Source organism: Terasakiella brassicae, assembly GCF_014641495.1.
GTDB classification, from domain to species: Bacteria; Pseudomonadota; Alphaproteobacteria; order Rhodospirillales; family Terasakiellaceae; genus Terasakiella; species Terasakiella brassicae.
The window spans coordinates 1-114,125 of sequence record NZ_BMHV01000012.1; the positions used below are offsets into that span (position 1 = coordinate 1).

Sequence of the window (114,125 nt, forward strand, 5' to 3'; positions counted from 1 at the left end):
AGGAAAACCGGGAAAAGTGGCAGTCGTCGCCGTCATCAGAAAGATGATCGGTATTTTAAATGCAAGAATGAGACAACATTATGCAGCGGCGCTTGACAATTAACACCGCTGCTTTTTCTTTTATTTTCTCGATCGGCTTATTCAGACGCATGGGGGGAGATATTCACAATTAATCGCAATGGTGTCTGATTTCATGCCCGAGGCAATGGCCTTGGGAGCCATGCTGAATGATCAGAATGATGCTGCCCTGTTGTTGACATTACTGATTGCCTTACAGAATTTACCCGAAGGCTTTAACGCCTATCGTGAAATTTTATATAGAGGATCCCATAAATCGAAACGCATTTTGTTTTGGTTCTGTGCGCTTGTCGTTGTCGGACCAATTTCAGCCTTGGTAGGGGCGGAGTTTTTAAGCGGAAAGGCCATTTTTATTGATGCGGTTATGATGTTCGCATCAGGGGGGATCCTTTATCTTGTGTTTCAAGATATCGCCCCGCAGGCCCATTTGAAAAAAAGCTGGATGCCGCCTTTGGGGGCGGTTTGTGGATATGCCCTTGGATTGTTGGGCCATATGGTTTTGTGAGAAAAAAGGCGACCCGGAAAGGTCGCCTGATTTGTGTGCCTGTCTTAGCCGAGTTGGCTGAGTAGTGTCTCTGCGCCGGAAACTTCAAACTTGCCGGGGCCTTCGATGTTCAACTGGGTAACGATACCGTCTTCGACCAGAAGGGAAAAGCGTTGTAAACGCATGCCCATGTTGCGCTCGGTCAGGTCCAGTTCAAGGCCGAGGGCTTTGGCCCATTTCGCGCTGCCATCGCCGAGGAAACGGATTTTACCAATAGCGTTTTGATCTTTCCCCCATGCTGCCATAACGAAACCGTCATTGGTTGCCACACACCAGACTTCATCGACACCTTTGGCTTTTAACGCCTCAAGGTTATTAAGATAACTGGGAACATGCTGGGCAGAACAGGTCGGTGTATAGGCACCGGGAACGGCAAAGATGGCAATTTTTTTGCCCGCAGTTGCCGCCTGCACATCAACGTCATTGGGGCCAAGGGGACAGGCATCACCAAATTCGGTTGATTCCGCAAGTGTTCCTGCCGGGATAGGGGCGCCAACTTTAATGGTCATAGGGGGAGTCTCCTGCAAAATGAATGTCGAGGGTATCTGTGGGATATAGCCCTGAATGATATCTGTGCAATAGGGCGACATTCATTTTGCCGAAACTTTAATTGAGCGAGGCGACCTGCTGGGCTTCTTCATTATAAAAGATGTGACGACCGAATTTGGCGCTGCGATTTAATTTATCCGCCCAAACAGGTTTTACATAATCGGCGTGATACCAAAGGGCATTATGAGTCGGGTCACTGTAGATACCGGCAAGATACAGGCGGGCCAATTGCTGGGCACTGCGCCAGGCGATTTCTTCTTCAGGGGTATCGCGCTTGCCATCGCACCACCATGAAAACTGGCAACGATGCAGGCGATAACTGCGGCGTTGCTGGACGACATCGCAGATGGTATCGGGAAATTTCGAATGAGCCACCCGGTTCATTGTGACACCGGCAACAGCCAGTTGGCCTTCCAGTGGTTCGGAACGCGCTTCCCAATAGATGTTGAGGGCGAGACAACGCATCTCTTCTTTCTCTACCAACAGGCGGTGAGAGGTAATGCTGTTGTATTGACGGGCAAACTCGGCCGCAGAAGGTGGTGTATAGGCCATGCCTTCCACTTTCTTGAGGGTATGTTCCTGCAACGGTATAAAACCTGTTGCGCCAAAAAAGAGGGCCAGACTGACAAAACTTATGGTTATCAATCGCCTCAAAGATTTGGGCAAATACGAATTGTGCGTACGCATGTTTCAATCCAATAAAGTTCAAAACGGGTCCGACAATTCGGCGGCTATATCTTGGATAACCGCTTCTCGTTAAGTCTTCGGGTTGTTCCCAGACAACCAGTGGGGGGTCGGACTTAAACATCACTTTGTCCCTGCAAAGTGCGCCCCCGATATATGAATAACTGCATATGAAGTCAAGTCGGTTGTGCGTTGCAAAAATAGCACAGTTTAATGCAATGTATTTAAATGACTTTTTTACTGTTGCTTGACTTGTCAATATGAAAGTTGCCATAAGGCGTTATGACAAACGTGTTTGAATATGTGCCACCACAAGGTGAGATTCCAATACTATATGTGGATGAACACATCGTGGTTTTAAATAAACCTAGTGGTTTGCTGTCTGTGCCGGGGCGCGATCCGGCCCATCGGGACAGTTTGCAAACCCGTGTGCAGGAACGTTTTGCGCAAGCCACAACGGTGCATCGTCTGGATATGGATACCTCCGGCATTGTGATTATGGCGCTGCACAAAGAGGCGCACCGTCATCTTTCCCGGCAGTTTGAAAACAAGTGTTGCACAAAAACATATGTCTGTTTAGTGGATGGTTTGGTGGAAGCAGATTGTGGCAGCGTGGATTTACCCTTGCGGTGTGATTGGCCGAACCGACCTTTGCAGATGGTGGATCATGAATTGGGGAAAAAAGCCCTGACCCATTGGAAGGTGCTGGAACGTTTGGTGGACCGAACGCGTCTGGAACTACACCCGGTGACCGGGCGCTCTCATCAACTGCGCGTTCATTGCCTGTCTATGGGGCATCCGATTCTCGGGGATCGCTTTTATGCAGATGAACAGGCGGTAACCAAAGAAAAACGCCTGTGTTTGCATGCACAGGCGCTTAGAATATTTCATCCGGTTTTGCAAGATGAGCTGTTTTTTGAGTGTCCGTCAGAATTTTAGAACAGGGCTTTATTGAGTATCTCGTGCCACGGTGCTGACCAGTTGAGAGGTCTTGTTCCGCAGGGCATCAATCAAACCATTAACCTCACCGCCACTACGTTTGATCACAGATGCAAATTCAGAACGTTGTGCCTGGCTCATACTGACACCTGCAATGAGGACATCAACGACCTTAAGGGCACCGTCTTTATTTTGCTTCACCCGCCAATCCACAAGAATCGGTTCAGATGTTTGCGGGCGCTGAATTTCAGAACGAACAATGGCATCTTTGTCATTGCGTGTGACGGACTGGACGACCTTCAATGTAATGTCCTCGCCGGCGTAATCTTTAAACCGGCTGGAATATGTCGCGATAATGAAGTCCTCAAACAGTTTGAGGTATTCTTCTTTCTCTTCCGGTTTGGCTTTGCGCCAGTAACGACCCAAAACCCATTTGCCAATGGCGCGGACGTCAAAGCCATCGTTCAGGATGATGCGAAATTCCTGTTGCAGGACAGCCTCATCCTGAGAGGTCCGAACAGAGGTTACTGCCTTGTCGGCCATCGTTTGGATGAAACCTTCGGCCTCTTTTCCAAAATCTTTGGCCATTGCGCAGGTCGCAGAAAAGACAATAAGGCCAGAGACGAACAGCGCAGAAAATGCACGGCGGGTCAGTAACATATCCATTATCCCTTAGCGAGCTTCGGTAATTTCTTCATCACCGGGTGCCGGTGCGTTGAAATCAAATGAAAGACTCGGTGCCGGAGTTGCCTTAGAGGCTTCATTATTCATAATTTCGGCATTGCGGCGTTGAATGTAGTAGCTGCGCATGGCGCTGTACGGATCCAATGAATTTCGTTTGATATCTTCGATCGCATCATAATAGTGCGCGCGCGTATCCACGGCATCAAGAACGGCACGTGTAATCGTAATGCCATCGCGATCTGTATTCTGTGCCCACATATTCACCGGGTCGGTAAAGTAATCGACAACACGACCAACGACATCACGTGGGTTTGACGGACCAAAAACAGGCAAGACAATGTAAGGACCGCCCTCAAAGCCCCAAGTGCCAAGGGTCTGTCCAAAATCTTCGCTGTGTTTTTTGTAACCCATATCTGAGGCCGGATCACCAAAACCCAGAACGCCAACGGTTGTGTTAATGGCAAACCGGCTGACCGTTGTCCCCGCACGATCAGTTTCCCCTTGCAAAATGTCGTTTAACAGGATGACCGGAGTGCTGAGGTTGGCAAGCATGTTATGGATGCCTTCCTGAATAGGCGGCGGCAACATGGCACGATAAAGGGTCGCTGCAGGACGCAGGAACCAGACATCAAGAAGTTCATTAAAGCTGTAGACAACGCGGTTGACCCCTTCGATCGGGTCATTTGCTTCATCCACAGGTTGAGGGTTGGCTGCGCAACCGGACAACAGGACGACGACGGCGGCGATTCCACTGAATTTTTTTATTAGACTTTTCTGCGTCACTGGCTTGGTCATGTAAAACACCGGTTTTCTTTTACTATCCCCTAAACATTGAATATCAAGCAGTTACCTGAAAGGTGGTTCGCTTATGCAATGTTTAAACTAAACTTTTTTGGAAGAACGGCGTTTAAAACAAGCGCATGTAATTCCAATCATTGAATTAACATAGGGTAACGCAAAATACCAGTACTGGAAATGGTTAAAAAACCATCAATTACCCGAAGGTGTCACATTTTTACAACAAGGGGTAATTTTATACTTGCAACAATATAAAGATATCTTTATATCTTGAATAAGATTGATGTTTTGAAGGAACGTTTATGGATCAGATTTTAAATGCATTGAAAGCTTTGGGAGAGCCAACCCGAATGCGAGTCATGGCATTGTGTGCGCAAGGAGATCTGACGGTTTCTGAACTGGTTCATATTCTTGGGCAAAGTCAACCAAGGGTTTCTCGTCATTTAAAATTGCTCTGCGAGGCTGGTTTGCTGCAACGTTTGCGGGAAGGCAGTTGGGTCTTTCATCGTTTGGCGGCGGAACCGGACCATATGCCCTTTGTCAAAAAACTGGTGGATTTGATCCCGCAGGATGATGAGATTTTGTTGCGCGACCGCGAACGTTTACAGGAAGTTAAACGGGAACGCGCCGAAAAAGCATCGCAGTATTTTAGCCGCAACGCGATGAGATGGGCGGAAATTCGTGCCCTTCATGTCGATGATGGTGAAGTCGAGAAGGCTTTACTTAAGTTGGTAAAACCAAAAGGGAATGAAGATTTCCTCGATATCGGAACGGGAACGGGTCAGATTCTACAGGTGTTTGGCAATCATATCCACCAAGGTTGGGGAATCGACCTGTCATCGGATATGTTGTCGATTGCGCGCGCCAATCTGGAGGCCAACGGCAACCATAATTGCGCGGTTCGTCAAGGTGATATGTATCAAGTGCCCTTCAGTGCGGAGAGTTTTGATCTCATTACGATTCATCAGGTCTTGCACTATGCCGATGAACCGGTCCGCGCAGTGGCCGAGGCCGCACGTGTTTTAAGACAGGGTGGAAAATTGGCAATTGTGGATTTTGCCCCGCATGAAGAAGAGACCTTGCGTGTGGATCATCAACACCGCCGTCTGGGATTTTCCGAAAAAGAATTGGCTGATATTTGTCGGGAATGTGGTCTGGAAATCAAGGAAGTCCAGCATCTGCCCGGCGACCCGTTAACGGTGACCCTTTGGGTTGCCGTAAAATTGTGACGACACCTGAGTTCAGGTAATGGAGTATAATAAAGTGAGTATCACAGAAGAAAAACAAGCTGTCCTGCGTGGCCTGCCCGTTGCAGCACCACTGCCCAATGACGTCAGTGTATCGTTTGAATTTTTCCCGCCGAAAACGGAAAAGATGGAAGAAACCTTATGGGCCTCTTTAAAACGGCTGGAACCGCTGGAACCTAAATTCGTTTCCGTTACTTACGGTGCTGGTGGCACAACGCGTGAACGCACGCACAATACGGTGGTTTCCATTCAAAAAGACACCACGATGTCGGCGGCCGCTCATTTAACCTGTGTCGGATCATCAAAGGCGGAAATCGACGAAATCGCAGACTTGTATTGGGAAGAAGGCATTCGCCATATTGTCGCCTTGCGGGGTGACCCGGCAGAAGGCGATGCGGCCTATCAACCCCACCCCGATGGCTATGCCTATGCCGTTGATCTGGTCGAAGGTTTGAAAAAACGTCACGATTTTGAAATCAGTGTCGCCGGATACCCTGAAACGCACCCGGATGCCCCCAGTGCCCAGTTCGATATTGATTATCTGAAAAAGAAAGTCGATGCCGGTGCCAACCGTGTCATCACACAATATTTTTTCGAAGCTGAAACCTTTTTGCGTTATCGTGACAAGGCGGCTGCTGCGGGGGTCAATGTGCCGATCGTGCCGGGAATTTTGCCGGTGACAAACTTTAAACAGGTTTTGAAATTTTCAGAAGCCTGTAACACGCGGGTTCCAGACTGGATGGCGGATCTGTTTACCGGACTGGATGAAGAACCGGAAACCCGCAAACTCGTGGCGGCAACGGTGGCGTCTGAATTATGCCGTGTGTTGCATGCCAACGGCGTGAAAGATTTTCATTTTTACACACTCAACCGCGCAGACCTGACTTATGCATTCTGCCATATTCTTGGTGTTCGCCCGAAAGGAAACAAATAATGACAACACGTGAAGACCGTCTGGCTTATCTGGAAGCCGAGTCGAAAAAACGCATTATCATTCTCGACGGTGCGATGGGAACGATGATCCAGCGTTACGGTTTGACAGAAGCCGATTATCGCGGGAAGCGTTTTGCCGACTGGAAACAGGATGTTAAGGGGAACAATGACCTGTTGTCCCTGACCAAGCCGGAAGTGATCAAAGAAATTCATACCCAATACCTTGAAGCCGGGGCCGATATTTTGGGAACGAATACATTTTCATCGACAACGATTGCGCAAGCCGATTATGCGATGGAAGATCTGGCTTATGAAATGAATGTGGAAAGTGCGAGAATTGCGCGCGAAGCCGCCGATGAAATGACATTGAAAACACCGGATCGTCCGCGTCTTGTCGCCGGGGCGATGGGGCCGACCAACCGGACGTGTTCCATCAGTCCGGATGTGAACGATCCCGGATATCGCAATGTGACGTTTGATGCCTTGCGCGTGGCCTATAAATCTGCGGCGAAAGGTTTGCTGGAAGGTGGGGCAGACGTTTTGATCGTGGAAACGATTTTTGATACCTTGAATGCCAAGGCGGCCCTGTTTGCCATTGAAGAATTATTTGATGAACAGGGCTGGAAAGTCCCCGTGATGATTTCCGGGACATTGACGGACGCATCCGGGCGGACCCTGTCCGGTCAAACGGCGGAAGCATTCTGGAATTCTGTGCGCCATGTCAACCCGTTCTCCGTTGGCTTGAACTGCGCATTGGGGGCTGATTTGATGCGCCCGCATATTGCGGAGCTGTCCCATATTGCCAATGTGCGTGTGTCAACCTATCCGAACGCAGGCTTGCCCAATGAAATGGGCGGTTATGATGAAACACCCGAAGATATGGGCAAGGCGTTAAAAGAATGGGCAGAAAGCGGTTTAATTAATATTGTCGGCGGTTGCTGCGGGACGTCACCGGATCATATTAAAATCATTGCCGATGCAGTTGCCGGAATTGCACCGCGTAAATTGCCCGAACTGGAAATAAAAATGCGCTTGTCCGGTCTTGAACCGTTCAATATCGCGTCTTGATGTGCAACCGATAGATAGAAAACAGAGATTAAAGTGATGACAACTCAACAAGCAACTTTTATCAATATCGGGGAACGTACAAACGTTGCCGGTTCGGCCAAATTCAAGCGATTGATCATTGAAGAACAATATGACGAAGCGTTGAGCGTTGCCCTGCAACAGGTGGAAAACGGCGCAAACATCATTGATATCAACATGGATGATGCCATGCTGGATTCTGAAAAGGCAATGGTGCGTTTTTTAAACCTGATTGCCGCAGAACCGGACATTGCACGTGTACCTGTTATGATCGACAGTTCCAAATGGTCTGTGATCGAAGCGGGGCTGCAATGCGTGCAGGGCAAGGCGGTTGTAAACTCGATCAGTCTGAAAGAAGGTAAAAAGCAATTCGTCGCCCAAGCAACCAAGATCAAGCGATATGGCGCAGCCGTTGTGGTGATGGCCTTTGATGAAAAAGGTCAGGCCGACACCAAGGAACGTAAGATCGAGATTTGCAAAAACTCTTACGATATTCTGGTCAATGAAGTTGGCTTCCCGCCGGAAGATATCATTTTTGATCCGAATATTTTTGCTGTGGCCACCGGGATTGAAGAACATAACAATTACGCGGTCGATTTTATCGAAGCCACGCGTGTTATTCGCCAAGAATGTCCGCATTGTCATATTTCTGGCGGCTTGTCTAACGTGTCGTTCTCGTTCCGGGGGAATAATCCGGTGCGCGAAGCCATGCATTCGGTCTTTTTATATTATGCGGTTCAGGCCGGTATGGATATGGGGATCGTCAATCCTGCCCAGTTGGAAGTTTATGACGAAATCCCGGCAGAACTGCGCGAACGCGTTGAAGATGTGATCTTGAACCGCCGTGAAGATGCCACCGACCGTTTGTTGGAAATCGCTGACAAATATAAGGAAAAAGGCGGATCAAAGGCGGCAACGATTGATTTGTCGTGGCGCGAAAAACCGGTGGCGGAACGTTTGTCTTTTGCACTGGTGAAAGGGATTGACCAGTTCATCGTGGAAGATACCGAAGAAGCGCGGCAAATGTTTGATAAACCGATTGAGGTCATCGAAGGACCGTTGATGGACGGGATGAACGTGGTCGGTGATTTGTTCGGCGCTGGTAAAATGTTCCTGCCCCAGGTTGTGAAATCAGCCCGTGTAATGAAAAAGGCCGTGGCTTATCTGATGCCCTTTATTGAAGAAGGGAAAGAAGCAGGTTCTGAAAGTGCAGGCAAGGTGTTGTTGGCCACTGTGAAAGGCGATGTGCACGATATCGGTAAAAATATCGTGGGTGTGGTTTTGCAGTGTAATAACTTTGAAGTGATTGATCTGGGCGTTATGGTCCCGACCGAGACGATCTTGCAGGCCGCCAATGAAAACAAGGTGGATATTATCGGTTTGTCCGGTCTGATTACGCCGTCACTGGAAGAAATGGTCAATGTTGCCAGTGAAATGAAGCGACTGAATATGAATATTCCGCTTCTGGTCGGGGGGGCAACCACATCCAAGGTTCATACAGCAGTAAAAATCGATCCGGCCTATGAACAGCCGACCGTGCATGTGCTGGATGCCTCGCGTGCTGTGTGGGTTTGTTCCAATCTGTTGTCTGACAGCAAACGCGAGGCATTTGTGGCAGAGATCAACGCAGATTATGAAAAAACCCGTGTCGCACGTGCCAAAAAACAGAACAAAGGCAACCGCATGAGTTTGGAAGAAGCCCGTGCGGCCAAACATCCGATTGACTGGTCTGCTTTTCAGGCGGTCAAACCGTCCTTCCTTGGAACCAAGACGTTTGATGATTATCCGCTGGATGATCTTGTCGAACGGATTGACTGGACACCGTTTTTCCGCACATGGGAATTGGCGGGGACGTACCCGAAAATTCTGCAAGACGAGGTCATCGGCGAAACCGCGCGTAACCTGTTTAAAGATGCGCAGGATATGTTGAAAAAGATTGTCGAGGAAAAATGGCTGACAGCAAAAGCAGTCATTGGTTTCTGGCGGGCAAATTCAACAGCCGATGACAGTATTTGTCTGTTTAAAGATGACGAGCGCAAAGACGAATTGGCACGTTTCCATATGGTGCGTCAGCAAATCCCGAAAGCAGAAGGTCGTTTTGATCATTGCCTCGCCGATTATATCGCCCCGACTGGGGACGATTATATGGGTGGATTTGCCGTGACAACCGGTCATGGCATTGAAACAAAACTGGCAGAATTTGAAGCAGCACACGACGATTACAACAGTATCTTGTTGAAGGCCTTGGCAGATCGTCTGGCAGAAGCGTTTGCCGAGCGGATGCATGAACGTGTGCGCAAAGAATTCTGGGGATATGCGGCCGATGAAAATCTGGACAATGCCGCGTTGATTAAAGAAAGCTATCAAGGCATTCGTCCCGCGCCGGGGTATCCGGCCTGCCCGGAACATTCCGAAAAAGAAACCCTGTTTGATTTGTTGGATGCGACACAACAAGCCGGGATTGAACTGACACACGGATACGCCATGACACCGACCGCAGCGGTCAGTGGCTTCTATTTTGCCCACCCGGAAGCCAAATATTTCGGTGTCGGTCGTGTGGAAAAAGATCAGGCCGAAGATTATGCCCGTCGCAAAGGAATTTCCTTAAGCGAGGCTGAAAAACTCCTGTCCCCTGTTTTGGGGTATGATCGCTGATTGATCAATTGACGAAATATCGTTGTAAGAAAACCTCCGTTCGCGCGGAGGTTTTTTCTTTTTTAACGATAGAAGGATGACCAATATTTTATGACTTCGGTATTACCCGCAACGATCAGCAGATAATCCGGGGAAGTCTTTGCCGGAAAAACGACAACGATTGGCGTCGGTGCGTTTGCCGATGGCGCGGCAGAAATCCAGTTGGCTGGGTTTCTTCAATTGAATGCCGTTGATTTTGTTTTGATCATCAAAGGCAAAATCAATTTGCCACAAGTTTGGATCGTTTTCCAATTGGGCGAGGGTGGCGCGGTGCTGTCCACGTTGTCCTTGTCCCTGACTGTAACAGCCATAGGCCCGAACAGGTAACATCATCAAATATTCAGCAGCGTTGTCTTTATCTAAAGCCGGGGCGATAACGTCTTGCGTGTTACTGACAAGTTGATCGGGTTCGGTTGAAAAAAGCAGGCGGGCTTCATCGCGAACCTGCACTTTGTCGGTCATCATCTCGGCAATACGATCAAGTGCACTATCCTTTGTGTTTTTGACCAGGCTGGCCACATGGGACAGGGAACGGTTCATATGTGTGACGGTTTGGCTGCTTGGACGTGCGATTTGTTTTTGTGGTAGGGTTCGCCCCATGTTTGTGAGTAATGTGTTGATGTCTTCCCCACTGCATTGCGTATTATAGTCAATGTCCGTTGCGAATAAGGCATGAGATTGCATCATCCCCCACAAGACAATTGCACTGTCTTTTAACGACAGGCCTAAGCGTTCCTGCAAGGCACCGGTAATGGCATCACAGCTGGGGCGCAAGGCCTCGCCGGGGACGCTCCAAAAACTATTTTCCAGATCACCCAAGGCTTGACGGGCCGTTTGCCCGGCGATGGCGTAGGTCATAAGTTCGTTATAGGAGGGGAATTGACTTTGATGCTGGCTCAGGAGGCTTTCTTTGCCTTCAACAGCAAGGATTGTTGTAAAGACCGGCTCGTTTGTCTCTGACATAAAGCTTAACGCGCTGGCATAATTTTCAAGATAGGAAATATCTGTTTTGCTCAGACCTTTCAGAGATGTTTCTTCAACGAGGGCAATGCGCTGGGCAAATGCATCGGGAAGTGCCGATAAAACATGGGCTTGTTCCTTGGAATAAACGGTGTGTTTTGAAAGATAGCTCACTATTTGCTTTTGAGCATCCTGTTCCAGATTTTCCAGCTTATCTTTGAGCAGTACGATTTCCAATGTCGCATCAAGCGGGGCGCGCTGTTCTACAAAATAAGGCGTGATCGGTCCTTGCGCGGCAAAGGTCTGTTGCCATGTTGTTTGACTTTTTTCAAAAATATACAGCGGCACATTGGGCATGGTCAGATTTGGACCGTTATGGAATGTCGCAAGGACGACGACAGTTTGTGTTTTGTCGGATGTAATCGGCTTTAAAAAACGATCCGGTTGTGCAGGGGGTGTTTCAGCTTGTGCAACAATACGCAGGTAATCACTTTGAATAGGAAGAGGGGAGGCTTCCACATTGGCACTTGCGATTCGTTCCTGTGCGGTCTTTTGCGCTTTTTCTATGTTAAAAACGACTTCGGGCGATGGCGGTGTTTTCTGTTTTGTCTCTTCTTTACATCCTGCCAAGGATAAAATGGCAACCCCGATCAAGCTTAGCATTGTGATGAGTTTTTTATCCATTTTACGACCCCTTGCTCCCTGATATAAACTGCGATAGCCAATGCAATAAGGTAGACAGCCTAGCACGACTTTTCGCGACTGTTTAGAGGGGAGATGAAAATGAGTGAGATTTTACAACGCCAAACACGCGTAAAGGCGGACTGGATCGATTACAACGGGCATATGAATGTGGCCTATTATGTACTGGTTTTCGATCATTCAACGGATGCGCTTCTTGAAACATTCGGTTTGGGGGAAGCGTATCGCCAACGAGAAAACAAGTCATTTTTTGTTGTGGAGTCTCATGTCACTTATCAAAATGAAGTGAAAAAAGATGATTTGTTAGTGGTCAAATCAAAGCTGTTGGGGTATGACACGAAGCGCCTGCAAATTTTTCACGAAATGTTTCTGGGGGAGACGGGTGAAAAATGTGCCACCAACGAAGTTATGGTGCTGCATGTGGATATGGGGACACGCAAAACAACCGAGATTGCGGAGCGTTTCAAGCCTCATCTACAGGCAGGTGTCGATGGGTCGCTTGCAAATGGGTTTCCTGATATGTGCGGACGGGCCATCAAAAAGCTGCTGAATAAATGATAAGTGGCCGGGGGAATTTTTCTTTCGACATAAAGGAAAGATGACTATACTAAAGTATAGGGTTCCCCTCGACCGTGACGGAGAATAGACGTTGGAATATACGGAGAATACAGACCAGGCGCTGGGCTTTGCAAAACAGGCTTTAGACAAGATGAACGAGATTGGCGTGCCTGCGAATCCGCACAATTTTACGATCTGGTTTCATTATTTCAGTGGCACCTATCCCGACCTGAAACGTACGCTTGATATTTTGTTGGGAAACCAGCAGGCGTTTACCGAAACGCGCAACTCTGAAATTTTCCAGAAGTTTTTTACTTTGGATCAGGAAAGCGCGACCCTGCATGACGCGACAACACGTATGGAAAGCGAGTTGGCGCGTGTGATGTCCACGCTGGACGGTGCCGATGAAGACTTATCCGGCTTGCATGTGTCTTTGCGTGATTTCAGCGATCAGATTTCCAAAACAGATGATAAGTCGGAAATCTTGGCGCTGACCACCAGAATGAACGCGCATGTCGCGCAGGTTCTTGAGGGGCGTTCCGCTGTCGAAGATGAATTGAAAGTTTCTCTGCGTGAAATCAGTGAACTGAAGGACGATCTGGAACGTATGCGCCGCGAAGCCCTGACCGATGGTTTGACCGGTATTGCAAACCGGAAATTATTTGATCTGGAACTGCGTAAATCATCGATGAATGCGATGGCCAATGGCGAAGAACTGGCATTGTTGATGCTGGATGTGGATCATTTTGACCGGTTTAATGAACATTATGGGCATCAGGTCGGCGATCAGGTCTTAAAGCTGGTGGCTGTGACAATCAGTGAATGTATCAAGGGCCAAGATACCGCCGCGCGTTACGGTGGGGATGAGTTTAGCGTTATTTTGCCGCGAACCAATCTGGAAAATGCTCAACGTCTTGCGGAACATATTTGTAAACGTGTCAGCTCCAAAAATGTTGTGAACCGTTCGACGGGGGAGCGACTCGGGAAAATCACCATGTCGGTTGGGGTCGCATTGTTTGAATATGGTGAACCTGTAAGTCAACTTCTGGTTCGGGCTGACCGCACCTTGCAAGAAGCCATGAAGAATGGTTACAATCAGGTGTTGACGCAGGTTGATGTAACTAAACTATTGAATTAAACCTTGAATTTATTCATTAATCTTATTTGACCCCTTGGTCATAAAAACTTTCTAAGATCCTGAAAGCGGATTACCCTTGATATCATAAAATTATAATCGGGTAGGTCGTGTAATGATTCTAAGTTGTTTACGTCAAGGGACGAATGTCGCCCTTTGCATTCAGGGGAATTTCACTTTTTTTGAAAATCCGGATTTATCTCCTTTGGCGATTGAAATTGCGCGAGGCGGATTTGATCGTGTGATCATGGATCTGAAATCCTGTCATTTAATTGATTCAACCGGCTTGGGTCTGATTATGCAGGTCAACGCGCTTTTGGAAGAAAACAATCTCCGTTTGGAGATTCAAAATGCAGAAGGGCAAGTCGCGCGCATGATCCATGTTGCCGGGTTTAGTGGCCTCCTGTCGGATCAATCTGCGGCGTGAATTTTCTGTTTTAGAAAGGTTCTGTATTGGAATATACTGCGTTTATTGGTAAAGAAACAATACATGTAGAGACCGTAACAGAAAAAGTAATTGGCTATGCTGCTCTATCGTCGAATAATTTTAATAGGCATAGTCGTTTTGCCCATGCTCTGCGGGGCGCAGGCCGTTGCGCAAGGGGTATTCCGTGTTGCTTTTATAAATCCGGGGGCGATGGATGATCCTTTTTTCAGTTCATTGACATATATGATGCAGGATGCCGCCTCGGATTTAAATATTGATCTGGAAGTGATTGATGCGAGCGCCAGTCACCTTGAAGTCCGGCGCCGTGGGCATGAGGTATTGGAGCGCAGTAATCCCCCTGATTATTTGCTCTTGATAAATGACCATGATGTGTTGGATAGCGTTATAAAACGCGCCGATATGCTGGGTGTGAAAACCTTTTTGTTTAATGAGGGGTTTAGTTCGGGCCGCTTGCAGGAAATGGGAACGCCCCGTCACGAAATCAAGAATTGGCTTGGACAATTTTTGCCGGATGATCGAAAAGCAGGGTATTTGCTTGCCAGAGATTTAATTGAGCATGCCAAAGGTGAAACATCGCATGGCGCAACCGATACGATAGATATGATCGCCTTGAACGGAGCATACCGGGCGAATTCGTCGGAACTCCGTCTTTTGGGTTTGCAAGATGCACTTGCCGAATACGACAATGTTAAATTGAGGCAAATTGTCTATACGCATTGGGATGAAAAAAAAGCCTATGACGCAACGCGTGGCCTGCTGGAACGCTATCCCGAAACATCTGTGATTTGGTCAGCAAGCGACCTTATGGCCTGTGGGGCGTTGCATGCTGTCAAGGAATATGGACTGAAACCTGAACAGGATATTTTGATTGGTGGGATTGACTGGTCCGACCTTGCGCTTGAGGCGATCCGCAAAGGTGATTTGCAGGCCAGCGTGGGGTGGCATGTCATGGATGGCGCGTGGTCGCTCATCCTGCTTTATGATTACCATAATGGGTATGATTTTACTGTATCCGGCCATTCTGATTATTTTGTTATGAACAAAGAGAATATCGAACGTTTTGATCGCTATTTGGGCTCAAAAGAAAAACGGGGAAATATTGATTTTAAGGCGTTCACCAAGACACATCGCCTTCAGGATCAACCTTATGATTTTTCATTGGAGGTGGTTTTGAGGCATTTATCAGAATTTCCGGTTTTATCCAAGGTTACCAGTCATTAACTCTTCATGTGCATGATAGAGTTGAAATCAGCGTAACGTTGGAAAAGGTTTATCGTCGGTGGCACAAGGACGCAACAGGCCCAGTCCGTTTATTTTGCTTACACGCAAGGTGGTCAATAATGATCAGCTTGTGATGACGCTTTTGGCTGTCGTCGTCGGGGCTTGTGTCGGCGGGCTTGCGATTTTATTTGTCGAAAAAATTGATTTCTTCCAATCCATCTTTCTGGGTATCAGTGGGGCATGGATTGCAGATCATATTGCCGCGCTGCCGCCTTGGCAGGTGATCCTGACCCCGACACTTGGCGGGCTGCTGGTCGGTTTTATTGTGCATCGATTTTTAAGTCATGGTCGAACCAAAGGTCCGGCAGATGTGATTGCGGCCTGCGAAGTCGGTGGGGCGCAAATGTCGTTGAAAGAAGGATTGTGGGCTGCCCTGAGCAGCGGCTTATCCATTTCATTTGGCGCATCTGTTGGACGGGAAGGGCCGGTGGTGCATTTGGGCGGATCGTTTGCGGCCTGGGTCGGAGAAAAGTTACAACTTTCACGCTCTAACGCGCGTATTTTGTTGGGTTGTGGTGTGGCAGCGGCTGTATCTGCCTCTTTTAATGCTCCGATTGCGGGGGCGTTATTTGCACAAGAAGTTATTTTAAGCCATTATGCCCTAAAAGCATTTGCCCCGGTGGTGATTGCCAGTATTTCCGGGACGGTGATTGCCCATCAGGTTGTCGGCAATGAAACGGCTTTTCAAATTCAGGCCCATGAATTTGGATCCTACCTTGAATTTCCTGCGTTTGCGGGTTTGGGGATTGTCAGCGGGTTGGTCGGGGTATTATTTGTCTGGTCCGTTCTAAAAACTCAAAAAAAGGTGCAAAAAATTCCACTGCCGATGTGGATGCATCCCGCAATTGGCGGGTTTTGCGTGGGGGTGATTGCGTTATGGTATCCCGAAGTCCTCGGTGTGGGATATGAGGCCACAGACAATGCCTTAAAAGGATATTATGGCTTTGCCTTATTGCTGGGCCTTTTCATTTTTAAATTTGTGGCAACGGTTTTGTCTTTGGGCTTTGGCTTTGCCGGTGGCGTGTTTAGCCCTTCGTTGGTGATCGGGGCGATGCTGGGGGGAACCTACGGCGTGATCGTCGGGCAAATGTTTCCTGATTTATGGTCGGGCGCGAGTGCCTATTCCCTGATTGGTATGGCCTCAATGGCGGCTGCGGTGTTGGGTGCACCGATTTCGACAACATTGATCGTGTTTGAATTGACCGGCAATTATTCCCTTACGATTGCGGTGATGTGTGCTTGTGTTTTGGCGACCTTGGTCAATGATCAATTGCATCGTCAGTCGTTCTTTTTGGAACAGCTTAAGGAACGCGGTATTGATTTGGGCAATACCTTCAGTACGCAGATTTTGAAAGAGTTAAGGGTTTGCGACATTTTACGCCGCGAAGGTGAATATGTCGCTATGGACGCGAGCCTTAAGGAAGTCCGCAAACGGTTTTTACGGGCACCGGGTGGCGTCTTGTATGTGATTGCACATGATCGAAGTCTCTATGGTGCGATTACGTGGGAGCATATGCCCGAAGATGTTTTTGACGCGAACTTGAATGATCTGGTTGTGGCGGCGGACATTGCCGATACACGCCCCCCCGTTTTACAAACCGGTGATACGCTGGAAGTCGCCAAAGCGGTCTTGGAAGAAATTAATGTATCGCAAATTGCCGTGGTTTCCCCGCAATTGGGGCGTGCCTATATGGGCTGCATTGATGAACGCGAACTCATGGCGGCCTATAATGCAGCTTTGTTGAGAAAACGCAAGCAGGAGCAGGGCGGTTAGCGGGACTAAAATAAATTATTGTTCCCTCTTTGTTTCTTTTTCTGTCGGTGCTATAACGCATCTATGAACGATCCATTTGATTTCAGCGATGACTATCTGGAACCCGCGCAACCGGCACCGGTGCAGGGCCCGCCGTCCTATGTCGAAACCTTAAATCCCGAACAACGCATGGCGGTTGAAGAAACCGATGGGCCTGTGCTTGTATTGGCTGGCGCCGGTACGGGGAAAACCCGCGTGCTGACGACCCGTCTGGCCTATATCATGGACCATGGTTTGGCCTACGCCGGTGAAATTATGGCGGTGACCTTCACCAACAAGGCGGCGGCGGAGATGAAAGAACGGGTGGCGGCCCTGTTGGGGCGCCCGGTCGAAGGCTGGTGGCTGGGCACGTTTCATGCCTTGGCCGCACGCATGGTGCGCGCCCATGCCGAAGTTGTCGGGCTGACATCGAATTTCACGATCATTGATACGGACGATCAAATCCGCTTGCTCAAGCAGATTATGGAAGCGGAGTTCATTGACGAAAAGAAAAACCCGGCGCGCAATTTGATGGGCGTTATTCAGCGTTGGAAAGACCGTGGTCTGACCCCTGAAAAAGTCTCCCCGGGGGAGGGGGCAGCCTATGCCGATGGGGCCGCCGTTCGCATTTATAAAATATATCAGGAACGCCTGCGTTTGAATAATGCGTGTGATTTTGGTGATTTGCTTTTGCATGTTTTGACAATTTTTGCCGAACAGCCGCAAATTCTGGAACAATATCAACGCCGTTTCCGTTACGTTTTGGTGGATGAATATCAGGATACCAACGTGTCGCAATATCTTTGGTTGCGGTTGTTGGCCAAACAGCATCGCAATATCTGCTGTGTCGGCGATGATGATCAGTCGATCTATTCCTGGCGGGGGGCAGAGGTTGCCAATATCCTGAAATTTGAGAAAGATTTTCCCGGGGCCAAGGTTATTCGACTGGAACGCAATTATCGTTCGACCGCGCACATTCTGGGGGCGGCGTCCGGGCTGATTTCTTATAACGAGGATCGTTTGGGCAAGACCTTGCAACCTCAAAGCAAGGATGACGCCATCAAGGTGCGAGTGGAAAGCCTGTGGGATGGCGAAAGCGAAGCCCGTTTCGTCGGCGATGAAATTGAAGCCTTGCAAGCCAAGGGTGAAAGCCTGAATGAAATGGCAATTTTGGTGCGTGCCGGTTTTCAGACCCGTGAATTTGAAGAACGCATGATCACGCTTGGTCTGCCTTATAAGGTTGTCGGTGGTTTGCGTTTTTATGAGCGTGAAGAAATTCGTGATGCCATTGCGTATTTGCGGGTGGTCAATCAACCCAATGACAGTTTGGCCTTGGAACGCATTATCAATAAACCCTCGCGTGGTTTTGGACCAAAAACCAAAGGGCTGCAAACGCTGTTGGAATATGCCCGCAAAAGCCAGATATCGCTTTATAGCGCGGCCATGACATTGGTCGATACCGATGAATTATCGCCAAAGGCGCGGACTTCGTTGCGTGATTTGCTGGCCCAGTTTGAATTGTGGCGATCATTGAAAGACGGGCTGGATGTGGATGATCTGGTCGGGCAAATTCTGGACGAGTCCGGTTATATGGACTGGCGTATTGCTGAAACCAAAAAACAAAAAGATATGAAGGCACAAGGCCGGGTCGATAACCTGAAAGAATTGGTGTCGGGCCTGAAGGAATTTGAAAGCCTGAATGAATTTCTGGAACATGTTTCCTTGGTGATGGAGGTTCAGGACAGGGCCGACGATGCCAAAGTGACCATTATGACCTTGCATGCCGCCAAGGGGTTGGAATTTGATAATGTGTTTTTGCCCGGTTGGGAAGAAGGCACCTTCCCCAATCAACGGGCACTTGATGAGTCCGGTAACAGCGCGCTGGAAGAAGAACGTCGTCTGGGTTATGTCGGGATTACACGGGCACGCAAACGCTCCATTATTTCTTATGCGCTGCGTCGTCGGGTGTTTGGGCAATATAACGATATGCTTCCGTCCCGTTTTGTGTCGGAATTGCCTGAACCCCATATTGAAACAGGCGGGGAAACCGGAACCCCCAGTGGTGATTATGGCGGCGGCAATTATGGCTATTCCAAATTTGGCGACAATCCGCAACGTTTTACCTATCGTGGGAAATCGGAAAACCGCCCGCAAAAGCTGGTGACGATTGATGCCTTTGATGTCACCGTCTCAGAGGCACCCGATGGCGGATTTCGCAAAGGCGACCATGTGCGACATGGAAAATTCGGTTCAGGGGTTGTGCTGAATGTAGATGGGAATAAATTAGATATTGCCTTCGCCAGTGGCGGGCGGAAAAAAGTGATTGATAGCTTTGTGGAGAAAATCTAATGCGCCGTTATGGGCTATGTGTGTTGAGTGCACTGGTTTTTGGGGCATTTTCTCCTGATCACGCCCATGCGGATATGTTGGATGACTGGGACGGCTGGACGTTTAACATGACGTTGGAAAACGATATGTTTGGTTCAGATACCGATCGTCATTACACCCACGGCACACGCTTTTCATTGGCACCACCGGAAGGTGAAGTTGCTGATTGGTTGCGCGATGCTGCCGGATATTTCCCTTTCTTTTCTGATGACGGAACATTGCGTGCCAGTTATGCCCTTGGGCAGAATATGTATTCGCCGGCTGATATTACGCTGACAGATCCTGCCGATATGGATCGACCCTATGGCGGTTGGCTTTATGGCAGTTTTGGTCTTGTTTCCGATATGGAAGAACGGGTCGATACGTTTGAACTTACCCTGGGGATGGTCGGTCCGGCATCACTGGCGGAACCCACACAAAAATTTGTCCACCGTGTTGTCGGAAGTCCGCAGCCGATGGGGTGGGATCATCAGTTAAAAAATGAACCCGGCCTTGTGGTTACCTATGAACGCAAATGGCATCGTTTTATAAATGTGGAAACCGGGCTTTTTGATCTGGAACTGGATACCAGCCCTTATGCGGGTGTTTCCCTCGGCAATATCTTTACCCATGCGGAAGCCGGAACCGTTTTTCGATTTGGGCAGGATCTGGAAAAAGACCGGGGTGGCCCGCCGCGTATTCGTCCCAGTTTACCGGGAAGTGATTATTATACCTCAACGGACGGGTTTGTCTGGTATTTGTTTGCCGGTGGTGGGGGGCGTGCCGTTGCGCGCAATATCTTTTTAGACGGCAATACATTGGCCGATTCCTATAGTGTAGATAAAAAACCGTTTGTTTTTGATGTTCAAGCCGGTCTTGCCATGCGTTATCACGATGTCCGGGTTGCTTTTACGCAGATTATCCGCACAAAAGAATTTAAAAAACAGCAGTCACCGGATCGATACGGTGCAATAACGGTATCATATCAGTTTTAGGCTGGCCTTTATCGAAACAAAGATGGCATTTGTGTCGTTATATGCTATGAGAGGCGGAGATATTCAGCCTTGATTAAGTGGAAATGCATATGACGAATACCTTGTGGCGTGTTGATCTGGACGTTAGCCCCGCGCTGGCCGATGCTTACGAATTCGCACTGGAAGCTTTTTGTGGGGCCGTCACCCAGTATCTGGATGATGATGAACTGGCCCAGCGTATTGAAGCCTATGCAGAAGAAGAACCGGATGAAACAGCCTTGAAAGCAGCTATTGCCGGTGTGGCGGAACGATCCGGGGTATCTGCACCAACCGTAACGATTACGGCTGTTGAAAATAAAGATTGGCTGGCGGAATATGCGCGCAATTATCCGCCGCTTCAAATCGGGCGTTACTTTATTTATGGCTCACATTTTGACGGCAAATTACCTGCGGGCAAAATCGCCTTGAAAGTCGAGGCTGCGACTGCTTTTGGCACAGGGGAACATGCCTCCACGAACGGGTGTTTACAGGCCTTGGATCGATTGTCACGGCGTTATAATTTTAAACGCCCGCTGGATATGGGCTGTGGTTCGGCCATTTTGGCAATGGCGATTGCAAAAACGTGGGGGGCATCGGTTGTCGCCAGCGATATTGATGCGCAATCGGTTGATGTCGCGCGTTATAATGCGGAAGTAAATGGGGTGGGCGGTTCTGTGCTTGCCGTATGTGCCAATGGATATCACTCCCCGTCTGTGACGCGTAATGGGCCTTATGATCTGATTATGGCCAATATCTTGGCGCGTCCTTTGTCAGCAATGGCAAAAGACCTTGCGAAAAATCTGAAACCCGGTGGTTTTGCGGTATTGGCAGGGTTTCTGGACCGTGATGCAAACTGGGTATTTGCGGCACACCGCTGTCATGGCCTGCGTCTGGTGGAACGCATTAAAGTCAACGGTTGGCAAACACTGGTTTTGCGCAAAAGATAATTAGGCGCCAAGAAGCTTTCGATTTCTGTTTTCAAACGACCGGCTCGCGCGGGGACCTTATCTGCGGTGGCTGAAATATTCTTGATGTCAGAGAGAATCGTTGTCCATGATTGTACGGATTGGGTTTTGAATGCTCCATCATGGGGTAAAACCCGCGCCATGCCCGCATGAATGCTATGCCAATTGTGTGCGCTCTCTCTGAGCTCAAGTGCAGAAAGGTTAATCAAGTGCGCACATGTTTTTGTGTGTAGCGTGGTGTAAAGGGAAAGCTGTTTACAGCGTCAGTTGTATTTTTTCGATGGAAACTTTTGATTTATATGCATAGGATAAGGAGAGGGAAAGCTTCGCTTAGAAAATGCGGAGATAACGAGAAAGAAATTCAAATACGAAAATGGCAGGACATACAAAATACGAGATACGTCTAAGCGATCAGGATCGCTGGTTTGTCGAGAAAGTCTTTCAAGACCAGAAAATGGCGGAAAGGCTCTATACAGACTATGCCGAAGACGATAATAGCGAATATGACGGCGTTCAACTGGTGCGCGTATGGACGCGTGCCGATAAGATGGAAGTCGAAAAGGTCGTTAAGGAACAACGTCTGACCCGACGAAACATTCCGGTACGCTTGGCAAATATTGACGAAGCGGCCCCTTGCGCACATCGTGATGATTATCTCGGATTGAATGCCCGTATTACCATGAGCCGGTTGTTGCGCAACTTGTTTGATCGTGAAGGAACGATTGCGTCTGAGCTTTTATATAACCATGACAAGGCAAAACGATTTATGGCCGGTGATTTGGTGTCACCGGCAATTGACCGGGTGTCCACATTGCAGGCGCGTGACAGCGGATTGGATTCACGCAAGCGCCGCGATGACATCTTTGCTGAAATTCAAGCCATTATGGATGATGTGGAGAAAATCTGCAAAACCAAGGCTTATAAATCTTTTGAAAGCAAAGAGTTAAATAAAGTGGTCGAGACTGCAAACGCGATTGGAAAGCCAATGGCTTTGCCGGTGGTGATGTGTAAGGTTTTGGTGCAATACCGCAGTGTGGAAGCAAAACTTCAACAGGTGTTGGCTTGGCTGGAAAGCGATCAGGGCGAAGAACTGGAATATGAACTGGATGGCCTGATTGCGGAAATCATGTCGTCGGCAACCTTGATACAGGATATGCTTGGCCCGCAACGAAATCTCGCCTGCGCCTTGTCAACTTTGCTGGACTGGGTGGAAGGCAAATCTGTCAAGGGAACAGGGGCTTGTGCGGAAGCTGTGGAGGCCTTCTGTCGTTTGTTCAGTCAAGACAGATTGATGCAAACACGTGATATTCTGTTTGATTTTATCATCCGCCAGTTGGCGGGGAAACAGCCGTTATCGCGCAATGACACGGCGCTGGAAGAAAAAGAATTTTTACGTCTTTTTTCGCGCCTGACACTGCCTTGCGGCATGACGGGCGGGGCGGATATGGCGGAAGCTTTATCCCGGCGATATGGTCGAAGCCTGAAGCAAGGCGGCGAAAGCGGTGAGCGCATGTCGATTAAATGGTTGGTCGAAATGCTCCCGGATGGGGCACGCTGCTTGCCTTATTTAATTGCGTTACGGGATGCACCGCTTGGAAACGCCCACCCGGATGTCGTCAAGCAAAGTATATCTCAATTATGCAATACGGCGCGCACGATTGGCGATTTTTGTGCAGATGACCTTTCTGCCAAAGAAAAGCTGGTTTGCTTAAAAGACCTTCATGTGTTGGTGGAAGAATCGACATTGGACGAAAGCGAACAAAAGGCGGTTTTATCTACTTTGGACCGTCTGGTGGAAAAATACCTGATGGATACCAAACTCATTGATAAGCTGGATAACCCGCAAGCTGCTTTGCATGATCGTGCGATCCGTATGGTGCAGTTTTGTGGCTCTGGCGTGTTATGGGAACATGGGCATGCGATGGCGTTGGCGCGCAAACGCGTGGTTGACCACCTGAAGGGAAAGAGTTTTATTGAGAAATTTACGGAAGGCGAAAACGCCCCCGCCCAAAAAGAGATTATGATCCGTGATTTTTACCGGATGATGGCAGAGGCCGGTTTTAAAAGTTAAGCCGAATATAGGCGTAATTGTTGGGTTGCTCATTTATCAGGCGCTTTTTTAGTGTTATGCATTGCGCTCTCGCGTTCTCTCTGGCAAATTTGGCATTATAGGTTTTAGGGCCAAATTATTCTAATATTGTGTACAAACACAATTTTAGAACTTAAACTATTGGCATCGTGGCGAGAACTTCGCATAAGAATGAATATGATTAGGAGCCGAAAACATGACTGATCAAAAGTATCGCCTCGTCACGCGAGCTGACTTTGACGGTGTAGTTTCAGGTACGTTGCTTCTCGAACTTGGAATGGTTGACGACATTGTATTTGCCGAACCGAAAGAGATTCAGGACGGGCAATTTACAGTTAGTGAAAATGACATTCTGACCAATCTTCCTTATGTGGAAAAAGCGCACTTAAGCCTTGATCACCATTTTAGTGAAGTGGAACGTGTCGGTGGGCATGATAATTTGGTCATTGATGCCAACGCACCGTCTGCGGCGCGCGTGGTCTATAACCACTTTGGCGGCGCACAGGCTTTTCCGAAAATCAGTACAGATATGCTGGCGGCTGTCGATAAAGCGGATGCGGCACAGTATAATGAAGAAGACATTCTGGCACCGGGCCCGTGGGTCCTGCTGAACTTTATTCTGGATCCGCGTACCGGGCTTGACCGTGTAGGGAAATTTGCCGTTTCGCATGAGCAGTTTATGAAAGATATGATGGTTTACTGCCGTCATCATCCGGTTGAAGAAATTTTAAAAATCCCTGACGTTGAAGAACGGTTGCATCTGTATTCCTTGCACGAAGAAAAATTTGAAAATCAGATCAAGAGGAACACTGTGGTTCACAATAACCTTGTGGTCTTTGATTTGCGCAAGGAAACGGAAAGCTACGCGGGCAACCGTTTTACAATTTATGCCCTGTATCCCCAATGCAATATCTCCATTCAAGTCATCCCGGAAATTGAACCCGGCAAATGTTTGCTGGCCTGCGGGAAGTCCATTCTGGATCGCAGTTCAAAAACCAATGTGGGTAGCCTGATGCTTAAATATGGCGGCGGCGGTCATAAACAGGTGGGAACGTGCCGGGTTGAAAATGATCAGGTTGATCAGGTCTTGTCTGAATTGGTGGCACAAATTACCGCAGACGGCTGATTACGGACATTTGATGAACAATAAAAAACACCCCGCAAGAAAATTTTGCGGGGTGTTTTTTTGTCAAAAGATTAAGAACCCTTTTTATAAAGCTCAATAAGCGGGGCTTCCTGTTCGGGTGTGAATAAGGAATTAATGGCGTTGATGAGGCCCATTTCTTCCTTTTGAATGTGGAAGGTTTCGTGACCGATAAAGTCGAAGCTGAGTTCCTGAAAGCTTTGCCAGCTTTGATCATCAAAACCGGTCTCGATGGCTTTTTGGGCCATTGCCGATAATTCTTGCGCAATCGGGCGGATCATTTGATGTTCCCCAGCCAGCATATTGGCCATGAAATCAGCCCCGTTCATGCGCAATACGGGGAACAGGTGTTCTTCTTCAAACGCATAATGTTCCGTAATATCGCTTTGCGCCACATCAATTAAATCGGTCAGCAGACCTTTGATCTGTTCGATATCGTCCGGTTTGTTTTTGCCGCGCCAACCGTCGAGTTCATCCAGAACGGTCAGGGTGCGTTGGTGTTCTTCATGTAAGATTTGTGAGAGTCTCATTTTTTCATTTTCTCCAAACTCAGACGTTTGCGTTTTATGGCAATAATTAAAAAAGTTAAAAAAGAAAGCCCTGAAACAAGGCCGATTAAGCTACCAAATTGTAATAAAAGAGAATTATCCATTATGATGGCCAGCCCGGTGACCCCCACGGCAGCGATATGCAAGGGGCCGATGATGCGAGTTAGTTTTTCCGCTGCCAGCTTACTCGGCAATTCCGGCATGCCTGTCTGACGGGCGATCTGCATCGACAGCAGGAAGGGAACAATGCGTTGTAAAATACCGATAATAAAGGATACCAACCAACCCAGCACAGCGACGAGAATGCTGAGTTCCGTTATGTTGGCTTTATTGTCGGTCCATTGCGCCCCGATCACCAAAAGCAGGCTGAGCGGCAACATGATCCAACCGAAGCGAATGACGGTCCATTCCGGCCCTAGACGGGTGCGAATGCGCCCCTTTAGGATCGTAAACATTTCATAGATATGGATCAGCGCTGATATCAGGGCGACAATCGGTGCAATTTTAAAGAAGCCGCCCACCCACAAGAGTAAAGACGTTAAGGCGATCAGAAGTCCCCATATGGCAAGTCGGTCATTGGTTTTGTCACTGACGCTGAGCATGGGGACCATGATCCGGCTGAAACCGAAAACAATGAGCCCCATAAAACCATAGAGGGCGAGCCCGGCATGAACCAATCGCGGATTTGGCATGTTAAATGAAATTAGCCCGGCCCAGTTCAAAATCATGGCCGCCCCAAGCGCAGCGGCCAGTAACAGACACAGGGCACCGACTAGAACATGGTTGCGAACAAGCTTAAGGTTGGCCGATCTTATCAGGAGACGGACGAGCATGAGCGCATAAAGAAGGGCGCTGAGGCACAGGAGCGCTGCGCCCCAGGAGGCGATAAGAGGGCGGTAATGGGCAAATCCCCCCAATGTAATGCCGATCCCGCTGAGCAAAAGAACAAGAAGCAGGATGACGCCGATCGGCCTGTTCATGGCTGCACCACTGGCCACAGGCAGCATTTGCATGGAGGCACCGAAGGCCGTGGTCAGGACAACCCCGATGGTGAAGGTGTGCAGGGCTGCCAAAACGGGGCCGAAGCCACCTTGGAAACTGGCGATGTTTTCGGCCTGAAGGAACAGAAGTATCCAACCAAGCGGCAAGCAGGCCAGTGATACGAAGAAAAAGGAAAGGGGGATCCATTCCGGCAGCAGGCGTTGTTCCGCACCGAAGGGTACGCCAGCGCCTATCATGGTTTGTGGCCTTCACGATATATTCTGAGACGAATGCCTTGATCGTTCTGTTCCACAACGTCCCAAGCCCATGCTTCTTCTTGTAAGTGAGAGAAAAGATGCATCGGCATTTTGGGATAGTATCCTTCGAAATATTGGTCTGAATTTAATTGATCCAGAATTTTTAATGTGGCGACCAAAGGCGTTGGTGCGGATTGATGTCGCAGATCAATCTGAACGCAATTTGATGTAATTTTGATCAGGTCTGATAGTTCCGGCAGGTTCCAGTCATTGGGGATTTTGCCGTCGCAAGGACCGTTTTCGTTGTATAGGCTCATCATCAAAAACATATGCCTGACTTGATTTTTATTCTCATTGATCCCGGTCAATCATAAGACGTGTATGACGCATAGCGAGACAAAAGGGTTGAACTATTTTCTTTTAATGTAATCAGGGGACGTGCTGTTTGATTGAATTTTGCGTGCTGATGACGTAGGATATGAAAATAAAAAAGAAATCAGGGTGCGATCAGTCGACAAGATCACAAAAGCACTTTCTTTTGACAGGGGAAATAAATTGAAACAGGACTCTAGCGAACATCAGTTCGCTATTCGTTTAATGGAACATTTGGTCGTTCCAACCTTTGTTCTGGATCCGTCAGGCAAAGTCATAATTTGGAACAAGGCGTGTGAACGTCTCACAAATGTGATGGCGCGTGAGGTGATCGGAACCCGGGATCATTGGCGGGCCTTTTATGAAGAACCCCGTGTCTGTCTTGCCGATCTGGTACGCGAGGGGCGCATGGACGCGATTGAAGAACATTATAGCGCGGCGTCCTTGAAGAAAGATGTCTATGACGGTGTGCGTGCCGAAAACTGGTGTGTCATGCCCTGTGCGGAAAAACGTTTATATCTGGCGATTAATTGCGGTCCCATATTTGATGATGACGGGAACATGATCGCCATTGTGGAAACGTTACGCGATATGACGGAACAAAAACGTGCAGAGCAAGCGTTGCAAAGTCTGGCTCATAAAGATGGCTTGACCGGATTGGCGAATCGTCGCTCTTTTGATATTTCACTGGAAGCGGATATTTTGCACGCGCGCCGGGAAAATGAACCCCTGTCACTTTTGCTGTGTGATGTGGATCATTTCAAAGGATATAACGATGGATACGGTCATCAACAAGGTGATGAGTGTCTAAAACGGATTGCTGAAACGATAGGGAAACAGGCCTATCGGGCAAATGATCTCGCCGCCCGGTATGGCGGGGAGGAATTTGCAATGATCATTCCGAATTCTGACAGCGAAGGGGCCAAACGGGTCGCAGAACGTATCCGGCAATCGATTTATGATCTGAATTTGGAACATAAATATAATCCGGGCGGACAACGGGTGACAATCAGCGTTGGCGGGATTTCCTTGGTCCCTGATGAAAAATGTGAAGCCGCACAGATTATCGAACGCGCGGATCAGGCGCTTTATCGGGCAAAACAACAGGGCCGTAATCAAGTCTGTATCGATCCACACCCGTGATTAGGTAAAGGCGATTTCCTGTTGGTCCAGTGATGTTTCGGAACATTCGGGTGGTGGTGTCACCAAATTAGCAAGACCGTTTGATGTGCGGTTCTGCGCCCATTGTGCGAGTGCTTTGCGGTCTTTAAAATCAGCGGCCAAGGCCGGGGCATGAAAAATAACATCGACTTCAACACCCCCCAGACAAAAGACATCCCGTAAATGCGGTGCCAATGTCATATCGCCATACCATGCGAAATAATCCCGCCCGGTATTGTTCAAAGGCTGGTGGTCGCGTGTCCGGCAAAAGGCGAGCGTGACGGGTTGGACCAGACAGCTTTCGCGCAAGTCGTCTTCCATCACCATTTCGAACAAGGCGCTTTTATAAGGCAAAACTTTGTTGCCGGGCGAACTGGTACCTTCGGGGAAGATCATCAAGCGCTCACCACTTAAAATCCGTTGTTTGAGTTTGACTTTTTGTTTACGTGCTTTGGAAGGCTTGCGTTCAATAAAAGCGGTTTGCGCAATTTGTGCCAGAAACCCGAACAAGGGCCAGTCGGCAACCTCGGCCTTGGCGACAAAGGTCACATCCAGACAGGAGGCTATAATCGGGATATCCAGGTAAGAAACATGGTTTCCAGCCAGCAATACTCTTTTATTTTGAGACGGTTTACCATAGCAGGTGACTTTCATACCGATAAGCGCACAGACCCCACGATGCCAAAGTTGCACCATTGGGCGGCGCACATGCCGCCCAAGGCAGAAAATCAGCAGGTAAGGAGGGACCAGCAGGACCGTCCATCCCAAAAAGGCCATCGTGCGTATCATGCCGCGCAGAAAAGATTTTTTCATGTGTTGGCCTGATTGGACATACTTGCCGCATCTTGCAGATAGTGACGTTGGTAACGACCCGTCACATTGTCCGTTTCAACCAGCAGGCAAACATCGACCGTATTGAATTGATGATCAATCACACCGCCCTTGCCAATCACGCCGCCGACACGCAGGTAACCTTTAATGAGCGGGGGCATTTCACGCAAAGCCTGGCGGCTGTCGATTTGTTTTTTCTTGAGCAGTTTTAAATCTACATAACGGCTATCCAATGCCTTGGGCGACCATTCATCCGGTGCACTGTGATGGTGGTGCAGATATGATAACGCCGATGCCATTGCTTTTGTATCGGTGCCGGGGAAGCTTGCGCATCCGAACATCAGTGAAATTTTGTAATCGGTAATATATTCTGCAATGCCGCGCCATAAAAGCTGCATAACGGCTTTGCCGCGATAATCGGGATCGACACAAGAACGTCCCAACTCAACGATTTCACCTTGATAATTTTCAAGGCGGGAGAGATCGAATTCATCAGCCGAATAGAAACCTTCATGGCGTTGGGCAACGCTGCGGCGAAGCAGGCGATAGGTGCCGACAACACATTCTTCGCCAGCGGCTTCTTTGGTTTTATCAATAACCAGCAAATGATCACAATAATCGTCAAAACGATCAAAATCACGTTTCGCTGCGGCAACTTCAGGATCGGGAACAGCGCCCATACCGTCAAAAAAGACGCGGTAGCGCAGGCGTTGAGCGGCTTCCAAATCGTCGGCGTTGCGCGCAAGTCGGATATCAAGGTTCGTTTCTGTCTGGTTCGTCATTGTTTTCTTCACTGCTCGTTGAACACTGCCCGTCAGGGTAGGTTAAAGATTGGTTCAGCAGTGTTTCACTGACGTGAAGCTTTCGTGACTTTCAGATTTAGGATTTATGACGTCCGCGCCGATTTATTGCCAACGGGAATGATTTTCCATGCGATCAAATCCGACAAACTGTCCATCGGCCAGAAGTTGACGAAAACGACAAGGCCGTCCGTCTTTGTCCAGTTCGACCAGGCCGACCCCGGCGGCATCCAGCAAGCGGCGCCCGTCAGCATGTCCTTCGGGTTTGCGCGGAATAATGCGCATGCGTTTGCGCTTGGTAAACCAGTTTAAGGGGGAGCGGGGAGAATAAAGCCAACGATTGATGATATCCAGTACATCCAGTAGCTTTTTTGGAAACTCGTTCTTAAAGCCACTACTGGTGACTTGCCAGATATCCGGGCCTCCTTTTTGTCCGCGCAGTTCAACATCATAGACAAAGGAATAATGAACATCGCCGGATAAAATAATAAAGGTGTGTGGTGTTTTGGTATGCATGAAAACATTGAGAATGGAATTAGCCGTTCCCGGATGTGCCATCCAGTTTTCGGCATCCACCAGTAAAGGTTTCCCAAACCATGTGAAAATACGCTGGATGGTTTCAATCAATTTGACCCCATAGATTGGCGCGGGCGAAACCAGCAAAACACTGTCTTTGCCATAAAGTTGTTCTTGCAGATCCCCAACGGCTTCCCAATCCAGCAGGCCGGATGGTTTGACCATGGAACTTTCCGAACGCCAACGCCGTGTGCGTGTATCAATGACAATCAGGGGCGGTTCTGTTTTCCATTGATATTCCCATCCTTCAAATTTTAAAAGGTGGTCAATGAAGTTGATATGGTCTTCATGTCCCGGGGCATCCAATGCGGTTTGCAGATCTTTTATAAAGCGTGTGTCAAATTTATCCGGGTTGTTTCCCCACCCCTGACAGATGAAATAAGCCGACAGGCTGTTGCCGATCATGCGTTTGGAAAAGGGGTGATTGTAAACCGCCTCTTCCCATTGGCGGTTCAGGTTCCAGTCATCGGTGACATCATGGTCATCAAAGATCATGGCAACGGGCAAATGGGCCATGAGACGGCGCACCTGCGGCAAACCTTCAACAAAGCGGTCCAAAACTTGTTTTTCATCCGCAAACAGTTTTTGATTTTCAGCCGATAGGCCTGCGGGGCAATCCATCTGTGCAATGGACCAGAGAACAGGCGACCAGACCATCAGATACATCAGTAGATTTTCATGCAGGGTCATTAAATGGTTGTGCGCGGTATCGGTGGTGAAAACCGGTTTGCGTACACCACCGAACAGAATATCCAACAGATCACGGTTGGCTTCGACCTGTGGTAAAATAGCTGTTCGATCATAATAACTGCTTTTGTGTTGATAGAGTTCATCAGACGTTCCAATCGGGGGGACTTTCAGCCCCTCGAACATTTCAGCAGGCAGGTCCAGTTGATCAATGACGCTGTGAATGGCGCGCAGCATGGGACCGGCCACATCATCGGCATAGATTTGATCGCCTGACATGATCAAGGCTGACGGCCATGTGGGCAGGTTTTCATCTTTATCGGCATTGTTTTCAAGGAGCTGGGCAAGCAGGCCATCGGCAGCAACCAAGCCATCGCCACTGTCATGGTGGGGTTTACGGCATGATCCGTGCAAAATACTTCCAACCTTGGACGGTAACAAGAAGCCCAGCTTGTTATGGGGGGGATAGAGCAAGTCCGGGCTGAGTTTCGTGATATCCTGCCAAATCTCTTGATCTTGTGATTTCAGGCAAAGGGTATAATCAATCCAACAATCGCGGGGCAAAGCCTCTTTAAACGACAGATCAATCAACAGGATATGTAACTTTTTACCGCATTTTAGCCTGTGAATTTTTATACCTTTGGATGGCGTGGAAAATTCGGCAAGGATGTTGTCTTGTTCAGAAAACTGTATTTTCACGTCAGCTTCAACGCTGAGCGCAAGCCAAAGGGCCAACCGTTCAGGTTCTGCGCGGCGCAAAATTGGTCCGGCAAGAACAGGCGGTAAGGTCGTTGGGGCTGCGCTCATTGAGAATATCCGAATAAGAAATTGATTTTGATGAGGGTAGGAAGGCTTTTATATCCTGTCAATGACGCATTGTTTGTCTAACGGATTGGATTGATTTATCATCCGCGCAGGCAAACGAATTGGAAAAAGAAATGCGCCCACGCTTTTTATTGTTGTTTATTGTCGGTTTGGCCGTCCTGTCTTATGGCATGTATTATGTGTCTTTTTCCTATTTTAAATCAGAAGAAATCAGAAAGGCCAGTGGGCGGCTGTCCCTGTATAAAAGCTCGTTGCTGAGCGAGATTGAACGGTTTGTTTACTTCCCCTTTGTGTTGTCGCAAGACCCTTATGTAATCTCGGCCCTGTCCGGTGAGGGGGTCGACCGACTGAATGAAAGATTGGCGAAATTTGCCGATCAATCGGGGGTAGAGGCCATCTATTTAATGGATACGACCGGATTAACGGTATCGTCTTCAAACTATGCCAGCAAGACCAGCTATATCGGGCAAAATTATGCCTTTCGCCCCTATTTCAAGGATGCGCTTGCTGGTAATCATGGTGAGTTTTACGGTATTGGGGCGACAACCAAATTACCCGGCTTGTTTATTTCTGAACCTGTACGCGATGTTCAGGGGCAGGTCATTGGCGTGATCGCACTCAAACTGAATTTTGGTCAGTTGGAAAATTTATGGATTGATTCCGATGAACAGGTTTTGCTGGGCAACAAAGACAGTGTGATCCTGTTATCGTCCAATCCGAACTGGCGCTATCGGGCCATGTTTGCGATATCGAAAGAACGCAGGCAGGAAATTCAGGAAGAGCGCCAGTTTGCAAATGAGCCGTTAAACGAATTGAACTGGCGCATTTGGAATGAAAATCAGGTTATGGTCGAAGGCAATCATTTCCTTTTGGTGACGGAGGAAATGGATAGCCGAAATTGGACACTGTACTTTTTTGCCAGTCAGGACCCGGTGCAGGAAAAAACATGGATGACCCTGATTTCGGCCTTTGTCATTCTGACGATTGTGTTTGCGGTTATCCAGTTTCGCCGCACGGTGCGTATCGGCGAGGCCTTGCGCGAATCACAAGCTGATTCTGCGGCAATGCGGGAGGCTAACAGGCGTTTAGCTGTGGAAATCGAAGAACGCAAAGTCGCGGAAAAACGTTTGAAAACCACACAAAACGAATTGGCGCGCGCCAGTCGTCTGGCGGCATTGGGGCAATTGGCGGTGTCTGTTACACATGAATTGGGGCAACCCTTGGCAGCGATGCGTAATTATTTGACAGCGGCTGAGATGTCGCCCAATCCACCGGCAATGGGGTTTATGCAAAAAATGACCGGCCTTGCGTTGCGGATGGAAAATATTACCAAGCAACTTAAATTTTTTGCCAAGCCGGGGTCTGAAACGTTTGAGGCCGTCGATATGCGTGATGTCCTGAAAGGGGCTGAAGAATTATTACAGGCGGATTTTGTCAGTAATGCGATCAATTATAAGCGAATTGTGCCCAATACGGCGGTGGTGGTGCATGCCAATCGTTTGCGTTTGGAACAGGTTTTGACCAATTTGATGCGCAATGCCTTGAATGCGATGGAAGCAGGCGAGGAACGGTTACTAACGGTTCAGCTTAGTATGGAAAACGCACAGGCCTGTGTGGAAGTCTTTGATACAGGCGCGGGGTTGGGCAAGGCCACGTTGGAAGAATTGCAGGAACCCTTTGTGAGCACACGGGCATCAGGTGAAGGGTTGGGGCTGGGGCTTGCCATTTCCAGTGAAATTGTGAAAGAACATGGGGGCCGTATGGCCGCGCGCAATCGTCAAATCAAGGGGGCTGCGTTTCGAATTGAATTGCCCTTGTGGGCGGAGGATTAAAAACAATGGTCGATGCAAACCCAACTTATTCCCTTGTTATTGTCGATGATGACCGTGAAATGCGTGATTCTTTAACCCATTTGTTTGAATCAGTGGGCTGGCAATGTGAAAACTATGCCCGCGCAGAATTGTTTTGTGAAAAAGTCAGAGATATCAGCCCGGATGTGATTCTCAGTGATGTGCGTATGCCCGGTATGGATGGGCTTGCCTTGCTGGATTATATGCAAACCAAGGAAGATACTGCCCCCGTGGTGTTGATTTCCGCACATGGTGATATCCCGATGGCGGTAGATGCCATGCAAAAAGGGGCTTACAGTTTTCTGGAAAAACCGTTTGATCCACGCCGTTTGTTGACGGTGGCCCGTCATGCAGCCGAACAACATCGCATGGGGCAGGATACGGAACGTTTAAAAGCCCGGCTTGCGATGTTATCAGGATTGGATCGGATTTTAATCGGGCAAACCGACGAAATTAAGATCCTGCGCGAAGATGTTCTGGATTATGCTGATCTGGATGCACCTGCCATGATTTTAGGCGAAACCGGCACCGGAAAAGAAGTGGTTGCCCGTGCTTTGCATGATCTGAGTGTGCGCGCGAAAGGGCCGTTTACCGTCCTGAACTGTGCCACGATTTTGGCAGAAAAATTTGAAAGCAGTATGTTTGGCGAAATCGGGCAAGTGAAAGGCATGCTGGCGGCAAGTGACGGGGGCACCTTGTTTCTGGATGAAGTCGCCGCCTGCCCCCTTGCCATTCAAGCCAAATTGTTGCGTGTGATTGAAACGCGTGAGTTTACCCCGATCGGTGGGGACAAGCCGGTGCCGGTTGATATTCGGATTGTGTCGGCCTCCAACGAGGATATGGAGGCAGCGGTCGCGCAAGGACGTTTTCGATCTGATTTACTATATCGTCTGAATACGTTGATGTTGAATTTACCGACCTTGCGCGAACGGCGTTCAGATATCGTGATGTTGTTTTCCCATTTTTTAAACGAATACAGCACGGTTTATGAAATCAGCACACCGGAATTAAGCGCCGATGATGTTTCGGCCTTGATGACGCATGAATGGCCGGGGAATGTGCGTGAATTACGCCATGTTGCCGAACGTCGTATTTTGGCGGCGCGGCGTGGGCGCGGTAATGTGGGCGAAGCGATCCATTCCAACCATGATGTCGAAGAAGTCCCCGATACCCTGCGTGAAGCGGTTGCCGCCTTTGAACGTGAACTGGTTGCCAAAGCCATTCGTACCCATAAAGGCAAGATGGATGCGGTTGCGGAAAGTTTAGGGATTGGACGGCGCACGTTAAATGAAAAAATCGTCAAGCTGGGGTTGGATAAGAACGCCTTGTTGTAACCCGTTTGGTCCTTTGCGGATTTCCGCGCACAGGAAGTTTACGAGCCTGCGGTTTTCTTCATGCGTATTTTTTACCGGATTTATTATCTTATTTCCCGAGACATCTGGAGGATGTTCATTTTGGGAGATTATTTTATGAAGAAAATTCTTGGCAAATTGTGCCTGACTGCTGTTGCTCTTTCTTTTGCCGGTGAGGCAATGGCGACAGAATGGAATGTGTCCTTGTGGGGCAAGCGTCGTGCGTTTACCGAACATGTTGAAAAAATCGCTGAATTGGTCGACAAGAAAACCAACGGTGAATTCAAACTCAACATTTCTTACGGCGGCCTGTCTAAGAACAAGGAAAACCTTGACGGGATTTCTATTGGCGCGTTTGAAATGGCACAATTCTGTGCGGGCTATCACCGTGATAAAAACCCGTCTTTGACGGTTGCAGAACTGCCGTTTTTAGGTGTGTCTACCTTGGATCAGGAACGTCGACTGTCCGAAGAACTTTATAAACATCCGGCTGTTGTAAAAGATCTGGCGCGTTGGAATGCAACCTTGTTGATGCCCTCACCAATGCCGCAATATAACATTGCAGGTCTGGGCGACACGCCGAAATCACTGGATGATTTTAAAGGTCTTGCGGTTCGTGCAACCGGCGGGATTGGTCAGGCCATGAAGGCCGTTGGCGCGGTTCCAACATCCATGTCGGCTTCTGAAGTGCGTCAAGCTCTTGATGGTGGTGTTATCAAAGCCGTTGCCTTTGCCCAACATGCCCATATGGCGTTTGGTGTTGTGGAAAAAGCAACATGGTGGACGACAAACCTGAACCCCGGCACAATTAACTGCCCGGTTGTTGTCAACACAGATGCGTTGAATGGCCTGAAACCGGCTTATCGTGATGCGTTGCTTGGTTCTGTTGATGAAGCACTCGATTACTATGTCGACAACTACAACAACAAAACTATGAAACGTTGGGATCCGTTGTTGAAAGAACGCGGTATCGAGAAAGTCACTTTCTCTGACCAGGCGATTGCAGATTTGAAAAAGGCCGTTGCCACCCCTGCTGCGGATCAGTGGGTTAAAGACAACGCTGCCAAAGGGCTCCCCGCTCAAGAACTGTATGACTTCTTTACCGGCATGATCAAATAAGTAAGTCAAACAGCTTGAGATCAAGCGAGAGGGGGCGTCTTCGACCCGGGCGTCCCCTTTTTTCGCAACTTTTTTTAAGGAGGAGATCATGGCTGGGAACGCAAACGTACTCACAGATGATAGCCTGTTGAGCCTTTTAGACCAAAAGCTGAATGAAATTGGGAAGTTTCTGGCCCTGATCAGCGGTCTGGCAGTTTTTTCATTAATGATTTTGGCGGTGTTATCCGTCAGTGGGCGTAATTTTTTCAATCATCCTTTACCGGGATATATTGACTGGATCGAACAGGCGATGCCCCTGATTGCCTTTATGGGGATTTCCTATACACAACGAAATGGCGGCCATATTCGTATGGACATGGTTGTCGGCAAGTTGAAAGGCCGCACCCTTTATGCGGCAGAATTACTGACGACCCTCGCCATTCTTACTTTGATGTTGCTCATTGTTTGGGGCAGTTGGGAACATTTCCAACGCAGTTTCGATTTTAACGCACCGATGTGGAGCCGCGATAGCTCTATGGATATTGGTATACCGTTATGGCCGGCAAAATTATTGGCGCCGGTGGCTTTTTCGGTTTTATGTCTGCAACTGATTGTTCAGGCGTGGGGTTTTACCAGTGCCTTGATCAGCGGGACAGATCAACCCGTTGCCGTGCCTTTGATTGAAGATGTGGCGGCGCAGGCAAATCACGAAGCCAGTCACTTAACCGGTCACGATGACTAAAGGAAAAGATCATGGAACCTATTGAAATTGGCTTGATCGTTTCTGGCGGTCTGCTGGTGTTTGTTGTGTTGGGGATGCGGGTGGCGTTTGCTGCCGGTCTTGCGGGCCTTGTCGGCCTCATCTGGATTTTCTGGGCGAAAAAAGGATACGATCCTGAAGCCTTTATGTGGGCCTTGGGGATTGCGGCCAAAATCGCCGGGCAGGTGCCCCATTCCAAGGTGGCAAATCAGGCGTTGTCCCTTATTCCAACGTTTATCCTTATCGGTTATCTGGCCTATTATGCCGGATTGACCAAGGCCTTGTTTGAGGCTGCAAAACGCTGGATTGCGTGGGTGCCGGGCGGTTTGGCCGTTGCGACCGTTTTTGCAACAGCAGGTTTTGCGGCTGTGTCTGGTGCATCGATTGCGACCTCGGCGGTGTTTGCCCGAATAGCCATCCCTGAAATGTTAAAGATCGGCTATGACAAAAAATTCGCCGCTGGTGTGGTGGCGGCAGGGGGCACACTTGCCTCTTTGATCCCGCCTTCGGCCATTTTGGTTATTTATGCGATTATTGTGGAACAGGATGTGGGTAAACTGTTGCTCGCAGGCTTTATTCCCGGGGCATTTTCTGCCTTGATCTACGCTGGATTGATCATCGGTATGGCCTTAACGATTAAAGGGTTTGGCCCGCCGGTATCGGGCTATACGTGGAAAGAACGCTTTGCGTCCTTGCCTCCGTCGCTACCGATTGTTTTTGTTGTCTTCATTATTGTTGTCTTTATCTATAACCCGTTTGGCGGCGATGCATGGGGCACACCGACAGAAGGCGGTGCGCTGGGTGCGTTCGTTGTGTTCTGCATGGCTGTATTTAAGGGCATGCGCTGGGCGGAATTGAAAGATGCCTTGCTGGAAAGTGCCAAACTGTCTGTGATGATCTTTACGATTATCTGGGGCGTTCTGATTTATGTACGCTTCCTCGGGTTTGCGGACTTGCCGGGTGCGTTTTCCGATTGGGTGACCTCGCTTGATTATTCGCCCATGCTGATCCTGATTATGATCCTGTTGGCTTATGCCGTACTGGGGATGTTCATGGATGCCATTGGCATGTTGCTGTTGACCTTGCCTGTGGTTTACCCGGCGGTTATGGCATTGAATGGTGGCGAAGCTGTAAGTGCAGCAGAAAGTACATTCGGGATGTCCGGTCCCATGTGTGCGGTCTGGTTCGGTATTCTGGTTGTGAAAATGGCTGAATTTTGCCTGATTACACCACCGATCGGCTTGAACTGCTTTGTGGTTGCCGGTGTGCGTGATGATCTCAGCGTTCAGGATGTTTTCCGTGGTGTGGCACCGTTCTTCGTGGCCGATGCGATTACCATCGGGCTGTTAATCGCGTTCCCGGCGATTGTGATCTGGCTCCCCAGCTTGGCTGGGTAAGGGACGTTACGTTATAAAAAAGCCACCTCGAAGTTTGAGGTGGCTTTTTTGATGCGATGATTAAGTTGGGTTCTGCACGTTATCCTTTGCGGATTTGATCAAGGAAGTTATCGACCTGTTCGCGCAGGACCGTTGATTGTGACGACAGGGCTTCAGCAGCATCAAGGACGTCTTTGGCGGCTTGACCGTTGCGTTCCGCACTTTGTGACACCTCTGCCATATCGTTAGAGGCATCTTGTGTACTGTGGGCAGCCTGTTCCACGTTAGAGGCAATCTCCTGCGTTGCAGCACCTTGTTGTTCAACTGCGGCCGCAATGGCGGAGGATACCTCGTTCATATGGTCGATCATTTTCGAGACTTCATCAATGGCGTCCACGGCATTTTGTGTGGTCCCTTGAATAGTCGTGATCTGTTGGGAAATTTCGTCTGTGGCTCTCGCCGTTTGATTGGCAAGGTTTTTCACTTCGGAGGCCACAACCGCAAATCCTTTGCCGGCCTCACCTGCACGGGCCGCTTCAATGGTGGCATTCAGGGCCAGCAGGTTGGTTTGTTCGGCAATGTCTGTGATTAAACTGATGACTTCGCCGATCTTGTTGGCAGCATCAGCCAAATCACGCATGGTGACATTGGTGGTTTCCGCCTGTGTGGCAGCTTGTGCCGCCATTGTTGAGGATTCAGAAACCTGACGGGCAATTTCGTTGATGGAATTGCTGAGTTCCTCTGCGGCGGAAGAAACTGTATGAACGTTGGTTGTGGCGTTATTGGCCGCATTGGTGGCGCTTGTCGCCCGTTGCTGGTTGGTTGCGGCAATTTCGCTCATATCCCTTGCGGTTGCTTGCAATTGGGTAGAGGAAGAGGCAACGGAGTTTACAACTTCACCAACCTTGTTTTCAAATTCGCTGGCAAGGGCATCTCGTTGTTCTCTTTGCTCTGTCGCAAGGCGTTCGCGTTCTTGGGCGCGTTCTTCACTCATGCGTTGGGTATCAATCAGGTTTTGTTTGAAAACGCCCAAGGCACTTGCCATATCGCCGATTTCGTCCTTCTGATTTTCAGGAATATCGACATCCAGTTCGCCTTTACTCAAACGGGCCATAGCCTGAACCATATTGACGAGAGGGGAGGAAATTTTCTTGGTTGCAAAGATAATCGTTAGCAGGATCAGCACGGCTGAGACAACGGCCAGAATAACGTAATTCAGTTTTTCAGTTGTGTTTAATTCATCAATTGCATTTTGTTTCGCGTCAATGCGGTCTTTATTGGCTTGAATTTTAGTATCCAGTAAAAGCTCCGTCAGAATAGCAGCACTGTGGTCGAGTGTGTTTTGAATAACGAGTTGGCGGGAAACTTCTTCGTAAATGAAATTACTTGCAGCTTGATCGGCGCGCTGGTTTCCTAAAAAAACAAGGCTGCGCTCGTTGGACTCTGCAAAAAGTTTGAAAAGGCGCGGCAGATTATCTGCGGTACGTAACAGATAATTTAAGCGTTTTTGTGCCAATTCACGTTTGGCGGGGGTCTCGTGTGCGTCGATGGAGGGCTGGATCGCTTTTTCCAATGCGGAGACATCTTGTTGAAGTTGCACAAAGACATTTTCCATCGATGTGCGCATTTCGCGTGTTTTGAAAACGGCAACTTTGTCGCGTTGTAAAATGCTGCGTTGATGAAAGTTTGTCAGGGCGGCAAAAGAATTTCGCACCTTCGTCAAGCTGCGTTGTACGCTGATGCTGCCTTCCATCAGGTTATCGGCATTTTCTGCCTTTTGGTTGAGGCTGTCCAAGGTATTTTCAAATAGATTACCTGTTTTAAAGCTGACGCCCAGGTTGAGGGCAGCCATAAAAAGAACCGGTAAAATACCGAGCAGGATAATTTTTGTTCCCAGTCCCCGTTTGGTTTGTGAGGAGGTTTCCTGTTCAATTGAATCGATTGTTGTTGTCATAATATCCTCCTTACCACACCATTGCCTGTATCTGGCGATTGACTAAGCCAAGTTTGTCAAACACGGTTGTCGGTGTCTGACCGGCGGCGGGTTTCGGCATCATCAGCGGGGTGGTCGCCCCCACGGCAACTTTCATGGAAGAAAGTTCGGCAAGGCAGAAAAGAAGTAATTGCTGCACATCGCTGGGGGTTATATTGCGGGTTTTGCGTTTCGGCAGCACAATCTCGTTGGGAATTTTATATTCGGGCTTTTGGGTTAACCCTTTTAAGCCCTTTAGGGCATAATAAGCCAGACTATAGGCATCCGCCGATTGCTTGCCAATGGAAGCAGAGGGTGGTTCCACATCGGCTTTTTTATTTGAGGCCGCCGCAACCAGTTTAATTTCTTCGGAAACGGACAGAACGTTATTGAAAACCTCGTTGGGAATTGTATCGGGTATGCCCAACTGAACAATCATGGTCTGTGCGCGTAACAGGTTGAGATAGACATCCGTTGGCGTTTTCCCTTCAACGGCTTTTGCTTGCTTTTTGAAGGGAGGTAAATTGAAAGCTTTATCGAATTCGGTTAGCTCGTTGAGGATGGTTTGAACCTCAATCAGGACATCACCGGGCGTAACCTCTTTGACTTTCGGGGGGGTGATTTCTGACGGTTCCAATCCGTTTACGCGTTTGAGAAGCTGGATCTTGGAACGCACGTTCAGGGCTTGTTGCAGCACATGACGGGGTTGACGCTCAGGCAGGTTTGTATCGACATTCATTAAATTTGGGATGCTCAGGTTTGCGTCATGCAGACGTTCAAGCTGTGCAAGAACATCTTCTGTGACCTGATAGACTTGAGTGGGGGTAACTGTCTCGGCATGGCTTGTATGAGTGGCTAAACCGCTCACCCATAGGCTGAATGTAAATATGGCAAGACGATACACGTGGTAACGTATAGGCATCTGAAGACTCCGCTGTTAACGCCCCATTTTATGAGGCTTTCTTTCTTTGTTTTGGAATTAGGTGCCTCTGTTGGACACTCTTTTATCCCTGCTGATGGGGTTAACCCATTCAAATACTTGTCGTTAACAGTACGCTATTTTTTTGTGTGCTTCAAATTGTCTATACGGATAAATACTAATTTATAATATTGTTCGAATGTAAATGGGGGGTGAAACTCAGCGTGAAGTATGTTGCGAACATTTGAAACGCAGGGTTTAGGCTTGTTTTGCTTCGATAATTTCGCGGCGAATTTTGCGGGTTCGGCTAAATAGTTCTTCCAGTTTGTCGCCTTCCCCCCAGCGAATCGCACGTTGCAAAAAGGTCAAATCTTCGCTAAATCGCTGTAGAATCTCCAGAACGGCTTCTTTGTTGTTTAAGAAAACATCGCGCCACATCACGGGGTCAGATGCTGCAATCCGGGTGAAATCCCGAAAACCCGAAGCTGAAAATTTAATGACTTCCTGCTTTAAATGTTCCCCCAAATCGTCGGCTGTTCCCACGATGGTATAGGCAATCAGGTGAGGCAGGTGCGAGGTAATGGCCAGCACCATATCGTGATGCTGGGCATCCATAATTTCGATTTGAGAGCCAGCGCGTTCCCACAGGGTGCGGACTTTGGCAATGGCGGTTTCATCTGTTCCGGCTGGTGGGGTCAGGATCAACCATCGACCATCAAAAAGTTCGGCAAAGCCGGCTTCCGGGCCTGAATGTTCCGTCCCGGCGATCGGGTGTGCGGGGACAAAATGGACACCATCGGGCAGATGCTGGGAGACATCGTGAATGATGGATTGTTTGACCGAGCCAACATCGGTGACGATTGCCCCTTCTTTCAGGCCAGGGGCAAAGGCCGCCGCCGCGTCCCCACAGACACCGGGGGGGGTGCAAATCACAACAAGATCGGCATCCTTGACCGCCGCAATAAAGTCGCCGCTTGCGTCATCGGCAAAACCCAGTTCAACAGCCTTGTCACGATGGGCCTGATTGATGTCGCATACGGTGATGTGAGCGGCACTTCCCGTCTTTTTAACGCTGCGCGCCAGAGAAGACCCGATAAGGCCGATACCGATAAAAGTGACACGATCAAAAAGGATGCCGTCTTTGGACATTTTTATTTACTCATAAACTCGGTTAATGCGCCCATGAACGCTTTCATTTCGTCTTCTGTACCGATGGAGACACGCAAGCAATCCCCCAGACCATAAGCTGCCATCGCGCGAACGATGATCCCCTTGGAACGCAGGAATTCATCGGCAGCGCGTGAAGAATGCCCATCCTGATGGGGGAAACGCACAAGGGCGAAGTTGGCGTAACTGGTTGTGCAGGTCAGGCCCAGTTTACGGCATTCGTTTTCGGTCCAGCGCAGCCATTGTGTGTTGTGTTTGCGGGTTTTGGCGACAAACAAGTCATCATCCAGTGCGGCTTCACCGGCGGCCAAGGCCACAGCCGTCACATTGAACGGGTTACGCGCACGATTAAGAACATCGGCGATTTCTTCTGATCCATAGGCCCAACCGAGACGAATGCCGCCCAAGCCATACATTTTCGAGAACGTACGCGTCATAACGGTATTTTGTGTTTTTTCGACCAGTTCAATCCCGGCTTCGTAATCGTCTTCGGTCATAAATTCGGCATAGGCCGCATCAATGACAAGCAAGATATCATCGCGCAAACCATTGCGCAGGCGGGTCATTTCCGTTTTGGGAATATAAGTGCCTGTCGGGTTATTCGGGTTGGCGACAAAAACGATTTTTGTTTTCTCCGTTACCGCAGCCAGCATGGCATCTACATCGGTGGTCAAATCCGTTTCCATTGCGGTAACAGGCGTTGCCCCGGCTGCTTTGGCGGCAATGGGGTACATCAGGAAACCGTGATCGGAATAAAGCACTTCATCACCGGGACCGGCATAGGCGCGACACAGCAGGCCGAGTAATTCATCCGAGCCTGCACCGCAGACGATGCGGTCTGCATCAATATGATATTTGGCCGCAAGCTTTTGGCGCAGTGCCTTACAGCCGCCATCGGGGTAGCGATGCTGGGTATCGGCGGCGGCTTTCATGGCGATAATGGCGCTGGGGGCCGGGCCGAACGGACCTTCGTTGGAGGCCAGCTTGATAATGCGGTCGACACCTTCGATTGCAGATTCACCGCCTTTGTACGGCGTAATGTCCATGATACCCGGACGTGGCGTTAAGATACCCATTTTTGACTTCCCAATTTAGAAATTATGCTTAGGCGAGTTCGTCTGCGCTAAAGGGCACGGCGTAACCGCCCAGCTTTAATATTCCTTTAACAGACACACCGTTTTTGTCGAGGAACTTTTTAACCTCGCTCATGTCTTCATGCAGCACACAGTCTGCTTCGATCAGGAAAAGCCACTGATCGTGCATGGCCTCGTCATGCCAGTGCCCCTGAATGGAAACATTGAACTCACTGTCCTGAAAATGTGCAGCAACCGTGCGGGTGCTGATTTCCTGATCAAATTCAAGCACGGTGTAATATCGTTCGTTATCCGTATGGTCATCGGACGGCAAACCGATGATCAAGGCTTCTTCGTAGGTGCCTCGGACTTTTTCGGTTTGTGCGACCGGAAGGCGGGACAAAATCTGTGGTGTATTCTCCGCGTGCGAATAAAGATGTCGCCACCACGGATCCGAATCGGAAATGGTCGGAACCGGTAAAACCCCGATTGCCGCATCGCCGTTTTGGACCGCAGCGATGACGCCGCGAACAGAGGCATGAGACGTCATCGGTGTTTGCGAACCATATTGATCGCGTGCCAAATCCCAGTAAACGGCCCCCGGTTGCGGCATATAAACAGCCATCGCAAGATGGCCTTGCAGTTTAAGATAGGCCGACATGACCTCGCGCCAGATGCGGACCAGCGCCCCTTTTGGAAAAGGTCCGCTGTGGCGTGCGATTAGGCGGCGCAGGATTTCGGCTTCGCGGCCCGGGCGCAGTTTGATACCTTCGGCACCTTTGGCGGCACGAACTTCTTCCACAACAAGGGCACGTTCCATCAACAGGTCGTGGACGGCATCGTCAATGCGGTCAATTTCTTTTCTAAGTTCTGCGAGTCTGTTTTCGGACATAGTGCCTCATCCATATTGTCGTCTAAATTTGTTGTTAGGAATAATCCGAAAGGATGCGAAAGGCAAAGAAAACATTGACAGTTTGCCTTTCAAAAGCCTAGCTATCCCATCTATAAAGCACATTTATTTGAAAAAATTGAACCATGAGCATCGCAGACACCGCAAACAACAATCCGTATGAGGATGATTTCCCCACCCAAAAAGCCATTTTGGGTATGGATATGCCTATGCGTCTGGATTGTGGGGCGGAGCTGTCGAATTTCTCGATTGCTTATGAAACCTATGGTACCTTAAATGCGGATAAATCCAACGCCATTTTGGTTACGCATGCCCTGACCGGGGATCAATTTGTTGCCGGGGTCAACCCGGTGACGGGCAAAGCCGGTTGGTGGTCCATTATGGTTGGACCGGGAAAACCGATTGATACAGATCGTTATTTCGTTATTTGCACGAACGTGTTGGGCGGGTGCATGGGGACGAGCGGTCCCGCTGCGGTGAATCCTGAGACAAACGAGCCGTGGGGCGTTGATTTCCCGGTGATTACGATTGGCGATATGGTGCGTGCACAGGCCTTGTTGCTGGATGAGATGGGAATTGAAACCCTGTTTAGTGTCGTCGGTGGATCAATGGGCGGGATGCAGGCGCTTGAATGGGCGGCGGCTTATCCGGAACGGGTTTTTTCCTGTGTGCCAATTGCAACGGCGGCAACGCACAGCGCCCAGAATATTGCCTTTTACGAAGTCGGGCGACAGGCCATTATGGCGGACCCGGACTGGTGTGACGGGCATTATCTGAAAGCAGGTAAAAAACCACGCAGTGGTGTTTCGGTTGCACGCATGGCGGCCCATATCACTTATATGTCCGAAGCGGCCTTGACGCAAAAATTCGGTCGACGTTTGCAGGACCGGGAAAAAGTAACCTTCGGGTTTGAAGCCGATTTCCAAATTGAAAGCTATTTGCGCCATCAAGGCAACAGTTTTGTCGAACGTTTCGATGCAAATTCATATTTGTATGTGACACGGGCGATGGATTATTTTGATTTGGCGACAACACATGGCAGCGGACGTTTAGCCGATGTTTTCAAGGGAACGGAAATTCGTTTTTGTGTGGTGTCCTTTTCATCCGATTGGCATTATCTGCCGGAAGAAAGCCGGGTGATCGTGCGCGGATTAACGGGGGCCGGGGCCAATGTGTCCTATGTGGATGTGGTCAGCGATAAAGGCCATGATGCCTTTTTGCTGGAAGAACCGGCATTTGAACGGGTCATGCGCGGATTTTTGGAAGATGCGGCACGCAAAAGGGGATTGATCGATGAATAATGCAAAAGCAATTCGTGTCGATCTGCAAATTATTGCCGATATGATTGAACCGGGTGCGCGCGTTCTGGATGTCGGGTGCAGTGACGGTCAGTTGTTGGAATATCTGGTCAAAGAAAAAAATGTGCGCGGACGTGGATTGGAAATCAGCCCCAACGGTGTGAATGCGTGCGTTGCCAAAGGATTATCCGTTGTGCAAGGCGATGCCGAGGAAGACCTTGGATATTATCCGGATAATGGTTTTGATTTTGTTATTCTCAGCCAGACGTTACAAGCAACCCATCACCCGGATCAAATTGTCAAAGATTTGCTGCGTTTGGGCAAACGCGCGATTGTGTCCTTCCCCAATTTTGGACATTGGCGGGTGCGCAGTTATCTGTTCTTTAAGGGGCGTATGCCGGTGAATGAGAGCATGCCCTATCAATGGTATAACTCACCAAACACCCATTTCTGCACGATCAAGGATTTCATTGTCATGTGTGATGAAATGGGGGTCACGATCGAACGTTCCATCGCGCTGGATGCCGATGGGCAGGCGCACCGCATTCGGACCAATTTATTTTTTGCCAACCTGTTGGGTGAACAGGCTGTTTTCCTGCTGCGTAAAGATTAAGGTTTTTCCGTATTGCGCTGGTGGTTTTGCCGGGTGTGCCAGCTTTCGCGGCTGGGCAAGGCGATCATGGTTTTGCGTTTGGATTTGACGATGCGTTGCGGGTTGGCGGCATAAATCTGTTTTGTGGCTTCAACCAGATAAACCCCCGCCAAACCGGGAAAAAAACGATAACCGATTTTTTCCCACGCCAAGGCAGACCCCATAATCATACGCGATTTTGAAGGCGGTACAAACAGGGCCGGTTCTGAATGTAAGGGCGTAAACATGGTATCGCGCAACAGGCCGTTGATTTGGCGGGGGGAATAGGGGCGTCCCATGCCGAACGGGGTGCGTTCCATACGTGCCCATATCCCTGTTCGATTGGGGACCACGATCAAGACTTTGCCGCATCCGTTCAGCACGCGCCAAACCTCACGCAACAAACTGCGTAACTGTTCGGAACATTCAACGGCATGAACGATTAAAACGCGATCAACACTCAGATCCGGCAGGGGAAGATCCGCCTCATCGACCAAAGTTGTCAACGATCTGTTTTCATTGGGCCAGTGCAAAACCCCTTGGCTGGACGGCATAAAAGCGAGGGTGCGTCCGGCGTCACTTTTAAAAAGCCCTAGATAGGGGGTCGTGTAGCCCAGCCCCAAAATGGTTGATCCCTTGCAGTCCGGCCACATTTCACGGATACGCCGCCGGATCATCCGGCGTGCCACACCGCCAAGGGCGGAGGAATAAAAATCCCTTAAATCAACGGCATCCATCCACATAAAGCAAATCCTGATCGTGTAAGGTTCATAAGTGACAACAAAGACGTTCAGTGCAGACTCTAAAGACAAAAACGCTTACTGTCACCTTTGGCGATAGGTTTTGGACGTGATTGTTGTATCGTCACAAAGACATGATATAGTTTTACCGACAGCAAAAATACAAGGGAAGAAGGATGGCTTCATTGCAAATTGAACAAGTTCCCGTCTTATCCGACAATTACGTTTATTTGATTTATGATCCTGCGACACAAGCTTGCGCCTGTGTCGACCCGGCAGAATCCGCCCCTGTGAAGCGCCGCCTTGATGAACTGGGGTGGCGTTTGACCCATATTTTGAACACCCATCATCACCATGATCACATTGGCGGCAATCTGACGTTAAAACAGGCCTATGAATGCCAAATCGTCGGGGCGGACAATGACCGTGCCCGTATCGACGGGATTGATGTCGGTGTGAAAGACGGTGATATTTTTGAATTCGGCAGTACCCGCGCGCGTGTCTTTGAAGTACCGGGCCATACCCGGGGGCATATTGCGTTTTGGTTTGAAGACGATGATGCCCTTTTTTGTGGGGATACCTTGTTTGCCCTGGGCTGTGGGCGTTTGTTTGAAGGGACCCCCGCCCAGATGTGGCACAGCTTATCCAAATTGAAGCAGTTACCCGATAAAACGCATGTTTATTGCGCACATGAATATACTCAGGCCAATGCACGTTTTGCCCTGACAATCGATCCGAACAATGCGGCATTGATCAGTCGCGCCCGTGAAATTGACGATCTGCGTGCGCAGGGAAAACCGACAGTTCCTGCATTGCTGGGTATGGAAAAGGCAACAAACCCTTTTTTACGCCCGGATGAAACAAATGTGCAAAAGACCTTGAATATGGTGGGGAAAGACAGTGTCGAGGTTTTTGCAGAAATTCGTCATCGCAAAGATAATTTTTAAGTCGTATCCGTTGAACACTGAAAGGATCATCCTATGAAAATGCGTTATTCCGCCACATCGCCTTACGTTCGAAAGGCTTTGGTCTGTGCGAAGGAACTGGATTTGATGGACCGTATTGAACTGGAACCGACACTGGTGTGGGACCCGGCAACGGATATGGGCAATGTCAATCCGCTTGGCAAAATTCCCGCCCTTATTCTGGATGATGGCTACGTTCTTTATGACTCTCCGGTTGTTTGCGAATATCTGGATGCGTTGGTGCCGGGTGTTGTGTTGTTTCCTGCACCGGGCAAGGCGCGCTGGAAGGCGCTGCATTTTCAGGCTTTGGGGGATGGTATTCTGGATGCCGGTGTGTTGCGCCTGTTGGAAAGCCGCCGCGCGGACGGTGAAAAATCACAAGGCTGGATGGATCGTCAGGCGGCCTCTATTCAACGTGGGCTGGATGCACTGGAACAGGAAATCGACGAGCTGTCAGGCGGGCCATTGACCATCGGTCAAATTACGGTGGCCTGTTGTTTGGGCTGGATTGATTTTCGTTTCCCCGATGACAAAATTCTGTCCACCCGTCCAAAGCTGGCAGCATGGTACGAGGCATTTTCCGCCCGCCCGTCTATGGTTGAAACGGCGCCCAAAGAATGAACGAGGCAGAACGCATTATTGCTAAGCTTGGCCTGCAACCCCACCCGGAAGGTGGCTATTATGTCGAAACGTTCCGGGATGATGAGGGCGGCGAGCGTGGATCATGCACCGCGATTTATTATCTGTTGAAAGCCGGGGAAAAATCGCATTGGCATCGTGTCGATGCCGTGGAAATCTGGCATTGGTATGCAGGGGCCCCCTTGAACCTTTTTATCAGTTCGGATGAAAAAAAGGTCGACACGGTTGTGTTGGGTCCCGATATCTTAAAAGGGGAACGTCCCCAAGGTGTTGTGCCAAAAGATGCGTGGCAGGCGGCCCAAAGTATGGGAGAGTGGACCTTGGTTGGCTGTACGGTTTCACCCGCCTTTCAGTTTGAAGGCTTTGAAATGGCCCCTGCAAAATGGAAACCGGGAGGCGGATAGATGCAAAGACCGGGCATTACGAGAGAGCGATTGGTCGGGCTATGTATGCTCGGTGCGTTGTTGTTTAGCCCGGCGTTGATTTCCCTGTTTGATCGGGGGGGCAATACGACCTTCTTTGGCGTGCCTGTTTTGCTGGTCTATCTGTTTGGTGTCTGGGGCGGGTTGATCCTTGTGGCGGCTATTTTGATCATTCGACGATATTATGAAATGTCGAACCCCATTGATTTGGGTGAGGAGGATTGAGGTGTCCAATACGGCTATTTTCCTCGCTTCCGCATTTTATCTGGCCTTGTTGTTTGCCATTGCCTATTGGGGCGACCGACGCGCAGAACAGGGTCGGAGCCTTTTAAAAAATCCATCCATCTATGCCTTGTCCTTAGCCGTTTATTGTACAAGTTGGACCTTTTACGGATCTGTGGGGCGTGCCGCCTCGACAGGGGTTGGGTTTTTACCGATTTATATCGGGCCGACTTTGACCTTTTTGCTCGGTTGGTTTGTGATCGGGAAAATCGTGCGGATCAGCCGGAAACATCGCATTACCTCAATCGCCGATTTTGTCTCTTCACGTTATGGCAAAAGCCATGTTCTCGGCGGGCTTGTCACTATTATCGCGGTGATCGGGATTATGCCTTATATCTCTATCCAGCTAAAGGCGGTCTGGACCAGTTATAATGTGTTGGTGGGTACACAACATTTATCGACGCCGGAAAATCTGTGGGACGACAAGGCGTTTTATGTCGCGCTGATGATGGCGGCGTTTACCATTCTGTTTGGGACACGCCATATTGATGCGACCGAACAGCATGAAGGTATGGTCACCGCCATTGCCTTTGAATCGATGATCAAGCTGTTGGCCTTTTTGGCGGTTGGTTTTTTTGTCAGCTATTCCATGTTCGACGGTGTGTCCGATATTTATGCTCGTGCGGCGGCTCATCAGGATTTATCGTCGCTTTTGACCATGAGTGCGGTGGAAGGAAACTGGTTTTCCCTGACCTTGTTGGCAATGGTCGTGGTAATTTTCCTGCCCCGTCAGTTTCAGGTGATCGTCGTGGAAAATACGGATGAACGCCATTTATCGCACGCTGTATGGCTTTTTCCGCTGTATTTGTTGTTGATTAACCTGTTTGTTTTACCGATTGCGCTGGGCGGCTTGCTGTATTTCGATCAAGGCGGTGTGGATGCGGATACCTTTGTCCTTGCGCTGCCCTTGGCAGAAGGACATCCGTGGTTGGCCTTATTTGTGTTTATCGGGGGATTGTCAGCCGCCACGGGCATGGTCATTGTGGGGGCAATTGCGCTTTCAACGATGATTTGTAACGATCTGGTGATGCCGATCCTGTTGCGCTATTTCAAGGCAAATCTGGAAGCGCGCCGCGATATGAGCGTCTTGCTTTTGTTCATCCGGCGCATGGCGATCTTGCTGATTTTACTGCTCGGCTATCTTTATTATCGCATCATTGGGGAATCTTATGCACTGGTAACGATCGGGTTGGTATCCTTTGCCGCAGCGGCCCAGTTCGCCCCGGTGATTTTAGGCGGTATTTACTGGAAAGGCGGGACGCAACGCGGGGCTATTGGCGGGTTGCTCGCTGGTTTTTTGGTTTGGGGCTATACGTTGGTCCTGCCCTCGTTCGCCCTGTCCGATTGGTTGCCGATTGCCTTTGTCAATCAGGGGCCGTTCGGGATTGAGTTGCTGAAACCTTATAATCTGTTCGGGATGGGAGGGATGGATCATATCTCCCACGCGCTATTCTGGTCAATGATCGCCAATGTCGGGTTTTATATTCTGATTTCCCTGTTTGACCATCCCAGTGCGATTGAACGCATTCAGGCGACCTTGTTTGTGGAGGTCGATCAGCAAACAGCGGTTAATCAAAATGTTGGCTTTTGGGGGGCACAAGTCTCGATCGATGAATTGCGTGATTTATGTGCGCGCTATATTGGTCCCCATGCGACCGAACGTGCCTTTTATGAACATGCGCAACGGCGCGAGATTGATGTGGGAACATGGGATCAGGCCGCGCCTTATACGGTGCGCTTTTGCGAACGCCTGCTTGCCGGCGCCATCGGGTCGGCATCGGCGCGTGTGCTGGTGGCTTCTGTTGTGAAAGGCAAAGGAGCCAGTCTGGACGAAATGCTGGAGGTTTTGGACGAAGCATCTCATGTGATTGAATATTCCCACCAACTGGAACAAAAATCCGATGCACTGGAACAAGCCCGCAATGAATTGCAACAGGCCAATGAACGCTTGATGCAGTTGGACCGGTTGAAAGATGAGTTTCTATCCCATGTCGCCCATGAATTACGTACGCCCTTGACCTCCATTCGGGGTTTTACGGAAATCTTGCATGATAACCCCGATCTGGATATGGAACAGCGCCAGAAGTTCTTGCAGGTCATGGTCGAAGAAAGTCAACGTCTGACCCGGTTAATCAATCAGGTTCTGGATTTGGCACGGATCGAGTCCGGACGTGAAACCTGGGACATTACTGAAGTGGAAATGCGCGATGTGATTAAGCATGGCGTGGAAACCTTGATGCAGGAATGCGAGAAAGAAAAAGTTGAGCTGAATGTGGATGTGCCGAAATATCTTTCACTGGTATTGGGGGATAAGGATAAGCTGACGCAGGTGGTGATTAATCTGATTTCTAATGCGCAGAAAATCTATAAGGGCAAAGGCGGACGGATTGATATTCAACTGGTTGATATGGGCAATCATGTCCGCGTTGCTATAAAAGATCAAGGCCCCGGCCTGCATGAAGATGAATTGAAGCTGGTTTTTGAGAAATTCTATCAGGCCAAACAAATTGGAACGGGGAACCCCACAGGCTCGGGTTTGGGATTGGCGATTTGCCAACGGATTGTTTCGCATCTGGGCGGACGTATCTGGGTGGAAAGCGAGTACGGTCATGGCGCGACTTTCTTTTTCACCGTTCCGTTTTCTGATCGGGCGTTGAAGACTTGAGTGTCTGTCGCATTTATGATATCTACGAAAATGTCATGGTGGTTTTGTCACCGAAATCTATTCAAGGTCTTTATGTTAGAGATTGTATCCAAGTAACACCGCTTCTTTGAAAAGAAGCCTGAAACGCAACCAATGGACGGCGGCGTGTGATGTCGTGTGCCAATTGAGTTGTTGGTGTTTTGATCCGACTAAAGACTAAAAAACATGAATATTTCAAAAGACGAACAGCGGGCGTTGCATGCGCTCGCGCAAGGTGGTGCGATTCATTTCAAGCGCGCCACGAACGGGCATGTCTATGATGTCCTGTGTTTTAACCGGGATGGTTATGCACTCAGCGGGTTTACGCTGGAAACGTTTAGGAAGTTGAAGGTAAAACGGCTGATCCGTTCCAGGAAAGGACTGCCTTATTACATTACACATGAAGGACGTTTGAGAGTGAATGCGCAATTAGACAATCGCTAACAAAAAAGTGCGGGGTTATATATGATCCCGCACTTTTGATCCTGTTAGGCGAATGTGATTTGTTTCTCACGCACACGCCCCGGTCGGGCGGCTTGTTCTTCCTGTGCTTCGATCTGTTTCCAGTTATCAAAATCAACCGGGTGGACGTTGCGTTCCTTTAGCAGAGCGTCCAATCCGGCTGGGCCGTTCTTTTCACTTTCGCCGTTAAAGGCATCAATGGCGAACTTTGCCATTTCCATTGACTCTTTACGGTTGGTCGGGATGGTGCCTTGAGGGCCGTGCTTACACCAACCGGCAACGTAAACCCCATCTTCAACCAGCCCATCGTTGTTTTGAACGATGGTTCCGTTCATGGGCAGGCCGGGGATCGGGGCGGTTTCATAACCGATTGCAGAAATAACTGTGGAAACGGCAATGTCAAAAGTTTCCCCTGTGCTTTGAAGACGTCCATCGATCAAAGCGGTGCGTTCCAGACGCAATCCTTCCACACAATCGGTGCCGAGGATTTCAATCGGTTTTGCCCAAAATTGTAAGTGCAGTGTTTTTGCCTTATCGCCACGGTCTTGTTCACTGAGACCGCGTAAAATCTCCATATTTTTTTCTTTGTTTTTTTGCGATTTGGGATCTTCTTCCATAGGGACTTCGGTTAAGTCATCATTCAGAATAACGGGATGGCAATGGGCGAGGTGGCCCAGTTCATTGGCTTCAGATGGGGTGAAGGCCGCTTGGGCCGCGCCCCGGCGTCCAATCATATAAAAATTATCAAGTTTGGCGGCACGGATGGTGTCTTCGGCATGTAGGCACAAGTCAGAACCTTGCATTTCTTCGGCCGATTTTGCCAGAACACGTACAATATCAATGGCAACATTTCCATTGCCGATAATGGCAACCCCGTTGGGGCCGAGTTTCGGGGCGAGACTTACAAAATCAGGATGACCATTATACCAGCCGACAAAGGCGCTGGAGCCATAAACACCGGCCAAGTCTTCCCCCGCGATCCCCATTTTACGATCAACAGAGGCACCGATAGCCAGAAAAACAATGTCGTACAGGTCTTTCAGTTCATCGTATGTGATATCGCGACCGACTTCGACATTGCCGATAAAGCGCACATTGTCGTTTTGCATGGTGCGCTCAAACTGACGGGTGACATTTTTGGTTCCCTGATGGTCGGGGGCGACACCGGCACGGACCAGACCAAACGGTGTATGCAATCGTTCGATCATGTCGATTTGGCAACCGGGGAGTTTCTTTGAAAAGGTATCGGCGGCATAAAAGCCACTGGGACCGGAACCGATGATGGCGATTTTTGCTGTCATAGGGTCAAACTTTCTGGCAGGGGCGGGGAAGACAGGCCGTTTTCCAATCCGCCAAATCTGTTGAAGAAATAAGGGCTGGCATCCGGTAAGGGGCCTTCGGCCGTTTCCAGCAGGGATTCAAGGTGTTTTTCTGCACTGGGGGCGCAGAGGCGATAAAGGTTTGCACACAAGGTGGCTGCGGTGGAACCGGGCCATTCGGCGTTCAGTAAATCATCGGGCAGCATGGGGTCGCGCAGCATGATCCGGCGATATTCGTGGATCAAAAGGGTGCGCACGAGAAAACTGCTTTCCGGGTCGATCGTTCCTTCCGCACTCAGGGCGTGATAGAGCGGGCGAAAAGCGTCCAGGAAATGATTGTAATCCTGCGCCAACTGATCGAGATCCCAACTGCTGTGGACCATATTACGATGGGGGGCCGTGCCGCCGTGACGGTCTGCGCGTGCGGCCATTGTCACCACATTTTCCTCAACGCCCATATCCTGAATGATTTGGCGAACGGCCCGAATATCTGCGGCAGGGTGGGCAAAGACATTGGGGGCCACGTTGCCAAAACCCAACCATAAAAATTCACGGCGCAATTGATCGCGTTGTTCCTGTGTCAGGTTGGATTTGTTTGCAATGACCATCAGCCATTCGCCATTCCATGTACGGTGTGGGGAGGCATAAATACGGCGATGGGCGGTTTCAAAACGACGACGCCCGATTTCAGTCAGCTTGTAATAGCTACGTCGTCCGATTTGTGTGGCGCTGAGCCAATCATCCTTGGACAGTCGAAAAACGGCAGTGCGCACCATGCGTTCGCTTAAGCCCAAGGGTTCCACAAGGTTGATCAAACTGCCAAGCCAGACTGCCCCGCCATGTGGGAGGATGGCATCGCCGTATACGGTGACCAATAAAGATTTGGCACGCAGCGTTGTTTTATCGCGCAAGTCCAGTATGGCATCGTGTATTTTTTTATTCTTTGTCATGGCAATTCGATTATTCCGTCTTGAAAAGAGAGTGTGTCCGCATCAACTCATAGCATATCGGGGCTGTTATTTCAGCGTTATCTCTGAGGGGATATAATAGTTACACTTTTTATGTATGTCATCATAAAAAGTGTAACATAAAGTAATTTGTATCATTGGAAACAAATTATCAAAAAAAATATAATATATAAAATGCTAGAGAAATAAAGGGTTAAGACTTGTTATTTGGAGAGGCTTTAAAAAGGAATTGACAGGAATTAATATGATACACTATTCTTTTAAAAGAATCATTAAATGTGTCATAAGATGATTTTTAGGCGGATAGGCGCCAATCTGAATTGAGATAAACAGTGGAGGAAACTGATGGCTAACTGGAAAACGTACGATAAAGGCGATGAATTGCCGGAAGAGTACAAGAAGCTCTTATTAAATTTGATGAGCTTCCAGGCAGACTCTGAATATGCCGGGGCGCAGCGTGTTGCGGAAAATATGCGTTTTGCACCGCGCCCGGAAGAGGCTTACCGCCTGTCCAAGAAAGTGATGGAAGAAATGGGCCACGGCTATTACGTCTGGAACCTGATGTCCGACTTGGGTGTGGATGTAAATGCACGTTTACGCGAACTGGTAACGAATCCGAATAACCCGGATCCTAAAAAAGTGACGGTCATTAACGGCTTTCGTAAAGAAAACTGGTCAAAACTGTTTGAATGCTGGGAAGATGTAGCCCTGTTCTCTACCGTGGTAACGCCGGCGGCTGTGGCCTTCCTTGGTCAGTATCGTGAATGTTCTTACCTGCCGTGGGCACGTGTGAATGTGCGTATCCATAAAGAAGAATATGGTCATCTTGCATTCGGTGTTTGGGCATCCAAGCGTTGTATCGAATTTGGCGGTGAAGAAACACGCGAATTTATGCAAAAGCGCGTTGAGAAATTTATGAAAGTCGGTCTCGGCTTTTATGGTCGCCCGTCAACAGGTGACAAGCAATCTGCCATGTTCGATAAATATTACGAATACGGCATCAAAGTGAAAAAACCGGAAGAGTTACAGGAAGAATATCTGGAACTGCTCGAATCACGCCTGAAAGAAGTGGGGCTGGAAGTGCCGCAAGGTGTGGAAGCGGATTACGACATGCGTGTCGGATACGAAGCGGCCGATCTGGATGATCAAGTGTCCAAGGCTGCTGTCTAGATTATAACGTAAAATACAAAAGACAAGGAGGGTTCGCTATGATTCCAGAGTTGCCCAATACACTTTTTTCCAACGGACGTAGTGTGTTGTCCAAATTTGGTTATGTCCATTTTGAAGATGGTCAGGGTCGTGATGACTGGGCAGAGATGTGGGAACATTTAAGGGGGGATTTCCCGTTACCGCTGGATGCTGTCCCCAGTTTTAATGATCTGGAGGCAACGGTTCAAGAGGCTGCGCGCCAATATATGAAAGTGCGCTTGTTGGCGGATCATTATCTGGATGACTGCGAACGCCTTCATGTTCGTATTTTTAACGGTAGTATCGAAACCGATTTGGTTGAAGATTACGCCGTGGCACGTGATCGTTATGAACATAGTGTCGAAGAGTTTGGGGAGACACGCGAGGCTGTTCAGAAACTGTTGAGCAAACGCGCGGCCTAACCTGCTGAAAAGTCGATGCCTTTCTTGATGGGGAAGGGAAGTCCAAAAAGGAAGGTGTCGTCTTTGGTTGTCAGTCAAAGAAGTGGAATATTTTTTTGCTTGACGATTGGTTTTTATTAAAATAGTTTCAATTGAAACAAATAAGAAAGAGGAATATCCGGGCTTTCCGGGTAAAAAATCTCACGGGATCAGACTTTTGCATGCAATGTTTTGATATAGATCATGTGGTTTGCAAACATTCTGCTTAAGCTGATCGAACTAAATTAAAAAACAAACGATATATTGTCTATTTGGGAGGCAAACAAATTATGACTTCACGTCACAACCAAGTTAAGAAGACAGTCGCTGCACTGGGGATGGTCGCCGGTGCAATGGCATTTGGTGCCACAACGTCTGATGCTGCGGATCCGATCAAGATCGGGACTTTCCTATCCGTAACAGGCCCGGCCTCATTTTTGGGTGATCCGGAACTGAAAACACTGGAACTTTATATTGAAGAACTGAATGCCAATGGCGGTGTTTTGGGTCGCCAGGTTGAACTGATTCAATATGATGTCGGTGTTGATTCCAAAAAAGCGATTACAGCTGTAAAACGTCTGGTCAGTCAGGATGAAGTGGACGTTATTGTCGGTGGTTCAACATCCGGTGCCACGATGGCGGTGATTCCGATCGTTGAAAAATCACAAGTCCCGTTTATTTCGTTGGCAGGTGCCGTTGCGATTGTTGAGCCGGTTAAGAAATGGACGTTCAAGACACCTCATACCGATAAAATGGCCTGTGGTAAAATTTTTGAAGATTTACAAGCGCGTGGCCTGAACGATATCGCCATGATTTCCGGTACGGGCGGTTTTGGTAAATCCATGAAAGGCCAGTGCGAAAAATTGGCGCCGGCCTATAAAATCAATATCAAGGCCTCTGAATCTTACGGGCCGAAAGATACCGACATGACCGCACAGTTGACAAAGATTAAAGGCATTGACGGTGTACAAGCGGTTGTCAACGCTGGCTTTGGTCAAGGCCCGGCGATCGTGACGAAAAACTATCGTCAGCTTGGTATGACGGCACCGCTTTACCAGTCTCATGGTGTGGCATCCAAGAAATATATCGATTTGGCGGGGGAAGCGGCTGAAGGTGTGCGTCTTCCGGCAGCGGCTTTGTTGGTTGCTGACATGTTGCCGGATTCAGATCCGCAAAAAGCTGTGGTTCAGACTTATACCAAAGCTTATAGCGAAGCGTATGGTGGGTCGGTTTCCACGTTTGGCGGTCATGCCTATGACGGCCTGCAAATAGCGGTTGCCGCGATTACGCGCGCGGGCAGCACTGACAAAGCAGCTGTTCGTGACGAGATCGAAAAAACCAGTGGCTACATCGGTACCGGTGGCGTTGTGAATATGACGCCAGAAGACCACCTTGGTCTGGACTTGTCTGCGTTCAAGATGCTGGAAATCAAGAACGGTAACTGGTCTATCGTGAAATAACGTCGAATTTTGGGGGAGGGCGATCCCTTCCCCAATTTTCTAAAACGTCCTGTTTCTGTGGTTTTATCCAAGAAGCAACAGGTAAATTATATCCGCAAGAAAGACGTAAAAAATGTTCGCAGAATTCCTGCAATTCCTTTTTTCCGGTATTACGTTGGGGGCGACCTATGCGCTGGTCGGGCTTGGGTTCTCCATCATCTACAACGCATCGCACGTGATCAACTTTGCGCAAGGCGAATTTGTCATGCTGGGCGGAATGGGAACCGTTTTCTTTCTCGGCCTCGGTTTGCCGATGCCGATTGCCATTCTGGCGGCGATTGCATTGACCACCCTGTTCGGTTTTGGTCTGGAAAAATTAGCAATTGCCCCGGCGCGTGGTGCGTCCGTTGTCACCCTGATTATCATTACCATCGGTGCCTCAATCGTCATGCGTGGGCTGGCTCAGGTTTTTTGGGGCAAGGAATTCCATGCCGTTCCTGCATTCAGCGGGGATGAGCCGATCAATATTGCAGGGGCCACGATTTTACCGCAAAGCCTGTGGGTGTTGGGGGTGACGGTTTTACTTGTGTTTGCTTTGCGCTATTTCTTCGATAAAACCATGATGGGGAAAGCGATTATTGCAACATCGTTAAACCGTGATGCCGCCCTTTTGATGGGAATTAATGTCAAGTTGGTGCTGTTTATCAGTTTCGGTTTGTCGGCTGCCTTGGGCGCGATTGCCGGTATCTTGGTCGCCCCGATTACACTGACGAACTTTGAAGCCGGTATCATGCTGGGCCTGAAAGGGTTCTGCGCCGCCATACTTGGTGGATTGGGCAATGGCATGGGTGCGGTTGCCGGTGGCATGATCGTCGGCATTGCCGAAGCAATGGGGGCGGGCTACTGGGTCTCTGAATATAAAGATGCGGTTGCTTTTATCCTTATTCTTCTCGTCCTGTTCTTTAAACCGAGCGGCCTGTTCGGTAAAACCGGAACGGAGCGCGTGTAATGATGATGAATTTGAAATCAGCCAAAACAGGCGGAATTCTGGTGCTTTGTGCCGTTATTGCAATCCTGCCTGCGTTTTTGAGCAATGCCTTCCAATATGAAATCGCCATTCTTATCGGTTTTAACGCGATTGTCTGTATCGGTTTGAACCTTTTAATCGGTTATGGCGGGCAAATCAGTCTGGGACACGGTGCATTTGTCGGTCTCGGGGCTTACGGCAGCGCGATTTTGACGATGAACCAAGGCTGGGACCCGCTTCTTTCAATGGTCATTGCCGCGATTTTCACCGGGATACTCGCCTTTGTTATTGCGCGTCCGATCCTGAAATTAAAGGGGCACTATCTGGCGATGGCGACTTTGGGGATGGGGATCATCATTTCCATTGTGATCAATACCGAAGACCAGTTGACCGGCGGCCCGGATGGCATGTATGTGGACGGCTTGTCCTTTATGGCAACGCAAATTTATTGGTATTGGTTGGTGGGCGCCCTTCTGGTGTTCAGTGTGTGGGCCTCTCTTAACCTGATCCATTCGCCTATCGGTCGTGCCCTGCGTGCGGTTCATGGCTCAGAAGTGGCGGCCGAGGTGGTCGGGGTAGATACCACGCAGTATAAAGTCCTGATTTTCGTGGTCTCTGCTGTATTTGCCAGCATTGTGGGCAGCTTTGGTGTCTATTATTCGAATTTTGTTACACCGGATATTGCAGGGTTCTTCCATTCCATCGAACTGGTGGTGATGGTGGTGTTTGGCGGTATGGCCTCTACCTTTGGGGCGGTCATTGGGGCGGCTATTCTGACGACCCTGCCGCAATTTTTGACCTTCTTACATGATTATGAGCATCTGGTTTTTGGCTTGATCTTAATGCTGACCATGATTTTCCTGCCCAAAGGTCTGGTACCGAGTATTGCAGGCCTGTTGAAGAAGGGAGATAAGTGATGACCCTTTTGAAAGTCAACAACCTGAGCATTGAATTTGGTGGTGTGCGCGCGATTGATGACCTGTCTTTCACGATTAATTCGGGGACCATTCATTCGATCATCGGACCAAACGGGGCGGGTAAAACAACTTTGTTCAACCTGATCACCGGTGTTTATACGCCGACCAGCGGTACGATCCTTTATGATGATGAAGGGGTGACGGGGTTTAAATCTTATGAACTGGCAGCGCGCGGCATGTCGCGCACGTTCCAGAACTTGCAGATTTTCTTCAATATGACGGCAATTGAAAACGTCATGGTCGGTGCCCATTTGCATTTGAACCGGGGGTTCCTTGCCTCCTTCTTCGGGCTTCCGTCTATTAAAGCCGGTGATCGTCATTGCCGGGAAACCTGTCTGGAACTGCTGGATTTTGTCGGCCTGAAAAAATATGCCGATATTGATACGGAAAGCATGCCTTATGGGGCGCTCAAACGTTTGGAAATTGCGCGTGCCTTGGCATCCAAGCCCAAAATCCTGTTGCTGGATGAACCAGCGGCGGGCCTGAACCCGGCGGAAAGCCGCGAGATTGATAAAGTCATCAAAAAAGTGGCGGAACGCGGCATTACAGTTGTTCTGGTGGAACATGACATGAAAATGGTGATGGAAATTTCAGACCATATCCTTGTCCTTGATTACGGGCGCAAACTGACGGAAGGCACCGCACTTGAAGTGCGTAACAATCCAGACGTTATTGCGGCATATTTGGGGGGCTAAGGCGATGTTGAAAATTCAAAATCTCACCAGTCATTACGGACGTATTCAAGCCTTGCATGGGGTCGATCTGGAAGTCAACGAAGGCGAACTGGTTGCTTTGGTCGGCGGCAATGGTGCGGGAAAAACCACCTTGTTGCGTACCATTTCCGGCTTGCAGGATGCCAGTGGTGGTTCGGTTAGCTTTGAAGGAAATGATATTACCGACATGGTGGCCAACAAACGCGTTGGACTGGATATTGCACAGGTGCCGGAAGGCCGTCAGGTCTTTACCGCCTTGTCGGTGGAAGACAATATTCGTCTGGGGGCCTTTATTCAAAAAGACAAAGCCCGGATTGCCACCGATCTTGAAAAAATGTATGCGCGTTTTCCCATTTTGAAGGAAAAACGTAACCAAGCCGCCGGAACGCTTTCCGGTGGACAGCAACAAATGTTGGCGATGGCGCGTGCCCTGATGTCACGCCCCCGTTTATTGTTGCTGGATGAACCCAGCATGGGCCTGTCGCCGGTGTTGGTTATGGAAATTTTCGCAATTATTGAAGAGCTCAAGGAACAGGGTGTGACCATCTTTCTGGTGGAACAGAACGCCACGGCTGCGCTGCGTGTTGCAGATCGTGGGTATGTGATGGAAACCGGAAAAATCACACTGACGGGTAGTGGGGAAAACCTGCTGAATGACGAAACTGTCAAGGCAGCCTACCTAGGTATTTAATTGGAATAATGGAACTTTAAGCAATGACAAAGAATTTTGCATCCGCAGCCGATTTAGACGAAAAGCAGGTTTCTTTCGAGAAACTGGGCGAAGGCCTGTACGCTTATACGGCGGAAGGCGACCCCAATACCGGCATTATTATCGGTGATGACGGTGTGATGGTTATCGATACGCAGGCCACCCCGACGATGGCACAAGATGTCATTCGTCGCATTCGCGAAGTGACGGATTTACCGATCAAATATGTGCTGATGTCACATTATCATGCCGTGCGTGTGATGGGGGCCTCTGCTTATAAGCCTGAACAAATCATTGCCTCTAAACCCACCTATGATTTGATTGTGGAACGGGGCGAACATGATTTCAAATCTGAAGTCGGTCGTTTCCCGCGTTTGTTTAACGATGTGGAATCTGTGCCGGGTCTGACATGGCCGTCGATGGTGTTTGAAGGCAAGATGACCATCTTCATGGGCAAACGCCGTGTGGAAATTATCCATGCCGGACGCGGTCATACCGCAGGCGATACGATTGCATGGTTGCCGGACGATGGGGTGTTATTCTCCGGTGATCTGGTTGAATTTGGGGCAACACCTTACACAGGGGATGCCCATCTGGAAGACTGGCCACAAACCTTGAATGTTTTGCGTGAGTTGAAACCGCAAAAACTGGTACCGGGGCGTGGGGCTGCATTGATGACGCCTGAATTATGTGAACAGGCAATTGCTGAAACACAGGATTTTCTGGAATCCATGTATGGTGCAGTTAAAAAGGGCCGTGCAGAAGGCAAGGAACTGGGCCAGATTTACAAAGATGCATATGCCGCGCTTAAGCCGAAGTTTGGCGACTGGGTGATTTTCGATCACTGCCTGCCTTTTGATGTGACGCGTGCCTTTGACGAAGCCGGTGGGCTGGATCATCCCCGCATTTGGACCGCAGAACGTGATGTCGAGATGTGGAAAGCACTCGAAGAAGTCGAATAAAACGCATAACTGAAACGATTTTTGAATGGGGGTCTGACATGACCAAAGCCATTACTATTATGAAAAGAGAACACCTAAGCTTGAATACGGTCTTGCATGTTCTCAATCAACTTGTGCTGGATCTGGAATCGGGACGTTTGCGTTCTGACGATGTTGATTATGAATTGATCGAAAAGATCATGCATTATATCGAGGAATTTCTCGATACCATGCATCATCCCAAAGAAGATAATTACCTTTTTCCGGCCTTGTTGAAAAAAACGTCCGAAGCCAATGATGTTATTCTGGAGCTTCAGGAACAGCATGAAAAAGGGGTGGAACACCGCAAACGTTTGGAAGTTCATATTCAGGCGATGAAAGATAAACACCCCGGTCAGACCGAAAAGGTTATTGATGCCTTGAAAGACTATCTGGCAGCACACCGTGCACATATGAAGCTGGAAGACACAGTCGTAATTCCGCTTGCCGAACGCGTTCTGACGGAAGAAGATTGGGCACCGATTGACGCGGCCTTTAATGAAAACAAGGATCCTGTGTTTGGCGACATTCCGCAAAACAAGTTCCGCAAACTATTGTCCGATATTACTTTTCTTGCGCCTTCACCGATTGGATTAGGCGGAGGAAGAAAATAGTTCTCCTAGGCTGTCGAGAGTGTAATGCCTTCCAAGGCGGCCTGACTTTACAGGCCGGGTTCTTTAAAACGAGAACCCGGTCTTTTTTTATTGGGTATAAGTTTGCTGTTTTAATTGGTCATATGCCCCGTTGGCTTTCAGGCGCCGGAGTGCCTCAGCCAGTTTATGTGCTTCTTCCTGTCTGCTTTTATGAAAGAAAAGATAAGACGGTGTGCTGTGTAGTGGGGGATAAAGGAAGCGGAACGGATGGTCTGTGCGGTTTTTAAGTAAGCTATGCGCAATTGTTTCAGACAGTAAAATGATATGAACCCGATCAATTTCCAGCAAATTAAACAACTGCATATGATCGTTTACTGTGGTTGTCTTGGTGCTTGCGGGTACATTGGCGTCAAAAATTTTCCATCCTGCAGGGTACGCCACTTTATAGGGGGCTAGGTCGGCCCAACTTTTTACAATAATGTCGTCGCGTTTGGTAATAGCGATGAAGTCAATATGGAGAACAGGTTCGTCCATTTTGATGATATTTGGATAACGTTCTTCCAATATGCGCAAACGTAGGCCATTAGCGTCAATACGTCCCTCATTCAGTTCGACCAAAGCACGGCGAGAGGGAATAGTAATAATTTTAGCCTCTAGTTTTACATCGTTCAGTAATTCAGGCAACAGTGCTTCCAGAAAGACATTGTTTTGTTCAACCGATATGGTCAACGGATTGGCGTGAGATGTTGACGAGACGTGGTTGAGCAAAAATAAAGCGAAGATGAAGAGGCGAGACATACTTTGTAAGCCACCTGAGGGCTGAGTGATTCTGTTGTGATTATCCTACATACATGATCGGGCGAGGGCCAGACAAAAAAAGAGGCTTCCAAGAAGCCTCTTACAAAATTGAATTTTCGTCAGATAACATCAATCCTTGGGCCGGATATCCGTTACCCGTTGCGCTTTGCCTTGTGAGCGTGGAATGGCACCGGGTTCCAGAACTTCGATTTTGGTTGAAATACCGATGTAGGATTTGATGTGATGGGACAGGTTCTTTTTAATGTCATCGTCGTTGTCCTGACCACTTTTATTGCGTTCGACCTGAACTTTCAGTTTATCCAGATGTCCGTCACGCGATAACACGAGATGATAGTGCGGGCTGAGGCGCGGATCACGTAGCACTTGTTCTTCGATCTGACTGGGGAAGACGTTGACGCCGCGAATAATCATCATATCATCCGAACGTCCGGTGATTTTGTCAAAACGCCGCATGGTGCGTGCAGTCCCCGGCAGCAAACGGGTTAAATCCTTGGTACGGTAACGGAAAACCGGCATGGCTTCCTTGGTTAATGAGGTAAAGACCAGTTCGCCCATTGTGCCGTCTTCAACTGGATTGAAATTATCATCAACGACTTCGGGATAGAAATGATCCTCCCAAATGGTCGGGCCGTCTTTGGTTTCCAGACATTCCTGTGCCACACCGGGGCCGATGACTTCGGACAGGCCGTAAATGTCCAGACAGTCAATACCAAGGCGGCTTTCCATTTCATCGCGCATCTTGTTGGTCCAGGGTTCTGCCCCAAAGATTCCGCAGCGTAATTTAATGGCGCGAGGGTCCAGCCCTTGGCGTTCCATTTCATCGGCCAGAACAAGCATATAGGACGGTGTGACCATGATAACGTCAGGGTCGAAATCGCGGATCAACTGAACCTGTTTTTCGGTTTGCCCGCCGGACATGGGAATGACGGTACAACCCAGTTCTTCTGCCCCGTAATGTGCACCTAACCCCCCTGTAAACAAGCCGTAACCATAAGCAACATGGACCCGGTCACTATGATTAACGCCTGCAGCGCGCAGAGAACGTGCAACCACACCGGCCCAGACTTTCAAGTCTTGTTTGGTATAGCCTACAACGGTTGGTTTCCCGGTCGTGCCAGAGGAAGCATGAACGCGCACAATGGATTCCATCGGGACAGCGAAACTGCTGAACGGATAAGCCTTGCGTAAATCTTCTTTGGTGGTAAAGGGGAATTTTTTAAGATCGTCCAGATGCTTCAGGTCATCGGGGTGGACCTGCGCATCCACACATTTCGCGCGATAATATGAAACGTTGTTATAGGCATGGTCCAGTGACCATTTCATGCGTTTGAATTGCAGCGAGCGCAGCTCATCCACGCTTGCCTTTTCGATAGGGTCGAGTTCCCCGAGTAAAGGGATATCCGTATGTTGCATAATTTAGTTCCTCCCAAACATTCCCTGTTGGTCATTTTATAACAATTAATCTGTATTTTTTATATGTTTATATGCGTTCGATGATGGTGGCGATGCCTTGACCGACACCGATACACATGGTGCACAGGGCATAACGCCCTTTGCGGCGTTCCAGTTCATAAAGGGCGGTGGTGATTAGACGCGCCCCACTCATCCCCAAGGGGTGACCCAAGGCAATGGCCCCGCCATTGGGGTTGACGTGTTCGGCATCATCTGCCACACCGAGTTCACGCAGAACAGCCAAGCCCTGTGAGGCAAAGGCTTCGTTCAGTTCGATCACGTCCATATCCTTGATGGACAGACCGGCTTTTTCCAGAACTTTCTGTGAGGCGGGCGCTGGACCGATCCCCATAATGCGCGGCTCTACTCCGGCGGTTGCCATTGCGACAACGCGGGCGCGCGGCTTCAACCCCAATTCGCTTGCTTTTTCTTCGGACGCCAATAACAAGGCACAGGCCCCGTCATTCACGCCGGAGGCATTGCCCGCTGTAACACTACCGCCATCGCGAAACGGGGCCCGTAAGCCTGCCAATGTTTCCAGCGTGGTATCGGCACGCGGGTGCTCATCCGTATCAACGATTTTTGGATCACCTTTGCGCTGAGGAATGGTGACAGGGCAAATTTCTTCTGCCAGTCGGCCTGCATCCTGTGCGGCTTTGGTCTTTTGTTGGGATCGTAAGGCAAAGGCATCTTGATCTGCGCGGGTGATGTTGAAATCTTCGGCGACATTTTCTGCCGTTTCGGGCATGGAGTCCGTGCCGTATTGTTTTTCCATCAGTTTATTGACGAAGCGCCAGCCAATGGTGGTGTCATAAACCGCATTGGCGCGGGAAAATGCGGTTTCTGCCTTGGGCATGACAAAAGGGGCACGCGACATGCTTTCCACACCACCGGCAATCATAAGTTCACAATCACCAGCCTTGATAGAGCGTGCAGCCAATCCGACAGCATCCATACCGGATCCACACAAACGATTGACTGTTGTACCCGGAACTGTCGTGGGCAAACCAGCCAGCAAGGCGGACATGCGCGCAACGTTGCGGTTGTCTTCGCCTGCCTGATTGGCGCAGCCATAAATCACATCATCAATCGTGGACCAGTCAACGGTTTGGTTACGCGACATCAACGCTTTCATGGGGATCGCCCCCAGATCATCGGCACGGACTTTGGACAAGCTGCCGCCATAACGTCCAATCGGGGTGCGGATGGCATCAATAATGTAAGCTTCACTCATTTTTTTGTTTCCTCTGTGTCCGGGATCAACTGTCCCGAAATCGTTCTTGATCGTCCCCTAAACAGGGCAACAATGGTGCCGTCCTGTTTGGTAATTGTGATGTCATAGATGCCTGAACGTTCCATCAGAATAGTTTCCTTGGCCACGGCTGTCAGAATATCGCCTTCATGGCTGGGGGCGCTGTAGGTGATGTCGCAGCCAGAGGCCACGGTGACTTTGTTATAGGTGTTGCAGGCATAGGCAAAAGCTGTATCGGCCAAGGCAAAGGTCGCCCCGCCGTGGGTCATGGCATGACCGTTGAGCATATCTTTACGCACGGTCATAGTGGCCTTGGCATATCCCGGTGCAATCTCGGTGATCTTAATCCCCATGGATTGGGCCATGTGATCATTTGGGTACATGACATCGACAGAGGCCTGCGCCCATTTTTGTGCTGTCTCAGTCATGGAAATATTTCCCCGTATTGACTTTGCGCCGCAGGAGGATGGAGGTCCGATAACGGTCTTCGCCATAGGTCCGTCCCATATTTTCAATGACGGCACTGATATAATCCGGCCCGATTTCGTCTGCCCAAGCCAATGGGCCTTTCGGATAATTCACACCCTTTTGCATGGCAAGGTCCACGTCTGTGACGCTGCAAACTTGTTTGTGAACAGTATCTGCGGCTTCGTTGATGATCATGGCGACAGTGCGTGCCACAATCAGACCGGGGATATCGTCCAGAACGCTGACGTCAATCCCTAAAGATTGAAACAGGCCGCAAGCCTCCGCCACATGTTCTTCGTCTGCGGTGTCGGACGGGGCAATGGTGATGCGTGTGGTTTTTGCGTAATCAATAGCAAGGTCAAACAGCACAAGGGCCTCGTTTTCTTCCATGATCATGGAGGCTTCCAGCTCGCTTGCCAGCATACCCGGTGTCAGCATTAAATGCGTATGCCCGACAATAATGCGGTCCACCATGCTGTCTTGGTCATCAATGCGTTCGACATCCAGTCCGGCCTTGATCATGCGTTCCACCAGAACTTCGGCGGGACCAAGATCGCCTTCAACAATGATCTTGGACGGCTTTAAGCCTTTATCTGCGTTATGGGGCCCGGCTTTGGGGACGTTATCGCCATATTCGTAAAAACCACGGCCGGATTTGCGACCCAAAAGACCGCCATCAACCAGTTCCTTTTGAATAAGGGATGGCAGAAAGCGGGGATCGTTATAAAATTGCCCCCATGTAGTCAGTGTGACGGCATAGTTTACATCCAGACCAATCAAGTCCATCAGTTCAAACGGTCCCATGCGAAATCCGCCAACGTCTTTTAAGGCCGTGTCGATGGTGGCAATGTCTGCGCCACCTTCTTCAAGGACACGTAAAGCTTCTGCGTAAAAAGGGCGCGCCACACGGTTGACGATAAAGCCCGGTGTGGATTTGGCATGAACCGGTTTTTTACCCCAAGACAGACTCGTTTCGTAAACGCAATCAGCAACTTCTTTTGCAGTTGTCAGGCCGGAAATAACCTCAACCAATTGCATGATCGGTGCAGGATTGAAGAAGTGCATACCGACCAAGCGATTGGATCGTTTCAGTTTTGCACCAATTGCTGTTAATGAAATGGATGACGTATTAGAAGCCATAATGGTGTCGGCAGAACAGATATCTTCCAACTGAGCAAAGACGTTTTGTTTAATGTCCAGATTTTCAACAATGGCTTCGATGACCAGTTTGGCCGGGGCCAGATCACTGAGGTTCTCAACGATCTGGATACGCGAAAGTAAATCATCGACATCGGGTTGGGACATTTTGCCTTTTTCAACAAGGCGGTTTAGTCCCTTGGCGGTTTTGTCTTTACCCGATTGGGCTGCGCCGTGCTGGGCGTCAAACAGCAAGACAGGATGCCCGGCTTTGGCGGCAACCTGAGCAATTCCGGCCCCCATTGTGCCGGCACCGATGACGGCAACAGTATCTGATGTGGAAAGGGCAGCCATTGTTATTTACCTGTGAAGTTCGGTTTGCGTTTTTCCAAAAAGGCGCTGACACCTTCTTTATAATCTTCACTGAACCCGGCGAGTTTTTGCAGGTCGCGTTCCAGATCAAGTTGTTCATCCATCGTATTGGTCGGGGCGGCATTTAGGGCCCGTTTGATCAATCCCAACCCCAATGTCGGTTGTTGGGCGAGGTGGAGACAAAGTTCCTCGGTGGTTTCGTTTAAGGCATCGTCATCGACACATTTCCAGATCATGCCCCATTCTTCGGCTTGGGTTGCACTGATTTTTTCACCCAGCAAGGCCAAGGCTTTGGCGCGTGCCATGCCGACCAGATTGGGCAGGCTCCAGGTGCCGCCGCTATCGGGGATCAGGCCGATTTTACAGAAAGCTTGAATGAAACTGGCACGTTCTGCGGCATAGACGATGTCACAGGCAAGGGCGATATTGGCCCCTGCACCCGCAGCGACACCATTGACAGCGCAGACAACAGGTTTTTCGATGGACTGGATGAGGCGGATCAACGGGTTATAAAACTTCTCAATGGTTTGGGATAAATCGCGCGGTCCTTCATCGCCTTGTACGGCACGATCGCCCAAATCCTGTCCGGCACAAAAACCACGCCCGGCGGCGGTCAGCAAAATGGCGCGTACGGTGTCGTCTTTTTGGCAGTCTTTTAAGGTATCACGCAATTCAACATGCATGGTTTCGTTAAAACTGTTGAGCACATCGGGGCGGTTCAACGTGATTTTGGCGTAGCCGTCTTTCTTTTCAAACAGGATGGTTTCTAAGGTCATTGTTCTTAGCGTCCCTTAAATACAGGTTTTCGTTTTTCCATGAAGGCGGCAACGCCTTCGGCTTTGTCTTCGGTGGCAAACAAGGTGCCAAAGGCTTTGCGCTCAAACGCCAGCCCTTCAGCGAGAAGAGCGTCAGAGGCTTTGAGTACGGATTCTTTTGCTAAACGTGCCGCAACAGGCGGTTTGGACGCTATCACACAGGCAAGGGCGTAGGCCTTGTCATATGTCAGTTCCGGTTCACACACTTCTGCGACCAGTCCGGCTTTTTCAGCGTCCTCAGCCGACATGAATTGCGCGGCAAGGACCATACGCATGGCTTTTGATTTTCCAATCATTTGGGTGAGGCGTTGCGTTCCGCCCGCACCGGGAATGATGCCGAGGTTAATTTCCGGTTGCCCAAATTGGGCGTTTTTTCCGGCAATCAGGATATCGCAATGCATTGCCAATTCATTCCCACCGCCCAGACAAAAACCATTGACGGCCCCGATCAGGGGTTTGTTAAAGGTCCGAATGGCAGCCCAATGATCGGCGCGCGGATCGTTCAAAACATCGACAGGGGTTTTATCTGCCATTTCCGTAATGTCGGCACCGGCGGCAAAGACTTTTTCACCACCGGTTAAAACAACACAGCGCACATGTTCGTCACGGTTTGCTTTGCCAAGGGTTTGTGCAAGTTCGTGCAGTAATTGCGTACGCAAGGCATTGCGTGCCTTCGGTCGGTTCAGGCGAAGGCTCAGGACATATTTATCATCCAGTTCAGATAAAATATCTGTGCATCCATCCAGATAGGGGGCGTGAGGATTAGCCAATTTCAGATCCTAAAAAATAATATGATACAAAAAATAGGTAATATCGTTTGAAATTGATAACTTTCCTAACAGCGCGCTTCCAGTCCGATTCTGGCGAGTTGTTCTGCCATGCGGCTTTCCCACTTTGCCAGCAGATCGGCGTTGGCTGTTTTACGCAGGCCATAGGCTTTGTCCTGTTCAAAACGTTGCGAATCGCTTTTGCCGAATGTGGCGGCGACACGCGGATACCAGTAATCGACACTGGCTTGTGCCGCTTCCAGACTATAACCGTTTTCGATGGCTTTTTGCAGGCCTTTGCGCCCCAATTCGGCATGTTCGGCCTCACGTGCGGCAATCTCGCCCATGACAGCAACCAGCGGGGCGTAGGAACAATGGGTCAGTTCTTCAAGCTGGATGGAAGAGGCAAGGCCCATCAACATGTTCATCACAACGGAGTCGAGCCAGCCTTCAAAGGGGTAGTGAAAAACGTTCAAACGTTTGTCCCCACCAATGCGGCGGTTGCCCAGATCAATGGTACGTGACAGACGCGCATCCCACGGATGAGACTGAACGTAAAGGTCTGTATTTACACTAAAATCTTCCAAAAGGGTCAGCGCCTGCTGGGCATGGTCAAACTTTTCGGACACGATACGCGCAGCGGTGCAGCGTTCGCGCATTCCCGGTGCTTTGTTGATGGTATCGACAAAGCCTGCGGCACCAGCCAGTTCAGAATCGACAAAAGCCACGAGCAAACGGCGCAGTTCCCCGCGATAGCCCGGCGTCAGTTCATCGGTTGACATAAGTTTTTCGTTGTTGGCAATGCGGGCAAGCAATGCATCATCTGTCTTGGACATATTCTTCCTCTCCCCTTGGCAAAAGGTATTTTCAATTTGTGCCTTGTTTCGTCTTCTAAAAAATAATGTGATACAAAACTAGACAACTTTATATAAATTTAGTATCAAAAAAATTAGAAACATTCAAACATTAATGTTAAAAGAAAAAGGGCCGATCCTTATATAGATGTGTACGCAAGGCAAAAAAGCCATCTTTTATCTAGGGATCATGCAGGGTTAAACAAAGAAGAACGAGTGTAAGAAATGACAAGCATCGCGATATTCGTAGGAACAGAATCGGGAAATGCCCAGATGGTGGCGGAGGCGCTGAATGATGAATTGTCGCGTCTGGACCATGATGTAGAGATCATCGAGGATTTTGACGACGGATGCGCTGTGCTGGAAGGACATGACACCATCATCATCAGTTGTTCAACGCATGGACTGGGGGAACTGCCCGATAATATTATTCCCTTGTTTGAGGCCATGAAAGAAAACACACCCGATTTGTCCAGCGTGAAATATGGCATTATCGCACTGGGCGATCAGACTTATTCCGATACGTTCTGCAAAGCGGGCAAGGATATGGACGCTGCTTTTGCTGCCTGTGGGGCAAAACGGGTGGGGGATCGTCTGGAAGTGGACGCCTGCACGCAACCGTTGCCCGATGAAGAAGCAATTGAATGGGTCAAGGAATGGCTTGATCTTCTGTAATGAAAACAGACGATCTTAAAAAAAGAAACACATCCAAGAATAGGGAATTAGGAAAATGAGCCTCGAGCTTTTTGAACGTCATCAGGAAAAACTGGATCAAGCCTGTGCCGCAGCACGTTCACGTGGATATTGGTCCGCTTATAAAGAAATGCCCAGCCCGCGCGTTTATGGCGAGAGTGCACAGAATGACGGGATCAAGGCTTTTCAATCTCATTTGGGCAAAGCCTTTGAAATCGACCAGCCGCACAACGGCACGACCAAAGGGTCAGAAGACGGCCCGTTCGGTGTGACGTTTGATATTGATTATCCGGCACCTGATGTAAATGCGATGATGACAGCAGCCAAAGCGGCGATACCTGCATGGCGTAAATTGGGGCCAAAAGGGCGCGCCGGTGTGTGCATGGAAGTGCTGGAACGTCTGAATGCCAGAAGTTTCGAGATTGCGTTTTCCGTTATGCACACCACAGGTCAAGCCTTTATGATGGCTTTTCAGGCCGGTGGGGCGCATGCGCAAGACCGGGGGCTGGAGGCTGTTGCCTATGGCTATGATGAAATGATGCGTCACCCGGAAACAGCCGATTGGGTCAAGCCACAGGGCAAGAATGATCCGTTGGAAATGAAAAAGAAATTTACCGCTGTCGGGCGTGGTGTTGCCTTGATGGTCGGTTGTGCGACGTTCCCGACATGGAATGGCTATCCCGGTTTGTTTGCTTCTTTGGTGACCGGGAACGCCGTCATTGTCAAACCGCATCCGCGCGCTGTTTTGCCCTTGGCAATTACGGTGCGTGTTATTCGTGATGTGCTCAGCGAAGTCGGGATTGATCCCAATTTGGTTTGTTTGGCGGTGGATACGCTGGAAGCACCGATCACGAAGGAATTTGCCACACATCCCGATACCAAAATTATTGATTTCACCGGGTCCAGCGAATTTGGTAACTGGTTGGAAGATAATTGTAAGCAAGCCCAAGTCTATACGGAAAAAGCCGGGGTCAATGCGATTATTATTGATGATTTTGATGATATCAAAGGGATTGCACGCAATTTGTCTTTCACGTTCAGCCTGTATTCCGGGCAAATGTGTACGACCCCGCAAAATATCTTCATCCCCAAAGGCGGCATTGATGTAAATGGCGAGAACATGAGCTTTGATGACGTTGCCAAAGCCATTGCCACAGGTGTTGAAAAATTCCTGTCTGTGCCGGAACGCGCGGTTGAGGTTTTAGGCACTATTCAGAATAAAGCGATTTTAGACCGTATGGAACAGGCCAAGGGATTGGGTGAAGTGGTCTTGGATACCACGCAAATCGATCACCCGATGTTCAAAGGTATTCAATGCCATACGCCGGTGATTGTGAAGCTGAACGGGGACGAGATTGATAAATACAGTGAAGAACTGTTTGGCCCCATTGTCTTTGTGATTGCAACGGAAGATACAGCCGACAGTATCCAGAAAATGCGCAAAACTATTTCGGAACATGGTGCGATTACATTGGGCATGTATTCCAAAAACGAAGACGTGATTGCACAGGTGGAAGAAGCTGCGCTGGAGGCAGGTGTCAACCTGTCCATCAACTTGACGGGGGGCGTGTTTGTCAACCAGTCAGCCGCATTTTCTGATTTCCATGCGACCGGTGCAAACCCGGCGGCGAATGCGGCCCTGACGGATGGGAATTTTGTATCGGGGCGTTTCCGTGTGATGCAAAGCCGTCGTTAACAATTCTTTACTTCCCGAAAGACGCGGGCTTCGGCATAAAAGTTGAAGTCCGCTTTTTTTCTTTTGTGCTTCAGGAGTACCCTTAGATGTCCATGTCCCCAAAAGTTTATGAAATTGACGGTATCGTGCCGGTGATTGATGAAACCGCCTTTGTTCATCCTGATGCGGTTTTGATCGGGGATGTGATTGTGGGTCCCGGTGTTTATGTCGGTCCTGCCTGTTGTTTGCGTGGCGATTTCGGTCGGTTGGTTCTGGAAGAAGGCTCAAACATTCAGGATACTTGCGTGATGCATGGTTTTCCCGGCACTGATACGGTGGTGAAGAAAAACGGACACATCGGTCATGGAGCCGTCTTACATGGCTGTGTCGTGGGCGAAGACGCGCTGGTGGGTATGAATGCGGTGATTATGGATGGGGCCGAAATTGGACCACAATGTATTGTGGCGGCTTCTGCCTTTGTACGTGCGGGATTAAAGTTTGATAAGCGATCTTTGATTGGCGGGGTTCCTGCCAAAGTCATGCGGCAAGTCACTGACGAAGAATTTGCATGGAAACGTGCGGGAACGAAGGAATATCAGGACTTGGCAATCCGTTCGCTCAAAACCATGAAACCGGCAACGGCCTTGCGCGAAGTTGAAGAAAACCGCGCCCGTATGCCCAGCGGGGGTGTGAAGCCTTTGTTTGAGACTAAAGGCTAAAAGCCTGACTTACGACACCATCTTTTGTGGCATGCAGCAAGGTCCCTTGATCAAGCGAGCACCAGTTGACACCATCGTTGCTGAGGGGTTCGGAAGCAATGAGCGTTGCCCCGTTTTGAGTGCAGGTAAACAGGCTGGGGGCCTGCGGGTCACTGGAAAAGCGCAGGGCGTAAATATCCTGTCCATTGCTGAGGCAGGCGGTAAAACGCAATGGATGTTCCGCGTTGAGTTGATCCATCATGTTTATGGTTTGATGCAAGGTTTTGCGCAAGGCCGCAACCGGGTCTTGTTCCAAACCGTTTTGAATTAAAAGCAGAAAAAGCAATTCACTGTCGGTGGCGCCTAAACGATGGGCAAAAAGATTGGCATTGAGCGTCATTTCCAAACCATGACGGACATCACGGTAATTGCCAATTTGCCCGTTATGCATAAACAACCAGTTTTTATAGACAAACGGATGACAGTTTTCACGCGAGACAGGTGTCCCGGTCGAAGCGCGGACATGGGCGAAAAAGAGCCCCGATTTTATCTGATGGGCCATAGATTTCAGATTGCTGTCGTTCCATGCGGGTAAAATATCGCGAAACAGGCCCGGCGTTTGACGGTCTCCGTACCATCCAACACCAAATCCATCACCATTGATTGCGCTGACGGATTTGCGTGCATGCAAACTTTGTTCGATCAGGGAATTCTCCGTATCAAACAGGAGGCTATCCAGAAAAATCGGATCACCGCAATATGCAAGCCAACGACACATGGTTCCCTCTTTCTTTATTTTGATGGAGGGAACGCTATCATAAAACGCGGTGGTTGTTGTTGTCTTTTATTCCGCATCCGGCTGATTTTCAGGCAAGGCTTTTTGAAAGGCATCCTGTTTCAGGCAGTTTTCATTGATGCGCGCAATTTTGGGGTAGGGGGCCATGTCAATGTTAAACCGATGGGCGTTATAAACTTGGGGGATAAGACAGATATCGGCCAAGCCGGGGGTCTCGCCGTAACAAAACGGGTCATCGCCGAGCCGTTGTTCCAATGCGTTAAATCCTTCAACGACCCAATGTTGGTACCATGCTGTTTTTGTATCTTCTTCTACGCCGAGTTGCTTTGTTAAGTATTTCAGAATGCGCAAATTATTTACCGGGTGAATGTCGGCGCTGATCATGTTGGCGAGTGAGCGCACGTAAGCCCGCTCGCGTGGGCTTTTGGGAAGAAAGGGCGAGGCCGGGTAAGCCTCATCCAAATATTCCAGAATTGCCATCGATTGTGTCAGGATATGGCCGTCTTCCAATTCCAGTGACGGCACGAAGCCTTGCGCATTTTTGGCTTTGTAATCCGCTTTATGGTGTTGACCGCCGTCTTTGACCAGATGCACGCAAATATGTTCGTACGGTATATTTTTCAAGTTTAGCCCAATCCGTACACGATAGCAGGCGGACGAACGCCAGTAGTCATAAAGCTTCATACGTTTTTCACCACGGTTTGTTCAATGCTGCCAAAGATGGATTGTCCGTTTTTATCCAGCATTTCAATGCGGATGGTATCGCCAAATTTCATAAAGGGGGTTTTAGGGGCACCATCTTCGATGGTTTCAATCATGCGGATTTCTGCGATACAGGAATAACCGACACCGCCTTGTGAAATAGGTCTGCCCGGTCCGCCATTCATTTTATTGGAAATGGTGCCGGAGCCAATGATGGCACCCGCCCCGACATTGCGGGTTTTGCAAATATGGGAAACGAGTTTGGGGAAGGTAAAAGTCATGTCAACGCCCGCATCCGGCTTGCCAAAAGCTTGTCCATTTAAAGTGGACAGCAGGGGGAGGGACAGTTTTTCCCCATCCCACGCATCGCCCAATTCATCCGGGGTGACGCACACCGGGGAAAAGGCAGAAGCAGGCTTTGACTGGAAGAAGCCAAACCCTTTTGCCAGTTCACCGGGAATAAGTCCGCGCAGGGAACAGTCATTGACCAGCATCAGCAGCTTGATATGGGGGGCCGCCTGTTCGGGCGTGGTGGACATGGGAACATCATCGGTAATAACCGCGATTTCCGCCTCAAAATCCACACCCCATTCATCAGATGCCAGCGCAATATCATCGCGCGGACCGATAAAATCATCCGATCCCCCTTGATACATCAAAGGATCTGTCCAGAAGCTATCCGGTAATTCTGCCCCACGGGCTTTGCGAACCAGTTCCACATGGTTGATGTAAGCCGACCCGTCTGCCCATTGGTAAGCACGAGGCAAAGGGGCCATGCATTCTGTTTGATCAAAGGCTTTTGTCTCTTTAATCTCGCCGGCATTTAATTGATCGGAGACCGCTTGTAGTTTGGGTGCGGTGTCTGCCCAGTTATCAATAGCAGCTTGCAAGGTCCGGGCAATTTGGGGAACCGGCGTGCAAAGCGTAAGGTCACGAGAGACAACGACCAGTTGACCGTCACGGCTTGCGTCTTTGAGCGTTGCGAGTTTCATGGGTGTGATATTCCTGATAATCGGGTCAATGAAAATTAGTTTCCATTAATAATAATTTCATTTGAAACCATTTCAAGGGAAAAATGGCAAAACCTTGCAAAAAAAGCAGGTTCATGGCTATAAACGTGGCTATAAATATGTGGGTTTAAGAAAAAAAGGGGTTCCCATGTTACTCAGAGATGAAGACGACGACGATAAGTGCGACCTTATTCTGGATCAGTATTTGCCTTATCGTATGGCGGTCATTGCACATTTAATGAGTACGGGATTTTCAAAACGGTATTCAAAAGATTTTGATATGACAATCGGGGAATGGCGGGTCATGGCGAATCTTGGCCATTTGGAACCGCAAAGTGGCCATGAGATCGGGGCCCATTCCCATCTGGATAAGGTTCAGATTTCACGGGCCGTTGCACGTTTGGAAAAGAAAGGCTGGATCCAGCGCGAAGGCGATACGGTTGATCGGCGCCGTAATCTGCTGACCCTGACACCGGAAGGTCGTCGGGTTTTTAATTCCATTGGGAAAATGGCGTTGGATTTCGAAGATGATGTCAGCGCATCTTTATCGACGGAAGAATACGCCGCGCTGGACAGAATTTTGCGAAAACTGTCCAAGCGGGCGGAAAGTCTGATTTAGCCGTTTTCGGACTTGGAACAGCTCATATCGCAGAAATGCATGGCAGATAAACCAATTGCAGCGATTAAAAATGCCAAAAACAACGGTACGCCGACAAGTGTGCTGCCGTAAAGCATAGGAAGCATAACAAGCCACGGTAAAATCAATTGAAAGGGCATGGTCTATCTCCATTCGATTACTGTAAAAATTGCGCGGATTGTGCGCCAAGCTTGTCATGGTTTTCAAGTGCTAATTTACACAGTGTCCTTATAAGTCAGGTTTTTTTATATTGTCAGGTGCATAAAGGCTTAGAAAAATAAATCAAAATAAGCTAAACCTTATGTGAGGATAAACTAAAAAAACTGCGAACTCGGATGCCTGTTGAAGCACAGAATACCAAAATTTTGGTGGTCGATGATGATTTGATTATACGCAAGCTGGTCAGTGGGTTTTTATCTCAAAAAGGCTATGACACTGCGACCTGCAACAATGCCGGCGATGCTCTGACCCATCTGGAAAATCAGGCGGTCAACCTTGTTGTGCTGGATCATTTGATGGACCCGGGCATGAACGGTCTTGAAATGCTGAAGCATTTGCGCACGCAAGGAAGTCATGTGGCTGTAGTCATGTTGACGGGTGCGGAAGAACACGAAGTTATTGTTGAAGCCATGCAGGCAGGCGCACAGGATTTCATTTTAAAAACAGGTGGAAATGAATTTCTGTTAAAACTGGAACAAGGCGTGGAACGCGCTTTGCGGGTCTGCCTTCTGGAACAAAAAATGCGTGAAGCCCATGAGGCGTTGCAACAACAGGCAGAGTTCCTGCAAACGGTAATTGATGCCGTCCCGACCCCGATTTATTACAAGGACCGAGAAGGACGGTACATCGGGTGCAACACTGCAATGGCCGATTTTATTGAAACACCCAAATCTGACATTATAGGCAAGAAAGCAACAGAACTTTATGAAAGTGTGTTGGCAGAAAGAGTCAGCAGACTGGACGATACTCTCTATGCGCAAGGGGGGCATAGTCTGGAGGAATTATCCTTCACCCGATCAGATGGCACCCATCATCTTTTATTGCATAAAGCACGTTTTCAGGAACCCGGTGGAGCAATGGGGCTGGTGGGGGCCGTTGTCGATATAACGGATCGTAAGCTTTATGAAAATGAATTGCGTCTGGCGCAAACCGTCTTTGAAACGACCTCCGAAGCCATTGTCGTTACAGACGCGCACAATCGCATTCAGGCGGTTAACCCGTCTTTTACGCATGTAACGGGATATACGGAAGACGAAGTCATTGGGCGGGATCCGGGTTTTTTAAGCTCAGGGCGACAGGATAAAGCGTTTTATCACAAAATGTGGTTGCAGTTATCGCAAAACGGGCATTGGCACGGGGAAATTTGGAACAGGCGTAAAAATGGCGACCTTTATGCAGAATGGTTATCCATTTCAGCGGTGCATAATGAAAACAATGAAACAACCCAATATGTTGCGGTGTTCAGTGATATTACCAAACGGATTAAAGCCGAAGAACTGATCCGCCATCAGGCCAATTATGATGCCTTGACCAATTTGCCGAACCGCAATTTGTTTCTTGACCGTCTCAGTCGTTCTATGGTGCGCGCCAAACGCCACAAAACACAAGTCGCCCTGATGTTTCTGGATCTGGACCGTTTTAAAAGCGTGAATGACACATTGGGCCACAATGTGGGTGATGCATTGCTTCAGGAAGCCGCCGTGCGGATCAGCACGTGTGTGCGCGAAACTGATACGGTGTCGCGTTTGGGTGGGGATGAGTTCACAGTGATCATTCCCGATTTGCATCACGTGAACGATATTGAAAAAATTGCAAATAAAATTTTATATCAATTGTCGCAGCCGTTTTCTTTGGCAGGCCATGAGATTTTTGTTTCCGGTAGTGTCGGTGTGACGGTCTTTCCTGATGATGGTCAGGATTTGGAAGTCCTGTTGCGAAATGCGGATACGGCTATGTATCGGGCCAAGGAAGCCGGGCGTAATGATTTTCGCTTTTTTACACAGGAAATGAACGCCGAAGCCCATGAACAAATGGTGCTGGAACGCGAAATCCGCAAAGCCATTAAGAAGGAAGAATTCGTCGTTTATTATCAACCGGTTGTGGATGTAAAGCAAGGCCGGATTGTTTCTTGTGAAGCCTTGGTGCGTTGGCAACACCCCTTTAAAGGGCTGGTGGCCCCAAACTATTTTATTGCGATTGCCGAAGAAACCGGTCTGATTGACGGTATTGGGCACCTTGTCCTTAAACAGGTCTGTCAGCAAATTCAAAAATGGCAAAATGACCCGGTGATGAAGGACATCCGGGTGGCCGTTAATCTGTCGCCGCACCAATTGCGCAACAATAACCTAGTCCATGATATAGAAAAAATGTTGCAGTATTACGGAATATCAGCCGGAGCACTCGCGTTTGAAATCACAGAAACACAGGTGATGCAGGACCCCGAAGGGACAGCCGTTTTATTGGATGATATTCAGGCATTAGGTATAAAAATATATCTGGATGACTTCGGCACCGGTTATTCGTCACTGAACTATTTAAAACGTTTTTCTTTTGATGTTTTGAAAATTGACCGCTCGTTCATAATGGATGTTGAAGTTGACAGTGGTGATGCTGCTTTGGTTGAGGCTATTATCGTTATGGCACATAAACTGGGGATCAAGGTTGTTGCAGAAGGTGTTGAAACAGAAAATCAACGTCAGTTCGTCGCGCAGCAGGAATGCGACTTGATTCAGGGCTTTTATTATAGTCGCCCCATTGATGCCGAGGAAATGTCCTCATTTTGTCATCTGAATTTTGCAAAGAATTAGACAAAAGGGTTGAGGAATGCCACCGGTTTTTAATAAAGAATTCTGCGAAAAACTTGATGAATTGTTTCGTTGGCGCAGGGATGTTCGACGGTTTAAAGCCGACCCTTTACCGCAAGGGATGCTGGATGAGTTGCTGGAAACCGCAACCTTGGCCCCATCGGTCGGAAATAGCCAGCCGTGGCGCTTTGTCGTCGTCGAAGATCGCACACGCCGTGACAAGGTCCGCAACAATTTTGAAGCCTGTAATCGTGAGGCTTTAGAAGATTATCAGGGCAAAGAGGCGGACACCTATGCTTCTTTAAAATTATCCGGTCTGGATCGGGCCCCGGCCCATATTGCGGTTTTTTGTGATACTCAAACCGATATTGGCAAGGGGTTGGGTCAGAAAACCATGCCGGAAACCTTAAAATATTCGGTTGTCTCCAGTATCCAGACATTGTGGCTTTCTGCGCGCGCCAAAGGTATTGGATTGGGCTGGGTTTCGATTGTGGAACCGGAAACGATCAAGGAAATTCTGGATATTGACGAGGAAAGCTGGGATTTGGTCGCCTATCTGTGTATCGGTTATCCTGAGGAAGAGCACGAAGTCCCTGAACTGGTGCGTTTTGGATGGCAGGATCGTTTGCCCCTAAGCCAGACGGTTATTCGTCGCTAGAGCATTTAGGTTCGCATTGGCTCACCCGAAATGCTCTAACTTATTGATTTTACGCAAATGCGTCGTCGCAATCTGAATCAGATTGCTCGGGATTTGCTCTAGATCAATAATAGGTGTGGTCTTCCGGCGGATCATCGCGTTCCTGCGCAAGGCTGAAAATGCCCCAGCCCATAGCGATACTGCCAAATGTAACCGCCAAACCGGTAAACATCACAATCATAACCAGCCAGCCATCGGAAGAAGACGATATCATCGTCCATAGTTTGCTGATGTCGTAATAAAGAAGTAAGGCACCAAAGAAAAAGCCACCGCATATCCCTGCCAACATATGTTTGAACAGGAAAATTAAGGTGGTTTGTGCAGTCCAGTGCAGATGGCTTAAAGGGTTTCTCATACAGAGAAAATAAGCTTTCCACCCAAAGATTCAATCATTACTTTGATTCTTTCTAAACAAAGATCAATATCTTCTTCGTTTAACGCTCTCACGACAAGGCTGACACCTGTTTTCCCCTCACGAAAGTAAGGGTAACTGCCGATCTCAATATTTGGGAATTTATTTTGAATGTCTCCTAACGGCCCGGCAATAAGGCCTTCCCCTAAGTCTGTCGAAATGGTTTTGGAGATAACTGGCACAGCGCCTTTTAAACGGGGTTTGAGGTTTTCAAACATGGCTTGTGCGATGCGTGGAACCCCCGCCAGAACAAAAACATTGTCGATTTGAAAACCAGGAGCTTTGCTGATAGGGTTTTCAATCAAAATGGCATCGCTGGGGGTATTTGCCATACGCAGACGTGCTTCGTTTAAATCTTCCGGCCTGTAATGGGTTTGAAGCATGGCAACCGCCTTTTCATTGCGAATAAGCGGACGCTTGAAGGCCTTGGCGATACAGGCGGCGGTGATATCGTCATGCGTTGGGCCGATGCCGCCCGTTGTAAAGACGTAATCAAAGGCCGTGCGCGCATAATTCACCGTATCGATAATGATCTTTTCATCATCGGGAATGACGCGGGCTTCGCCAACCTGAATGCCGATTTCATTTAAGGCATTGGCAAGGAATGTGAGGTTTGCATCGCGGGTTCGCCCCGATAAAACCTCGTTCCCGATAATCAAAATAAAGGCACGGATTTTATCAGGCATGGCTTAGGATTTTTTCATCTTTTCATACATGCCTTCATAGGCCGTAATGAATTTGCCAATTGTATGGGAAATGGTGTCTTTGGTGTTGTGTGAGGTATCTTCACCAGTTTCGCGCGCCTGTTGGCGGGCAAAAAGAACACGGTCCATTAAACCGAGAATGCCATCGATGACACCCTGAAGCGGCTTCGCCAGACTTTCTTTTTGTGATTCCAGATAAGTTGACGCGTTTGCGAAATCTTTTTCATACTTAATCAGATGCAAAACCAAGATTGCTTCGAAAAAATATTCCAGACAATTTTTAAGAACACGCGGCTCGCAAGGCTCTTTCAACAGCTTGATGATTTGTGTGGCATAGGCATTGGGACGACGACCCATTTCCGGTACGGAAAGCGGCAAGCGTCCTTCATCCAGTTTTTGTCCCATACAGGCGGTTTGAACTTCGGCCAAGCCAATGGAGTTTTTGGTGTACAGCAGGTTGAGGATCAGCATTTCAAAGAAGTTCTGATCATTATTCTTGAAAGATTGTTCCAAACCGCGTGCGACAGCGCCTTTTGCGGTAGAACCCCCTTTGGCTTGTTCGGCAATCTGGATAATACGTTCCACTTCTGATTTAAACAGATTTTCACGCATTTGCGACAGGTAGCTGAGAATGGAAAAATTGAAGGTGCGGGGGAAGAAAATCTCGCCACGGGCTTCGGCAGCCTTGAAAATTTCCAGAACTTCTTCCCACGCCTCTTTTTCTTTTTTTCGTGCGCGTTTGGGGGCGGCCTGCGGTTTCTTTTCTTTACCCAGAAGTTTGGAGAATAAACCGCCTTTTTTCTCTTTTACTGTGGTTTTCTTTGCGGTGTCATTTTCGCCCGTATGGGCACGTTTGGCGGCTTCGGCTTGGGCACTGCCCCAGCCGGCAAAACCGGACTCAACCACATCCAGAAGCGGACGTGATTTATCCCGCAGTACTTTACGGATTGTTTCTTCGTCGGCTTTGGGGTCGGTGTCGTTATAGACGCGGCGGGCTAAAATATCGCGGCTGTCCACGATCAGGGCTTTGATGGCATCTTCGATCAAGACGCTGAATTCGACGGTGTACAGGAAATGCGGTGGAATGCCGATATCCACTGTTGAATGTCGTCCATACATATGCACACTGCGCAGGACGTCCAGCTTGGCATCAAAATGACGGACAACGGTTTGAATGCAGATTTTTTCTGCCAGTTCGTATGGGAAATCCGGTTCTATTTCTTCGACAACGGTTTCTTCTTTATCGATCGGGCTCCCTTTCCCACCAGCGGCAATCGCTTTGGCTTTGGCTGCGGATTTTGCTTCGGCAGCCTTGCGTTTGGCTTCTTCGGCTTCGCGTTTTTTCTTTTCTTTTAGGGCTTGAGACCGTTTGGGCAAATCTTCCAAACCGACCATGATGTCTTCGGCGTGGCTGCGCACCAAGCGGGTAAACTGACCGTCGCGAAATTCTTTACATTGTTCCATGACACCCAGAACGAATTTAACCTGCTGAAGATAGGTGCCTTGCTGCAATGTATCCGGATTGCCCTCTTTGAGGACTTTCAGGACACGCAAAGCCGCACGATCAACCTGAGACATCATCGCTGCTTTACCCTCTTCAGGTTTGAGCGATGCTAACTCTTGCATGGCTGTCATCAGTTCGATTTTTTCAAAATCGCTTTGTTTCTCTTCAGACACGTTTAAAACCGTTGTTTTGTTCATTTACAATTGTTGCCAAGAGTACGGACAAATCAGGCAAAAATCAACGCTTTGAACGCACAGGGATAGCAACATTTATAAACTATAAGACAATAGTTAATAAAATCGATACGAAAGATGACTTATTTTGCGTGTTTGCATTTTGGGGCAGGGGAAATAAGTTGTCCTCCTTCAAGGTTTAAATGGTTTTTTGTCACTTTGCGGCGAAAATGAGGATCATGGGAAATCACGATCATGGCCTGTGGTAAATGATTTAAAATATCAACCAGACGTTCCTGCGTACCTTCATCCAGCGCGTTGGTCGGTTCATCCAGCAACAGGATGTCGGGCTCCATTGCCAGAACGCAGGCGAGGCTGACAAGACGTTTTTCGCCACCGGACAGGTTATGGGTGGCACGATCTCGCAAATGATCCAGTCGTAAATCCTGCAATGTTTTTTCAACGATGGCGAGGGCTTGATCAATTGGTTTGCCGAGGTTCAACACCCCAAAGGCGATGTCTTCGGCGACTGTGGGGCAAAATAACTGGTCATCGGGGTCTTGAAAAACCAACCCGATGCGGCGGCGTACCTCTTTGAAATCGCTTTCGATGCGGCGTTCCTTGTTAAAGGCGAAGACATGGCCTGCTGTCGGTTTGATCAATCCGACCATAATATGAAACAGGGTGCTTTTACCGGCACCGTTTGGCCCATTAATCGCAATACGTTCACCGGCGCTGAGGGAAAAGTCGATTCCATTTAAAACGGGTTTTTGATTGGGATAGGAAAAATGGATGTTTGTTAGTTCAATAAGTTTATCCATAAGAAATATCCAGAATAAAAAGGCCAAGGAGAAAAAGAAAAGAGGCAAGACAGAAAATACGATCGCGCTTTTGAAAATGGAATTCGCCCAGAAGATAGAATTTCCCCTGAAATCCCCGACATTTCATCGCCTCTAAAATACGTTCGGAGCGTTCAATACTGCGCACCAGCAACATACCGAGCAGATAGCCGATAGAACGGTAGGTATGCAGGTTGTTGCCCGGTTGAAAACACCGTGCTTTCATCGCGACCCGCAGGCGGAAGTATTCCTGTTTGAGCACATCAATATAACGCACACTGAAAAGCATGAGATGAACCAGATTTTCCGGCACCCGCAGACGGTTGAGGGCATGCCCCAATACAATGGCGTCAATCGTGCCGACAAGGGCGAGCAAGGTTAGAACAACAGCATTGGCTTTTAAGGTGATTTCGCAGGCTTTGTAAAACCCTTCCCATGTGGCCTCAAAACCGAACAGGGTGAACCAGACTTCCCCCGGTGTGGTAAAAGGCAGCATACACAGGAGAAAAATAATAAAGCCGTCCATCGTTATGACTTTTTTGACAGTTTCCCCGGCCGGTAATTTTGCCGATAACATGAGGAAGACACCGCAAAGTACCGCAATGGATAAGCTGATAAAGCCTGTCAGGCTGACGACCACGCATGCGAAAATAAAAGAGGCAACGATACGGGCGCGGGGATCAAGACGTAACATCCATGATGATCCACCTGCGCCCATATGCATGTTTGAGGAAGCCGGGCTCATTCCCCTTTCTTTTCCTTGCAACGTGCAGCCATGTAAAAGGCAATGCCGGTCAGACCAAGGATATAACCGATCCCGCCCATGATGGTCTGCAAATCGTTCTTTTCCTTGTAGGATGCGATTTCTTTGCGTAACGGTTGGATTTCCTTACGTACAGCTTTGGCAACCAGTTTTTGCATGTCACCGGATACGGCAACAGATTGATCTGTGCTTTGGGATGGGGTTTGTACCGGGGCTGTCTCGCCTTTTAAATGGTCGGGTAATTCATCAACCTGCATGATGAGGGTCGCCACATGCCCGGCTCCTAAATTCGCACGAAATTTATGGGGAATGGCTTTGGTCGGGGTGAAACGGAACAAACCTTCTTTACCGATTTTTGTTTCCCCCAAGAGATTATCGTCAAGATCGAAGACTTCAACCGCTGTGCCTTCCAAGGCAACATCCCCGTTGGACAGACCGACTTCACCTTCGATATCCGCCCCGTCCGTCCAAGCCGAAGCGATAACCTTGTGAGCATCGGCCGGTGTTGTGAGGGCCAGCAGCGCAATGAGTACAAGAAACTTACGCATGGCGAACCGCCGTCACGGGAATAAAGCTGTCAAATAGTTCAGGCTTGACGCGATGGATCAGGGAAACTGCACAGGCACAAAGGAAGCCTTCAATCGCCATAACGGGGGTATGGGCCAAGATGACCAATTTGGCAGCGGGAATAAAAGATTCCCCGGTAATGGCCAAGGCAATGGTAACGAGTACGGCGGTGACGGCAATTGACCCGCCCCCGGCAAGAGCCCCCCAGAACATGGCGACTTTTTTGTTTGAATGACGGATACCTGTGCGACAAATATAGTGCATCAAAACAGCGGGTAGGGCAATTGCAACGGTATTGACACCCAAAACCGTGACACCGCCGTAGCCAAAAAATAATGCTTGTAATAATAAGCCGACGAACAGGGCAGGGAAAGCCGTCCATCCCAAGATCAATCCTGCCAAACCATTCATAATCAAATGGACGGAACTGGGACCAATGGGCACATGGATAAGGGAGGCAACGAAAAACGTTGCCGCCATGATCCCGGCGGCCGGGATTTTTTCCATATCCATTTTCTTTAACCCAAGGGCAATACCGCCAACGGCAAGAATACCGCCGGCAATGACCACATCATTGGAAAGGGCACCATCTACGATATGCATCTTTTAATCCTCCAACGTGTGGGCTTTGATCCATAAAACAGCGTCTTGTGAGAGTTCTTTAGCGTTGAATTCACTGTCCGGGCCGACCCCCAAGGCGGCAAATCCCCAATAACCGGCCTTTGGAATGCCAAAGCTGAATTTCCCTTGGGCATCGGTTAGGGCCACAATCGCCCCGCCGGGAACTTCGCTGACTTTTGCATTTTGCGGTTTGTTGGCGTTCATATCCGGTTCTGCGATCATATGTTCGATTTCAATTTCAACACCGGGCGCAGGTTGTCCATTTTTGAGAACAACACCGGAAAAAGTCGATCCGACCAGTGCGCCATAGGGTTTACTGAGTGGGACAATTTCCGTTTTCAGGCCCAGCGGTTCAGACCAATTGGTTGGCACATCGCCTTTATTGATGATCACCTTGGTGATCTGCTGGATGTAGATATCTTCGCTTTCTTCGTAATAAGGGGCCGGTACAGCCACGAGAGCATAATCCCCGTTGCGTTTCAGGGTGACAGAAGCATCGTAGGCCGTAGCCTCATTGGACAGACCCTTAAATGTGATGGGGTTTAAGGTGGGCTTCAGGTCTGTCTTTTTACCTTTGAAGACGGAATAAAATTCAACGGGTTCGCCCATTGCCATTGTATGACCATTGGACATGGGGTGCCAGAACACCAGCTTTAACGGCACTTCTCCGGCTTTTTTGATGTTAATTTCGGGTGTGTAGATAAGTTGGAAATGAGCGTTGGCCTGTTGCGCCATGCTCAGAACACTTACCATTGCGGCAGCGAAGATAGATTTACGTAACAATGTTGATCCCCTCGATCAGAGAAATAAATGTCAGGATCAAGCGGTTTGGTAGAGAAGGTACAGGTTGGAAAAAAAGACATCCCCGTGAGCTTCCCCGCTCGATCGTCGTATATATGGCAGGTATCCTGGCTTGCGCTTTTTCGCCCCGTCTCCCTTCCCGGCCATTTTACCAGTGGGCTATCAGACGGCACATTTGCGCTTACAGTTGCGGGGGCAGCCACGGTTTCGATCCCTGATGGGTACGTCTCACCGTGTTCCCTTTTAATCTCCTAGACTCTTGCCTTCGGAGAACCATGAGTACTTTTAGGGCGGATTTGTTTTGCGAGTCAACAATTCTGTGCTTTGATGAAATGTTATTGGTTCAATTTTAGAAACAATCCCTTTCGTTTTACGTTCTTTTTGTCGTGCAAAGAACAGATTATCTTGCTTGGAGTAACCATTCATCTCTCATAAGCAAGGATATCTCTCGATGAAAAAACTTTTGCTCGCTTCTGTATTCGCTCTCGGTCTTGGTGTTTCCGGCGCACAGGCGGAGCCCGTAGAATATGTATTTGATACCGATCACACTTCGATTGAATTTTATGTCAATCATATGGGGTTTTCCAATTTCCAAGGTGAGTTCCAGACTTTTGACGGCACGCTTGTTTTTGATGAAGCCAAGCCCCAAGACAGCCGTGTTGAGGTCGTTATTGAGGCAAACAGCATCGACACCGATGTTGCCGCGTTGGACAAACACTTAAAGTCGGCTGATTTTTTTGATGTAGCAAATTTTCCGAACCTGACATTCAAAAGCAAATCTATCGAAATCACAGGTGAAAAAACCGGGATTATCACAGGCGATCTCACCATGCATGGCGTGACCAAAGAGGTTGCCTTGAACGTAACGCTGAACAAAGCAGCCCCGAACCCGATGACGAAAAAAGCAGCCGTTGGTTTTTCTGCAACAGCAACTTTGCAACGTTCCGATTTTGGCATTTCCACCTATGTCCCGGCTGTTGGCGATGAAGTGAAAATCCGTATTGAAACAGAAGCGCAAGCAAAATAACGCATAAATTAAGGATTACCGCCATGTCATTGCGTAATAGCAGCACGTCTTACGGATGGATTGCCAAGCTCTTTCACTGCAGTATGGTGCTCAGTTTTTTGATAATGTTTCCGCTTGGTTATTATATGACCGGGTTGCCGCTGGGGCCGGATATGTTTGAAAAAATTGCGTTACATAAATCCATCGGTGTCATCGTTCTGTTCCTTGCTGTGCTGCGACTGGCATGGCGGTTGATCAATCCAACACCCGAATTACCGATTGAAATGGCGTGGTATGAACGTCTGGGGGCGCATGGGGTGCATATTGCCCTTTATGGGGTGATGTTTGTCATGCCGCTAAGCGGATGGGCCATGAGTTCTGCGGCCAATTTCCCACTGTCAGTCTTTGGCTGGTTTACGTTGCCTGCATTGATGGAACCGTCCAAGGAAGCAGTTGATTTCTTAAAAGCGTTTCACGAAGTCATGGCGGTATTGATCCTTGTGTTGATTACTCTGCATATTGGCGCTGCGCTGAAACATCATTTTATTAATCGTGATGATGTGTTGAAACGTATGTTGACGGTTGTGGCCGTGTTTTTGATCACAAGCCCGGCCCTTGCAACAGATTGGTCGGTCAAAGACAGCAGCAAGCTTGGATTTATCGCCACGCAAACCGGGGCGGAATTTGAAGGGGCCTTTAAGGCGTTTACTTCGACTATTTCGTTTGATCCGGATAATCTTGAACAAAGTCACGTCGAAATCATCATTGATATTACCAGTGTGGATACCCAAAGTGCAGAGCGTGATAGTCAGATTGTCAGCGCCGACTGGTTTGATGCGTCCACTCATCCTCAGGCAATCTTTAAAACGATAGAGATTTCAAAAGGTGAAAACGGGGACTATATCGCCAAGGCAAGCTTGACCATGCGGGGAATAAGCAAGGAAGTTGAGTTGCCTTTTAAGGTGAAGATTGACGCCGATCAGGCACATGCCACAGGTGAGTTGACAATTCAGCGCAATGATTTTGGGATCGGGCAGGGGCAATGGGTTGCGACAACGGTTGTTGGCGATGATGTTCGCATTTTCTTTGACTTGAAGGCCGATAAAAAATAGGGTGCCGCACTGCTTAATCATTTGAATGCGAGATGTGTGATCATGGCGACGAACAAGCCCGGAAAATATATTGGTGATGCAGGCGTTGCCAAATTTCTTGAACAGTACAAAAGCCAAGTGCCGTTTCATGTGGTACGCATGCGTGTGCTGGGGGCCTTGGCTAGCCCCAATAAGGATTTGTTGCCTGTGATGGTGATTGCCAGCTTCTGGGGGGAGAACGAGTTTCCCAAGTTTGTAACAAAGGCAGAAAGCGAAAGTTTTTTTGCGACCTTCATGGGCTTATGGCACCGTATTGAGAAAATGGCGATTGCACGAACCCCGTTGCTGAGCGCGCGGGGCAAGCTCGCCACGTTGGAGGCTGCGAAAGACCTGCTTCTGCGCCGTGTGGAAGAACTGGATGCCGGCTTTATCGAAGGTTTTTGGGGTGGTGAGGACGATATGAAAATGGCCTCTGCCACCGCTGCCCTTATTGATGGTCTGGGCGAAGAAGCCGAAGGATTTAGCGCGCTTTTACAAGATGTGGAAAACTGGTCCGATTACACACTGGCAATGCGTGAAGCCTTGTTGGAAGAAATCACCGAGCGTGATACCCTGATCGAAGATGCGATATTGGCCCTGTTGGTTTTGAAGGATAAAACCAAAGAGACGGTCCATTAATCTTGAAATTCGAAGACCGCGCCCCATATGCTTAAGATTATAGTGGGGTGATAGGCAGGGACACCGATCAAGAAGGTGGTGTCATGCTCAGTCCGCAGGTGGCAAAAGCCAAAGTAGGATATGCAGTTACGGATCAGTCCCGTCGACCGGGTCTGGTGCGTGCGCTTGTCGTGTGCAAACACGAAAAATTCAGAAGTGAAATTGTCACTGCTTTGGACCGCAGTTTTGAGGTCGATTATTATGCCACCCCGGAAACGGCGATGGCCGGACTTATGGCGACAAAAACCCCCGGTCTGATTGTGATGGATTATGATCTGGTCATTCGGGGGTCGCGCGATTTTATGCGCATGAAGCTGGAAAGCGATCATTTGCGCGATATTCCGTTTTTGATTACAGGGCGGGTTCCAACGGAAACATTTAATGAGACGGTGCGTATGCTCTGTCCTGTTTCCTATCTGCGCCGTCCGTTTATGAAATCGGCTTTGCATGATGAAGCCGGAAAATTAATTGATCGACTGTTAGAGGCCAGTTGGCGGAGCTTACCGGCACGTCAGCGCGAAGCGTTGGAAACGTCACTGGGGCATTTTCGCGGTACAACCCACCGCGTGCGCCGTGGAAATCCATTGAATATTCATAACACCAAAGAATGTTGTTTCCCCTTGATGGAAGAAGTGTTGGAGGGGCAGGTTGCGGATTTGATTTCCAACGTGAAAGATCATCATAATTATACCTATGTCCATTCCTTGAAAGTGTCGAGTTTGATGTGTCTTATGGCGCATGCCATCGGGATCAGCGGGCACGAACTGTTAACGGTTGCGGCTGCAGGTATGCTGATGGATGTGGGCAAGCTGGCGGTGTCGCAGGAATTGTTAAATTCACCGGATCCATTGTCGCGGGACGAATTGAAGCAGTTAAAAAAACATGTGTTGCATTCTCATGATATTTTGAATCGGAGTGAAAATATCAGCGAAGGCATTCGTGTCATTGCCGAACAACACCATGAAAAACTGGATGGAAGCGGGTATCCCAAGGGATTGACCGGACAGGATTTAAATGAACTGGCGCGATTGGCCACGATTGTGGATATCTTCTGCGCCTTGACGGATAAGCGCCCGTACAAGCCGGAATTCAGTTGTGAAAGTGCGATAAAGGTACTGGAAACACTGGAGGGAAAAATTGATCCCTTCCTTTTGGCATTATTTAAAGAAATTATTATGGATGTCTATCGCCCGGAAAACCCGAGCATCCATTAAGGAGCTCGGGTTCTGGGGAAAAGGGGGGCGTTAACTGCGGATCGTCGCAAGGAAGTTGCGGACTTCTTGGTTTAATTGATCCGTCGGGCCTTTTAAATCTTCGGCGGCCCATGTGACCTGAATGGCCGTGTTGTGGGATTTGGCGGCACTGCGTGTCATGGCAACGATGCGGTCGGCAACGGCTTGGGCATCATCGGATACATTTTGCACATTTCTGGCAATATCGCGTGTGGTGGCATCCTGTTCTTCAACGGATGCGGCGATTGCCGCTGCGATTTGGTCGATCTGGTGGATGGTCTGACTGATATCGTCAATCGCCTCGACAGCCTCGCCGGTTGCGTCTTGAATTTGAGAGATTTGACTGGCGATTTCATCTGTGGCACTTGCGGTTTGATTGGCGAGGTTTTTCACTTCGGAGGCCACAACCGCGAACCCTTTGCCCGCTTCCCCTGCCCGTGCCGCCTCAATGGTGGCGTTCAGGGCAAGCAGGTTGGTTTGTTCGGCAATATCTGTGATCAGGCCCAGAACTTCACCAATGCGTTGTGCGGCTTCTGCAAGGCCATTGACCTTGTCGTTGGCGGTGCTGGCCTTGGTGACGGCCTGATTGGCAATGTCGGTTGACTGGGTAACCTGTTGACCGATTTCACTGATGGCGGCAGAAAGTTGTGTGGTGGAGGCCGCAACCGTATCGGCGTTGGTTGTCGTGCGTTCGGACGCTTCTGCAACTTCCATAGATTGACTGGTATCTGTTTCTGAACCTGCCGTACCGCCATGACTGGCAACAGAGAGGATATCGCTTGTTTTATCTGCAATGCTGGCAATAATGCTGGAAACGGAATTTTCCAGGTGATCGGCCAATTCAATCATTTGCTGACGATTGGCTTTTTCCTGTTGTTTACGCTCCGTTTCCTGATTGGCGCGCATATTTTCCATTTCAACCAGATTGTCTTTAAAAATACTGAGGGCTTCAGCCATTTCGCCGACTTCATCATGGCGTTCGTCGGCGGGGATTTCCGCGCTGAGGTCGCCTTTGGCCAAGGTTTGCATCGCACGTGTCATGCCGCGCACCGGGCGTGAAATACTGGTTGCGATGAAAATGGCAACAACAAAGACCACAACCAGAACCACAACAACGATGATGGCATCGACACGAATGGTGTTGTCGATGCTGTTGTTGACGTTTTCAAATTGGCTGTCGGCTTTTTCGCGCCAGTTTTCGACTTGAGAGGCCACGTTCTGATTGACTTGCGAGAACAGGTCATCGGCTTCAAACATATAGATGACGGCTGTTGCCGCATCGGTTTCCGAAGTGTCGATGACATCGGTTGCCGCAACGATATATTGTTCGAAAAGGGATGCGATTTTATCGACGGATTTCTTTTCTTCGCCTTGGAAGTCATGTTTTTTGATCAGAAGCTTGAGGTCAATGTTCAGACCATTCAGGGATGATTTCAGCGATTCTCGCATGGATTTCTGCGAATCTTCGTCCGTCATGTTACTGGCAGCCCAGCTGATCATGCGGAAAAGCCCGCCGTTGACTTCGCTCAGTGATTCCTGGAAATCAAGGGCTTTAACCACTTTTGCCGTATTCTCATTGAATAAATTATCCATCGAGGTTCGGATTGTCTGAATACCCGAGTAGGATAACCACGATAAAAAAATCAGGGCGATTGTAAAAATCACAGGAGAAACGAGCAGTTTCTTTGTAATGCTCCAGTTTTTCATACCAAAGAACGTCCTTTTCGTCGAAGCCAGAAGTAGTTCTGTTGAAGGCTAAAATTATGTTAGTTTTACAAACAATTTATCTTGGCTAATGGGAGGGGGCAAGTTGAGCATTGTAATAAATTGTAAGCTTTATCATTCAATCGCGCAGTTACGTTGACATTCGGTGCGAGTCAGCATAGTTTCGCGCACAGTTGGATATTTAAATTCTAGACCCTCAGTAAATGACCGATACATTTTCCCTCGCTTTGGCGCAACTTAACCCCACAGTCGGTGCAATCCGTAAAAATATGGCATTGCTGGCAATGTATTATGACCGTGCATTGGAACAATGCGCCGATCTGTTGGTGAGCCCGGAGCTGCTGACCACGGGCTACCCTCCTGAAGATTTGGTGTTGAAGCCGTCTTTTCAAGATGCTGTTGAAGATGCCGTGCTGGCGTTTGTCGAAACAACGCGAGGAAAGCCGACCGGTGTGTTGCTGGGAACACCGTGGCGTGTCGAGGAGGGATTGTATAATGCCGCCTTGTTTATTTTTGATGGGGAAATCCGTCAGATCGTCCTGAAACGCCATTTGCCCAATTACGGTGTTTTTGATGAAATGCGCTTGTTTTCAAGTGGCGCAGAAAGTGCGGTTATCAATTTTGCAGGGCGTAAATTGGGCGTAATGATCTGTGAAGATATGTGGTACGACGATGTCGCTGCCGATTTGAAACTCGCCGGGGCAGAGATGTTGATCGTCCTGAACGGATCACCTTTTGAAGGGGACAAGCCGTTTTTGCGTTATGATCTGGCGGCGGAACGGGTTGAACATTGTCATGTGCCGCTGGTGTACGTTAATCAGGTCGGCGGGCAGGACGAACTGGTCTTTGACGGGGCTTCATTCGTGATGAACAGTGCTGGTGAACGGGTCTGTCTGATGCGCCATTGGCGTGAAGAAATGGCAATTGTCAAAATCAGTAAGGACAATCAAATTGCCGGACCGTTGGCCCATGATAGTCATGGGTTAGAAGCCTTGTATCAGGCTATGGTTTTGGGCTTACGCGATTATGTGAATAAAAACGGTTTTCCCGGTGTGGTCTTGGGTTTGTCCGGCGGGATCGACAGTGCCTTGTCTGCGGCTGTGGCGGTTGATGCGCTTGGGGCAAAACGTGTGCGTTGCGTGATGATGCCTTCGCCTTATACATCGCAAGAAAGTCTGGATGATGCACGAGGGTGTGCAGAAATGTTGGGTGTTGAATACGAAAGTGTTTCTATTGAACCGGCAATGCAGGCGTTTGAAACGATGTTGGCACCGATTTTTAGTGGCAAAGACAAAGATATTACCGAAGAAAATATTCAGTCGCGTGCTCGGGGCCTTTTGTTGATGGCCCTGTCCAATAAATTTGGACATATGTTGCTGACAACAGGCAATAAATCAGAAATGTCTGTCGGTTATGCCACCATTTACGGGGACATGTGCGGTGGCTATTCTGTCTTGAAAGATGTTTATAAAATGACGGTCTTTGCGTTGTGTAAATGGCGTAACGATCAAAAACCAGAAGGTTGTTTGGGCCCTGATGGGCGTGTCATGCCCGATAATGTGATCGCCAAGCCGCCTTCGGCTGAACTTCGTCCTGATCAAAAGGATGAAGACAGTCTTCCGCCTTACGAAATTCTCGATGATATACTGGAATGTTTGATCGAGAAGGAGTATTCCCTTGAAGATGTGGTGGCCTGTGGCCATGATGCAGATGTGGTGCGCCGGATCTGGAAGTTGCTTGATCGTGCGGAATATAAACGCCGTCAAGCGCCTCCGGGTGTTAAGCTGACATCGCGTGCATTTGGTCGCGACCGCCGCTATCCCCTTACCAACGGTTTTACGAGTCTGATATGACCTTTAAAGTACGCTTCGCACCTTCACCCACCGGTATGATGCATATCGGCAATGCCCGCATGGCGCTGGTTAACTATCTTTATGCAAAAAAAGAAGGCGGCACCTTTTTGCTGCGTGTGGACGATACCGATCAGGAACGTTCCAAACCTGAATATGAACAGGCCATCAAGGATGCTATGAACTGGCTGGGTTTGAGCTGGGACGAAGAAGAACATCAGTCGGCCCGCATGGACCGTTACGAAGACGTTTTTGAAAAATTGAAAGCCGATGGTCTGGTCTATGATTGTTACGAGACCCCGGAAGAGCTGGAATTTATGCGCAAACGCCTGCGTTCACGCGGCAAAGCGCCGATCTATGATCGTTCTGCCCTTGATCTGTCCGATGCGGATAAAGAAAAGTTGAAGGCTGAAGGCCGTCAGGCGCACTGGCGTTTTAAGCTGCCAGCAGATGATATTGAATGGACCGATCTGGTACAGGGCGAAAAGAAATTTTTGGCGGCCAATCTGGCGGACCCGGTTATCCGTCGTGCGGACGGGACGTTCCTTTATATGATGCCGTCTGCCATTGACGATATTGATCTGGGTGTCACCCATGTTTTGCGCGGTGAAGACCATGTGTCCAACACGGCTGTGCAAATTGCCATGTTCAAGGTTTTGAATGACGGTAAATTTCCGGCATTCGCTCACTTACCGTTGCTGTCCGGTACGGAAGGCGAAAAACTGTCCAAGCGCAAAGGGTCCATGTCTTTGGCAGAAATGCAGGAAGATGGTCTGGAAGCCATGTCGATCAACAGTCTGCTGGCACATTTGGGAACCTCTGAAAATATCGAGGCGGTCAAGAGTCTGGATGAACTGGTTGCGAGCTTTGATATTGCAAGTTTCGGGCGCGGCACACCCAAGTTCGATTTCAAGGAACTGGAACGCCTGAATTCCAAGCTGATTCACGAAATGGATTGGGCGACAGCCTCTGCGCGCTTGAACCTTGAAGGCGCAGACGAATCTTTCTGGGAAGCGGTGCGCCCCAACCTGTCACGTGTAAAAGATGCACAAGACTGGGCTGATATCGTTTATGGCAAAGTCACCCCGATTATTGAAGATGCCGATTTTGCTGTTCAGGCCAAAAACCTGTTACCTGCAGGTGATTGGGATGAAACCACGTGGCAGACATGGACAACGGCTGTTAAGGAAGCAACCGGACGTAAAGGCAAGCAATTGTTTATGCCATTGCGCCAAGCCCTGACCGGCATGGATCATGGGCCGGAACTGGGCGTCTTGTTGCCCTTGCTGGGTCGTGAAAAAGTGGAAGCCCGCCTGCAAGGGACAGCCGCTTAATTTATTTTTTACAAGTGCCCCTGCGTCATGCAGGGGCCTTTTCTCTTTTTAAACATCGTTGGTTAAGACAATGACATTGCATATCTACAACACCCTGACCCGCAAAAAAGAAGAATTCAAACCGATTAATCCGGATTGTGTGGGCATGTATGTCTGTGGACCGACGGTTTATGATTTTGCCCATATCGGCAATGCGCGTCCGGTGATTGTCTTTGATGTTTTGTACCGCTTGCTCAAGACGCTTTATAAAGATGTGACCTATGTGCGCAACATTACCGATGTGGATGACAAGATCAACGCGAAATCCAAGGAAACCGGCGAAGATATCCGCACGATTACCGAACGCACAGCCAAAGCGTTTCACGAAGATATGGCGGCGTTAAACGCCGGTAATCCCGATATTGAACCGCGCGCGACCGAACATATCGCTGAAATGATCGACATGATCGAAACCCTGATTGCCAACGGCAATGCCTATGCTGCGGATGGTCATGTTCTGTTTCATGTGCCGAGTATGCCCGAATACGGTGCCTTATCCGGGCGTAATATGGACGATATGATTGCCGGTGCCCGTGTGGAAGTGGCCTCTTATAAAAAAGATCCGGCCGATTTTGTCCTTTGGAAACCCAGTGAAGAGGATGTCCCCGGTTGGGAAAGCCCGTGGGGGCGCGGGCGTCCCGGCTGGCATATTGAATGTTCCGCGATGAGCCGTAAGTACCTCGGCAATACGTTTGACATTCATGGAGGGGGGCACGATTTGATTTTCCCCCACCATGAAAATGAAATTGCCCAAAGCTGCTGCGCGAACAAAACCGAACGTTTTGCCAATTACTGGATGCATAACGGTCATCTGATGGTTGAAGGTGAAAAAATGTCCAAATCGTTGGGCAATTTCTTCACGGTCCATGAATTACTGGAAGAAGTTCCGGGTGAAGCGTTGCGTTTTTATATGCTGTCAGCCCAGTATCGCTCTCCATTCGATTTTACCAAAGACGGTGTGCGTGAAGCGAAATCGACACTGGATCGTTTTTACACAGCCCTTCGCCAGCATAACGATGTGGTGGCCTCTGACGTGGCTGCGCCACAGCCCTTTATTGCGGCGCTGGAAGATGATTTAAACACACCTTTGGCAATTTCCCAACTGCATGAACTTTTAGGGAACTTTAACAAGGACCCCAACCCGCAGACGAAAGGGCAACTTTTAGCCGCCGCGCAATTGCTGGGCATACTGCAACAAGATGTTGAGGTGTGGTTGAAAGGTGGGTCTCAGGAAAACTCCGGGGTTGATGAAAGTTCAATTGAGCGTATGATTGAAGAACGAAAACAAGCCAAAGCAAACAAGGATTTTGCAGCGGCGGACCGTATCCGTGATGAACTTGACGGGCTCGGTATCGTTCTGGAAGACAGCGCGCAAGGGACAACGTGGAAACGAAAGTAGCACAAAGGAAAACTTTTAAATTCAGGCTTCCGGTCTTATTTTTGATAGGACTGTTGGTGTGGTCTGCGTCCTCCTTTGCTGCAGAACGAGATATATTGGTCGGTGTGGGGTTGTCCAAACCACCGTATATTATTCAGGATGGAAATGCTGGTGCCGAGCTGGATATCGTGCGCCGTGGGCTGGAAATTGCGGGCTATAACATGAAAATCCGCTATATGCCGTTAAAACGCATCCCCCATGAACTGAATGGCGGGGCGCTGGATGCGGGGATGACCATGCGTGCGCATATGGCGGTGGATGGTTTTTTCTCCAAAGCGATTATTTCTTATCAAAATTACGCGATTACGTTGGTCCGGCCGGACATCCGTTTGAAAAACTTAAATGATCTGGGTTATTATCGTGTCACCGCATTTCAAAATGCATCGAAGTTGTTAGGGGCCGATTTTAAATCCGCGATTGCAGAAAACCGGGAATATTACGAGGTCGTCAATCAGGCTTTGCAAGTTAAAATGCTGGCAAAGGGGCGCACGGATATTGTGATTTCCGATTTTCGTATTTTCCTGCATTTTAAACAAAAAGTGGAAGAGGAAAGCGGGGAGAAAATTGCGGTTCAGTTCCATTCCTTGTTTCCGCCGACCCATTATCGTGTCGGCTTTCGCGATCGACAAGTGCGCGATGATTTTGATGCCGCCCTTGATGAGATAAAAGCATCGGGGGAATATGCTGCTATTCTTCAAAAATATATTCGTGAAGACACGATGAATATTATCAACTGACAAAGTGTTTCGTCGTTCTTTTTTATAAAAACATCCCTAAACCGTGTATATTGCCATTCAAATTCTTTCAAAGATGATTGAGGCGTGTGGTGAATAGGGTTGTCTTGTGTCTGGTAATAAGTATGGGGCTGTTTGTTTCAGCTGTTGTACCTTCTCTGTATGCAGAAGAAGGCGTGGTCCAAGCAGTCGAACAATCCGCATCTGAATATCGTCAGGATAAGCCGTGGCGCAAAAAAGACCCGGATCAGGAACAAGACAAAGATAAAAAGAAAACGGTTTCCACCTCTAAAAAATTTAGAACGATGGCGCGTGCCCTTTTGGGGCAACCGCATTGGAGTGAGCGTTTCCTCAATTTACTGGATCGTGATACGCCGAAAATTGCGATACACCCCTTTAAGGCGGATGAACTGCCGATTTCGTTGGAAGAAGCCCAGATTTACGTAAACGGATTTACGCAGGCCTTGGTTCGCGAAGCCGATGGGCGTTACGCCGTTGTCGCGCGCAAGGAACTGGGGGCGCTGGTTCAGGATATTAACGAAATGGGAATGCGCAGCGAAAGTGAAAACCCCTTGGGGGATTTAATCACCCGCGCGCGTTCCGATCTTTTGGCCGTGGGCACGTTAAGCCTGAAGGGTGATAAAATTCTGCTGGCCTATAAAATGGTGGAAACGGAAACCGGGCGCATTGTATCCAGTAGTCAACAGACGTTTGCCCGTAAGAATGAGGCGATAAGCAAAGCGCACGGCGGGTTGTCTGTGAATGGGGCAGCGCAAAAAGCCGCAGGTGCTTTGCTGCGCGATGTTAATTTTGTTCGCAAAATCATGGTTCAGGGGATCCGATACCAAACCAGTGGCATCCATACCGGGTTTGGGCGTTATTTCACCGGGGTACTGGTGGACAGTTTGCGCCAGTATGCCACCAGTGGTCCGCGCAATATCAACAGTATGGAAATCAGCGACTTTGTCATTGAAGAAGAACAATTTCGGGGATTGCAATTAAGTGCAAACAGTGTGGAACGCACGAGGTTATCACAGGATGGGCAGGGGAGTTTTATTTTAAAAGGAACCTATTGGCCATTTGAAGAGTATGTGGAAATGCGCCTGAGTTTGGAAAATGAAAAAGGCGCTGCGCACGTCTGGCGCGGGCGGATCGTGAAAAGTGAAATCCCGCCTGAACTTGACCTTTTGCCGCCCCCTTCCCCGATTGCACAGGAAGAAACAAATCCATTAGGGCCGATTGATCTTTACCTCAGCAGCAATAAAGGGAGTGACCCGTCTTACAAAATCGGGCAAAAGATGGTGCTTTCTGTGCGCACCTCTGTTGATGCTTATATCGGTTGTTATTATTTGCAGGCTGATGGGATGATTTTTCGTATTTTTCCCAATCGGTTTATGAAAAGCGGTTTTCTAAATGGGGGATTTACGCAAAATATCCCCTCGGCCTCCATGCCGTTTGCCTTTGAATTTACGCCGCCCAGCGGTGTGGAGGCCGTCAAATGTTTTGCAACGGACCGCGATGTGGCAAAGGATTTAACAACGGCCTTGGGCCAAGCTGCCTTTAAACCGTTGTCGGTTGCCAATGAACGACAACTGACGAAAGTCTATCGCAGCTTGCCCAATGTGCTTTTAAGCGAAGTATCCCTGATTATCAGTGTGGAATAACCCGCCCTTATTCGTCGTAAGAGACCAATGTATCAAAGGGAATATCCCCAAGCTTTTCCCGACCATTCAGGAAGGTCAGTTCAATCATACAGGCGGTGCCGACCACGTTTGCGCCAACTTGTTCAAATAATTTTATGGCAGCTTCCAGCGTGCCGCCGGTTGCCAGCAAGTCGTCCAGAATAACAACGCGCTGTCCCGGTTTGACGGCATCGGCCTGAATTTCGACTGTATTGGATCCATATTCCAGATCATAGCTATATTCAATTGTTTTGCCCGGCAGCTTGCCTTTTTTGCGCACCATCGTAAAACCAAGACCCAGTTTTAAGGCCAGAGGCGCTGCGACCAGAAAACCGCGTGCGTCCAGACCTGCAAGGATATCAGGTTGATGACGGCTGACGATTTTGGCCATGCGTCCCATTGCAACCTGCCATGCATCCGGTTCAGCCAGCAAGGTTGAAATGTCGTAAAAAAGAATACCGGGTTTTGGAAAGTCCGGAATGCCGCGAATATGGTCTTTCAGATCCATGTGATGTACCCCAAATTAAATAAGCGGGTTGTATACTAAACGTGCGTTTTGAGAAGTACCATGTAAAATTTTTGATTTTATCAGACGGATTTTTGTAGTCTTTCAATCGGCAAATTGAACGGTGGGCGCAGTTTGGGCGTATTGCGCACAAGGGCAGCCCCGTTGATCAGTTCCATACCGATTTCCAGCATGTCATTGACCTGATCACGTCGGCGCAAGCCAAGGGCATAAGGCTTGGCGTCAAGGGCTGTAATTTCCGTCAGGCGGTTTTCCAGTTGAGGCAATGAAATACCGTTTTTTGAATTGAGTATTGAAAAATCAATCCCGACCCAATTTAATTCGTTGCATAACGGGGTTGCGAATTTATTTTCGGCATTCAAGGTTAAAGCCGTTCCGTTCACCACGCTGTTTAAGGCCGTGCAAGTGTGTTGCAGGTCGTCAGTGGTCCAGTGCCCATCGTCCAATATTTCGATGATAAGAAATCGTTCCCGCAAGGGAAGTGTGAATTTTGCAAGCGTTTCCAGAACAGCCTGAAGGTTTTCACCACGCAAGGAGGGACTGTGTATGGGGATGAAAACAGGTGTGACAATGTTTTGCGTATTAAAGGAAAATAAAGCTTTGGCGGCTTGTTGCAAGACCCAGAGATCTGTTTTTAATTTTTGTTGATTGTTGGCTTTGCCATAGGCTTTTGAGCCTTCCAGTTTTTGCCCTGTGGGTGAGGTATAGCAAAAACGCGCACGATATAGCCGCAGGCTTTGACTATCCCTTTCCCAGCACGGGGCATATTCAACAGCGTAGGTTGGCTTGTCTTTGGGGAGAAGGGGCGGGTTTGTGCTTTTTTCTTCTTTTTCCTTCGACATCACCACCCATTGTGGTTCGTCTTTGCTTGTTTCTTTGCGCTCACGTTGTAATTGAACCCATTGGGCTTCGCTCATGGAAGATGGCTTCTTTTGCCCTTTTTGCCAATGCGGATTGTTTTCTGCGTGGGCTAAATGGTGTTCTTTCCAGTTGGTCTTGTCTTCTTTGGGATCGTGCGTTTGTTGTTGCGGATCGATACTTGTTTTTTGGGGCGTTTTTTCTTGTGTGTTGTCGTTTGCTCCCTTTTCTTTGGCGTTCCCGGCGGCTTCACCCGCACGACCTGCTTTTTCAAGGAATTCGATATTCAGGCTGCCGTCTTCTTTGAGGGCATCCTTCGGGTCAACGCCTGCCACGCGGACAAGGGGGCGGCGTTCCCCATCGAAGCGATCCCCGATAATTTTACGCCCGACTTCCTCGGCAATGTCATAGGCACGGGCATCGGCTTCTATTTCAGACAGGGTCGGGAACAACATGATGTAGATTTCCTGGCTTTGATGTTCCCAGCGATTGCCCTGACCGACACGGTCGCGCATCACGCCTTCTGTCAGTCGGAAAATTTTGTCTTCACGTTTATCCCACGTGTCACCGAGGGCTTGATGAAATTCTGTCATGCTGAGGACGTGCAGCTTGCCAATATCTTCATGGTCTTCTTCGCTGATAATATCTTCGATACTGACAGCAATATCATCAGACATAAAACCATCGTCCTTGATCCGCACAAGGGCACGGTCTTCACCGATCCCTGAAAAGATTTTTTTTGCCGTTTTAATCCACTTGAACACGCGGGAGCGCCTTTATTTATTGTTTTTGGTTCGAGGACTTTAACAGGTTGTTTTCCATAAAAAAAGAGCGAAGGCGTCAGGGGAACGCCTTCGCCCAGGGGGCCGTTGATTGAAGGTTAACGGCGATATTCTTCCGGGAGGAAAAGAAGCCCATCGGTTTCTGCACCCATTGCGTTATGACATTCAAAACAGAAGGTCATGCCTGCTGAATTACGCCCTTTTGTTTCGCCCCACAAACTGCCATCTGCCATGACCATGGAATATTTCCAGTCCAGTGATTGCGGGTGCCAGCCGGACGGCATTTTTTCCATCAGGAAAAGCGGACCGATATCGGCCTTGCCATCAGCTTTGCCGACGATGGTCGGTTTTGCAATGATCGCCCCTGCCGGCAGGATGCCTGCCTCTTCCCATTTTTGATAATTTTTGGCTTTTTCATTGACGATGTTGACGAGATAACGATCCCCATGTGTGCTGGACTGATAGGGACTTTTTGTAACGTTTATCCAGTTAAAAAATTGAGCCGCAGCAGGAATGCCGGATTTTGCATATGTTGTCTGCATGGCGGGAAGCAAACGATCCCATTCGCGCATGGCTTGTTCATCATTAAGTTCTGCGGGTTGCGCAGCCGCGCATGGGTTGGCTGCGCACGGATTTTTGGCGCAACAGGGGTTTTGAGCACAGGCTTTTGCCGCACACGGATTAGCGAGAGCTGGCGTAAGCGGGAGGGCACTTGCGATTCCAAGCCCAAGCCCAAACCCCAAGGCCAAAGGTGTGAAAGATGCGGTTTTTAGTGTTGTGCGTAATGTCATAATGCCTCCCGAAGAATTTGTTGGATGAAGTGCTTTTCAAGTGTTCCAAGTATGAAGGGAGAAGGCTGGAATATCTCTAAACAAACCCTTCACGCGCCATCAATAAAATGTGATTAAAACTTGAGTGCTTGTGATAAGTACTTATCTGGAAAAGGGATTAAGTTCTTTGTCTGGTCATTTGGGGAACTTGAAATAGGAACGTGTTATGACGGACTTGTCACAGGTCACAACAGAACGTCTGAACAAAATGTTGACGGCTGGCCATGAGGTCGAAAATTGCCAGCGTGTCTTGAGCAAAGTTGGTGAAAATATTGTTGGGGATGTTCTGCGCGGATGTGGGACGTTTTATCAGATGAACCATTACCCGGATGGTGATGTTTATGACCATGAAACGCATGGTCAGTATTATTATCATGCACACCGTGACGGCGAACATGGTCATTTCCATTTGTTCTTGCGCCCGAAGGGAATGCCATCGGGGATCAAACCGGCTTTGGTCGAAGATTTTGAAGAACCAAAAGCCAAAAATGATGCGCTGAGTCATTTAATTGCGATTTCGATGGATGAATTTGGTCACCCGAAGGCCTTGTTTACCACAAACCGTTGGGTGACGGCGGAATACTGGTATGGCTGTGAGGATGTGATCCGCATGCTGGATCATTTTGAAATTGATCATGCCAGTCCGTCCTGGCCTGCAAATCGTTGGATGGGGGCAATGGTTCAATTGTTTTATCCACAAATCTGCGATCTATTGCGCCTGCGCGATCATGTCGTTGCCGATTGGAAAGAACAAAACCCCAAAGAAAACGTTTTTGAATGTCGTGATCTGGATGTAACGTCAGAATTGGAATGTAATATTCCCATGCAAATCACGGCGATTGAACAGGAATTGGCAGCCCGCAAAGTTGAAAAGTGAATTAAGTCACTGTCCGATTGGATGATCTTGAGGCATACTGTTTTTATTCCTTTTAATTAAAAAAGAAAAATGACAGTGCATGCGCCACCTTTCCAATGATGCCCCACAACGTACCGGTCCGCGAAACGACTGGAGAACGTTAAAAACGCTTCTGCCCTATCTCTGGCCTAAAAATGCGCAAAATCTGCGTATCCGGGTGGTGATTGCCTTGTTGTTTCTGGCAGCCGCAAAAGGGTTAAACGTCTCCGTTCCGATCTTTTATAAAAAAGCGGTCGATGCATTGAGCATGGACGCAACTGCCCAACTGCTTGCGGTGCCGATTATGTTACTGGTCGGCTATGGTGTGGCGCGTGTGCTGTCTCAGGCCTTCGGGGAATTGCGCGATGCGGTGTTTGCCCGTGTGGGGCAACGTGCCATTCGTGATGTTGCCCTTAAGACCTTTCAACATCTGCATAAACTGTCCTTGCGATTTCATGTGCAACGCCAGACCGGAGGGTTGAGTCGGTCCATTGAGCGTGGCACCAAGGGGATTGAATTTCTGTTGAACTTCATGTTGTTCAATATTCTGCCAACGTTGCTGGAAATCGTGCTGGTCTGTGGCATTTTGTGGGTCATGTATGACTGGACGTTTGCGCTGGTGACCTTTGCGACCATTGCCGGATATATCGCCTGGACCTTGATTGTGACGGAATGGCGGATCAAATATCGCCGCACCATGAACAAAAGCGATAACGAGGCCAATACCAAAGCAATTGACAGTTTGCTCAATTTCGAAACCGTCAAATATTTCACCAACGAAGACCATGAAGCACGTCGTTATGACAGTGCGTTACGCCGATTTGAAGAAGCTTCCATTAAATCCAAGGTGACGCTCAGTCTGCTGAATATTGGGCAGGGCGTAATTATCTCGTTGGGGTTAACAGCGGTGATGATTATGGCGGGTTACGGTGTGCAAGGCGGCACCATGACTATTGGTGATTTTGTCTTGGTCAACAGTTATCTGATCCAGCTTTATATGCCGCTGAACTTTTTGGGCTTTGTCTATCGCGAGATCAAGCAATCGCTGACGGATATGGAACATATGTTTTCCTTACTGGATAAAGAGGCAGAGATTGCAGACGATGTGGATGCCTGTGATTTACCTGAAGGCGGCGGGGATGTGCGTTTTGAACAGGTTTCGTTTTCTTACGATCCACGCCGACCCATTTTGAAAAATGTCGATTTCCATGTACCTGCCGGTAAAACAACGGCAATTGTCGGGTCCAGTGGGGCGGGGAAATCGACCTTGTCACGCTTGTTGTTCCGGTTTTACGATGTTTCAGATGGCGCTGTCAAAATTGATGGTGTCGATGTGCGCCAGATTAAACAAGCCGCCTTACGCGGGGCGATCGGTATTGTGCCGCAAGATACGGTTTTGTTTAATGATACGGTCTTTTATAACATTGCATATGGGCGACCCGGCGCGACACCGGGGGATGTGGAAGAGGCGGCCAAGCTGGCCAGTATTCATAACTTTATTATGGGATTGCCCGATGGCTATAACACAATGGTGGGTGAACGCGGCCTCAAGCTGTCCGGCGGGGAAAAACAACGGGTTGCGATTGCACGTACAATCCTGAAACGCCCGCGCATTTTATTGTTTGATGAGGCAACATCGGCATTGGATACCCATACGGAAAAAGAAATCCAGGTGTCGTTGCGCGATGTTTCAAGTGGATTGACGACATTGGTCATTGCCCACCGTTTATCAACGGTGGTGGATGCCGATGAAATTCTGGTTCTGGAGCAAGGTGAGATCGTTGAACGCGGCAACCATGCAAAATTATTGGACAAGGGCGGGGCGTATGCTGCCATGTGGGCAAAACAGCAAGAAGCCGCCCAAGCGTTGGAAACCCTGGAACAAGTGGGCCAAGATGTCGCCCCTGTTTTGAAACCGGTTTGATCTGAAAAAAGACCCCCACCGAAAACAGGTGGGGGCGTGTGGGTATGATGGAGATGATCAATAGGGGTTATTGATCTGTGGCCGGATGTACGGTTGAATCATCGGGGATGGGTTCTTCATCACGTACATAAAAGGCCACCGGGGGCGGTGCGACAGATTCCAACCGATCGGGAGGTGAGGGCGTATCGTATCGGCTGGGATGAGGGCCATAGTAATTAACCAGTCGGGCCGCGTCCCGGTGAACAGGTTCGCTGAAACATTGGATGGAACCGAGCTGTCGATAACAATAGCGCGGTTCTTCTTCATAGACGGCTTCTTCGTATTTATCGACGTACCCGCAGGCACTCAGACTGAGAAGTCCGCTTATGATCCATCCTAATTTCAGCCTTTGTAACATTTTCGATCCTCTTTTTTGATCGGGTCGTTTTTTCCGACCTCTGTTAAAATGAGACTGCAAAGAGGATGCCAAAAAGAAAAGGGGCTGCTCAAAAATTAACAACCCCTTAAAATTCAAAAAGTTAACAAAAGGTTTACGAATTCACGTCCACCACAATACGTCCTTGTGTTTGGCCTTTGAGGATTTTTTTGCCTACCTCCGGCAATTCTGACAGGGTAATTTCGCTTGTCAGGGCATCCAGTTTATCCATCGGCAGTTCATTGGTCAGGCGCTCCCATGCCATGACGCGCCGTTCAAACGGGCAGGTGGCACTGTCGATCCCTTGCAGGGTAATACCGCGCATCAAAAAGGGTAAAACAGTGGTGTGCAATTCGTTCGACGCCGCAAGACCAACAGAGGCACAGCAGCTCCAATATTTTAAAGTCGCCAAAACATGATGCAGGGTGGAACCGCCCACATTGTCAATGGCCCCGATCCAGCGTTCACCGCCCAAGGGGCCGCGCGGGCCTTCTTCGAGTTCGCTGCGTGGAACAATGGTGCTGACGCCGAGACTTTTCAGATACGCGTGGGAACTTTCAGACCCGGTGGACCCGGCAACTTTATAACCCAGATTGGCAAGTATAGCGCAGGCAATGGACCCCACACCGCCGGATGCACCGGTGACCAGAACCTCGCCATCTTGATCGGGTTTCATACCGTGATCTTCCAACGCCATGATGGATAACATAGCGGTATAACCTGCCGTTCCAATTGCCATTGCGCGTTTGGTGGAAATCGCATCGGGCAGGGGAACCAGCCAATCGGCTTTCACGCGGGCTTTTTGGGCATATCCCCCCCAATGAATTTCACCCACGCGCCAACCGTTTAACACCACGCGGTCACCGGGTTTATATCGATCATCTTCTGAGGCCTCAACCGTCCCGGCAAAATCAATGCCGGGGACGTGGGGGTATTCTTTTACCAGCTTGACCAGACCATTCATAATCAGCCCGTCTTTGAAGTTCAGTGTGGAATAATCAACCTTCACCAGAACCTCCCCGGCAGGCAGGTCATTGTCGGAAACTTGCTTGATCGCCAGTGTCATATCTTGATCAAGCAACAGGGCATTAAATGTCATTTCTAGAACCTTTCATGGTTTGATTTGACAGAACGATACATAATGTTCGGTAGGCGATCAATCTTTTCAGTTTATTTTTGTAAGCGAATCTTATGGGGGATTAGGATTTTTTATTTTCCGAGAGTAATTTCATTTCAAATGGAACTTTATTTTCGGTTCTATCCTTCTGAATTCGGCTGTGTTTTTGCTTGATTGTCGCAAATGTATGACAGTTTCTTGACTTCTTGGTTAACTCGAAACATTGTTGCGAACAAATCATTTGAACCAATAAAGAATACATGACCAAAGATTATCCGGCCCTTGAGGTCAACGACATCCATAAATATTTCGGCGACCTTGAAGTGTTGAATGGGATTTCCCTGACGGCGCATTATGGTGATGTGATTTCCATTATCGGTTCCAGCGGGTCCGGTAAAAGTACGTTTTTGCGTTGCTTGAACTTGCTGGAACGCCCGACAAAAGGCAGCATCCGCGTGGCCGGTGAAGAAATGAAATTGCACCGTGAAAAAGATGGTCAATTGGGCGCGGCCGATAAAAAACAGATCACACGTTTGCGTTCTGAAATCGGATTTGTGTTTCAGGGGTTCAATCTGTGGGCACACATGGATTTGATGGAAAATATCATCGAAGGTCCAACGCAGGTAAAAGGCGTTTCAAAAAAAGAAGCGACTGAAAAAGCAGCAGAATTGCTTAACAAAGTTGGGCTTTATGATCGTCGCGGGCATTATCCGTCGCAACTTTCCGGCGGGCAACAACAACGCGCAGCCATTGCGCGCGCATTGGCGATGGAGCCTGAGTTATTGTTGTTTGATGAACCGACCTCGGCACTTGATCCGGAACTGGTCGGTGAAGTTTTGAAAGTGATGCAGATCCTTGCCGAAGAGGGGCGCACCATGTTGGTGGTGACACATGAGATGGGCTTTGCCCGCGAGGTGTCCAGCCACGTGATGTATCTGCACCAAGGGCAGGTGGAAGAGTTCGGGCCGCCTAAAGAGGTTTTTGAAAATCCGAAATCCGAACGCATGAAACAGTTTATCAGCACGGAATTATAAACAAAATCCGGCTGGTTAGGGGTTTAATCAAATACATCACGGGAGATGTTTTCAATGAAGAAAATTGCATTTGCACTGGCTGCTGTTCTGGGCCTGAGCGTTTCTATGGCACATGCGGGTGATAAAATCCGCATCGGGACGGAAGGTGCTTACCCTCCGTTTAACGGGATTGATAAAGACGGCAAAGCGTTTGGTTTTGACGTTGATATCGCCAATGCCCTTTGTGCAGAAATGAAAGCGGAATGTGAAATTATCGCACCGCTGGATTGGGATTCTATCCTGATCGGTTTGAAAAAGAAAAAGTATGACGCGGTTGTGGCTTCTATGTCCATTACCGAAGAACGCAAAAAGGCAGTTGATTTTACGGAACCTTACTATTCCAACAACCTGACTTTGGTTGCTAAAAAAGGCTCCAGCGTTGATCCAGCAAATTTGGCAGGTAAAGCGGTTGGTGCACAACGTGCAACCATTGCAGCAAACTACGTGACAGATGAGCTGAAAGACGTTGACGCGAAATTGTATGATACGCAGGAAAATGCGTACCTCGACCTCGCTTCTGGCCGTATCGACCTGTTGGTTTCTGATAAATTGCCGGCTTATGACTGGTTGCGTAGCGAACAGGGCCAAGGTTTTGAATTTATTGGCGATGCGATCGATGTAAATGATAAAATCGGTATTGCTGTTCGCAAAAAAGATGATGAGCTGCGCGAAAAATTCAATGCGGCGATCAAGGCAATTGTTGCCAATGGCACATATGCAAAGATCAACGAGAAATATTTCCCGTTCTCTATCTACTAAGACCTGAAATACCGCTCCTTTCCTCTGGTTAGGGGCGGTATTTTTTTACGAAAGACGAAACATGATTGACCTGCAAGGATTTGGTCCGCAAATCGCGTTGGGTGCCTGGATGACGGTTCAGGTGGCCTTTGGCGGTTTGATCGTCGGCCTTGTCTTCGGATTGATGGGGGCGGCGGCCAAGCTGTCACCTTATGCTGTTTTACGTGGTATGGGGCAAAGCTACACCACAGTTGTACGCGGTATCCCGGAAATCCTTGTGGTGTTGATCGTCTATTTTGGCGGGGAAGATATCGTCAACCGTATTGCCGAAAGTGTTGGATATAACGACTATATCGAGATCAACGTTTTCGTTGCCGGGGTTTGTGCCCTTGGTTTGTCATTTGGTGCTTATGCCACCGAAGTCTTTCGTGGTGCGATTCAGTCTGTCCCTGTCGGCCAGATTGAAGCAGCAGTGGCGTGCGGGATGCACTCTCACCAAATTTATTGGCGTATTACCTTGCCTCAGGCCATGCGTCTGGCAATACCGGGCTTGGGCAATTTGTTTCAGGTCTTGCTGAAAGACACCTCGCTTGTGTCGCTCATTGCTTTGCCTGAATTGATGCGAACATCACAAGCCGCCATTCAAAATACAAAAGAGCCCTTTACCTTTTATTTTATTGCCGCGCTTATTTATCTGGGGATTACGACAGTTGTTTTGGTGGGGCAGATTTATGCGGAACGCTGGGCCAATCGCGGTGTGAAGAGGGCATCGGCATGAATTGGGAAGAAATTTTTGTTGCTCTGCCCAAATTGCTGGATGGTGCCGTCTTAACGTTGGAACTGGTGTTTATTTCCTGCATCATCGGTTTTGTGATTGCCATTCCGGTTGCCTTGATGCGGGCTTCACAAAACTGGTGGGTCAGCAATATACCGCTTATCTATACCTTCTTTTTCCGGGGCACACCCCTGTTGGTGCAGTTGTTTTTGTTCTATTATGGGGCCGCACAATTTGATGCGGTGCGCGAAAGCATCTTTTGGCCTGTATTGAAAGAGGCCTACTGGTGTGCATTGATTGTATTTGCCTTGAATACGGGCGCTTATACCGCTGAAATATTTCGCGGGGCCATTCAGGCCGTTCCACATGGTGAAGTGGAAGCCGGGATTGCAATCGGCATGCAGAAACACACACTTTATCGCCGCATCGTTTTGCCTCGCGCAATTCGCATGGCCTTGCCTGCCTATGGCAACGAAATTATCTTGATGCTGAAAAGCTCGGCGCTGGCTTATACCATTACCTTGTTCGATCTGACCGGTGTGACGCGTACGATCATTGCGCGTAATTATCTGGCGATTGAAATGTATTTTACGGCAGGGGTGATTTATCTGCTGATGACATTCATCTTTATTCAGGTCTGGATGCGGGTGGAAAAACGCTTGCTGAAATTTCAAAATTAACACTTCCAGCCAAAATATTTTAATGCCTATGCGGGTGTAAGGTTGATTTTTTTACACTTAATGGCTAACTATTTGCAAGGTGTCGATACTGCATCACAAGAAAGGCAGATCGTTCATAAAAGTCGGCAGGATAGTGCAATGCTTTTTTTTGAAAACTACGCAACCGTCGAGGATGTGATTAATTTTAAACAATCAGAAAACCCCGAACATGATGGTCTTCTGAAAATTCCGATGACGGCAACGTTACTTCAACTTATTGATTATATGGCAGATCATCAGGTCGGTGTGGTTTTTTTACATGATGCAGACGATCAGATTATCGGCTTGATATCGGAACGTGACATTATCCGCCATATTGCGATGAATGCGTTGGAAGCTTTTGAAAAACCAATTCATATGATGGTGCGACATAGCGTCATCACCTGTAAACGCGGTGATAAATTAAAGGCTGTCGCAAGCCATATGGCAGAACAACATATTCGTCATGTGGCTATTCTCAGCGATAAAGGGGAATATATCGGGGTTGTCAGTTCCAGTGATATCGAACTTTTTGCCGGGAAAGGGTAGTATGGAAAAACTTCCCTGTAAAAATACATTCGATATGACCGTCCATATTGTTGTTTCTGCTGTGAAAGAGAAATTGGCAACAGGTGAGATAACCCCCGATGATCTTGATGAGATTGAGCAGGCGTTGACGGTTGAAAATTCACAGGTAGAGGCCTTTTGTCATTCTGTGCATGAACGCTGCATGAGTAAGTCTAAACTGGACCTATTGGTGCCGCCCAGAACCAATGCCTATGGCCGGATTATGGTTCAACCGTTGGAACGTCTGTTTGATAAAAGGCACCGGCGTTTTTCAGAAAGACAACTGGCGAATTATTTTCATATGCTGTCCTCGATCATAGGGCGGGAAGTTTACGAAAAAAACCATGATCAAATGTCTGAATTAATGCGCAGCGAAATTCGTGATCATGGCAGCAATTTTTCGTGGGACAGCTTCTATAACCATCCTGAAGTTGTGCGTTGCCGATTGGAGACATTAGGCGCAATTGCACAAGCCTTTGACCATTTTGATCAACGTATGAACTGGTTTATCAATGTGATGGAAGGCTCCGCCCATAACCCGGAAGATGGTGCCGGCACTCTTCAATTTACCGAGCAACAGGCAAAGGCCTTTTTGTCGGCACTCTTTACAGAATGTATGGATATGACCGAGGGCGAAAGAGAACGTCTTCAACAATATGTCGGCGAGAGACGCCGCAAAAACATTGCGTTCCTGATTGCCCGGCTCACCCAAATGTGATTCTTAAGAGTTCAGTTAAATAGGTATGCTGCCAACTCAAAAAGAAAAACCCTTGGTTTCCCAAGGGTTTAACATGGTGCTGATGAGTAGGATTGAACTACCGACCTCTCCCTTACCAAGGGAGTGCTCTACCACTGAGCTACATCAGCAATATACGTCTTGCGTGGGCGGGCTTATCGCATAGGCGTTCGATCCGTTCAAGTTCTTTTTTAACAAAAATGTACTTTTGCTTGACCTGTTCCTATGGATCAGGCACCAATTCGCTTATGAGCGAAGATAACCGAAACATAACGCCCCCGAAACAGGACGAAAAACAGAAGAAGCAGGAACGCCTTGCCGAGGCTTTGCGGGCGAATCTGCGTCGTCGAAAAAGTCAAAGCCGGGCGCGCACGCAAGTCGAGCAAACGAAAACGCACGAGAGCTGAAAATCAGCTTGTGATCGGGTTGTTTTTTTGTCGTCAGGGCGGTCTATTCCCCTTGAGAAGGGATTCTTTTATTTATGCGCTTGAGACTCCCGGCTCTTTCCTATAAGAACAGGCAGTATTTTTTCGTTATTTTTTTGGAGAATTCCTGCCATGGCTGTACTGCCCGACAAGTGGATACGTGAACGCGCGCTTAAAGACGGTATGATTGAACCGTTTGTGGATGGCTTAAATCGCGATGGCGTTATTTCTTACGGGCTGTCTTCATACGGCTACGATGCCCGTGTCGCCAGCGATTTCAAAATCTTCAGCAATGTTGATTCGGCAACGGTTGATCCCAAATCTTTCGATGATGATTGCTTTGTCACCCGCGATCAGGATTATGTCATCATCCCGCCAAACAGTTTCGCACTGGGTCATACGGTGGAATATTTTCGTATCCCGCGCGATACTTTGGTCATTTGTCTGGGCAAATCCACATATGCCCGTTGCGGCATTATCGTCAACGTCACGCCGCTGGAACCGGAATGGGAAGGCCATGTGACGCTGGAATTTTCAAATACAACTCCGTTACCAGCCAAGATTTATGCCAATGAAGGGGCTTGCCAATTCATCTTTTTGAAAGCCGATGAAGTGTGCGAAACCTCCTATGCGGATCGTGCTGGAAAATATATGGGTCAACGCGGTGTGACCCTGCCTAAACTTTAAGGATATCTCATGGACAGAATTCACATTCGCGGCGGTCAACGTTTGCGAGGGTCCATTCAAATCGGCGGCGCGAAAAACGCAGCCCTTCCCCTGATGGCAGCTTCTTTATTGAGTGAAGAAACGCTGACGCTGTCAAATCTGCCGCATCTGGTCGATATTACGACCATGACGCACCTGTTGGCGGAACTTGGTGTCGAAGTCGGTATGAACGGACACGCCCCCAATGGCGGACATGTCGGTCGTGTGTTTGAACTGACCGCCCATGATGTCGGTAAAACCGTTGCACCGTACGAAGTTGTGCGCAAGATGCGGGCTTCTGTACTGGTTCTTGGTCCTTTACTGGCCCGTTATGGCAAGGGCAAAGTCTCTTTGCCGGGGGGCTGTGCCATTGGAACACGCCCGGTTGATGTGCATCTGGGGGCCCTGGAACAGATGGGCGCGGTGATTGAACTGAAAGAAGGTTATATTGTCGCACATGCGCCGGATGGCTTGCATGGGGCGCATATTACTTTCCCGATGGTGTCCGTTGGCGCAACCGAAAACCTTTTGATGGCGGCAACCTTGGCAAAGGGCGAAACTGTCCTGTCCAACTGTGCGCGTGAGCCGGAAATTACCGACCTTGCCCGTTGCCTTGTCGCAATGGGGGCGCAAATTCAAGGGATTGGAAGCGATACCTTACGCGTTCAAGGCGTTGATAAACTGCACGGTGCGAAATATTCCGTTCTGCCGGACCGGATTGAAACCGGGTCTTATGCCGTGGCGGCCGCCGTCACAGGTGGGGATTTAACCTTGCTGGGAACGCGTATGGATTTGATTGAATCCGTTGCTGAAGTGATGAAAAAATGCGGTGTGAATTTCGAAGAAGTCGATGGTGGCGTACGTGTCTGGTGCGATGGTCCGATCCGGGGTGTGGATGTGATGACGGAACCTTTTCCGGCTTTCCCCACCGATATGCAAGCACAGTTTATGGTGATGATGGCCGTGTCTGACGGGGCATCCATGATCACCGAGTCTATTTTTGAAAATCGTTTTATGCATGTGCCTGAGCTCAATCGAATGGGGGCTAATATCAATGTGCATGGGCGATCTGCCATTGTGCGCGGTGTCAAAAAGCTTTCCGGTGCGCCGGTTATGGCAACCGATTTGAGGGCGTCCATGTCTTTGGTGCTGGCGGGTTTGGCGGCTGAAGGGGAAACAACCGTGAACCGGGTCTATCATCTGGATCGTGGTTATGAAGCCCTTGAACAAAAGCTGTCGGCTTGTGGTGCGATCATTGAACGTGAAAAAGGCGCTCCCGCCGAATAATTTGGAAATTGAAAGCCATGTCTGAACAAGAAAAACTGGTTATTGCCCTGCCAAAGGGGCGTATTCTTGATGAAGTTATGCCCTTGGTGCAAAAATGCGGGATTGAGCCGGAAGCTGCCTTTTTTGATTCCAAATCACGCGCCCTGAAATTTGCGACTAATCATTCGCATATCGAGATTGTACGTGTGCGTAGCTTTGATGTCGCAACATTTGT

At 48.9% G+C, this 114,125-nt stretch carries 111 protein-coding genes, 1 tRNA gene, 1 pseudogene and 1 riboswitch (1 of these 114 running past the window's edge); of the genes and pseudogenes, 67 read left to right on the top strand and 46 right to left on the bottom strand.

Features of this window, described 5'->3' with window-relative positions:
• Both IEW74_RS09430 and IEW74_RS09435 read left to right on the top strand, forming a co-directional pair.
• Positions 1–103 (top strand): annotated as a pseudogene (locus IEW74_RS09430) (IS110 family transposase); the annotation flags it as partial.
• 90 nt (positions 104–193) lie between these two features.
• Positions 194–583 carry a ZIP family metal transporter gene (locus tag IEW74_RS09435; protein WP_188664163.1) on the top strand — a complete coding sequence of 130 codons (390 nt, stop codon included), beginning with the start codon at positions 194–196 and terminating at the stop codon, positions 581–583.
• Between the two features lie 44 nt (positions 584–627).
• On the opposite strand, the gene IEW74_RS09440 is transcribed toward IEW74_RS09435, so the two are convergent.
• Both IEW74_RS09440 and IEW74_RS09445 read right to left on the bottom strand, forming a co-directional pair.
• The gene (locus tag IEW74_RS09440) at positions 628–1,131 is read right to left on the bottom strand and encodes a peroxiredoxin (protein WP_188664165.1); all 504 of its coding nucleotides are present in this window, start codon (positions 1,129–1,131) and stop codon (positions 628–630) included.
• A 97-nt stretch (positions 1,132–1,228) separates the two neighbouring features.
• Positions 1,229–1,858: a cell wall hydrolase gene (locus IEW74_RS09445; RefSeq protein ID WP_188664167.1), complete on the bottom strand. Its 630-nt coding sequence runs from the start codon at positions 1,856–1,858 to the stop codon at positions 1,229–1,231.
• 279 nt (positions 1,859–2,137) lie between these two features.
• On the opposite strand from IEW74_RS09445, the gene IEW74_RS09450 reads away from it, so the two are divergent.
• Complete coding sequence (locus IEW74_RS09450) at positions 2,138–2,794, top strand: pseudouridine synthase (protein WP_188664169.1); 657 nt, start codon at positions 2,138–2,140, stop codon at positions 2,792–2,794.
• Between the two features lie 9 nt (positions 2,795–2,803).
• Here IEW74_RS09450 and IEW74_RS09455 read toward each other — a convergent pair whose 3' ends face one another.
• Positions 2,804–3,454, bottom strand: coding sequence for an MlaC/ttg2D family ABC transporter substrate-binding protein (locus IEW74_RS09455; protein WP_188664171.1), 651 nt, complete (start codon positions 3,452–3,454; stop codon positions 2,804–2,806).
• A 12-nt stretch (positions 3,455–3,466) separates the two neighbouring features.
• On the bottom strand, positions 3,467–4,273 hold the full coding sequence (locus IEW74_RS09460) for an MlaA family lipoprotein (RefSeq protein WP_188664173.1): 807 nt from the start codon (positions 4,271–4,273) through the stop codon (positions 3,467–3,469).
• A gap of 305 nt (positions 4,274–4,578) precedes the next feature.
• Between IEW74_RS09460 and IEW74_RS09465 the strand changes: the two genes are divergently transcribed.
• Genes IEW74_RS09465 through metH form a run of 4 tightly spaced genes read left to right on the top strand, consistent with a single transcriptional unit; the run spans position 4,579 to position 10,197 of the window.
• Entirely contained in the window at positions 4,579–5,505 is a 927-nt protein-coding gene (locus tag IEW74_RS09465; RefSeq protein WP_188664175.1) for an ArsR/SmtB family transcription factor, read from the top strand.
• 34 nt (positions 5,506–5,539) lie between these two features.
• A complete protein-coding gene (gene metF / locus IEW74_RS09470; protein ID WP_373283807.1) occupies positions 5,540–6,457 on the top strand; it encodes a methylenetetrahydrofolate reductase in 918 nt (305 codons plus the stop codon).
• Positions 6,457–7,524 carry a homocysteine S-methyltransferase family protein gene (locus IEW74_RS09475; protein WP_188664179.1) on the top strand — a complete coding sequence of 356 codons (1,068 nt, stop codon included), beginning with the start codon at positions 6,457–6,459 and terminating at the stop codon, positions 7,522–7,524. The genes metF and IEW74_RS09475 overlap by 1 nt, the downstream gene beginning before the upstream one ends.
• Positions 7,525–7,560: 36 nt before the next feature.
• Positions 7,561–10,197 carry a methionine synthase gene (gene metH, locus IEW74_RS09480; RefSeq protein WP_188664181.1) on the top strand — a complete coding sequence of 879 codons (2,637 nt, stop codon included), beginning with the start codon at positions 7,561–7,563 and terminating at the stop codon, positions 10,195–10,197.
• Between the two features lie 102 nt (positions 10,198–10,299).
• On the opposite strand, the gene IEW74_RS09485 is transcribed toward metH, so the two are convergent.
• The gene (locus IEW74_RS09485; protein WP_188664183.1) at positions 10,300–11,880 is read right to left on the bottom strand and encodes a hypothetical protein; all 1,581 of its coding nucleotides are present in this window, start codon (positions 11,878–11,880) and stop codon (positions 10,300–10,302) included.
• A 99-nt stretch (positions 11,881–11,979) separates the two neighbouring features.
• Here IEW74_RS09485 and IEW74_RS09490 point away from each other — a divergent pair, with 99 nt between their 5' ends.
• The 10 genes from IEW74_RS09490 (at position 11,980) to IEW74_RS09535 (ending at position 24,672) form a co-directional block, all read left to right on the top strand.
• On the top strand, positions 11,980–12,456 hold the full coding sequence (locus tag IEW74_RS09490) for a thioesterase family protein (RefSeq protein ID WP_188664185.1): 477 nt from the start codon (positions 11,980–11,982) through the stop codon (positions 12,454–12,456).
• 151 nt (positions 12,457–12,607) lie between these two features.
• On the top strand, positions 12,608–13,594 hold the full coding sequence (locus tag IEW74_RS09495; protein ID WP_188664187.1) for a GGDEF domain-containing protein: 987 nt from the start codon (positions 12,608–12,610) through the stop codon (positions 13,592–13,594).
• A gap of 112 nt (positions 13,595–13,706) precedes the next feature.
• Positions 13,707–14,018, top strand: coding sequence for an STAS domain-containing protein (locus IEW74_RS09500; protein WP_188664189.1), 312 nt, complete (start codon positions 13,707–13,709; stop codon positions 14,016–14,018).
• Between the two features lie 144 nt (positions 14,019–14,162).
• Positions 14,163–15,260, top strand: a complete 1,098-nt coding sequence (locus IEW74_RS09505; protein WP_229734307.1) for an ABC transporter substrate-binding protein — start codon at positions 14,163–14,165, stop codon at positions 15,258–15,260.
• Between the two features lie 58 nt (positions 15,261–15,318).
• Positions 15,319–17,094, top strand: coding sequence for a chloride channel protein (locus IEW74_RS09510; protein WP_188664193.1), 1,776 nt, complete (start codon positions 15,319–15,321; stop codon positions 17,092–17,094).
• A gap of 63 nt (positions 17,095–17,157) precedes the next feature.
• Entirely contained in the window at positions 17,158–19,461 is a 2,304-nt protein-coding gene (locus IEW74_RS09515; RefSeq protein ID WP_188664195.1) for an ATP-dependent helicase, read from the top strand.
• On the top strand, positions 19,461–20,474 hold the full coding sequence (locus IEW74_RS09520; protein WP_229734296.1) for a lipid A deacylase LpxR family protein: 1,014 nt from the start codon (positions 19,461–19,463) through the stop codon (positions 20,472–20,474). The genes IEW74_RS09515 and IEW74_RS09520 overlap by 1 nt, the downstream gene beginning before the upstream one ends.
• Before the next feature lie 89 nt (positions 20,475–20,563).
• Positions 20,564–21,439, top strand: a complete 876-nt coding sequence (locus IEW74_RS09525) for a 50S ribosomal protein L11 methyltransferase (protein WP_188664197.1) — start codon at positions 20,564–20,566, stop codon at positions 21,437–21,439.
• 391 nt (positions 21,440–21,830) lie between these two features.
• Entirely contained in the window at positions 21,831–23,528 is a 1,698-nt protein-coding gene (locus IEW74_RS09530; RefSeq protein ID WP_188664199.1) for a hypothetical protein, read from the top strand.
• Positions 23,529–23,742: 214 nt separating this feature from the next.
• Entirely contained in the window at positions 23,743–24,672 is a 930-nt protein-coding gene (locus IEW74_RS09535; protein ID WP_188664202.1) for a DHH family phosphoesterase, read from the top strand.
• Between the two features lie 71 nt (positions 24,673–24,743).
• Here IEW74_RS09535 and IEW74_RS09540 read toward each other — a convergent pair whose 3' ends face one another.
• The 3 genes from IEW74_RS09540 to IEW74_RS09550 are packed head-to-tail and all read right to left on the bottom strand — an operon-like array spanning position 24,744 to position 26,796.
• Positions 24,744–25,220: a hemerythrin domain-containing protein gene (locus tag IEW74_RS09540; protein ID WP_188664204.1), complete on the bottom strand. Its 477-nt coding sequence runs from the start codon at positions 25,218–25,220 to the stop codon at positions 24,744–24,746.
• Positions 25,217–26,476, bottom strand: a complete 1,260-nt coding sequence (locus IEW74_RS09545) for an NnrS family protein (RefSeq protein ID WP_188664206.1) — start codon at positions 26,474–26,476, stop codon at positions 25,217–25,219. The genes IEW74_RS09540 and IEW74_RS09545 overlap by 4 nt, the downstream gene beginning before the upstream one ends.
• Positions 26,473–26,796 carry a DUF2249 domain-containing protein gene (locus IEW74_RS09550; RefSeq protein ID WP_188664208.1) on the bottom strand — a complete coding sequence of 108 codons (324 nt, stop codon included), beginning with the start codon at positions 26,794–26,796 and terminating at the stop codon, positions 26,473–26,475. Before IEW74_RS09550 ends, IEW74_RS09545 begins: the two co-directional genes overlap by 4 nt.
• Positions 26,797–27,031: 235 nt before the next feature.
• Here IEW74_RS09550 and IEW74_RS09555 point away from each other — a divergent pair, with 235 nt between their 5' ends.
• Complete coding sequence (locus IEW74_RS09555; protein WP_229734297.1) at positions 27,032–27,991, top strand: sensor domain-containing diguanylate cyclase; 960 nt, start codon at positions 27,032–27,034, stop codon at positions 27,989–27,991.
• On the opposite strand, the gene IEW74_RS09560 is transcribed toward IEW74_RS09555, so the two are convergent.
• The 3 genes from IEW74_RS09560 to IEW74_RS09570 form a co-directional block, all read right to left on the bottom strand.
• Entirely contained in the window at positions 27,992–28,822 is an 831-nt protein-coding gene (locus tag IEW74_RS09560; protein WP_188664210.1) for a lysophospholipid acyltransferase family protein, read from the bottom strand.
• Complete coding sequence (locus tag IEW74_RS09565; protein WP_188664213.1) at positions 28,819–29,622, bottom strand: GNAT family N-acetyltransferase; 804 nt, start codon at positions 29,620–29,622, stop codon at positions 28,819–28,821. Before IEW74_RS09565 ends, IEW74_RS09560 begins: the two co-directional genes overlap by 4 nt.
• Positions 29,623–29,745: 123 nt before the next feature.
• Positions 29,746–31,710, bottom strand: a complete 1,965-nt coding sequence (locus tag IEW74_RS09570; RefSeq protein WP_188664215.1) for a metallophosphoesterase family protein — start codon at positions 31,708–31,710, stop codon at positions 29,746–29,748.
• A 131-nt stretch (positions 31,711–31,841) separates the two neighbouring features.
• On the opposite strand from IEW74_RS09570, the gene IEW74_RS09575 reads away from it, so the two are divergent.
• The 5 genes from IEW74_RS09575 to IEW74_RS09595 all read left to right on the top strand — a co-directional run bounded on the left by IEW74_RS09575 (position 31,842) and on the right by IEW74_RS09595 (position 38,185).
• Positions 31,842–33,560: a sensor histidine kinase gene (locus IEW74_RS09575; RefSeq protein WP_188664217.1), complete on the top strand. Its 1,719-nt coding sequence runs from the start codon at positions 31,842–31,844 to the stop codon at positions 33,558–33,560.
• Positions 33,561–33,565: 5 nt separating this feature from the next.
• Positions 33,566–34,912, top strand: a complete 1,347-nt coding sequence (locus IEW74_RS09580; RefSeq protein WP_188664218.1) for a sigma-54-dependent transcriptional regulator — start codon at positions 33,566–33,568, stop codon at positions 34,910–34,912.
• Positions 34,913–35,047: 135 nt separating this feature from the next.
• Positions 35,048–36,049, top strand: a complete 1,002-nt coding sequence (locus IEW74_RS09585) for a C4-dicarboxylate TRAP transporter substrate-binding protein (protein ID WP_188664219.1) — start codon at positions 35,048–35,050, stop codon at positions 36,047–36,049.
• An 88-nt stretch (positions 36,050–36,137) separates the two neighbouring features.
• Positions 36,138–36,770 (top strand): TRAP transporter small permease subunit, encoded by a 633-nt coding sequence (locus IEW74_RS09590; RefSeq protein WP_188664220.1) that lies wholly within the window; start codon positions 36,138–36,140, stop codon positions 36,768–36,770.
• 11 nt (positions 36,771–36,781) lie between these two features.
• The gene (locus IEW74_RS09595; protein ID WP_188664221.1) at positions 36,782–38,185 is read left to right on the top strand and encodes a TRAP transporter large permease; all 1,404 of its coding nucleotides are present in this window, start codon (positions 36,782–36,784) and stop codon (positions 38,183–38,185) included.
• A gap of 79 nt (positions 38,186–38,264) precedes the next feature.
• Here IEW74_RS09595 and IEW74_RS09600 read toward each other — a convergent pair whose 3' ends face one another.
• The 5 genes from IEW74_RS09600 to IEW74_RS09620 all read right to left on the bottom strand — a co-directional run bounded on the left by IEW74_RS09600 (position 38,265) and on the right by IEW74_RS09620 (position 44,187).
• Positions 38,265–40,118: a methyl-accepting chemotaxis protein gene (locus IEW74_RS09600; protein WP_188664222.1), complete on the bottom strand. Its 1,854-nt coding sequence runs from the start codon at positions 40,116–40,118 to the stop codon at positions 38,265–38,267.
• 10 nt (positions 40,119–40,128) lie between these two features.
• Entirely contained in the window at positions 40,129–41,058 is a 930-nt protein-coding gene (locus IEW74_RS09605; RefSeq protein WP_188664223.1) for a hypothetical protein, read from the bottom strand.
• A gap of 255 nt (positions 41,059–41,313) precedes the next feature.
• The gene (locus IEW74_RS09610; RefSeq protein WP_188664225.1) at positions 41,314–42,204 is read right to left on the bottom strand and encodes a prephenate/arogenate dehydrogenase family protein; all 891 of its coding nucleotides are present in this window, start codon (positions 42,202–42,204) and stop codon (positions 41,314–41,316) included.
• 2 nt (positions 42,205–42,206) lie between these two features.
• Positions 42,207–43,298, bottom strand: a complete 1,092-nt coding sequence (hisC, locus tag IEW74_RS09615) for a histidinol-phosphate transaminase (RefSeq protein ID WP_188664227.1) — start codon at positions 43,296–43,298, stop codon at positions 42,207–42,209.
• A 28-nt stretch (positions 43,299–43,326) separates the two neighbouring features.
• Positions 43,327–44,187: a chorismate mutase gene (locus IEW74_RS09620; RefSeq protein ID WP_188664229.1), complete on the bottom strand. Its 861-nt coding sequence runs from the start codon at positions 44,185–44,187 to the stop codon at positions 43,327–43,329.
• Positions 44,188–44,330: 143 nt separating this feature from the next.
• Here IEW74_RS09620 and metX point away from each other — a divergent pair, with 143 nt between their 5' ends.
• Positions 44,331–45,506, top strand: coding sequence for a homoserine O-acetyltransferase MetX (gene metX, locus IEW74_RS09625; RefSeq protein ID WP_188664232.1), 1,176 nt, complete (start codon positions 44,331–44,333; stop codon positions 45,504–45,506).
• Positions 45,499–46,116, top strand: a complete 618-nt coding sequence (gene metW, locus IEW74_RS09630) for a methionine biosynthesis protein MetW (RefSeq protein ID WP_188664234.1) — start codon at positions 45,499–45,501, stop codon at positions 46,114–46,116. The genes metX and metW overlap by 8 nt, the downstream gene beginning before the upstream one ends.
• Here metW and IEW74_RS09635 read toward each other — a convergent pair.
• Positions 46,113–46,877: a class I SAM-dependent methyltransferase gene (locus tag IEW74_RS09635; RefSeq protein ID WP_188664236.1), complete on the bottom strand. Its 765-nt coding sequence runs from the start codon at positions 46,875–46,877 to the stop codon at positions 46,113–46,115. The two genes, metW and IEW74_RS09635, sit on opposite strands and share 4 nt — an antisense overlap.
• A gap of 173 nt (positions 46,878–47,050) precedes the next feature.
• On the opposite strand from IEW74_RS09635, the gene gloB reads away from it, so the two are divergent.
• The 6 genes from gloB to IEW74_RS09665 all read left to right on the top strand — a co-directional run bounded on the left by gloB (position 47,051) and on the right by IEW74_RS09665 (position 52,309).
• On the top strand, positions 47,051–47,821 hold the full coding sequence (gloB, locus tag IEW74_RS09640) for a hydroxyacylglutathione hydrolase (RefSeq protein WP_188664238.1): 771 nt from the start codon (positions 47,051–47,053) through the stop codon (positions 47,819–47,821).
• A 33-nt stretch (positions 47,822–47,854) separates the two neighbouring features.
• Positions 47,855–48,460 carry a glutathione S-transferase gene (locus IEW74_RS09645; protein WP_188664240.1) on the top strand — a complete coding sequence of 202 codons (606 nt, stop codon included), beginning with the start codon at positions 47,855–47,857 and terminating at the stop codon, positions 48,458–48,460.
• Positions 48,457–48,882 (top strand): cupin domain-containing protein, encoded by a 426-nt coding sequence (locus IEW74_RS09650; RefSeq protein WP_188664242.1) that lies wholly within the window; start codon positions 48,457–48,459, stop codon positions 48,880–48,882. The genes IEW74_RS09645 and IEW74_RS09650 overlap by 4 nt, the downstream gene beginning before the upstream one ends.
• Entirely contained in the window at positions 48,883–49,125 is a 243-nt protein-coding gene (locus IEW74_RS09655) for a hypothetical protein (RefSeq protein WP_188664244.1), read from the top strand.
• Between the two features lies 1 nt (position 49,126).
• Entirely contained in the window at positions 49,127–51,847 is a 2,721-nt protein-coding gene (locus IEW74_RS09660; RefSeq protein ID WP_229734298.1) for a sensor histidine kinase, read from the top strand.
• A gap of 204 nt (positions 51,848–52,051) precedes the next feature.
• Positions 52,052–52,309, top strand: a complete 258-nt coding sequence (locus IEW74_RS09665; protein WP_188664248.1) for a YjhX family toxin — start codon at positions 52,052–52,054, stop codon at positions 52,307–52,309.
• A gap of 44 nt (positions 52,310–52,353) precedes the next feature.
• On the opposite strand, the gene IEW74_RS09670 is transcribed toward IEW74_RS09665, so the two are convergent.
• Positions 52,354–53,628, bottom strand: coding sequence for an FAD-dependent oxidoreductase (locus tag IEW74_RS09670; RefSeq protein ID WP_188664250.1), 1,275 nt, complete (start codon positions 53,626–53,628; stop codon positions 52,354–52,356).
• Positions 53,625–54,596 carry a phenylacetic acid degradation operon negative regulatory protein PaaX gene (paaX, locus tag IEW74_RS09675; RefSeq protein WP_188664252.1) on the bottom strand — a complete coding sequence of 324 codons (972 nt, stop codon included), beginning with the start codon at positions 54,594–54,596 and terminating at the stop codon, positions 53,625–53,627. Before paaX ends, IEW74_RS09670 begins: the two co-directional genes overlap by 4 nt.
• A 363-nt stretch (positions 54,597–54,959) precedes the next feature.
• Here paaX and IEW74_RS09680 point away from each other — a divergent pair, with 363 nt between their 5' ends.
• The 9 genes from IEW74_RS09680 to IEW74_RS09720 all read left to right on the top strand — a co-directional run bounded on the left by IEW74_RS09680 (position 54,960) and on the right by IEW74_RS09720 (position 62,701).
• The gene (locus IEW74_RS09680; protein ID WP_188664254.1) at positions 54,960–55,784 is read left to right on the top strand and encodes a Phenylacetic acid catabolic protein; all 825 of its coding nucleotides are present in this window, start codon (positions 54,960–54,962) and stop codon (positions 55,782–55,784) included.
• Positions 55,785–55,822: 38 nt separating this feature from the next.
• Entirely contained in the window at positions 55,823–56,224 is a 402-nt protein-coding gene (locus IEW74_RS09685; protein ID WP_188664256.1) for a hypothetical protein, read from the top strand.
• A 308-nt stretch (positions 56,225–56,532) separates the two neighbouring features.
• The gene (locus tag IEW74_RS09690) at positions 56,533–57,702 is read left to right on the top strand and encodes an ABC transporter substrate-binding protein (RefSeq protein ID WP_188664258.1); all 1,170 of its coding nucleotides are present in this window, start codon (positions 56,533–56,535) and stop codon (positions 57,700–57,702) included.
• 112 nt (positions 57,703–57,814) lie between these two features.
• Positions 57,815–58,690 carry a branched-chain amino acid ABC transporter permease gene (locus IEW74_RS09695; RefSeq protein WP_188664260.1) on the top strand — a complete coding sequence of 292 codons (876 nt, stop codon included), beginning with the start codon at positions 57,815–57,817 and terminating at the stop codon, positions 58,688–58,690.
• Entirely contained in the window at positions 58,690–59,625 is a 936-nt protein-coding gene (locus IEW74_RS09700) for a branched-chain amino acid ABC transporter permease (protein ID WP_308419097.1), read from the top strand. Before IEW74_RS09695 ends, IEW74_RS09700 begins: the two co-directional genes overlap by 1 nt.
• Positions 59,625–60,380, top strand: coding sequence for an ABC transporter ATP-binding protein (locus IEW74_RS09705; RefSeq protein WP_188664261.1), 756 nt, complete (start codon positions 59,625–59,627; stop codon positions 60,378–60,380). The genes IEW74_RS09700 and IEW74_RS09705 overlap by 1 nt, the downstream gene beginning before the upstream one ends.
• 4 nt (positions 60,381–60,384) lie before the next feature.
• The gene (locus tag IEW74_RS09710; protein ID WP_188664262.1) at positions 60,385–61,089 is read left to right on the top strand and encodes an ABC transporter ATP-binding protein; all 705 of its coding nucleotides are present in this window, start codon (positions 60,385–60,387) and stop codon (positions 61,087–61,089) included.
• Between the two features lie 23 nt (positions 61,090–61,112).
• Positions 61,113–62,069, top strand: a complete 957-nt coding sequence (locus IEW74_RS09715) for an MBL fold metallo-hydrolase (protein ID WP_188664263.1) — start codon at positions 61,113–61,115, stop codon at positions 62,067–62,069.
• 38 nt (positions 62,070–62,107) lie between these two features.
• Positions 62,108–62,701 carry a hemerythrin domain-containing protein gene (locus IEW74_RS09720; protein ID WP_188664264.1) on the top strand — a complete coding sequence of 198 codons (594 nt, stop codon included), beginning with the start codon at positions 62,108–62,110 and terminating at the stop codon, positions 62,699–62,701.
• 87 nt (positions 62,702–62,788) lie between these two features.
• Here IEW74_RS09720 and IEW74_RS09725 read toward each other — a convergent pair whose 3' ends face one another.
• The 8 genes from IEW74_RS09725 to IEW74_RS09760 form a co-directional block, all read right to left on the bottom strand.
• On the bottom strand, positions 62,789–63,478 hold the full coding sequence (locus IEW74_RS09725; RefSeq protein ID WP_188664265.1) for a substrate-binding periplasmic protein: 690 nt from the start codon (positions 63,476–63,478) through the stop codon (positions 62,789–62,791).
• 129 nt (positions 63,479–63,607) lie between these two features.
• The gene (gene paaK, locus IEW74_RS09730; RefSeq protein ID WP_188664266.1) at positions 63,608–64,912 is read right to left on the bottom strand and encodes a phenylacetate--CoA ligase PaaK; all 1,305 of its coding nucleotides are present in this window, start codon (positions 64,910–64,912) and stop codon (positions 63,608–63,610) included.
• 67 nt (positions 64,913–64,979) lie between these two features.
• Complete coding sequence (pcaF, locus tag IEW74_RS09735) at positions 64,980–66,185, bottom strand: 3-oxoadipyl-CoA thiolase (protein ID WP_188664268.1); 1,206 nt, start codon at positions 66,183–66,185, stop codon at positions 64,980–64,982.
• On the bottom strand, positions 66,182–66,631 hold the full coding sequence (gene paaI / locus IEW74_RS09740; RefSeq protein WP_188664270.1) for a hydroxyphenylacetyl-CoA thioesterase PaaI: 450 nt from the start codon (positions 66,629–66,631) through the stop codon (positions 66,182–66,184). The genes pcaF and paaI overlap by 4 nt, the downstream gene beginning before the upstream one ends.
• Complete coding sequence (locus IEW74_RS09745) at positions 66,624–68,162, bottom strand: 3-hydroxyacyl-CoA dehydrogenase (protein ID WP_188664272.1); 1,539 nt, start codon at positions 68,160–68,162, stop codon at positions 66,624–66,626. The genes paaI and IEW74_RS09745 overlap by 8 nt, the downstream gene beginning before the upstream one ends.
• Positions 68,163–68,164: 2 nt before the next feature.
• Positions 68,165–68,956, bottom strand: coding sequence for a 2-(1,2-epoxy-1,2-dihydrophenyl)acetyl-CoA isomerase PaaG (gene paaG, locus IEW74_RS09750; RefSeq protein WP_188664275.1), 792 nt, complete (start codon positions 68,954–68,956; stop codon positions 68,165–68,167).
• A gap of 5 nt (positions 68,957–68,961) precedes the next feature.
• Positions 68,962–69,765, bottom strand: coding sequence for an enoyl-CoA hydratase-related protein (locus IEW74_RS09755; protein WP_308419098.1), 804 nt, complete (start codon positions 69,763–69,765; stop codon positions 68,962–68,964).
• A 65-nt stretch (positions 69,766–69,830) separates the two neighbouring features.
• A complete protein-coding gene (locus IEW74_RS09760; RefSeq protein ID WP_188664276.1) occupies positions 69,831–70,598 on the bottom strand; it encodes a Phenylacetic acid catabolic protein in 768 nt (255 codons plus the stop codon).
• Between the two features lie 243 nt (positions 70,599–70,841).
• Here IEW74_RS09760 and IEW74_RS09765 point away from each other — a divergent pair, with 243 nt between their 5' ends.
• The 3 genes from IEW74_RS09765 (at position 70,842) to IEW74_RS09775 (ending at position 73,703) form a co-directional block, all read left to right on the top strand.
• A complete protein-coding gene (locus IEW74_RS09765) occupies positions 70,842–71,291 on the top strand; it encodes a flavodoxin domain-containing protein (protein WP_188664278.1) in 450 nt (149 codons plus the stop codon).
• A 55-nt stretch (positions 71,292–71,346) separates the two neighbouring features.
• Positions 71,347–73,005 (top strand): phenylacetic acid degradation protein PaaN, encoded by a 1,659-nt coding sequence (paaN, locus tag IEW74_RS09770; RefSeq protein ID WP_188664281.1) that lies wholly within the window; start codon positions 71,347–71,349, stop codon positions 73,003–73,005.
• Positions 73,006–73,091: 86 nt separating this feature from the next.
• Complete coding sequence (locus IEW74_RS09775; RefSeq protein WP_229734299.1) at positions 73,092–73,703, top strand: phenylacetic acid degradation protein PaaY; 612 nt, start codon at positions 73,092–73,094, stop codon at positions 73,701–73,703.
• Here the strand turns inward: IEW74_RS09775 and IEW74_RS09780 are convergent.
• The 3 genes from IEW74_RS09780 to IEW74_RS09790 all read right to left on the bottom strand — a co-directional run bounded on the left by IEW74_RS09780 (position 73,693) and on the right by IEW74_RS09790 (position 76,172).
• Positions 73,693–74,460 (bottom strand): class II glutamine amidotransferase, encoded by a 768-nt coding sequence (locus tag IEW74_RS09780; RefSeq protein ID WP_188664283.1) that lies wholly within the window; start codon positions 74,458–74,460, stop codon positions 73,693–73,695. The two genes, IEW74_RS09775 and IEW74_RS09780, sit on opposite strands and share 11 nt — an antisense overlap.
• A gap of 66 nt (positions 74,461–74,526) precedes the next feature.
• Positions 74,527–75,162 carry a maleylacetoacetate isomerase gene (gene maiA, locus IEW74_RS09785; protein ID WP_188664285.1) on the bottom strand — a complete coding sequence of 212 codons (636 nt, stop codon included), beginning with the start codon at positions 75,160–75,162 and terminating at the stop codon, positions 74,527–74,529.
• Positions 75,159–76,172, bottom strand: coding sequence for a fumarylacetoacetate hydrolase family protein (locus IEW74_RS09790; RefSeq protein ID WP_188664287.1), 1,014 nt, complete (start codon positions 76,170–76,172; stop codon positions 75,159–75,161). The genes maiA and IEW74_RS09790 overlap by 4 nt, the downstream gene beginning before the upstream one ends.
• 166 nt (positions 76,173–76,338) lie before the next feature.
• On the opposite strand from IEW74_RS09790, the gene IEW74_RS09795 reads away from it, so the two are divergent.
• A complete protein-coding gene (locus tag IEW74_RS09795) occupies positions 76,339–76,809 on the top strand; it encodes a MarR family winged helix-turn-helix transcriptional regulator (RefSeq protein ID WP_188664289.1) in 471 nt (156 codons plus the stop codon).
• Here the strand turns inward: IEW74_RS09795 and IEW74_RS09800 are convergent.
• Positions 76,806–76,967: a hypothetical protein gene (locus IEW74_RS09800; RefSeq protein WP_188664291.1), complete on the bottom strand. Its 162-nt coding sequence runs from the start codon at positions 76,965–76,967 to the stop codon at positions 76,806–76,808. The genes IEW74_RS09795 and IEW74_RS09800 overlap by 4 nt on opposite strands.
• A gap of 195 nt (positions 76,968–77,162) precedes the next feature.
• Between IEW74_RS09800 and IEW74_RS09805 the strand changes: the two genes are divergently transcribed.
• A complete protein-coding gene (locus tag IEW74_RS09805; RefSeq protein ID WP_188664293.1) occupies positions 77,163–79,634 on the top strand; it encodes an EAL domain-containing protein in 2,472 nt (823 codons plus the stop codon).
• A gap of 16 nt (positions 79,635–79,650) precedes the next feature.
• Positions 79,651–80,289 carry a 5,6-dimethylbenzimidazole synthase gene (gene bluB, locus IEW74_RS09810; protein WP_188664295.1) on the top strand — a complete coding sequence of 213 codons (639 nt, stop codon included), beginning with the start codon at positions 79,651–79,653 and terminating at the stop codon, positions 80,287–80,289.
• Positions 80,290–80,392: 103 nt separating this feature from the next.
• On the opposite strand, the gene IEW74_RS09815 is transcribed toward bluB, so the two are convergent.
• The 8 genes from IEW74_RS09815 to IEW74_RS09850 form a co-directional block, all read right to left on the bottom strand.
• Entirely contained in the window at positions 80,393–80,683 is a 291-nt protein-coding gene (locus IEW74_RS09815; protein WP_188664297.1) for a hypothetical protein, read from the bottom strand.
• Positions 80,680–81,426, bottom strand: coding sequence for a competence/damage-inducible protein A (locus IEW74_RS09820; protein WP_188664299.1), 747 nt, complete (start codon positions 81,424–81,426; stop codon positions 80,680–80,682). Before IEW74_RS09820 ends, IEW74_RS09815 begins: the two co-directional genes overlap by 4 nt.
• A 3-nt stretch (positions 81,427–81,429) precedes the next feature.
• Positions 81,430–83,145, bottom strand: a complete 1,716-nt coding sequence (locus IEW74_RS09825) for a hypothetical protein (RefSeq protein ID WP_188664301.1) — start codon at positions 83,143–83,145, stop codon at positions 81,430–81,432.
• Positions 83,146–83,264: 119 nt separating this feature from the next.
• Entirely contained in the window at positions 83,265–83,942 is a 678-nt protein-coding gene (locus tag IEW74_RS09830) for an energy-coupling factor ABC transporter ATP-binding protein (protein WP_188664303.1), read from the bottom strand.
• A complete protein-coding gene (gene cbiQ, locus IEW74_RS09835; protein ID WP_229734300.1) occupies positions 83,935–84,705 on the bottom strand; it encodes a cobalt ECF transporter T component CbiQ in 771 nt (256 codons plus the stop codon). Before cbiQ ends, IEW74_RS09830 begins: the two co-directional genes overlap by 8 nt.
• On the bottom strand, positions 84,702–85,271 hold the full coding sequence (locus tag IEW74_RS09840; RefSeq protein ID WP_188664305.1) for a NikL family nickel/cobalt ECF transporter subunit: 570 nt from the start codon (positions 85,269–85,271) through the stop codon (positions 84,702–84,704). The genes cbiQ and IEW74_RS09840 overlap by 4 nt, the downstream gene beginning before the upstream one ends.
• The gene (cbiM, locus tag IEW74_RS09845; protein ID WP_188664307.1) at positions 85,264–85,893 is read right to left on the bottom strand and encodes a cobalt transporter CbiM; all 630 of its coding nucleotides are present in this window, start codon (positions 85,891–85,893) and stop codon (positions 85,264–85,266) included. The genes IEW74_RS09840 and cbiM overlap by 8 nt, the downstream gene beginning before the upstream one ends.
• A gap of 3 nt (positions 85,894–85,896) precedes the next feature.
• Positions 85,897–86,694: a DUF4198 domain-containing protein gene (locus IEW74_RS09850; RefSeq protein ID WP_229734301.1), complete on the bottom strand. Its 798-nt coding sequence runs from the start codon at positions 86,692–86,694 to the stop codon at positions 85,897–85,899.
• Between the two features lie 98 nt (positions 86,695–86,792).
• Positions 86,793–87,005: riboswitch (cobalamin riboswitch) on the bottom strand.
• A 158-nt stretch (positions 87,006–87,163) separates the two neighbouring features.
• On the opposite strand from IEW74_RS09850, the gene IEW74_RS09855 reads away from it, so the two are divergent.
• The 4 genes from IEW74_RS09855 to IEW74_RS09875 all read left to right on the top strand — a co-directional run bounded on the left by IEW74_RS09855 (position 87,164) and on the right by IEW74_RS09875 (position 90,740).
• Positions 87,164–87,739 (top strand): YceI family protein, encoded by a 576-nt coding sequence (locus IEW74_RS09855; protein ID WP_188664309.1) that lies wholly within the window; start codon positions 87,164–87,166, stop codon positions 87,737–87,739.
• A gap of 23 nt (positions 87,740–87,762) precedes the next feature.
• Entirely contained in the window at positions 87,763–88,830 is a 1,068-nt protein-coding gene (locus IEW74_RS17340; protein WP_229734302.1) for a YceI family protein, read from the top strand.
• Between the two features lie 42 nt (positions 88,831–88,872).
• Positions 88,873–89,487, top strand: coding sequence for a hypothetical protein (locus IEW74_RS09870; protein WP_188664311.1), 615 nt, complete (start codon positions 88,873–88,875; stop codon positions 89,485–89,487).
• A gap of 83 nt (positions 89,488–89,570) precedes the next feature.
• On the top strand, positions 89,571–90,740 hold the full coding sequence (locus IEW74_RS09875; protein WP_188664313.1) for an HD-GYP domain-containing protein: 1,170 nt from the start codon (positions 89,571–89,573) through the stop codon (positions 90,738–90,740).
• Between the two features lie 30 nt (positions 90,741–90,770).
• Here IEW74_RS09875 and IEW74_RS09880 read toward each other — a convergent pair whose 3' ends face one another.
• On the bottom strand, positions 90,771–92,465 hold the full coding sequence (locus IEW74_RS09880; protein ID WP_188664315.1) for a methyl-accepting chemotaxis protein: 1,695 nt from the start codon (positions 92,463–92,465) through the stop codon (positions 90,771–90,773).
• 221 nt (positions 92,466–92,686) lie between these two features.
• Here IEW74_RS09880 and IEW74_RS09885 point away from each other — a divergent pair, with 221 nt between their 5' ends.
• The 5 genes from IEW74_RS09885 (at position 92,687) to IEW74_RS09905 (ending at position 99,542) form a co-directional block, all read left to right on the top strand.
• Complete coding sequence (locus IEW74_RS09885) at positions 92,687–94,336, top strand: NAD+ synthase (protein WP_188664317.1); 1,650 nt, start codon at positions 92,687–92,689, stop codon at positions 94,334–94,336.
• The gene (gltX, locus tag IEW74_RS09890; protein WP_188664318.1) at positions 94,333–95,667 is read left to right on the top strand and encodes a glutamate--tRNA ligase; all 1,335 of its coding nucleotides are present in this window, start codon (positions 94,333–94,335) and stop codon (positions 95,665–95,667) included. The genes IEW74_RS09885 and gltX overlap by 4 nt, the downstream gene beginning before the upstream one ends.
• A 70-nt stretch (positions 95,668–95,737) precedes the next feature.
• Positions 95,738–97,105 (top strand): cysteine--tRNA ligase, encoded by a 1,368-nt coding sequence (gene cysS, locus IEW74_RS09895; RefSeq protein WP_188664319.1) that lies wholly within the window; start codon positions 95,738–95,740, stop codon positions 97,103–97,105.
• A 56-nt stretch (positions 97,106–97,161) separates the two neighbouring features.
• On the top strand, positions 97,162–97,881 hold the full coding sequence (locus IEW74_RS09900) for a substrate-binding periplasmic protein (RefSeq protein ID WP_188664320.1): 720 nt from the start codon (positions 97,162–97,164) through the stop codon (positions 97,879–97,881).
• A gap of 122 nt (positions 97,882–98,003) precedes the next feature.
• Complete coding sequence (locus IEW74_RS09905) at positions 98,004–99,542, top strand: DUF4384 domain-containing protein (RefSeq protein WP_188664321.1); 1,539 nt, start codon at positions 98,004–98,006, stop codon at positions 99,540–99,542.
• A gap of 7 nt (positions 99,543–99,549) precedes the next feature.
• Here IEW74_RS09905 and IEW74_RS09910 read toward each other — a convergent pair whose 3' ends face one another.
• From IEW74_RS09910 to IEW74_RS17345, 3 genes are all read right to left on the bottom strand, one after another.
• A complete protein-coding gene (locus tag IEW74_RS09910) occupies positions 99,550–100,068 on the bottom strand; it encodes an adenine phosphoribosyltransferase (RefSeq protein WP_188664322.1) in 519 nt (172 codons plus the stop codon).
• Positions 100,069–100,148: 80 nt separating this feature from the next.
• Complete coding sequence (locus IEW74_RS09915; protein WP_188664323.1) at positions 100,149–101,708, bottom strand: hypothetical protein; 1,560 nt, start codon at positions 101,706–101,708, stop codon at positions 100,149–100,151.
• Positions 101,709–101,824: 116 nt separating this feature from the next.
• Positions 101,825–102,517, bottom strand: coding sequence for a hypothetical protein (locus IEW74_RS17345; RefSeq protein ID WP_229734303.1), 693 nt, complete (start codon positions 102,515–102,517; stop codon positions 101,825–101,827).
• A gap of 205 nt (positions 102,518–102,722) precedes the next feature.
• Between IEW74_RS17345 and IEW74_RS09925 the strand changes: the two genes are divergently transcribed.
• Both IEW74_RS09925 and IEW74_RS09930 read left to right on the top strand, forming a co-directional pair.
• Entirely contained in the window at positions 102,723–103,433 is a 711-nt protein-coding gene (locus tag IEW74_RS09925) for a DUF6969 family protein (RefSeq protein WP_188664325.1), read from the top strand.
• Between the two features lie 79 nt (positions 103,434–103,512).
• Entirely contained in the window at positions 103,513–105,375 is a 1,863-nt protein-coding gene (locus tag IEW74_RS09930) for an ABCB family ABC transporter ATP-binding protein/permease (protein WP_188664326.1), read from the top strand.
• A 67-nt stretch (positions 105,376–105,442) separates the two neighbouring features.
• Here the strand turns inward: IEW74_RS09930 and IEW74_RS09935 are convergent, their stop codons facing one another.
• Entirely contained in the window at positions 105,443–105,772 is a 330-nt protein-coding gene (locus tag IEW74_RS09935) for a hypothetical protein (protein WP_188664328.1), read from the bottom strand.
• A gap of 133 nt (positions 105,773–105,905) precedes the next feature.
• Positions 105,906–106,889: an MDR family oxidoreductase gene (locus tag IEW74_RS09940; protein WP_188664330.1), complete on the bottom strand. Its 984-nt coding sequence runs from the start codon at positions 106,887–106,889 to the stop codon at positions 105,906–105,908.
• A gap of 278 nt (positions 106,890–107,167) precedes the next feature.
• Between IEW74_RS09940 and IEW74_RS09945 the strand changes: the two genes are divergently transcribed.
• The 6 genes from IEW74_RS09945 to IEW74_RS09970 all read left to right on the top strand — a co-directional run bounded on the left by IEW74_RS09945 (position 107,168) and on the right by IEW74_RS09970 (position 111,476).
• On the top strand, positions 107,168–107,941 hold the full coding sequence (locus tag IEW74_RS09945) for an ABC transporter ATP-binding protein (protein ID WP_188664333.1): 774 nt from the start codon (positions 107,168–107,170) through the stop codon (positions 107,939–107,941).
• 54 nt (positions 107,942–107,995) lie between these two features.
• Positions 107,996–108,739: an ABC transporter substrate-binding protein gene (locus tag IEW74_RS09950; protein WP_229734304.1), complete on the top strand. Its 744-nt coding sequence runs from the start codon at positions 107,996–107,998 to the stop codon at positions 108,737–108,739.
• Between the two features lie 61 nt (positions 108,740–108,800).
• A complete protein-coding gene (locus tag IEW74_RS09955; RefSeq protein WP_188664337.1) occupies positions 108,801–109,496 on the top strand; it encodes an ABC transporter permease in 696 nt (231 codons plus the stop codon).
• Complete coding sequence (locus tag IEW74_RS09960; protein WP_188664339.1) at positions 109,493–110,173, top strand: ABC transporter permease; 681 nt, start codon at positions 109,493–109,495, stop codon at positions 110,171–110,173. The genes IEW74_RS09955 and IEW74_RS09960 overlap by 4 nt, the downstream gene beginning before the upstream one ends.
• 138 nt (positions 110,174–110,311) lie before the next feature.
• Positions 110,312–110,740, top strand: coding sequence for a CBS domain-containing protein (locus tag IEW74_RS09965; RefSeq protein ID WP_188664341.1), 429 nt, complete (start codon positions 110,312–110,314; stop codon positions 110,738–110,740).
• 1 nt (position 110,741) lies between these two features.
• Entirely contained in the window at positions 110,742–111,476 is a 735-nt protein-coding gene (locus IEW74_RS09970; protein ID WP_188664343.1) for a hypothetical protein, read from the top strand.
• Positions 111,477–111,550: 74 nt separating this feature from the next.
• Here IEW74_RS09970 and IEW74_RS09975 read toward each other — a convergent pair.
• A tRNA-Thr gene (locus IEW74_RS09975) sits at positions 111,551–111,625 on the bottom strand.
• A 117-nt stretch (positions 111,626–111,742) separates the two neighbouring features.
• On the opposite strand from IEW74_RS09975, the gene IEW74_RS09980 reads away from it, so the two are divergent.
• From IEW74_RS09980 to hisG, 4 genes are all read left to right on the top strand, one after another.
• The gene (locus IEW74_RS09980) at positions 111,743–111,901 is read left to right on the top strand and encodes a hypothetical protein (protein ID WP_188664345.1); all 159 of its coding nucleotides are present in this window, start codon (positions 111,743–111,745) and stop codon (positions 111,899–111,901) included.
• Positions 111,902–112,051: 150 nt separating this feature from the next.
• Entirely contained in the window at positions 112,052–112,606 is a 555-nt protein-coding gene (gene dcd, locus IEW74_RS09985) for a dCTP deaminase (protein ID WP_188664347.1), read from the top strand.
• A gap of 9 nt (positions 112,607–112,615) precedes the next feature.
• Entirely contained in the window at positions 112,616–113,911 is a 1,296-nt protein-coding gene (gene murA, locus IEW74_RS09990) for a UDP-N-acetylglucosamine 1-carboxyvinyltransferase (protein ID WP_188664349.1), read from the top strand.
• A gap of 17 nt (positions 113,912–113,928) precedes the next feature.
• On the top strand, positions 113,929–114,125 hold the beginning of the coding sequence (gene hisG / locus IEW74_RS09995; protein ID WP_188664351.1) for an ATP phosphoribosyltransferase. Its footprint extends 472 nt past the window's final position; the window shows 197 of its 669 coding nt (coding positions 1–197); its start codon is at positions 113,929–113,931; the stop codon falls past the right edge of the window.

Excerpts from the sequence above, each read along its gene's own strand:
- IEW74_RS09435 (WP_188664163.1), top strand. The coding sequence starts at position 194 with ATGCCCGAGGCAATGGCCTTGGGAGCCATGCTGAATGATCAGAATGAT.
- IEW74_RS09440 (WP_188664165.1), bottom strand. The coding sequence starts at position 1,131 with ATGACCATTAAAGTTGGCGCCCCTATCCCGGCAGGAACACTTGCGGAA.
- IEW74_RS09445 (WP_188664167.1), bottom strand. The coding sequence starts at position 1,858 with ATGCGTACGCACAATTCGTATTTGCCCAAATCTTTGAGGCGATTGATA.
- IEW74_RS09450 (WP_188664169.1), top strand. The coding sequence starts at position 2,138 with ATGACAAACGTGTTTGAATATGTGCCACCACAAGGTGAGATTCCAATA.
- IEW74_RS09455 (WP_188664171.1), bottom strand. The coding sequence starts at position 3,454 with ATGTTACTGACCCGCCGTGCATTTTCTGCGCTGTTCGTCTCTGGCCTT.
- IEW74_RS09460 (WP_188664173.1), bottom strand. The coding sequence starts at position 4,273 with ATGACCAAGCCAGTGACGCAGAAAAGTCTAATAAAAAAATTCAGTGGA.
- IEW74_RS09465 (WP_188664175.1), top strand. The coding sequence starts at position 4,579 with ATGGATCAGATTTTAAATGCATTGAAAGCTTTGGGAGAGCCAACCCGA.
- IEW74_RS09475 (WP_188664179.1), top strand. The coding sequence starts at position 6,457 with ATGACAACACGTGAAGACCGTCTGGCTTATCTGGAAGCCGAGTCGAAA.
- metH (WP_188664181.1), top strand. The coding sequence starts at position 7,561 with ATGACAACTCAACAAGCAACTTTTATCAATATCGGGGAACGTACAAAC.
- IEW74_RS09485 (WP_188664183.1), bottom strand. The coding sequence starts at position 11,880 with ATGGATAAAAAACTCATCACAATGCTAAGCTTGATCGGGGTTGCCATT.
- IEW74_RS09490 (WP_188664185.1), top strand. The coding sequence starts at position 11,980 with ATGAGTGAGATTTTACAACGCCAAACACGCGTAAAGGCGGACTGGATC.
- IEW74_RS09495 (WP_188664187.1), top strand. The coding sequence starts at position 12,608 with ATGAACGAGATTGGCGTGCCTGCGAATCCGCACAATTTTACGATCTGG.
- IEW74_RS09500 (WP_188664189.1), top strand. The coding sequence starts at position 13,707 with ATGATTCTAAGTTGTTTACGTCAAGGGACGAATGTCGCCCTTTGCATT.
- IEW74_RS09505 (WP_229734307.1), top strand. The coding sequence starts at position 14,163 with ATGCTCTGCGGGGCGCAGGCCGTTGCGCAAGGGGTATTCCGTGTTGCT.
- IEW74_RS09515 (WP_188664195.1), top strand. The coding sequence starts at position 17,158 with ATGAACGATCCATTTGATTTCAGCGATGACTATCTGGAACCCGCGCAA.
- IEW74_RS09520 (WP_229734296.1), top strand. The coding sequence starts at position 19,461 with ATGCGCCGTTATGGGCTATGTGTGTTGAGTGCACTGGTTTTTGGGGCA.
- IEW74_RS09525 (WP_188664197.1), top strand. The coding sequence starts at position 20,564 with ATGACGAATACCTTGTGGCGTGTTGATCTGGACGTTAGCCCCGCGCTG.
- IEW74_RS09530 (WP_188664199.1), top strand. The coding sequence starts at position 21,831 with ATGGCAGGACATACAAAATACGAGATACGTCTAAGCGATCAGGATCGC.
- IEW74_RS09535 (WP_188664202.1), top strand. The coding sequence starts at position 23,743 with ATGACTGATCAAAAGTATCGCCTCGTCACGCGAGCTGACTTTGACGGT.
- IEW74_RS09540 (WP_188664204.1), bottom strand. The coding sequence starts at position 25,220 with ATGAGACTCTCACAAATCTTACATGAAGAACACCAACGCACCCTGACC.
- IEW74_RS09545 (WP_188664206.1), bottom strand. The coding sequence starts at position 26,476 with ATGATAGGCGCTGGCGTACCCTTCGGTGCGGAACAACGCCTGCTGCCG.
- IEW74_RS09550 (WP_188664208.1), bottom strand. The coding sequence starts at position 26,796 with ATGATGAGCCTATACAACGAAAACGGTCCTTGCGACGGCAAAATCCCC.
- IEW74_RS09560 (WP_188664210.1), bottom strand. The coding sequence starts at position 28,822 with ATGAAAAAATCTTTTCTGCGCGGCATGATACGCACGATGGCCTTTTTG.
- IEW74_RS09565 (WP_188664213.1), bottom strand. The coding sequence starts at position 29,622 with ATGACGAACCAGACAGAAACGAACCTTGATATCCGACTTGCGCGCAAC.
- IEW74_RS09570 (WP_188664215.1), bottom strand. The coding sequence starts at position 31,710 with ATGAGCGCAGCCCCAACGACCTTACCGCCTGTTCTTGCCGGACCAATT.
- IEW74_RS09575 (WP_188664217.1), top strand. The coding sequence starts at position 31,842 with ATGCGCCCACGCTTTTTATTGTTGTTTATTGTCGGTTTGGCCGTCCTG.
- IEW74_RS09580 (WP_188664218.1), top strand. The coding sequence starts at position 33,566 with ATGGTCGATGCAAACCCAACTTATTCCCTTGTTATTGTCGATGATGAC.
- IEW74_RS09585 (WP_188664219.1), top strand. The coding sequence starts at position 35,048 with ATGAAGAAAATTCTTGGCAAATTGTGCCTGACTGCTGTTGCTCTTTCT.
- IEW74_RS09590 (WP_188664220.1), top strand. The coding sequence starts at position 36,138 with ATGGCTGGGAACGCAAACGTACTCACAGATGATAGCCTGTTGAGCCTT.
- IEW74_RS09595 (WP_188664221.1), top strand. The coding sequence starts at position 36,782 with ATGGAACCTATTGAAATTGGCTTGATCGTTTCTGGCGGTCTGCTGGTG.
- IEW74_RS09600 (WP_188664222.1), bottom strand. The coding sequence starts at position 40,118 with ATGACAACAACAATCGATTCAATTGAACAGGAAACCTCCTCACAAACC.
- IEW74_RS09605 (WP_188664223.1), bottom strand. The coding sequence starts at position 41,058 with ATGCCTATACGTTACCACGTGTATCGTCTTGCCATATTTACATTCAGC.
- IEW74_RS09610 (WP_188664225.1), bottom strand. The coding sequence starts at position 42,204 with ATGTCCAAAGACGGCATCCTTTTTGATCGTGTCACTTTTATCGGTATC.
- hisC (WP_188664227.1), bottom strand. The coding sequence starts at position 43,298 with ATGGGTATCTTAACGCCACGTCCGGGTATCATGGACATTACGCCGTAC.
- IEW74_RS09620 (WP_188664229.1), bottom strand. The coding sequence starts at position 44,187 with ATGTCCGAAAACAGACTCGCAGAACTTAGAAAAGAAATTGACCGCATT.
- metX (WP_188664232.1), top strand. The coding sequence starts at position 44,331 with ATGAGCATCGCAGACACCGCAAACAACAATCCGTATGAGGATGATTTC.
- metW (WP_188664234.1), top strand. The coding sequence starts at position 45,499 with ATGAATAATGCAAAAGCAATTCGTGTCGATCTGCAAATTATTGCCGAT.
- IEW74_RS09635 (WP_188664236.1), bottom strand. The coding sequence starts at position 46,877 with ATGTGGATGGATGCCGTTGATTTAAGGGATTTTTATTCCTCCGCCCTT.
- gloB (WP_188664238.1), top strand. The coding sequence starts at position 47,051 with ATGGCTTCATTGCAAATTGAACAAGTTCCCGTCTTATCCGACAATTAC.
- IEW74_RS09645 (WP_188664240.1), top strand. The coding sequence starts at position 47,855 with ATGAAAATGCGTTATTCCGCCACATCGCCTTACGTTCGAAAGGCTTTG.
- IEW74_RS09650 (WP_188664242.1), top strand. The coding sequence starts at position 48,457 with ATGAACGAGGCAGAACGCATTATTGCTAAGCTTGGCCTGCAACCCCAC.
- IEW74_RS09655 (WP_188664244.1), top strand. The coding sequence starts at position 48,883 with ATGCAAAGACCGGGCATTACGAGAGAGCGATTGGTCGGGCTATGTATG.
- IEW74_RS09665 (WP_188664248.1), top strand. The coding sequence starts at position 52,052 with ATGAATATTTCAAAAGACGAACAGCGGGCGTTGCATGCGCTCGCGCAA.
- IEW74_RS09670 (WP_188664250.1), bottom strand. The coding sequence starts at position 53,628 with ATGACAGCAAAAATCGCCATCATCGGTTCCGGTCCCAGTGGCTTTTAT.
- paaX (WP_188664252.1), bottom strand. The coding sequence starts at position 54,596 with ATGACAAAGAATAAAAAAATACACGATGCCATACTGGACTTGCGCGAT.
- IEW74_RS09680 (WP_188664254.1), top strand. The coding sequence starts at position 54,960 with ATGGCTAACTGGAAAACGTACGATAAAGGCGATGAATTGCCGGAAGAG.
- IEW74_RS09685 (WP_188664256.1), top strand. The coding sequence starts at position 55,823 with ATGATTCCAGAGTTGCCCAATACACTTTTTTCCAACGGACGTAGTGTG.
- IEW74_RS09690 (WP_188664258.1), top strand. The coding sequence starts at position 56,533 with ATGACTTCACGTCACAACCAAGTTAAGAAGACAGTCGCTGCACTGGGG.
- IEW74_RS09695 (WP_188664260.1), top strand. The coding sequence starts at position 57,815 with ATGTTCGCAGAATTCCTGCAATTCCTTTTTTCCGGTATTACGTTGGGG.
- IEW74_RS09700 (WP_308419097.1), top strand. The coding sequence starts at position 58,690 with ATGATGATGAATTTGAAATCAGCCAAAACAGGCGGAATTCTGGTGCTT.
- IEW74_RS09705 (WP_188664261.1), top strand. The coding sequence starts at position 59,625 with ATGACCCTTTTGAAAGTCAACAACCTGAGCATTGAATTTGGTGGTGTG.
- IEW74_RS09710 (WP_188664262.1), top strand. The coding sequence starts at position 60,385 with ATGTTGAAAATTCAAAATCTCACCAGTCATTACGGACGTATTCAAGCC.
- IEW74_RS09715 (WP_188664263.1), top strand. The coding sequence starts at position 61,113 with ATGACAAAGAATTTTGCATCCGCAGCCGATTTAGACGAAAAGCAGGTT.
- IEW74_RS09720 (WP_188664264.1), top strand. The coding sequence starts at position 62,108 with ATGACCAAAGCCATTACTATTATGAAAAGAGAACACCTAAGCTTGAAT.
- IEW74_RS09725 (WP_188664265.1), bottom strand. The coding sequence starts at position 63,478 with ATGTCTCGCCTCTTCATCTTCGCTTTATTTTTGCTCAACCACGTCTCG.
- paaK (WP_188664266.1), bottom strand. The coding sequence starts at position 64,912 with ATGCAACATACGGATATCCCTTTACTCGGGGAACTCGACCCTATCGAA.
- pcaF (WP_188664268.1), bottom strand. The coding sequence starts at position 66,185 with ATGAGTGAAGCTTACATTATTGATGCCATCCGCACCCCGATTGGACGT.
- paaI (WP_188664270.1), bottom strand. The coding sequence starts at position 66,631 with ATGACTGAGACAGCACAAAAATGGGCGCAGGCCTCTGTCGATGTCATG.
- IEW74_RS09745 (WP_188664272.1), bottom strand. The coding sequence starts at position 68,162 with ATGGCTGCCCTTTCCACATCAGATACTGTTGCCGTCATCGGTGCCGGC.
- paaG (WP_188664275.1), bottom strand. The coding sequence starts at position 68,956 with ATGACCTTAGAAACCATCCTGTTTGAAAAGAAAGACGGCTACGCCAAA.
- IEW74_RS09760 (WP_188664276.1), bottom strand. The coding sequence starts at position 70,598 with ATGTCCAAGACAGATGATGCATTGCTTGCCCGCATTGCCAACAACGAA.
- IEW74_RS09765 (WP_188664278.1), top strand. The coding sequence starts at position 70,842 with ATGACAAGCATCGCGATATTCGTAGGAACAGAATCGGGAAATGCCCAG.
- paaN (WP_188664281.1), top strand. The coding sequence starts at position 71,347 with ATGAGCCTCGAGCTTTTTGAACGTCATCAGGAAAAACTGGATCAAGCC.
- IEW74_RS09775 (WP_229734299.1), top strand. The coding sequence starts at position 73,092 with ATGTCCATGTCCCCAAAAGTTTATGAAATTGACGGTATCGTGCCGGTG.
- IEW74_RS09780 (WP_188664283.1), bottom strand. The coding sequence starts at position 74,460 with ATGTGTCGTTGGCTTGCATATTGCGGTGATCCGATTTTTCTGGATAGC.
- maiA (WP_188664285.1), bottom strand. The coding sequence starts at position 75,162 with ATGAAGCTTTATGACTACTGGCGTTCGTCCGCCTGCTATCGTGTACGG.
- IEW74_RS09790 (WP_188664287.1), bottom strand. The coding sequence starts at position 76,172 with ATGAAACTCGCAACGCTCAAAGACGCAAGCCGTGACGGTCAACTGGTC.
- IEW74_RS09795 (WP_188664289.1), top strand. The coding sequence starts at position 76,339 with ATGTTACTCAGAGATGAAGACGACGACGATAAGTGCGACCTTATTCTG.
- IEW74_RS09800 (WP_188664291.1), bottom strand. The coding sequence starts at position 76,967 with ATGCCCTTTCAATTGATTTTACCGTGGCTTGTTATGCTTCCTATGCTT.
- IEW74_RS09805 (WP_188664293.1), top strand. The coding sequence starts at position 77,163 with ATGCCTGTTGAAGCACAGAATACCAAAATTTTGGTGGTCGATGATGAT.
- bluB (WP_188664295.1), top strand. The coding sequence starts at position 79,651 with ATGCCACCGGTTTTTAATAAAGAATTCTGCGAAAAACTTGATGAATTG.
- IEW74_RS09815 (WP_188664297.1), bottom strand. The coding sequence starts at position 80,683 with ATGAGAAACCCTTTAAGCCATCTGCACTGGACTGCACAAACCACCTTA.
- IEW74_RS09820 (WP_188664299.1), bottom strand. The coding sequence starts at position 81,426 with ATGCCTGATAAAATCCGTGCCTTTATTTTGATTATCGGGAACGAGGTT.
- IEW74_RS09825 (WP_188664301.1), bottom strand. The coding sequence starts at position 83,145 with ATGAACAAAACAACGGTTTTAAACGTGTCTGAAGAGAAACAAAGCGAT.
- IEW74_RS09830 (WP_188664303.1), bottom strand. The coding sequence starts at position 83,942 with ATGGATAAACTTATTGAACTAACAAACATCCATTTTTCCTATCCCAAT.
- cbiQ (WP_229734300.1), bottom strand. The coding sequence starts at position 84,705 with ATGAGCCCGGCTTCCTCAAACATGCATATGGGCGCAGGTGGATCATCA.
- IEW74_RS09840 (WP_188664305.1), bottom strand. The coding sequence starts at position 85,271 with ATGCGTAAGTTTCTTGTACTCATTGCGCTGCTGGCCCTCACAACACCG.
- cbiM (WP_188664307.1), bottom strand. The coding sequence starts at position 85,893 with ATGCATATCGTAGATGGTGCCCTTTCCAATGATGTGGTCATTGCCGGC.
- IEW74_RS09855 (WP_188664309.1), top strand. The coding sequence starts at position 87,164 with ATGAAAAAACTTTTGCTCGCTTCTGTATTCGCTCTCGGTCTTGGTGTT.
- IEW74_RS17340 (WP_229734302.1), top strand. The coding sequence starts at position 87,763 with ATGTCATTGCGTAATAGCAGCACGTCTTACGGATGGATTGCCAAGCTC.
- IEW74_RS09870 (WP_188664311.1), top strand. The coding sequence starts at position 88,873 with ATGGCGACGAACAAGCCCGGAAAATATATTGGTGATGCAGGCGTTGCC.
- IEW74_RS09875 (WP_188664313.1), top strand. The coding sequence starts at position 89,571 with ATGCTCAGTCCGCAGGTGGCAAAAGCCAAAGTAGGATATGCAGTTACG.
- IEW74_RS09880 (WP_188664315.1), bottom strand. The coding sequence starts at position 92,465 with ATGAAAAACTGGAGCATTACAAAGAAACTGCTCGTTTCTCCTGTGATT.
- IEW74_RS09885 (WP_188664317.1), top strand. The coding sequence starts at position 92,687 with ATGACCGATACATTTTCCCTCGCTTTGGCGCAACTTAACCCCACAGTC.
- gltX (WP_188664318.1), top strand. The coding sequence starts at position 94,333 with ATGACCTTTAAAGTACGCTTCGCACCTTCACCCACCGGTATGATGCAT.
- cysS (WP_188664319.1), top strand. The coding sequence starts at position 95,738 with ATGACATTGCATATCTACAACACCCTGACCCGCAAAAAAGAAGAATTC.
- IEW74_RS09905 (WP_188664321.1), top strand. The coding sequence starts at position 98,004 with ATGGGGCTGTTTGTTTCAGCTGTTGTACCTTCTCTGTATGCAGAAGAA.
- IEW74_RS09910 (WP_188664322.1), bottom strand. The coding sequence starts at position 100,068 with ATGGATCTGAAAGACCATATTCGCGGCATTCCGGACTTTCCAAAACCC.
- IEW74_RS17345 (WP_229734303.1), bottom strand. The coding sequence starts at position 102,517 with ATGACATTACGCACAACACTAAAAACCGCATCTTTCACACCTTTGGCC.
- IEW74_RS09925 (WP_188664325.1), top strand. The coding sequence starts at position 102,723 with ATGACGGACTTGTCACAGGTCACAACAGAACGTCTGAACAAAATGTTG.
- IEW74_RS09930 (WP_188664326.1), top strand. The coding sequence starts at position 103,513 with ATGCGCCACCTTTCCAATGATGCCCCACAACGTACCGGTCCGCGAAAC.
- IEW74_RS09935 (WP_188664328.1), bottom strand. The coding sequence starts at position 105,772 with ATGTTACAAAGGCTGAAATTAGGATGGATCATAAGCGGACTTCTCAGT.
- IEW74_RS09940 (WP_188664330.1), bottom strand. The coding sequence starts at position 106,889 with ATGACATTTAATGCCCTGTTGCTTGATCAAGATATGACACTGGCGATC.
- IEW74_RS09945 (WP_188664333.1), top strand. The coding sequence starts at position 107,168 with ATGACCAAAGATTATCCGGCCCTTGAGGTCAACGACATCCATAAATAT.
- IEW74_RS09950 (WP_229734304.1), top strand. The coding sequence starts at position 107,996 with ATGAAGAAAATTGCATTTGCACTGGCTGCTGTTCTGGGCCTGAGCGTT.
- IEW74_RS09955 (WP_188664337.1), top strand. The coding sequence starts at position 108,801 with ATGATTGACCTGCAAGGATTTGGTCCGCAAATCGCGTTGGGTGCCTGG.
- IEW74_RS09960 (WP_188664339.1), top strand. The coding sequence starts at position 109,493 with ATGAATTGGGAAGAAATTTTTGTTGCTCTGCCCAAATTGCTGGATGGT.
- IEW74_RS09965 (WP_188664341.1), top strand. The coding sequence starts at position 110,312 with ATGCTTTTTTTTGAAAACTACGCAACCGTCGAGGATGTGATTAATTTT.
- IEW74_RS09970 (WP_188664343.1), top strand. The coding sequence starts at position 110,742 with ATGGAAAAACTTCCCTGTAAAAATACATTCGATATGACCGTCCATATT.
- IEW74_RS09980 (WP_188664345.1), top strand. The coding sequence starts at position 111,743 with ATGAGCGAAGATAACCGAAACATAACGCCCCCGAAACAGGACGAAAAA.
- dcd (WP_188664347.1), top strand. The coding sequence starts at position 112,052 with ATGGCTGTACTGCCCGACAAGTGGATACGTGAACGCGCGCTTAAAGAC.
- murA (WP_188664349.1), top strand. The coding sequence starts at position 112,616 with ATGGACAGAATTCACATTCGCGGCGGTCAACGTTTGCGAGGGTCCATT.